A 113948-nucleotide genomic window follows, 5' to 3' on the forward strand; every position below is an offset into this window, starting at 1 on the left:
TGAATTCGTGCGCTACGAGGAAGGACGGGACACCGCGCAAAAGCTGGCGGAAGGCGAGATCGATCTCGGCGGAACGGGCTCGACGCCGCCCATCATTGCGGCGGTCGACGGACTGCGGGTGGTCTATGCTGCGGCCTCGGCACCCCGCCCGGCCAATGGGGCGATCCTCATCAAGAAAGGTGCTGGCGTCCAACGCGTCGCCGATCTGGCGAACAGGCCGGTCGCGCTCGTGGACGGGTCGTTTCTGACCTATTTCCTCGCTCGCAGCTTGGAAGATGCGGGCTTGAAGTTGGGCGACGTCGAGCGGCGCGACCTGCCGCCATCCGCCTCACGCGAGCAGCTTTTGACCGGCGACGTGGCGGCGTGGCTCGCCATGGCCCCGCACTTGGAACAGGCGCTCGGCGAGCCCGAGTTCCACGTGCTCGCCCATTGCGGCACGACCATTCCCAACCGCTCGCTGTTCTGGACGAGTGCGGAGCGTGGGCTTTCGCGTGATGCGCTTGCGACATTCCGAGGCGAACTCGCGGAACTCGGCGAAGCGATCACGGCCGATCCCGAGAAGGCGGCAGCCCTGCTTGTGCCCAAAGGCGACGAACGCCAGCGCCGCGCTTGGACGCGCATCGTCGCCGAGCGCAACTGGCGCATCGACCCGGCCGACGAGACCCTGCTTGCCGAGCAGCAGCGGGAAGCGGACACGCTGTTCCGCCACGGCGCGCTGGAGCGCAGCGTGCGCATCGCCAGCGAAGACAGAAAGGCCGCGCTCGCATGAACGTGCTCTGGTACATGTGCGCGCCCGACGGCGCCTATCCGTGGAAGCCGGAAGGCTCGCGCACGGTCGATTATGGTTATTACAGGCAGCTCGCCCAGGCCTACGACCATCTGGGCTACTCCGGTGCGCTGTTCGCGACCGGGGCGCATGATGTCTGGCCGCTCGCCGGGGCGCTGCTGCCCTACACCGAGCGCATGAAGTTCCTGCTCGCCTTCCATCCGGGCCTCGTCGCACCGACGCTGCTCGCCAAGATGGCTGCGACGTTCCAGGAATTCTCGAACGGGCGGCTGATGCTGAACGTCGTCTCGGGCGATGCCAAGATGCTCGGCGCCTATGGCATGACACTGCCGCATGACGAACGCTATGCCATGGCGGACGAGTATCTCGCACTCTTTCACCGGCTGATGGCGGGCGAAAGCGTTTCGCACAAGGGCAAATATTTCCAGACCGAGGGCGCCAAGCTCGCTTTGCCTGCGGGCTCCACCATCGCCCCCCCGCCGCTCTGGTTCGGCGGCTCGTCCGACAGCGCCATCGAGGTCGCGGCCAAGCATGTGGACACCTATCTGTCCTGGGGCGAAACGCCCGAGCAGATGGGCCTCAAGGTCGAGCAGGTGAAGCGCCGCGCGGCCGCGCATGGGCGCGAACTGAACTATGGCATCCGCCTTTACGTGATCGTGCGCCAGACCGACGAAAAGGCCTGGGAGGCCGCCGCCGACCTCTATGATCAGATGGACGATGCCGCGCTCGCCGCCAACCAGCGCTTCGTGTCGAACACGGATTCGGTCGGCCAGCAGCGGATGAGCGCGATGCATGGCGGCATCAAGCCCGCCAATCTGCGCGATCTGGAAATCTCACCCAATCTCTGGGCCGGCATCGGCTTGGTGCGCCCCGGCCCTGGCACGGCCATCGTCGGCTCTCCCGATACGGTGATCCGCACGCTCGAAGCCTACCGGGCGGTGGGCGTCGAGACCTTCATCCTGTCAGGCATGCCGCTTCTGGAAGAGGCCTATCGCTTCGGCGAACTGGTTCTGCCGCGCCTGCCCGTCGAACGTCAGCTGCCTGCCGCCAAGCAATATACATGGTCCACCCTGTTCGACCGCGACCTGAGCGGAAAAGCGGCGAATGGCTGACGCGCGGCTTCTCGAGCGCATGCCGGCGGCCGAGGCCAAGCCTGTCCGGCGCCTGCGTGAAACGCGGCTGGGCGGCAGCCTGCTGCGGCTCGTGTCGCCGCTGGCCATTCTCGTGCTCTGGCAGCTGGCGAGCGTATCGGGCCTGCTCTCGCCACAGATCCTCACCTCGCCAGTTGCCATCGCGGCCACGGCCGCGCGGCTCGTCGCGTCCGGCGAACTGCTGACGGGCCTCGGCGTGTCGTTTCTGCGCGTGGTGGCAGGCTTTATGATCGCGCTCGTGGTCGGCGTGGCGCTGGCGCTGTTCGCCGGCCTTTCGCGCCTTGGCGAAACACTGGTCGATCCGCCTGTGCAGATGCTCAAAGCCATGCCGTTCCTGGGCCTTCTGCCGCTGTTCATTCTCTGGTTCGGCATCGGTGAGACGCCCAAGATCGGCATGGTCGCTTTCGGTTCGGTGTTTCCGATCTATCTCACGCTCCATGGCGGCATTCGCGGTGTCGACCGCAAGCTGATCGAAGCGGGCCGGACGCTCGGCCTGGGCACGGCTGGTATCATCCGCCATGTCGTCATTCCCGGCGCGCTGCCCTCGCTTCTGGTCGGCGTGCGCTACGGGTTGAGCATCGCTTGGCTGAGCCTCGTGGTGGCCGAGCAGATCAACGCGTCGAGCGGCATCGGTTCGATCATCACCTATGCGCGCGATTTCCTGCAGACCGATGTGATCGTGGTCTGCCTGCTCGTTTACGCACTGATGGGCTTGCTCACCGATGGGCTCGTGCGCCTGCTCGAGGCCTATGCGCTGCGTTGGCGCCCGGCGGTGACGGCATGAGTGTGCTGGTCGATATTCAGGGCCTGTCGCGCGATTTCGGCGCGGCACCGGTTCTCGACCGGATCAGTCTGGCGATTCAGCCGGGCGAGTTCGTGGCGCTGCTCGGCCGGAGCGGCTCGGGCAAGTCTACGCTGCTGCGCGTTTTGGCAGGGCTCGACGAAGCCCCCGCCGCGCGGGTGGTGCTGCCCAAGCGACGCAGCATCGTGTTCCAGGAACCACGCCTGATGCCGTGGAAGAGCGTGGCCGACAATGTCGCGCTGGGCGTGTCCAACGCGCATGCGAGCGGAGCGGTATCGCGCGCGCTCGCCGATGTCGAACTGACGCATCGCAGGGATGCCTGGCCGCTCACGCTGTCGGGCGGCGAGGCGCAGCGCGCGGCCCTTGCCCGGGCCTTGGTGCGCGAGCCGGAGCTCTTGCTGCTCGACGAGCCTTTCGCGGCCCTCGACGCGCTGACGCGGCTGCGCATGCAGGGTCTCGTGCGGGAACTCTGGCGCAAGCATCGACCGGCCGTGCTGCTCGTCACCCACGATGTCGGCGAAGCGGTGGCCCTGGCCGACCGTATCCTCGTGCTCGATCGCGGCCGCTTCCGCCGTGAGGTCGCGGTCGAACTTCCGCATCCGCGTAGACATGGCGACCCGTGTGCCGCAGCGCTCGAGACCGAGCTTCTGCGTGAACTCGGCGTCGAACTCTCGGACCACCATTCCATTCCTGAGCCCGAACGGACCCACTGATGATCAACAAACGCCATCTTCTCGCCCTTGCCGCTGCGACCCTTTTCGGCCTCGGTAGCGTGGCGGCACAGGCCGCCGAAACCGTCCGCATCGGCTGGCTGCGCGGGCCCAACGACATCACGCTCGCCAAATCACGCGGCACGCTCGAAAAGGCGCTGGGTGAAAAGGGCATCACGGTGGAATGGGCAGGGCCATTCCCGGCCGCCGCTCCTGCCTTCGAAGCGCTGAACGCGGGCAGCATCGACATCACGGCGGGTAGCTCGACTTCCGCTATCGCAGCCCTTGCCGCGCGCATTCCCGTGGTCGTCTTCGGCTACCAGAAGATGGCGGCGGCGTCCGAAGGGATCGTGGTGAAGAAGGATTCCGGCATCGCTTCGGTCAAGGATCTGGCCGGCAAGAAGGTCGCGGTCAACCGGGGCGGCACGGGCGAATATCTCCTGATGCAGGCACTCGCCAAGAACGGCGTCGATCCGAAAAGCGTCGAGCGCGTCTATTTGAGCCCCAGCGACAGCGGCCCGAGCTTCCAGCAGAGCCACGTCGATGCCTGGGCGACCTGGGACCCGTTCCTGTCGATCGCGGAAAGCGCCTATGATGGCAAGGTTCTCGCGGATGGCGACGCCATCGGTTCCGACAATGCGGTGGTCCTGGTCGCCAGCCGCAAATTCACCGACGAGAAGCGCGACACGCTGCAGGCGGTGTTCGATGTCCTGAAAAGCGAAAACGCCTGGGCCCTCGAGCACAAGGCCGAAGCCGGTGCCATCTGGGCCAAGGAAATGAACGTGCCGGCGGAACTCGGCGAAAAGATCGGCGCAAACAATGCGGTGCCGACCACTGCCGTTTCGGATGCCGACACGGCCCAGATCGGCAAGATCGCCGACTGGTATGCGGAAAGCGGCATCATTCCGGCACGGCCGGATGTGGCAGCGGGCGTCGTCGGCCTCAAATAAGCGCGGCGAGGGGAGAGGCGAGCTCGGTCAGAACGGCAGGCTCGTCAGCCCTGGCGGGCCTTGCCGACGGAAATCACCAAGGTCATGGCGAGCGCCATCGTCGCGGCCAGCGAGCGGAAGCCGGCATGGTCGGCTTCGGGAACCTCGAACCATTCCGACGCAAACTCCGTCAGCGGCGAGAAGACGCTGTCTGTGATTGCGATGATGGGCGTCTTCGCGCGTGCGAGCAGCCGAACATCATCGACTGTGGCTGCCGCATAGGGCGAGAAGCTGACGGTGAGAGCGGCATCGCGTGGCGTCGCGAGCTCGAGCACATCCGCATCGAGCCCTGCGGCCGAATCGATCAATCGATAGGGGATCCGCAGCTTTCCCAACGCATAGGCGACGGAGCTTGCCACCGGATATGACCGTCTGCGTGCGATGATATAGATGGTTTCGGCATTCGCCAGGATATCGACGGCACGCGAAAGCCGCGCGCCATCCGCCCTCACCAGGAGATTTTCGAGCGACTGGACGGAAGCCGCGACATAGCCGTCGAGAATGTGGCGGGACCCATCGTCGTCCGGACCAGCCCGAAGCGCCACCAATCTTTCGTCATAGGAAACCGTGCGCTCGCGCAGGCGGGTGCGAAACACGGCCTGCAGGCTCGTGAAGCCATCGAAGCCGAGATGCTGGGCGAAGCGAACCAGCGTGGAGGGCGGCACGCCAGAGGATGCGGCGATCGAGGCGACAGTGCCGAAGGCGATCTCATCGGGGTTGTCGATGGCATAGGTCGCCACTTGGGCGATGCGCTTGGGCAGTTTGCGATGCTCTTCGAGAACCGCTTCGCGAAGCGACTCATATGTCTGCGGTTGGGCCGAAATCTCGTTCAACTGGTTCTCTCGTTTCGCGGTTTGACGAAAATCGCGGTTCAACTATACGAGAATGAACCATTTGTTTCGCAGTGTGAAGGTCGGCTCACGATTCGACCCTGCATGATGCGAGGGGGGGGAAACATGATCGGCGTCGGTTTGATCGGCACGGGCTATATGGGCAAGTGCCATGCGATAGCGTGGAATGGCGTGCGCACGGTTTTCGGCGACGTGCCCGAGATCAGACTGGTGCATCTGGGCGAAGCGGACCAAGCGCTTGCCGACAGGCGTGCGGGCGAGTTCGGTTTCGGCCGTGCATCGGGCGATTGGCGCCGCGTGATCGAGGACCCCGAGGTGACGGTGGTCTCGATCACCACGCCCAATCAGTTCCATGCCGAGATGGCAGTTGCCGCACTCGAAGCGGGCAAGCACGTGTGGTGCGAAAAGCCGATGGCGACGAGCTTGGCGAATGCCGCGCGCATGAAAGACGCCGCTCAGGCCTCGGGCAGAGTGGCGGCACTGGGCTACAACTACATTCAGAGCCCCGCGATCCGCCTGATCGGCCGGTTGCTCGAGGCGGGCAGGATCGGATCCGTCAATCATCTGCGCATCGAGATGGACGAGGATTTCATGGCCGATCCGTCCGCCCCGTTCGGGCTCAAGCACGGCAAGGCGTCGGGTTATGGGGCGCTGGACGATTTCGCCGTGCATCCGCTTTCGTTGGTCAGCCAGCTTTTCGGCCGTGTGGCCACCGTGCTCTGCGACATGAGCCGGCCCGTTGCCGAACGTCGTGACGCATCAGGTGCCTTGCGCGCGGTGGAAACCTTTGACGTTGCCTCCTGTCTCCTGAGGCTCGAAAACGGCGCGACCGGCACGCTGTGCGTCAACCGCGCCGCCTGGGGGCGCAAGGGACGCATCCAGATCCAGATCTTCGGCGCGCATGGCACGATCGTGTTCGATCAGGAGCGCTTCAACGAGGTGCAGCTCTATCTTGCCGGCGACGATCCGGCGGAGCAGGGTTTCCGCACGATCCTCGCCGGGCCGGCGCATGAACCCTATGGCGACTTCATTCCGGCGCCCGGCCATGGGCTGGGCTTCAACGATCTCAAGATCATCGAGGCGCATGAGCTGATCCGCCGTATCGGTGGCGAGACGGCAAGGCTCATCGACTTCGCGGAAGGGCTCGAGATCGAGCGGACGGTTCATGCCATGGCGCGCTCGCATGACGAACGGCGCTGGGTGGATGTGCGTTAGGCCGAGGGGTTGCTAGGCGAAGCGGTTCCGCCGTGAAATCCAACGGAAGCCGTTTCAGACGTTCTCGCTCGTCATGAGATCGAACGGCACGAAGCGTTGGCCCGGCCCGCTGCGCTTGTGCTTTGCCGTCGCCTCATCGACGGCTTGAACGAGTTCGGCGCCAATCGCCGACACCCGCTCGGCGATTGTCATGGTCAGCGAGCCGTCCATCAGCATCGGCCGTGCAATCGTGGGCGCGTCGTTGGAAACGAGCGCGAGGCGGCGCTCGGGCGGCAGGCTTGCCGTGATCCGCGCAGCCCCCGCCGTTCCCCCGCCTGCCAGAAAGACGCCGACCAGATCATCCGTTTCGGCAAGAAGGTCGCGCAGCAGCGTTTCAGTCTTCTCCATGGACTCGTCGTTCACCAGCGTTTCCAGCACAGCGAAGTCGGGCGCATGCTCGCGCAGAAAGGAGCGCAGGCCGATCTCGCGCAATTCGTGGCCATGGAAGCGGTGGCTGCCCACAAGGATCGCGATCTTGCCAGGCTCACGGGCACAATGACTGAGCGTCCATCCCGCCATCCGGCCCGCACGACGATTATCGACCCCGATATAGGCCGTGCGATGGGCCGGGGCGCAGTCGGAAAGCAGGGTGAAGACCGGTGTGCCATCGGCCTCGATCTGCGACACCGCGCTCGCGATCAGGGGATGGTCCGGGCTCACCATCGCCACCGCATCCGCCTTTTTAGCAAGGCGCTGAAGGCGTGAAGCGATCTCGTCGGGGTCGTGCGTCAGCCAGTAGTCGAAATTGACGGATGCGCGAAACAGCGGCGTGTTGACGAGAGCAATGCGCAATTCATCGGTGAAGAGCTGGTAGAAAGGGTCTTGCGGCGCCTGAAGCAGGATCCCGATCGACACCGCCTTCAAGCTGTTTCTTTGGCGCGACTGGATCAGGCCCGAGGCGTGGAAGCTGATGAGGTTGGCCGCCGTGCTGACGCGTTCCACCGTCTCGCTGCGCACCGGCGTCGAACCGCTCAGCACACGGTTGACGGTTGCCACGCTGACCCCTGCCGCTGCCGCAAGGTCGGCGATCGTCGGACGCTGCACCAATCCCGTTCTCCACACATTCCTAATTTGATGATACATTATGACACTAAATTTGTGTCATGTCTTGAGATTTGTCTCATTTCTCTGTAGGAAGCGGGCTTCGGAATGCAGTCTTTCTCCCTGGGAGGTTGGGATGTCTGCCGTTTCTTTTTCTTCGGATTTTGTGAAGCGCGACTACAGCCTCACTGGCCCTTCTGCGCGTTCGGCGGTTGAGACCGGCCTGGCATCGGCCGAGTGGTATCACACCGAAATCCCGCGCAAGGCGATGAAGGAACTGATGCAGCGTTCGGATGGCCCGGCCATTCGCGACACTGTGCTTTGGTTGTCGCTTCTGGTTGTGACCGCCGCCGCCGGGATTTTCTTCTGGGGCAGCTGGTGGGCCGTCCCCTTCTTTTTCGCCTATGGCGCGCTTTATGGCTCGGCGTCCGATGCGCGCTGGCACGAATGCGGCCACGGCACGGCCTTCAAGACGCGCTGGATGAACGATGCCGTTTATCAGATCGCGTCCTTCATGGTGATGCGCAACCCGGTGACGTGGCGCTGGAGCCATGCGCGCCATCACACGGATACGATCATCGTCGGCCGCGATGCCGAGATCGCCGTGATGCGTCCGCCGGACCTTTTTCGCCTCGCAGCCAACTTCTTCGGCATCTTCGATGTCTGGTATGGCATGAAGGCATTGATCGCCAACGCTTTCGGCGTGCTCTCGGCGGACGAGAAGGATTTCATCCCCGAGATGGAGCGCCGGAAGGCGATCAATGCGGCGCGCGTTCATGTGGCGATCTATGCCGCAGCCGTGCTGGCCGCCCTCGGCTTCGGCTCGTGGCTGCCTCTGGTTCTGATCGGCGGTCCGCGCCTTTACGGTTGCTGGCACATGGTGATGGTCGGCCTGCTTCAGCATGGCGGTTTGGCCGACAATGTAAACGACCATCGCCTCAACTCGCGCACCGTCTACATGAACCCGGTCAGCCGCTTTCTCTACATGAACATGAACTATCATGTGGAGCACCACATGTTCCCGATGGTGCCGTTCCATGCGCTGCCCAGGCTGCATGAAATGATCAAGCATGACCTGCCTGCGCCCAACACCTCGATCCTCGACGGTTACCGCGAGATGCTGCCGGCCTTTCTGCGCCAGCTCCGCAACGAGGATTACTTCCTCAAGCGCGAACTGCCCGCGACCGCCAAGCCCTACCGCGAGGAGTTCCACCGCGAGGATTCCGTTCCGATCGCCGCGGAATAAAAGTCGATAAGGCAGACGGGCACGGGAGGTGCCGGTGCGAGCCAGGGAGGAAAAGAATGGCCGGCTGGATCGAAGCCTGCGGGGCGGACGATGTGGACGAGGAGGATGTGATCCGCTTCGACCATGAAGGCCGCACCTTCGCCATCTATCGCTCGCCCGATGACGAGTATTTCGCGACCGACGGGCTTTGCACGCATGAGAAGATCCATCTGGCCGATGGGCTTGTGATGGACGACATCATCGAATGCCCCAAGCACAATGGCCGCTTCAACTACAAGACGGGCCAAGCCAAGGGCGCGCCGGTCTGCGTCAACCTCAAGACCTATCCGGTCAAGGTCGAGGGCGGGCAGGTTTTCGTGCAGATTGACTGAACCCTGAGCATGCCTTGGCTGGCCCATGAGAGGGTCTGGCCAGGAGATGGGTCGATCGTCCGGGAGGAGGGCGTTGATGGCATCCGACAAGAGCGCGTCCGGCCCGCAGGGCATGGTGATCGTGGGTGCGGGCGAATGCGGCATTCGTGCCGCCATGGCGCTGCGCGAGGAAGGTTATGGCGGGCCGGTCACGCTGATCGGCGCCGAACCCCATTTGCCCTATGAGCGCCCGCCGCTGTCCAAGGCGGTGCTCCTAGGTGACGACGCGCCATCGCCAAAGACCATCGCGAACGAGGCGCGGCTTTTCGAGGCGGCGGTGCTGCATCTCAGTTCGGTCACCGCAACGGGCATCGACCGTGAAGCCAAGAGCGTTTCGCTGAGCAACGGCAGAGGCCTTCACTACAGCAAGCTGCTCTTGGCCACGGGAGCCGACCCGCGCCCTTACGCGCTTGCCGAAGGCCTTTCCCACGTCTTCACCTTGCGCACCTTCGACGACGCGCTCGCCATCCGCTCGCGGCTCGGGCCGGGGTGTCGTCTGGCCATCATCGGTGGTGGCTTCATCGGGCTCGAACTGGCTGCCGCTGCCCGGACGCGGCGTGCCGATGTGACGGTGATCGAGGCCGCGCCGCGCATTCTGGGGCGCGCCGTGCCCACTGAGATCGCGCAAGTGATCCATGCCCGTCATGCGCGCGAAGGCGTGCGCATTCTGGTCGGCGCTGCCATCGCGGATATGAAGGAGCAGAACGGCGGCATCCTGATTAAGCTGCAGCCTGCTTTAAAGGACGAGGCGGGTCCATCCGCAGTGCAAGCCGATCTGGTCGTGGTTGGCATCGGCGCGCAGCCCAACACGGCGCTCGCTGAAGCGGCAGGGCTCACTGTGGAGAACGGGATCGCGGTCGACGCTCACCTGCGTACCTCAGATCCCGATATCTTTGCTGCCGGCGACTGCTGTTCCTTTCCGCTTGCCTATCAGGATGGCCGGCGCGTGCGCCTCGAGGCTTGGCGCAACGCGCAGGAGCAGGGAACGCTCGCGGCCCGCAACATGCTGGGCGGCAGGCAAGCCCACGTCGCCGTGCCATGGTTCTGGTCGGACCAGTATGATCTCGGCCTGCAGATGGCCGGGCTGGCGGACCGCGCGACGCAAGTGGTCCGCCGCGACCTCGGCTCCGAGAGTTTCCTGCTTTTCCATCTCGATGCCGAGGGCCGGTTGGTGGCCGCGAGCGGGATCGGGCCGGGCACGAGCATCGCCAGAGATATTCGCCTGGCCGAAATGATGATCGCACGCGGGGCGCGCCCCGATCCGCTGAAGCTGGCGAATGCCGAGAGCAAATTGAAGGCGCTGTTGGCGGCCTGAAACCGAAGGGGAGAGTTGATGGGGCAGAGGCCGACGGTTGCCGATATCCGCGCGATGAAGGGGCGGCATCAATACACGATGCTGCGTGTGGAAACGCTGGACGAGCTCGCGGCGGCCGAGAAGGCCGGCGTCGAAATGGTGTCGGTGCCGCCCACGATGATGGTCCTGCCGCATTTTCGCGAGATCGCGCCGAGCCTGTTCGCGGTTCCGGGCGAGAACTTCTATGAGATCGGCACGGCCGACGATTTCGTGCGCTGGGCTTTTCGCATGCTGAAAGCCGGTGCCGATGCGGTTTATTGCTCGGCCGGTTTTGCGACCGTCAGGCGGCTCGCCGACGACAATGTTCCGGTGATCGGCCATGTCGGGCTGATCCCTTCTCGTGCCACCTGGACGGGCGGCTTCAAGGCGGTCGGCAAGACGGCCGACAGCGCCATGCAGATCTTCGAGGCGGTCAAGGCCTATGAGAAGGCGGGCGCCTTCGGGGCGGAGATCGAGGTCGTGCCCGCCGAGGTCGCCAGCGCCATCAGCGAGCGCACCTCGCTCTTTCTGGTGAGCATGGGTGCGGGCACGGGCTGTGACTGCCAGTATCTCTTCGCCGACGACGTGCTGGGACAGAACCGTGGCCACGTGCCCCGTCATGCCAAGCGCTATCGTGATTTCGCCACCGAGTTCGACCGTCTGCAAAACGAACGCGTGGCCGCATTCGCTGAATTCGTGTCGGATGTCCGGAGCGGCGCCTATCCCGAACAGCGCCACCTCGTAGGCCTGGATCGGACCGAAATGGAACGTTTCCTCCAACGCGTCGGCGCGTCTGATGGCTGAACGAGGTGGCGCTCATTGGTCTTTCTGGAACAGGCCTCGACATTGGGCGCTCGTCGAAAGAAAAGATAAACCTATGATCGGAAACGGTTTTCGAAAGGCGCGGTGCGTTTGGAGCGGCTTAGATGATGCTCAGGAATAAGGATACCGTTTGGCAGCTTTCACTGCCGCGACAGCCTGCATGTGAGCAAACTGCTTGACGCAATGATACGGTTGATAGAGTAAATGTTTCATCAGGTCGGCGAATAGCGGATTGGTTCGAAGCCGGCCTGTCGAGCGGGAGTGGAGGCCTGCTCGCGGTCTTGGATGCGCCTGCAGCGGTGCAGGCATGTCGAGGTCGGAAGACGTCCTTGGTGGAACGGCTGGGTCGAGGACCCTTTGGAGGAGAACGACAATGAAGAAATTGCTTTTGGGAACCGCACTCGCCGTGCTCATGACGGGTGCTGCCCGCGCGGAAACGGTCGGCGTGTCGATGGCGCTGTTTGACGACAACTTCCTGACCGTGCTGCGCAACGGCATGCAGGACTATGCCAAGACGCTCGACGGCGTGACGCTGCAGATCGAAGACGCGCAGAACGACGTCGCTAAGCAACAGAGCCAGATCCAGAATTTCATCGCAGCCGGCGTGGACGCCATCATCGTCAACCCCGTGGATACCGACGCGACGGCCGCCATGTCGAAGATCGCAGCGGATGCCAAGATTCCGCTGGTCTATGTCAACCGCCAGCCGGTGAACGTGGAAGACCTGCCGGACAACCAGGCTTTCGTGGCGTCCGACGAGAAGGAATCCGGCACGCTGGAAACCAAGGAAGTCTGTCGTTTGCTGAAGGAAGCCGGCAAGACCGAGGCCAACATCGTGGTGATGATGGGCGAGCTTTCCAACCAGGCGGCGCGCCAGCGCACGCAGGACATCCATGACGTGATCGCCACGCCCGAGTGCTCCTTCATGAAGATTGCCGAGGAGCAGACCGCCAACTGGTCCCGCCAGCAGGGTGCCGATCTGGTGACCAACTGGTTGTCCGCCGGCCTGCAGTTCGATGCGGTCGTCGCCAACAACGACGAAATGGCCATCGGCGCCATTCAGGCCCTCAAGGCTGCTGGAACCGACATGAAGAGCGTGATCATCGGCGGTGTCGATGCCACGCAGGATGCGCTGGCTTCCATGGAAGCGGGCGATCTCGACGTCACCGTGTTCCAGAACGCGGCGGGCCAGGGCAAGGGTTCGCTCGATGCCGCGCTCAAGCTCGCCAAGGGCGAGAAGGTGGAGCGCAAGGTCTATATTCCCTTCGAGTTGGTGACGCCCGCCAACCTGAAGGATTATCAGAGCAAGAACTGACGACAGGGCCCGGCCGCGGCGAGAGCCACGCGCCGGGCTCTTTTCTTTCCGCAAGGAGTGACGTCATGCTCAGCCCCACGACCATGGCTGCCGTGCGCAAGAGCGGCGCGGTGCCTGCTGCCGATTACCTGCTGGAAGTCGAGAACGTCCGCAAGGAGTTTCCCGGCGTGCTGGCGCTCGACGACGTGCAGTTCAAGCTCCGGCGCGGCACCGTGCACGCGCTGATGGGCGAGAACGGCGCGGGCAAGTCCACGCTGATGAAAATCCTCGCGGGCATCTACACACCCGATGCGGGATCATTCCTGCTCAAGAAGCAGCCGATCCGGCTGAAATCACCGCTCGATGCGCTCGAAAACGGCATCGCCATGATCCATCAGGAACTGAACCTGATGCCTTTCATGACGGTGGCCGAGAATATCTGGATCAGGCGGGAGCCGATGAGCCGGCTGGGCCTCGTGGATCACGCCAGGATGCGCGCGATGACGGCGAAGCTCTTCGAGCGTCTGCGGATCGACATCGATCCCGATGCGGAAGTGCGCGACTTGTCCGTCGCCAGCCGCCAGATGGTCGAGATCGCCAAGGCCGTTTCCTATGAATCCGACGTGCTGATCATGGACGAGCCGACCTCCGCGCTGACCGAGCGCGAGGTGGAGCATCTCTTCACCATCATCCGCGCGCTGCGCGCGGAAGGGATCGGCATCGTCTACATCACCCACAAGATGAACGAGCTGTTCGAGATCGCCGACGAGTTCTCGGTCTTTCGCGACGGCAAGTTCATCGGCACGCATGCTTCCACCGATGTGACGCGCGACGACATCATCCGCATGATGGTGGGCCGCGAGATCACCCAGATGTTTCCCAAGGAAGAGGTGCCGATCGGCGAGGTTGTCCTGTCGATCGAGAAGCTCTCGCTCGACCGGGTTTTCGATGACGTGTCCTTCGAAGTCCGCGCGGGCGAGATCCTGGGGATCGCCGGCCTTGTCGGCTCAGGCCGCTCGAATGTCGCCGAGACCATCTTCGGCGTGACCCCCGCCTCGTCCGGCACGATCCGCATCCGGGGCAAGGAGGTACGCATCGACACCCCCAACACGGCGATCCGCCACGGCATGGCGTTTCTCACCGAGGATCGCAAGGATACCGGCTGCCTTCTTTCCCTCGACGTGCTCGAGAACATGCAGGTGGCCGTTCTCCAGGAACGCTTCACCAAAGCGGGCTTCGTCGCGGAAGGCGCGCTGCAGCGGGTTTGCGCGGAAATGAGCGAAAAGCTTCGCGTGAAGACGCCGAGCCTGAGCGAGAAGGTCGAGAACCTGTCGGGCGGCAACCAGCAGAAGGTGCTCATTGGGCGCTGGCTTCTGACCGACCCGAAGATCCTGATCCTGGACGAGCCGACGCGCGGCATCGATGTCGGTGCCAAGGCGGAGATCCATCGCCTCGTCACGCAGCTTGCGCGCCAGGGTGTGGCGATCATCATGATCTCGTCGGAAATGCCCGAGGTGCTCGGCATGAGCGACCGCATCATGGTCATGCATGGCGGGCGCGTCACCGGTTTCCTGGATCGCGAGGAGGCGAGCCAGGTGAAGGTCATGGAGCTTGCGGCGCGCTGAGAGGCGGCCTGCGGAGGACAAGACGATGACTGCAGCAACACCCCATTCCACGGATACCACACATCCGCTGGCGACCACCGCCCGGCCGCGGCGCAGGCGGCTGCCATCCGAGATCAACATCCTGCTCGTGCTCTTGGGCATCGCGCTGATCTATGAGGTGCTGGGCTGGCTCCTCGTCGGCCAGAGCTTCCTTGCCAACCCGCAGCGTCTGACTATCATGATCCTGCAGGTGTCGGTGATCGGCATCATCGCGGTGGGCGTCACGCAGGTGATCATCACCGGCGGCATCGACCTGTCATCGGGCTCGGTGGTGGGCATGACGGCGATGATCGCGGCGAGTTTCGCACAGTCATCCGCCTGGAGCCGCGCGCTCTACCCTGCGCTCACCGACCTGCCGGCCATCGTGCCGATCCTGATCGGGCTTTTGATCGGCCTTGCCGCGGGCGTGATCAACGGCGCGTTGATCGCCTACACCAAGATTCCGCCTTTCATCGCCACGCTCGGCATGATGGTGTCCGCGCGCGGCGTGTCCAAGTGGTACACCAAGGGGCAACCCGTTTCGGGTCTGACAGAACAGTTCAACTTCATCGGCTCGGGCATCTGGCCCGTGGTGGTGTTCCTGGTAGTGGCCGCGATCTTCCATGTGGCGCTGCGCTACACGCGCTACGGCAAGTTCACCTATGCGATCGGCGCCAACGTTCAGGCCGCGCGGGTGTCGGGCATCAATGTCGAACGCCATTTGGTGAAGGTCTATGCCATCGCCGGCCTTCTCTCTGGCCTTGCCGGCATCGTCACCGCCGCACGTGCCCAGACGGCGCAGGCCGGCATGGGCGTGACATACGAACTCGACGCCATCGCGGCCGCCGTGATTGGCGGCGTGAGCCTTGCTGGCGGTATCGGCCGCATCACCGGCACGGTGATCGGCACGATCATTCTCGGTATCATGACCTCCGGCTTCACGTTCCTCCGGGTCGATGCCTTCTATCAGGAGATCGTCAAGGGCATGATCATCGTGGCCGCCGTGGTGGTGGACGTTTACCGCCACAACAAGCGGCGCAAATAGAACCTCCCGAGGCTGGGCCGCGCCTTTTCCCCGAGGCGCGGTCCGGCCGCCTCCTTTTGGCGAAATCTCTCGCACACTCCGAATTTTCGCATTCCCAAGACTTGAAAGGTGCATTCATGACAGTTCGCTTTGGCCTGCTCGGCGCGGGCCGCATCGGCAAGGTTCACGCCAAGGCGGTGGGATCGAACCCCGATGCCGAATTGACGGCGGTGGCCGACGCATTCACGCAGGCCGCCGACGACATCGCGCGAGCCTATGGCGCGGAGGTGCGGACCATCGAGGAGATCGAGGCGGCCGACGACATCGACGCGGTGGTCATCTGCACGCCGACCGATACCCATGCCGACCTGATCGAGCGCTTCGCTCGCGCCGGCAAGGCGGTGTTCTGCGAAAAGCCGATCGATCTCGATGCGGCCCGCGTGGAGTCCTGCCTGAAGGTGGTGGAGGAAACCGATGCCACCTTGATGGTCGGCTTCAACCGTCGCTTCGATCCGCATTTCATGGCCGTCAAGCAGGCCATCGACGACGGCGCCGTAGGCACGGTCGAGATGGTCTCGATCACCTCGCGCGATCCGGGCCCGCCGCCGCTCGACTATATCGGCCGCTCGGGCGGCATCTTCCGCGACATGACCATCCACGACTTCGACATGGCGCGCTTTCTGCTCGGCGAAGAGCCCGTGCAGGTCTCGGCCCATGGCGCGGTGCTGGTGGACAAGGCCATCGGCGAGGCGGGCGACTACGACAGCGCGAGCGTGATCCTCGTGACCGGAACGGGCAAGCAATGCGTGATCTCGAACTCGCGCCGCGCCACCTACGGCTATGACCAGCGCATCGAGGTGCATGGCTCGGAAGGCATGGTCGCCGCCGAGAACCAGCGCCCGGTCTCGATCGAACTGGCCAACGCCAAGGGCTATACCCGCCCGCCGCTGCACGACTTCTTCATGACGCGCTACACGCAGGCCTATGCCAACGAGATCGCCGGCTTCATTCAGAGCCTGAAGACCAAGCAGCCGGCGAGCCCCAGCGGCAAGGACGGGCTAATGGCGCTCAAGCTCGCCGATGCCGCCGTGCAATCGGCGAAAGAGGGGCGGGCCGTAAAGGTCGAAAGCTGAGATCCCGGCCATGGACAGTAATACGCGCAACGGAAACACGCGCGCCATCATCACGGGTGGCGCGCAAGGCCTCGGGCTCGCGATAGCCCACCAGCTCGCCGAGGAGGGCGCTCAGGCGCTTGTCCTGATCGGCCGCTCGGAGGAAAAAGGCCGCGCGGCGGTCGCCGCGATCGAGGCGCTGGGCGCGGAAGCGCACTTCATCAGCGCGGAACTGTCCGACATCGACGCCTGCCAGCGTGCAGGTGCGCAAGCCCTGGAGCGGCTCGGCACGGTCAACGCGCTGGTGAACGCTGCGGCGACATCCGCGCGGGGCACCCTCGTCGACACCACGCCCGCACTGTTCGACCGCATTTTCGCGACCAATGTCCGCGCACCTTTCTTTCTGATGCAAGCGGTGGTCGCGCATCTCCTCAACAGCGGGAGCACGGGATCGATCGTCAACGTCCTTTCCATGGCCGCGCATGGGGGCGCATCCTATCTCTCGCCTTATGCGGCATCGAAAGGCGCCTTGGCGACGCTGACGCGCAATGCGGCCCATGCCTATCGCGGCAGCCGCATCCGTGTGAATGCCGTGTTGCCGGGATGGATGGACACCCCTGGCGAGACGGTCGTCCAGCAGACCTTCCACGATGCAGGCGAGAACTGGCTGGCCGAGGCCGAGGCTGGTCAGCCGATGGGCCAGCTCGTGAAGCCGGACCAGCTCGCAATGCTCGTGGCCTATATGATCTCACCCCAATCCGGCGTGATGACCGGCGCGCTCGTGGACTACGACCAGACCGTGGTGGGCGCGGCCGACTGATGGCACATGCCGTGCGAGCACATCTCGAAAATGCCCGCGAACAGCAAACATACGGCGCCTAGCGCTTTCGGAGATCGCAGGATCATGGACCTGAAATTCGCCCTCAACCATATGACCGCGCCAAGGCTGAACAGCCGTGCCTTCATCGATCTGGCGGCATCGCTCGGCTGCGTCGGCGTCGAGCTCCGCAACGATCTGGCGGACAAGAAACTGACCGACGCGGCTTTCTTCGATGGCGAGACACCGGCCGCCATCGGCGGATATGCGCGCGAAAAAGGGCTGCGGCTGCTCGGGCTTTCGGAGGTCTATGGGTTCAATGCGTGGTCGGAAGAGGTCGAACGAAAGGTGCAGCGCCTGATCGACCAGGCCAAGGAGGCCGGTGCGGAGTCGATCAGCCTGATCCCGCGCAACGATGCACCGGACTATGGTGCGGGCGAGCGCGACCGGGCGCTGGAGGAGGCGCTTGGCAAGATCCTGCCGATGCTCGATAAAGCGCAACTGATCGGCCTGATCGAGCCGCTCGGTTTCACCACCTCCTCCCTGCGCCACAAGGCGGATGCGCTGGCTGCGATCGAGGCGGTGGGTGGACGGGATCACTTCAAGCTCGTCCATGACACGTTCCATCACCATCTTGCCGGCGAAACCGATTTCTTTCCCGAGCAGACAGGCATCGTCCATATTTCGGGCGTGGTCGATCCGGCCTTAAGCGCCGACGAGATGCAGGACGGCCATCGCATTCTGGTGGATAGGCAGGACAGGCTCGGCAATATCGAGCAGATCGCTGCGCTCCGGGCCCAAGGTTATGAAGGGGCCTTTTCCTTCGAACCGTTCTCGCCAGAGGTCCATGGCAGCGAGAACCTCCCGGCGGAACTGGAGAACAGTTTCACCTTCATCCGCGAGGGCGTTGCGCAGCGGTTGCAGGCTTAGACGAAGACGGCCTGAATTCCCGCCAATCGAGGCCACGTGTCCCCTTCCGTGCCGCTCTCAAGCTGTGTCTGAAGGGCAGCAGCACGGTTGATGGATGGAGCCTGGTATCTCACGCGATCGCCGGAGGTTTCCGATTATCGGTTCTGTCTTGCCTGACGTGGCGTCTGCCCCGTCTTGTCCTGAAAGACCTTCGCGAAGCGCTGGGGGTTGGGAAAGCCGCAGCGGGCGCTGATTTCCAGAACCGAAAGGCTGGTTTGCTGCAGGAGCCGCTTGGCGAGTTCGACGCGCATGGCCTGGAGTGCCGCTTTCGGCCCGAGATGGATGTCCGCTTGGAACGCGCGTTCCAACTGCCGGCGGGACACGGAAAGCCGCTCGGCGATCAGCGCCACGTCCACGTCGTCTTCGATCAGGCTTTGCATCAAAAGCAGGGCCCGGCGGACGAGGTGGTTGGAGGCGCTGGCCAAAAGCTCGCCCTTCGGCTGCAGGTCGGCCAAGCCCCGGACGCGATCGAGAAGCAGGATCTTGGCCGCTTTCTCGACCGGCTCGTCGCCGGCCAGCTCGCGCACATAGTGGCTGGCCAGATCGGCGGCACCCGCACCGCCCGCGCATGTCGCGCGGTCGCGATCGATGGAAAACAGCGACACGGCTTCCGCCGCGACGCCCGGAAACTCGTCCTGGAACTGCTGCAGATGGAACTGGCTGACGCAGACCCTGTAGCCGTCGAGAAGCCCAAGCCTGGCAAGGTGGAAGGAGGCGGTGCAGAGTGCGGTGAGTGGGATGGCTTTACGCGCCGCCTCGAGCACGAAGCGCTCCTTGTCCGAGCCCAAGGTCTTGGCAGGCGTCAGCAGTCCGCCGACCAGGACGATGTGGTCATAATCGGCCGGGTCGCCCAGCTTCGCGGTCGGCATCATCTCGAAACCCGCGCTCGAGCGGACTGGCAGGCCGCGGTCGCCCACGATCTGCCAATCGAACATCACCCGCCGGCTGCGGTCGCCCTCGTCGCCGGCAAGCCGCAGCGTGTCTACGAACATGGCAAGCGGCGACAGCGTGAAGTCGCGCGCCAGAACGAAGCCGAACCTCTTGGTCAAGTTGCCGATTTCCTGGAATCAGGGTGCTGCATGAGGATGACGTTTCGCAGCGATTCTGCAAGCTGTCGCCGCGGTGAAGGCAGGCGACTTTCCTCACCTCTCGAACAGGCTCGATGCTTCGGCTTCTGCCTTTGTTGCCGTTCTCAGATAGGGCTGCGTGAACACTCAAACATTGCCGAACACCGGAAGCGGCGCAGTGAGCCTCGGCAGATCGCCGAGCCGGCTTGCCGCCTCTGGATACCGTCAACTGAACAGCCTGTCTTCCCCTTGTCGCGCGGCGGCAATCTCGGCCGGTGTGGGTTGGCGCAAGACTTCGATGCCGCGGCTCTCGCTCGACCAGCTGATCAGGCCCTGATCGTTGAACTGACCCAGCCAGTAATCCATGCACCAGCGGCCATGGCGTCCGTGAAACAGTTCGGCATTGCGCAGGATGTGTTCGAAATGCTGCAGGGGCGGCACGGAGATCGCGTGGTGCTGGTGGTAGCAGCGTGCGCCGCCGGTCCAGAAGAAGCGCAGGCCTGAAGCGGCGATGCGTGCGGCGAAGTCGGTTTCCTCGCCGCCATAACCCACGAATGCCTCGTCCATGCCGCCGATCGTGAGATAAAGCTGGCGGAGCAGCGCAAAGGATAGTCCCCAGAGCTCCCCCGCATTCGGCTCCTCGCGCACGCCATGGCTAGGAGTAACAGGCTTTGCAGGATGGGTTTGGCCGAGCCTGTCTAGGCTTGCGAAATCGAGGGTGTCGCCGACGGCACCAGCCGGCAGGTAGAACACCTCGCCCAGAAACAGGCCATCCCGTTCGCTCGCTGCCGCGCGATAGGCTTCGACGGTGCGGGGGCTTGCGATGCAGTCCACGTCGAGAAAGATCAGAAGGTCTCCGCTCGCCGCGTCCGCCGCGCGGTTGCGTGCTTTCGCCAGCGGCATCGGCTCGCCTGTCACCATCACATGACGGACCGGACAGCCGGGATCGGGCAGGCCCTCGAAAGGCGCATCCTGCATCCAGGCGATCACCAACTCGTCCGGCGCCGTTGTCTGCGCCGCGATGCTTTTGAGAAGATTGCCGAGATGCGCTTCGCGTCCGCGAACGAGGGTCAGGACGCTTGTGCGCATGCGGCCATTCTCGACTGGTTGCGGAAATGGAGCACGCCTTCGATGATGCCGCGCGCATATTTCTGGCGCGCCACATAGGAATGGCCCAAGCCCTCCACGCTGGCGAGATCGTCGGAGAAGTTCGCGACGATGATGGCCTGCGGGATGGTTCGCAGCATTTCGATATCGTTGCCGGAATCGCCCGCCACGAACACGGCATCCTGCGTGAGGCCGTAGTGCTTGCGGACGAAATCCACCGCCGTGCCCTTGGAAGCGCGGATCGGCAGGATGTCGAGGTAGCGCGCATGGCTGTGGATCACCGAGCAGCGCAGCCCGGCCGCTTCCAACCGCGCCTGCACACGCTTGACGATGCCGGGGCTGCCATCCGTGAAGTAGCTCAGCTTGTGCGCCCGCTGTTCGAGGGGTGCCTGCGGATGAATGCCCGCAAGCCCTCCGAGCGCTGCATGGGCCGCCGCGCGGTCCCAGCCCCTGGACACGATGGTGCGCCATTTCGGATCGAGGCTGTAGGTCGTGCCGTTCGGATCGAGATGATAGATTTCCGAGCCCACCGAGGTGATCATCACCTGCGGGCGCGGCGCATCCTGCTGTTCGAGGATCGCCATGGCGCTGTGGAAGGAGCGGCCCGTGGCGATGCCGAAGGCGAGACGGTCCTCGCCCGAACGCCACTCGCCGAAGGAGCGCATGGAATCGGCGCAGCCGACCAGCGTGTTGTCGATGTCGCAGATCAGGAGCTGCTCGGGATTGCTCAGACCTGGCTTGGGGTTAAGCAGCGAGCGAACCAATCCGTGATAGCGGCTGGCATGGCGGTCCCAGTCATAGGCGCGAACGGCGACGGCACCTTGCGCCGAATAGCTGTCCCAAAGTTCGGCATCGCCCAGCACGCTCAGGCAAGCTTTCGCGATGGCATCCGGCGAGCGCGGATCGACCAGCACGCCGTTCCGGCACATTTCCACGATATCGTTGGGCCCGCCGGAGTCCGTCGCAACCAGCGGCAGTCCGACCGCCGAGGCTTCGAGCAGCGTCAGCCCGAAAGGCTCGTTGAGCGCCGGATTGACGAACACGCCGCGCCGCTCGCGGGCATAGGCGTAAAGGGCAGGCACATCGTCGGGGCGGTGGGTCTTGGGGTAGGCGACGGAGCCGTAAAGATCGTAGCGGTCGATGAGATGCAGCAGGTCGCGCACGGTTTCCGCCATGTCGCCGTCGAGGTCGGCATAGTCGTCGCGCGTGCCGGCGATCAGCACGAGATTGGCCTTGCGGCGAAGGGCCTTGTTTTCGCCGAAGGCTTTCACCAGCGCGCCGAGGTTCTTCTTGCGAACGGGGCGCGCGAGCGCGAGGATCTGCGGCTTGGAAGGGTCCGCCAGAAAGCGGTCGATGGAGGCGCGCACCGCCTTGGTCGAAGAGGCGCCCGAGAAGCGTGCGAGGTCGCTGCCCGGCGGCAGGATGCGGATGCGGCCCGGCGCGTAATGATCGTAGAACGCGTATTGCACTTCAGCCTCGTCGCGCGAGGACGCGATGATGGCGCTGGCTCTCGCAGCCGCTGTTTCTTCCGCCGCGATCCGTTCGGGCAACCCGCGCCGACCTTCCGCGTCGAGACTGATCGCACGCTCCTTCACGCGGCCGAGCGAGTGGCCGGTGAAGACAAAGGGAATGCCGAGTTGCTCTTCGACAAGCGAGGCGATGATCGCCGCATCCGCATAATGCGCATGGAGCATGTCGGGGCGCACATTCTGCCGCTCGATAAAGGCAATCAATTCGCCGGCAAATGATCTCGTCTCGGTGTGGAGGTCTTCCTTGATGAGATAATGCGGGAGCGTGGTCGCGAGCCTGACGATCTCGATCTTGTCGTCGACCTGCTCGTGGGCTTTGGAATAGCAGGTGCCGTAGTCGCTTTCGAAGCGCCGCGTGGCGATCACGATGCGGCTGACGTCCCGATCTTTAGCCGACGCATCGACGAGGTCCAGGAGATAGCGGATATGGCCGCCGGTATCGGCCGTCAGGCCATATTCGACATCATGGCCGCGCAGGCACCCTTGAAGTGCGACATGCAAGATGAACATTACCAACCTCCCCTGAGTGCTCCACAAAACCTCGAGGCTGAGAACCAGCGAGGGATTTTGGCAGGCACTCCAACTCAGAACAATTCGGGACGGAGAACCGGGCCATAATGTCTGACAGCCCAGAAATGATCCGCGTCGCCCAGGTCGCGCCCACCATCTTTCCTGTCCCTCCTGCCGACCATGGCGGCACCGAGCGGGTCATTCACGATCTGTCGGTTGCGCTCAAGCGACAGGGAGTCAACGTAACGCTGCTTGCGCCTTCGGACAGTGCAGCGGATGTGGAATCTGTCGGCGACCTGCCGAGTCTCTCCTTTCTGGAGGCCAAATATGGCACGGTTCCCCCCTCGATTCCGGCCGTGCTGGAGGCTGCAAGGCTTGAAGATCTGCGGATTCGGCTGGACCGGTTCGATATCGTGCACTGTCACGGAGAATTTTTTCACGCGACCCTTCTGGGCGAGCGCCGCAAGCACAGCCTGACGACGATCCACTGGCGCGTGGACGAGCTCGACCGCGAACTTTTCTTCGCGCGTTTCCCCGACCTGCCGGTGGCCGCAATCTCGGCTTCTCAGGAGGGCGGCATTCCGCAATCCAACCGGGCCGGCATCGTCCATCACGGCATCGAGCGCGACCGCTATAGGTTTTCAGGCGAGACCGGCGGTTATCTCGCATTCGTCGGCCGCATGACCGACCAGAAGCGGCCCGACAAGGCGATCCGCGTGGCAAAGGCGGCGAACAGGCCGATCCGGCTGGCAGGCACGGTCGATGTCGGCAATCCGCGCTATTTCGACAGTGAAGTGCGGCCCCATCTGTCGGACACGGCGGTTTACGTCGGACCCCTGGGCGACCGCGACAAGGCCAGCCTCCTGTCGGGCGCCGACGCCCTGCTTTTCCCGATCGACTGGCCTGAGCCCTTCGGCCTCGTGATGATCGAGGCCATGGCCTGCGGCACACCGGTGATCGCGTGGCGCAAGGGCAGCGTGCCCGAAGTGGTCGAGGAGGGGCTGACGGGGTTCATCGTGGACACCGAAGAGGAAGCGGTCGCCGCCATCGGGCGCCTTCACACGCTCGACCGTGCGCGCATCCGCGCCCGCTTCGAGGAGCGCTTCACCTCGGATCGGATGGCGCAGGACTACATCGCGCTTTACCGCAAATTGCTGGGCCGCTGATGCGCACCGCCTTGCTGACATGGGACTACCCGCCGGCCCCCAGCGGCCTTTCGACCGCCGCGCGCGAGATCGCGGAAAGTCTGGTTGAGGCCGGGGCGGACGCCACCGTCTTCACGCTCGACCGCACGGGTCGGGAAACCCGCAACGGTGTGACGATCATCGGCTGCGCCATTCCCGATGGATCGAGCCTAGCCAGGCTGCGGCTTTATGGCGGCATCGGCCATTGGGCAGCGCCCATCGCCTTTCGCCGCGCGGTTCTCCTCGAGCACGGGAGAAATTCCTTCGATGTGCTGGAGGCCACCAACTGGTATGCCCCGGCAAGTCTGTTGGCAGGCCGCGCGCCGTTTCCCACCGTGACCCGCAATTCGACGCCCGCCGCCTTCTCGCGCGATCCGGCAAAGACCGCGCGCGACCGGTTCGATGCCTGGGCGGCCGACCGTCTCGAGCGGCAACAGGCAAGGCGCAGTGCCGCGCTGATCTCCAACACGGAAGATCACGGGCGGCGCATCACCGAGGAATATGGGTTGAAGGATGGCGCGAAGCCCCATGCGGTGATCGGCTTGAGCCTGTCGCCCGAAATGCTGGCGCGAGCCTCTGGCGCCACCTATCCGGCACAAGACACCGCACCCGTGCGCCTGCTTTTCGTGGGCCGTGCGGAGCACCGCAAGGGCTTCGACACGATCATGGAAGCCGTGGCGATCCTCGCGGCGGAGCATGCGCAGGGGGGCGTGCCCAATTTCGCGATCGATCTGGCCGGCGTTCCGGCGCAGGATTTGCCGCAGGGCCTGTCCGATGCCGCGCGTCAGCATCTCAACCCGCTCGGCCGCATCAGTGACGAGGCCTTGGCGCATGCCTATGCGGCAGCGCATGCGATCCTTGCGCCTTCGCGCTATGAAAGCTTCGGCCTCGTTTACCAGGAAGGCATCGCCTATGGGCGACCGATGATCGCCTCGAACGAGGATGCCAGCGCACGTGAATTCGTGGGCAAGACGGGTGCCGGGCGCATGGCCGCAAGCAACACCGGTGCAGCACTTGCGGAGGCCATTCGTCCGATCCTGCAGGATGCGGGCATGCGGGAAGCTTTGCGTGCCAAAGCTCTCGAAGCGGCCGGGCGCTTCAACCGCGCAACGCTTGGGCAGGAAACCCTGGCGCTCTACGAGGAGGCCCTGAAAGCGGCTCAGTCGCGGTAGGGCTCGAGCAGCGCCTGTTCCTCCTCCAACCGGCCTTGTCCCGGCGACAGGGCCTCGTAGCGCTTGGAGCGCGCCAGAACATGGGCGCGTTCGAGATGGTGGAGGATGGCCCCGTTGAGCGCAAGCAGGCTTTGCTGCCACGGGCGTTCGGGCCGCTCGTGGACGACACCACCGAAGCGGATGTCGCGCCGGTTCAGCCGGTATTGCGTGTCCGGATAAACGGCCGAAAGCACGCCATCGACAAGGTTGCGCCGAGGCAGGCCGACCGAGACCACGCCCTGCCGCTCGGCCAGTGCCACGAGCTGTGAAAGGCTTCGGCCGGTCTCCGCCGACAGCGTTTCGTCGGCATCGAGCTGGAGCATCCAAGAGGCACTGCTCAGATCCTGAAGCGTGTTGCGCTGACCGGCGAAATCGCCTGCCAACGGACGGGCTGCAATGCGAACCGTCATGGCACCGAAATCCAGCCTGTCGTCGGGCAGGGTGGGCGGCGCATCGCTATCCACCAGCACGATCAGTTCGCGAGCCCAGATCTGATGCACAAAGCTTTGCCGAAGAACTTGTGGCACTTCGCCTGCGCGGCAGATCACGCCGAGCGAGACAGCGGCCGGTTCCTTGCCCGCGAGGTCGGATATCCGTGCCCTTGCGGCAATCGAGGCGTGAGGTCCACTCAGCGCATTCCGTTGCAGTGCGTCCAAGGGCTCGACCACCTTGCCGAATAGCGTCGCCGCGCTGCGCAGGCTGTAAATGTCGAGCCCGTATCCGGCCTCGTCGTCGGAGGTGAATTCCCGCTTTTCCAGCCGTTCCTGCAGAGCCTGCCGGTAGGCGTCGCCTTGCGCAGGGTCGTCCACCAGCGTGCCGCATGAAGCGCAGGCGAGGCGAAAGCTGCGCTTGCGGCCGGATGAAAAACTCAGGTGTCGGTCCGTTTCTTGCCACATCAGGGCAGAACAGACAAAACAGCGCGTACTCACGCCTTTACCACCGAAACCAGAGGGTGAACCACCAGTCGTCCCTCTGCTTCGCGTGCCTCGAACCAGCGCCGTTCCTCCGCCCATGAATGCCCATCCCAGCCTTCGAAACCGAAGCCGTGAATGTCGATAGTGGTGTCCATCGGTAGTTGGCTGAGCAGAGAGAGCGTTACGAGATATCCGGTGCTCGGAACGGGATCGGGCCGCGCGTCGGTCGCCAGAAGCCGCTTGGCCTCACGGTGAAGCGCATCGGGCAGCACTGTCACTGCCACACCGAGCGGCGCGAGTTTTGCTCGCGCTTCATGCGTCCAATCCCGTCCGTCCCTGCCCTGGCTTTCCACCGGTTCGGTCTTGGGCGCGAAGGGGAAGATGATCGCCTGCGCCTGCCGCACCACTGGACGCTCGATGAAGCCTGGATCCCCCAGCCATTCTTCCATCTGGCCGCCATGGTTGACCAGGGCCAGATGCGTGACCCGCTTGCCTGACCATGCGCCGAAGCCGGGCGCATTGTTGAATCGCACGACCCAGTCGGCTCGGTCGATTTGCTCGACAGGATGTTGCAAGCCCGGCGCATTGCCGATGATCGCAACGGAAAGCGGATGTTCGAGTCTCAACTTGCTCAAGCCAAATCTTGCTGAAAACTTAATTTATAAAGCCGCGATTAACATATGATGTTTTCTGCTTCTTGAGTCCCGGGAGCGTGCTTTCGTTCCCTCGGAATCGAGGAAAATATTTTGCATTCCTGCGGCTAGACTCTTTCGTGCCCCGCTTCATCTTCGCCTGATACCATGCGTTCTTGCAGGAAGGCACGCGCTTGAAGAAGCCGATTTCGTTTTTCGTCCATCATCAGGGCCGCGGCCATGCCAACCGCACCATGGCGCTGATTGCCGAATTCGCGAAGGATCGGCCTGTGTCCGTTTTGACGGCCGGCCCTCAGCTCTTCGAGGGTTTCAACCGCGACATCGAGATCGTACCGCTTCCCAACATGATCGGCGCGGGCGTACCCACCGAACGCCTTTACGCTGAACCGACCCCCCAAGTCATGCATTGCGTGCCGCTGGGCCTGAGCGAAATGCGCCGCACGATGCGTCTGATCCTCGATCACCTCGACGATCGGCAAAGCGGCATGTTCGTGGTCGATGTGTCGGCCGAGATCGGCCTTCTGTCGCGCGTTGCGAGCGTGCCATCGATCCAGATCCGCATGCATGGCGATCGGGCCGATATCGGCCATGTCGGTGCCTATGAAGCGGCTGTCGGCATGCTCGCGCCCTTCGACGAGCGCATGGAGCAGGACGACTATCCCGCTTACCTGCGTGCCAAGACCTTCTATACCGGCGGCCTCTGCACCACGCGGTCCGACGTGCCGCCCAAGGACGAGGCGCGCCGCCGGCTGGGTCTCGACCCGCTGCGCGAGGTGGTGGTCGTCGTCACCGGCGGCGGTGGCGCCGGCACGCCCTATGCACCCCTGACGGTGGCGGCGCGCGCGGCGCCCGAAGCGCTTTGGCTCGCCATCGGTCCGACGCACCGCGAGGGCCACGAAACGGATTTCGCCAATCTGCGTGAGCTGGGCTGGGTCGATAATGTCACCGACTATCTCGCCGCCGCCGATATCGTGGTGGCGTCGGCCGGCGACAACACGGTGCACGAGATCGCGCGCATCGGCCAGAAGCTCGTGATCATGCCCGAATGGCGCTATTTCGGGGAACAGGTTCGCAAGGCGCAGGCACTGGTGCGTCTGGGTGCCGCCGTCAGCGCGCCGAACTGGCCGAGCGATCTCGCATCCTGGCAGCAGGTTCTAACCCAGGCCCGCGCACTCGACACCAAGGCCATCCGCGCGATCTATGCGCCGGAAGCTGCCGCGCGCGGGGCCGAATGGCTCGAAACGCTGACGGATGAACTCTGGGCGGGTGCGAGCAACATACAGCTTCTGAAAGCTGTGGGCTGAGCTGTGGGCTGACCGGCACGCCAGTGCTCACGCTCGTCTGCGTTCTGAAGAGCGGCGGCCGCTACGATGCTGCCTGGGTCTCACGCCTTGCCTATGGCGCGCGTCGTTTCGTGCCTGAGCTCGCACGCGTCGTCTGTTTGTCCGACTGCGATCTTCAGGTGGATGGTGTGGAGCGCATCCCGCTCTGCCACGATTGGCCCGCCTGGTGGGCGAAGATGGAAGCCTTTCGGGCCGGCCTCTTTTCCGGCACCGTCGTGCTGTGTGATCTCGACACTGTGTTCACCGGCGATGCGTCCGCTCTCGCCGAGCCGGGCCTCGCCGCCATGGAGGATTATTTCCTTCATGGCAGGCTTTCCAGCGCGCTGATGCGCTGGAGCGGTGATGAGCTCGCCTTTCTCTACGAGACCTTTGCCGCCGATCCTGAGCGCTGGATGGCTCCAGGCTCATGCGGCACTGTTCCCAACTCGGTCCATGGCGATCAGGTCGTGATCGACCATTTGCTGCGCCGGGCCGGTCGCATGCCGCGTTTCCTTCAGGAGGTTTCGCCCGGCCTGCTCGATTTCTACGATTCCGGAAAGCAGGATCAGGGCCCGATCGTGATCTTCATCGGCGACTCCAAGCCCGACAAGGCCGCCGAACCTATCCGCTCGCTTTGGCTGGGCGCGGCTTTGTCCAGCAGTCCTCTGCCTTTGTCTCATTGAAGGGCTGGCTGGACGGGTGAAACAGGTGCGCGCGACTTTGGCTGCTCGCGGGCATGTTCAGACACAAATCGTGAAGCGACATGGCCGTTGCCGCTGAACCAAGCCTCACGACACTGGTTGCCTTCTCATCGAGACCACAAGGACGATGAACCATGGCGACCACTATCAGCGACAAGCAGGGCCGGACCCATCTTGCTCCCGAAAGCGAGAACCTGCGCAACAGCGGAACCAGAAAGCTGGTGGCGCGGCCCGGTGAGCCCCTGCACACGACGAGCTGGTTCGACGGCACGTCCTCGGATGAGCGCGACAGCGTCAATCACCTGATGGAGCCCGTGATCAAGAACGAGACCCACCAGTATGATGGCGTGAACCCTTCCGGCAGCTTCGCGACCGAGAGCAACCCCAAGCCCGAAGTGGTGGAAGGCGATCCGACCGAGGCCACGCCGCAGCAATCCAGACGGCCACTCTAGCGGGAAACGAACACCATGAGCATTCTCGGCATGATCAAGCGGCTGGTCGGTAACCGGGAGGCTGAAACCTCCACTGCCTCACCCAGACCCGACAGCGGCGCGAGCAAGGTGCCAGCCAGCGGCGATCCGAGCAAGCCTGCCTATGAAGGCAGGGCAAAAAGGGAACTGAACCCACCGATCCGGGAAGCTCCGAAGCCGGGCCTCGGTGGCGGAGGCGCACCCTGACGGGCCGGCATCGGCAACACGTTGAAGATGTCTCACGCCTCGGATCGCGGAACGACGCGCGCATAGCAAGTTCAGGCTCGATTATGAAGGGAGGCGAAAGCGTCGATCCCGTTGCTGCGAGATGAGTGAGGTGCTGGCTCATTTCCGACGACACTGCAAGGTCGTGCGAGCCGGAGATAATGGAGACGGAAATCGCGCGGCTCATTGGAGCGGCTAGAGTCCGGCTATCGGTCCTGCGACGGAGAACGGTGGCTTCATCAAGGCGCGGGTGATGATCTTGCTTCGCGCATACTCGATTTCCTCCAGAAGCGGCATATAGACGGTGCGCGCGCCTTGGGCATCGCATGACGAGAAGAGGCCGACGGGGCAAATGCGGTGATCCACCCAGCCTTCGGTGTCGAGAACCGGATAAAGACAGATGCCTTCGACGGGCACGCCCGCGGAACGGGCCGCGATCACTTCGCCCACCACGTAATGCAGCCAGGCGGGACGGGCCGAGCCTTCCGCGCCGGTTTCGGTGATCAGGATCGGCCGCCCGTAACGCGCGAAGACTTCGGCCAGGATCGCCGCCAGCGGCCGGTAGGCGTGATGACCCATCGGGATCGTGCTGCCGCCGAGATACCACTGGTTGTGCGGATAAAAATTGACGCCGACCACATCCAGGCAATCCGGCCGCCCGCCCAGTTCGGGTGCCTGGGTGCCGGCGATCATGTCCAGGGCCTCGAATTGCGAAACGCGGTAGGCCTCGGCCGACTTGCGGACCTTTCGCGAGCCTGCGCCCCCATCCACATGGATCGCGGGCTCCGCATGAAGGATCCGCGCACGGGGCGTCTCCTGCCGGACGGCATCGATTGCCGCCAGCGAGGCGCGCACCAGCTGGCGCTTGAGTTCCTGCCCGCGGCCACGCGCGTTGGGGTTCATCGCAGCCTGGTTTCCGCCCGCCCATGACCAGAAGGAGATCTCGTTCACGGGACAGAAAATCGGCGGCTCGCCGGTTTCCTGCTCGACGAGACGCGCGGCTTGCCCTGCGAAGCGCGCGAAGCGCTGCACGAATTCGGGACGCCAGATGTCGATATCGTCGGGCCAGCCATAATGGCAAAGATCCCAGGCGACCCGCACCCCGCTCTGATGCGCGGCACGCAGAAGCGGCAGAAAGCTCGACCAATCATAGACGCCCGGCCGCTGTTCGATCAGATACCAGCGCAATCCGTCACGCGCGCCCTTGAGCCCCAAGCCGGACAAGGCAGCGTAGTCCTGCGCGGCATGTTGCTCGTGGCCCGACGAGCGCGTGAGATCGAGGCGCTTGTTGTCGTGCCGACGCTGCGTCGAACACTCGAACCCGCCCAGAAAGAAACTGTCGAACACAGGATCAAGCCTCGGCGCGCGTCAGCACCATCGTGACCGGTGCTTTCACCGATGGCGACAGGGACGCGTCGATCTTCGCGAACGTGCTCAGCGCCTGGGCCACCACCTGATCCCTGTTGTCGTAGCGGTAGGTCGCCAGACGACCGACGAACCAGATAGCCGAAAGCCTGGAAGGCAACATCGGCACGATGACCGGCACGCCTTCCTTCGACACCTTCGCCGACGGATGGAAAACCCCGTTCTCCATGAAGGCCGGCTCGTCCCGGAAGATCACCTCATGGCTGCGCCGGGCGCGGGCGAGCGGGTGTTGCGGGCGTCGATAAACGAAGTTCCAGCGGAGACGGGAGGAAACGAGAATTGTCGATCGATGATGCGCGATGCAGTCAGCCGGTGCTGTGGAGGCATTCACCTTTACGGCTCCTGCATGAGGACAAAAGTCGCCCATGCCAAGCTGCATTGAATGTATCCAGATGCGAAACAGCAATTGTTAGAGAATAAATAAATACCGAATACTGATAAATGTTGTGTCGGAATTCTCTGTTTCAGAAATGAAATCGTCCGGTCGATGATCGGAGGAGGAATTGATGCAACGAAGAGGATTGCTGCTCGGCGGTCTTGCCGCCACCACCTTTGCTGCAACGAGCCGCGCCAGTGCTTCGATTGTCGGCGTGCCGCCCACTGACGCGCATCTCACCATCCTCAAGGGAATTCGCCAGACGCTTGCGTAACGCAAGTCGCCGAGAGGTTGCGCTCGTCGGTTGGGGTACTCTCGCTCTGCCGACTGCCGGCATTCGGCCGGCCATGATTGCAAGTCCCATCACTGTCGAACCCCGAGAAATGGATTGGTGAGCATGACGCCCCTGACACATCTGCTCGATTTCATCGATCGGCCCGATCCAGACCGGATCGCACAGGCACGCCGCATGGCGGTACGGATGACGGCCGGCATGCCGGACATCGAGGCATCGGCGGTGATCCATCGTGATCTGGTTCAATGTCTCGATGCCGTGGTCGAAGCCTATGGCGACGAAAAGAAGCTTCTCGCGCTCTACGGGGCGCAGGAGCGCGCTTGGACCAGCGTCGTGCAGGCGGAACTGCTTGCGCAGTCGGGCAATCGCTAGGCGACTCACCTCCGCACAAGCCAAAACGCTGGAGAGCTTGGATCTGGTCAGAAGGGTTGACGGGTCGGGCTTGATTTCTGCGCCGCCTCGTCACTCGTTATGCGGCGTCGCATGTCCTCCCTTGCGGAGAAACTCGCGATCGATGGCCGCAAGAAGCGCTTCGCCCTTTTCTCCCGCCTGAAGCCGGATCAACGCATCGATCTTCGCTTCCATGCGATCGTCGTTTTCCTTGGAAGACGGTGAGCCGACATAAAGAAAATAGGCAAGACCCACCACCTGCCAGAGCAGTTGGAGGAACTCGGACTGCCAGTTCTCGAATGTATCCCGCCCCATGATGACGAGATAATCCGACACTTGCGGCGTTTGCGCGTGTTCAGCTGCCTCGTTCACATAAGCATACCAGCCGAAAAGCCAGTGCAGACCGAGACTGACGGCGAAGAACAAGATGGTCAGCCATGCATAGGCATAGCGGTGCCAGACATTGTAACTCGGCATGGTCGGCGGCTTTCGTGCTATGAGTTCCTGTCGCCAGGCGGCGAACCACCGAAAGCTCCCGCCTACTCGCTCAAAAACGTCTTACAGGCGCTCGCTCCGGCACTGTCATTGACATTTGTTGCGTTCGAAGCGCGGCTTCGGCCATGGCTCCGGAAGAAAAAGCCAGCTCGGCATAGTGACGCCGGGTAGCCAAACGGTTGGGGGTGACCTCGAAAAGAAGAAACGAGGTCTCACGCCGAGCCTGGCTTGCTTACTCGTTTTCCTTTTTTTTCAACCAAAGGCCCGCATAGGTCAGCGTGGCGGAATAAACCGGCCTTCCCGCCTCGTCCTTCACCAGAACGGTAAACGCCTGCCGGTCGCCGTCATTGGGAATCTCATCCTTGGCGATCGCCGGCAGCGCCTTCATCGCTTCAGCTCGCACCTGTTCGGGCGTACCGCATTCGAGGCCTCGATCGTCCTCGACGTGCACGCCGTTTTCGAATGTGTCGAAGAAATACATTGCCATGCATCGTCGCTAGCGCCGATCGGGAAGCGATGCATTTAACTTTGCGAGGACGCGACGTTTCTGTCCGCTTCGCTGTAAAGCGACAAGACGGCCATTCCCATCTTGGGGGTTTCCTTGGGTGATGACCGCGCCAGATAAGACTCGCCGCTGCCCGACCCGACGTCTTCGAGGCAAGGCGGATGCGGCTGACCTGTTTCCGGGAACCATCAAACTAACCTTTGCGAGGGCCGGCAGCCCAGGCGCACGCTATGGTTGACTGTTGAAGGGTTGAAAGGCCGAAGCCCATGTCTCGAACCGATCCCATTTCGGAAACCCGCCCTCGCGAACCTCATTTGCGAGAAAGGTCTACCTGGTTCCTTTTCACCGTCGCGGCGATCATCGGCATCATCGGGCTGGGCCTGATCGGCGCCGGCTTCTATCTCGTTTCGCTGGGCGGCTCCTGGTATTATGCGATCACCGGCATCGGCATGGTGGCGACCGCATTCCTTCTTTTCCGCCGCTCCCCGTTCGCGCTCATTCTCTATGCAGCGATCATTCTCGGCACGCTGATCTGGGCGGTGGTCGAGATCGGCTTTGACTGGTGGAAGCTCGTGCCACGGGGCGACATCGTCTTCATTCTCGGCATCCTGCTGCTTCTGCCTTGGGTCACCACCCGCCTCGGACGCGACCGGACGGAGCGTCCACTGCTCTTCTGGCGTGGGGCAGCGCTCCCACTCGCGCTTTCGCTGGTGATTGCGGCCGTGGTCGGGGTGTTTTCGATCACCCGCGATCACGATCAGCACGGTAGCCTCCCCGAAGAGGCGCGAGCGCAAGTTCCGCAGGCTTATGCCGGCGTGCCGGACAAGGACTGGACGGCTTATGGCCGCTCGGGGCGTGGCGACAAGTGGTCGCCGTTGAAGCAGATCAATGCCGGCAACGTCTCGCAGCTGGACGTCGCATGGCAGATCCAGACCGGCGACGTGAAACGCGAGGGCGATCCCAACGAGACGACCTATGAAGTCACCCCGCTGAAAGTAGGCGACACCCTCTATCTCTGCACACCGCACAACATCGTACTCGCGCTCGACGCCGAAACGGGCAAGGAGCGCTGGCGCTTCGACCCCAAGATCACCGTCTCGCCCCGTCTGCAGCACCTGACCTGCCGGGGCGTTTCCTATCACGACGCGAATGCGCAAGGGGCTGTGCGGGCAGCGAACAACGAGTGCCCGCAGCGCATCTTCATGGCCACCAACGACACGCGCCTTTTCGCGCTCGACGCGCACACCGGCCAGCCTTGCCCCGGTTTCGGCGAGAACGGCCAGGTCAATATGTGGCGTGGCATGCCGGCGCAGCAGGAGGGTTGGTACCAGTTCACCTCGGCCCCGCTCGTCACGCGGGGACTCGTGGTGCTGGCAGGCGCCGTCTATGACAATGCGGCGGTGAGCATGCCGTCGGGCGTGATCCGCGCCTTCGATGCGGCAACCGGTCAGCTGGTCTGGAACTTCGACCCCGGCAATCCTGAAAACACCGCGCCGATCGGCCCCGACCAGCATTATTCCTGGTCCTCGCCCAACAGCTGGAGCACGTCCAGCGTCGATGAGGAGCTTGGCCTCATCTATGTGCCGATGGGCATGGGGGCCATCGACCAGTGGGGTGCGAACCGCCCTGAAACCACCGAGCGCTTCGCGACGTCCATTCTGGCTCTCGAAGTGGCGACAGGCCGCGTACGCTGGGTCTACCAGACCGTGCACCACGATCTGTGGGACATGGACGTGCCATCGCAGCCGGTACTGGTAGACCTTTCCATGCCGAGCGGCCCGGTGCCGGCGCTCGTGCAATCCACCAAGACGGGCAACATCTTCGTGCTCGACCGCCGCACCGGCGCGCCAATCCATCCCGTGACGGAAAAGCCCGTGCCGGGCGGCGCGGTGGAAGGGGACTGGACGGCTCCGACCCAGCCCTTCTCGTCGGTCAGCCTGATGCCCGAGCCGCCGATCATGGAGGCCGACATGTGGGGCGCCACCATGTTCGACCAGCTCGCCTGCCGCATCAAGTTCAAGAGCCTGCGTTATGAAGGACCGTTCACGCCCCCGTCCACGCAAGGCACCATCGTTTATCCCGGCAATTTCGGCGTGACCGACTGGGGCGGGCTGGCGGTGGACCCCGTGCGTCAGGTCGCCTTCGTCAATCCGGACTACATGGCCTTTGTCGATCAGTTGGTGCCGCAGGAGGTCAAGCCGCAGGGAAATGGTGCCCAGGCCACAGCGCAGCCCGAAGGCAAGGGGCCGGCGGGTGGCTCCGACGTGCAGGGATCGGACGAGCATGGGCTCAATCCCAATGCCGGCGCGCCCTATGCGGTGGCGCTCAACCCGTTCCTGTCGCCCGTCGGCCTGCCGTGTCAGTCGCCGCCCTGGGGCTATGTGGCGGGCGTCGATCTGGTTTCGGGCAAGGTCGTCTACAAGCGCAAGAACGGCACCACGCGCGACGAGACGCCGGTGATCCCGCTTCCCTTCAAGATGGGCGTGCCATCGCTGGGCGGACCTATGGTGACGGCCGGCAATCTCGGCTTCCTCACCGCGACCCTCGACTACTACATTCGCGGCTACAACCTTTCGACGGGCGAGCAGCTTTGGGAGGCCCGCCTGCCGGCCGGCGCGCAGGCGACACCGATGACCTACTGGTCGGACGCGTCGAACCGGCAATTCGTGGTGGCGGTCGCCGGCGGCCATGGCTCGCTCGGCACCGATCTCGGCGACCACGTGATCGCTTATGCCCTGCCGAAGGGAAGTGCTGCGGCGGGCACGCAGCCGTAAGGCGCGCCAAAAAGAAGCCCGTCCGATCGCAATGATCGGACGGGCCAGGTGCGCGACGCAACAAGGGAGGAGACTGCGTCGCGGAACCAATGATCGCGGGATTACTCCGACACGCTCGGTGGCGTCGGCATTTTCGGCGTGCCATAGGTGCGCGGATCGACCGGGCCGAGTTCGCCCTCCTCGTCGCTGAGCGGCTGCGGGTTGGCGAGGTACTCGAACTCGCCCATGCCGTCCGGCGTCGGCCCCTGCGCCCAGCGGCCCTGTCGGCTTTCCTCGCCTTCCGAACAGTTCCAGAACTGGTAGGCGACACGTCTGTCCTCGCGCTCGAGCGGGAAGTTCGCGGGCACGGGCGTGCCGTCCAGCCCGTCGGCTTCCACTTCCTCGATAGCCGCCAGCCACTGGTTCTGGTGCATGGTGTCTCGCGCCAGCATGAAGCCCAGCATGTCGCGCACGCCGCTGTCGCTCGTCAGGTTGTAGAGCCGCGCAACCTGCAGCCGGCCCTGGCTTTCGGCCGCGACGTTGAAGCGGAAGTCGGCCAGGAGATTGCCGCTGGCGATGGTGTATTTCGAGTTCCACGGCACACCCATGCTATCGATGGGCATCGCGCCGGAGCCCGAAACGATCGCGTGCTGCGGGTTCATGCCTGCCAGCAGCACGTCCTCGATGCGCGAGCCGCCCATCACAGAGCCCACGATCGAGTCCTTGGCGGCATCCTCCTGCGCTTCGACAGGCGAGGTTTCGAGCAAGCGCGCGATCATGGTGGCGAGCATCTCGACATGGGCGATCTCCTCGGTGCCGATGTCGAGGATCATGTCGCGGTATTTCTGCGGGGCACGGCAGTTCCAGCCCTGGAAGAGGTAGGTCATCATGACGCTGATCTCACCCCATTGCCCGCCCAGCGCCTCCTGCAACTGCCGGGCGAAAATCGGGTCGGGCCGTTCAGGGCGGGCGTTGTACTGATATTTGGCGGTGCGAAAGAACATAGGGTTGATCCTTTTCGTGATGGGATTCGAAGCCACGCATGAAAGGGCAGCCCGACGCATTCCGCGCTGGGAGGCCAAGGCCGTTCAGGCTTGCGGAGCGCGCTTCATTCGGGATCGTCGGAGCCATCATGGGAGTAGGCGATCAGCAGTTCGAGCGCGGCGATCGTCTCTCTCGTCCGTGCGACAAGCGAGCTGTAGCTTTGCAGCGGCGGTTCACCGAGATCGTAGTGGCGCGCCGCTCGCTCGCCCATCTGGAGACGATCAAGGTCGGCTCTCAGCCTTGCGATCTCGTATCGGTGTCTTGAATGGTGAACTGTTCTGCTCGTTTCCATGGAACAGACTTCCGGTTGGGTGGAAATGCCCCTTCTCGGGCATGAGAGCTGGAGAAGGGGCAAAGGTGCTTTAAAGGGAGGACGGCCGGCCTGCTCAGGACTGTCCGCCTTTTCGGCCGGCCTCCGAGGCGCGTTCAGGGTCATTGGCGAAGTTGCCGCCCGACTGCTGGCCACCCTTGCGTCCGGCTTCCGCAGCGCGTTCAGGATCGTTGGCGAAATTTCCACCCGACTGCTGTCCGCCTTTGTGACCAGCCTCGGATGCGCGTTGCGGATCGTTAGCGAAGTTGCCGCCTGAAGCCTGGCCGCCCTTGGACGCGATCTCGCGCTGTTTGTCCTCGTCCATGGAGGCGAAGCCACGATTGGACGTTCCTTGATTGTTGGCCATGGTGAGCCCTTTCTCGGTTACCGCGACCTTGCTGTCGCGCGAGGAAAAAGAGGGCTTGTTACGGTTGTTCCCAACAATTAATCAAACAAAGGACGGGAATGAAAAATTCTATAATTCACTTCATGGACTTAGACTGTAGAAATTTTTCTTATTCAAATATTTGACAAATGTTGTTGCGGCGCAGCGGGGATCGGTGTGCGGCTTGGGCGCCAGCGACAATCCGAGGACAGCATCATGCAACTGCCGGCCGGCTCCGAGATCATCATCGCTTTCATCATCTTGGTTGTCGTGATCGTAGGAAGCCTCGGCTATCTGGCTTCTTGATCGGCCGGCCGGATGGGGCGCGATCCGGCCCGAGTTCTGCGCGTAAAAGGCAGTGCTCGAACATCACCGAGTAAGCGATCGCCTGTCGGCAGACATCCAGCGTGAAGTTGGCGCCGAATGTCGGGCCGCCGAACGGGCAGCAGTCTTCGTCGTCGCTCTCGTCACGTCGGCTCTATGCCGGATGCACCATCAATTCGCGAATGCGCGCCGTGAGCGCATCGACTGCGAACGGCTTGGTGAGCACCTGCATGCCCGGCTGAAGATCGCCGTCGCCGATCGCCGCGCTCTCGGCATAGCCGGTGATGAACAGTGTCTTCAGGCTTGGCCGCATCTCCCGCCCGGCATCCGCCATCTGGCGGCCGTTCATGCCGCCTGGCAGGCCGACATCCGTGCCGAGAAGGTCGACCCTTGCGTCCGATCCCAGCACCTTGAGACCGGCCGCACCATTGCCGGCCTCGATCACGAGATAGCCGAGGTCTTTGAGAACATCCGTCACGAGCATGCGCACGGTCGGCTCGTCATCGACGACGAGCACCGTCTCTCCGGCCTGCCGGCTGACGAAGAATTTTCGCTCGCCACATCCTCTTCCAGGGCGACATCGCCTTCGAAGCGGGGAAGATAAAGCGTCACCGTCGTGCCGAGCCCGACCTGCGAGTGGATGCGCACCTGACCGCCCGACTGCTGGGCAAACCCGTAGATCATCGAAAGGCCGAGGCCGGTTCCCTGTCCGATCGGCTTGGTCGTGTAGAAGGGTTCGAAGACGCGCGATCACCTCGGGCGGCATGCCGGTGCCGGTGTCGGAAATGCTCAGCGAAAGGTAGTGGCCTTGAGGCATGTCATAGGCTTGCGCGGCCTGGAGATCGAGCGAACGGTTCGTTGCCTTGATCGTGATGCGTCCACCTTCCGGCATCGCATCGCGCGCGTTGATGCAAAGGTTGAGAAGCGCGTTTTCGAGCTGGCTCGGATCGACGCGTGCCGACCATAGATCGGCAGCCGCCGCCGTTTCCACCGCGATGCCGGGGCCGACGGTGCGCTGAATGAGATCCACCATTCCTTCCACCAGCGTTTCGACCTTTGTCGGCCGCGGGTCGAGTGTCTGGCGTCGCGAAAAGGCAAGCAGCCGGTGGGTGAGGGAGGCGGCCCGCTTCGCAGCATCTTGTGCGGCGGCGATATATTTGTCGATATCGGTCAGGCGGCCCTGCGCTATCCGCAAACCCATCAGTTCCAGCGACCCCGAAATGCCCGCCAGCAGGTTGTTGAAGTCGTGGGCGAGGCCACCCGTGAGCTGGCCCACCGCCTCCATCTTCTGCGAATGCCGCCTCGATCGTGTCCAGAATGGTTTGAAAGCGTTCTTGCGCTTCCCGCAGGGCGCTGCCCGCGAGGTGTTCCTCCGTACGGTTCCGTAGGATCTTGACGAAGCCGATATGCGTGTCGCCGCCGTCGAAGAGCGGCATCAACTCGCCCGAGGCCCAGAAGCGCTGGCCCCCTTTGCGAAGATGCCACCGCTCGTCCGACGCGCGCCCTTCGGCAACCGCTTGCCGCATTTCCTGTTCGATGCGGCCGTCGGCCCGGTCTTCGGGCGTGAGAAAGCGCTCCCTTCCTTGGCCAAGCATTTCCGCAGCCGTCCATTCCAGCACGTGCTCCGCGCCGGAATTCCAGTCGGTGACGTTCCCGCGCGATCGGTGACGATGATGGCGAATTCGCCCACGCTTTCGAAGATCGCCCGCTGGCGGGCTTCGCTGCTGGCGAGGGCCGCCTGGCTGCGCCGGAGTTGAGCAACCAGATCCTGCGAGGATGTCAGGTCGGCTACCGCGCCGGCCGTCTGTCTTTCGTAAGCGCGACCTGCTTCCCTGGCATCGGCATAGGCCTTGTCGGTCCGCTGATTGGCCTCGCGCGTTTCGACGCGGCTGGCTGCCAGATCGGAGCGATGCTGATTGCCGATGCGGCGCGCGTCGATCCCGGCTTCCTCCAGCGCTGCGCGCAGACGCGCGTTCTCCGCCAGCAATTCGTCTCTGGTCATGGTGTTCTGGACCACCGCGTTCTCGCGCTGTTCATTCTCGGCGGGCAGGCGTCTAAGCTGCTGCCATCGCCGAACACAATGAAATTCAGATGATTAGGCGCATCATGAGCGCTTGCCGCCCGACCGGCAGCGAGACCGAGGATAGACAAACGTGGAAGCCGGCGCTGGCTTCCGACGCTCCGCTTCAGCAACCGATGGGCTTGGTGCGTTTGCGCTGGGAGTGTCGTGCTCGCTCTTGCCCGGACCGCACCTCAGCTCGTGACGTCTGCCACCATGCGTTCCATCTCGGCGATCACCTTGTCACGTCGATAGGGCTTGGGGAAGAACACGGCGCGGTCGGGAAGCTTGAGGCTTCGGCCCCACATTTTCCCCGATGTGATGATGATCTCGATCGGGGGCCAGCGGTCACGGATGGTCGCGGCAAGCCTCATGCCGTCGATCCCATGGGGCATGTCGATGTCGGTGAACACCACACGGATATCGAGGCGCGTCTCCAAGACTTGGATGGCTTCTGCCGCGCTGTACGCCTCGACAGCCTCGAAGCCTGCATCTTCGACCATGTCGACGGCCATCATGCGCTGGATGGGTTCGTCTTCCACAACAAGAACCGCCTTGCGGGCCGGGGGAGCGCTCTGAGCCATGACGCGCTCAAGCCGACTGCATCTGTGACAGCGGGGCTGTCATGTGAGCTTCGAATCCGGCCGGATCGAAACGGAGATCGACATCACCCCCGCCGATCAGTCCGGACCGGATCATGCGCGAGCCGAAACCCCGTCCGTTCGGCTGGCGCACCTCGGGCCCGCCACGCTCGACCCAGTGGAAGTTCAGAGTGCTGTCGGCAACTGACCAATAGGCCGTGACGCGACCATCATCGTTACTCAAGGCGCCGTACTTCATGGCATTCGTCGCCAGTTCATGAACAAGCAGAGCCAGTGAAAGCGCAGCCCGCGAACCGAGTTCCACGATCGGGCCATCAATTGTTACCCGGCTCTCCTGACCAAGCGCGCTGATGGCATTTCTGACCACGGTCGCCATGGACGCCGCAGACCAGTTGCGTTGAAGCAGGATGTCATGGGCGGAACTCAGCGCATGCAGCCGCCTTTCGAATGCCTCGACCGGTTCGCGCTCGGCGATTCCGCGAAGGGTCTGGTTCGCGACCGCCTGAACCAGAGCCAGGCTGTTCTTCAGGCGATGGCTGATCTCGCTGTTGAGGACGTGCTGTTGCGCCTGCATCTGGAGTTTCGAGATCGCAGCTTGCGTGCGGTCGCCGACTGCCTCGATAAAGGCCAGTTCCTCTCGCGTGAACTCCCGCACGGCACGGTCATGGACGAGAACCAAGCCCACGATCCGGCCGCGCTCGGTGATCGGAAGATTGACGAGACTGCGGATGTCGAGCTGCCTGAGTGCGGCGGCACCCGGCATGGTGCGGGGGTCGTTCTCGATGTCGGGAATGATGACGTTGCGGCCGGCCTTCAGGTCGTCGATGTAGGAGCCGAAGTCTCGAAACGAGTGGAAGCCCGCGACGCTGGCCACGCCCGGCGCGCACAGATCGGGCAGAACGCGAACCGTCTCGACTTCAGCGTCGACGAGGCCAAAGCCGGCCCTGGTGCTGTGAAGGGCCCGTGCCATCGCTTCGGAAGCCGCCACGCCCGCCGCCTCGATGGTCTCGGCATCGCGCAGGCGGTCGCCGAGCTCGATCAGCGCGTCGCGCTTTCTTTGCGCCTCGATGCGGGCGGTGACTTCGAGAAACAGGACTGTGAACGTGTTCGGGCCGATAGGCTGCGCGATGCCGTCATACCAGCGGCCCAGCGAGCCGACCTGCCGGGTGAAACGGACCGGCTGCCCCGTTGTCACCACATCGCCGAATTCCGACACCCACTCGTCCTCGATGCCGGGAAAGGTTTCGCGTATGGTGCGGCCAACGACATCCTCGGCCGCCACGCCGGTCAGATCGCTCCATGCGCGGTTCACGCGCTTGTAGCGCCAGTCGATTGCCTTTCCCGTTTCGTCGCGGATCACTTCGCCCTGGATGAAGCCTTCGCTCATCTTGTCGAACAGATGCTGCCACTCGGTGGCGGTCACCCGTGTCGCGATCTCGTCGGCCACGACATGCGCGATCTTCTGCAGGCGCGCCAGGTCGCGGTCGGACCAGTTGCGTGGCCGCCCGTCGATTGCGGCCAGCGCGCCGACCACCTCGCCGCTGGGGAGCGCCAAGGGCACGCCGAGATAGGCCTGCACATTGAGGTCGGCCACGGCAAGATTGCTGCGGACCAACTCGTTTTGGCGAGAGTCCGTCACCACCAGCGGACAACGCTGTGCGACCACGTGCTGGCAGAAGGAATGGGTAAGAGGGGTTTCGCCCTGCGTCGCCCAGGGCTCGGGGAGCCCGAGATGCGCGGCAAAGACCTGGCGGTCGGTATCGATCAACGAGACGAGCGCCACCGGCACATCGAGAACGTCGCGCACCAGCTCGATCTGATGCTCGAACTCGGTCTTCCCTTCTCCATGCATGATGCCGGCCGCGCGCAACGCCTCGATCCGCGCCGTTTCCAGCTCATTGGTCATGATCATGCAGCGCCCTCGGCCACCGGTGCTTCTTTGAGTCCCTTAATGGCTCCAACGCCGCTTAGCATGGACGCATGAGAAGGAGCGAGAGGGAGCGGGTCGGCCACAAATGTTAATTGCAGGACCGGGGCAAGGCCTCGGGCGCTCGTGACCAATGGACCGGCTGCACAACCCCGCTTCCGGTGATCCGCATCGCGATCTTGCAGCAAGCCGGGAGCCATCAGGGAGTTCTAAGCAAGAACGAAATCTGCAAACCAGTCGTCAAACTGACTGTTTTGTTCCGATCAGGCAGATGAAAATCGCTCTAGAATCAGTTGGCTGGGGAACCTGGATTCGAACCAGGACTAACGGAGTCAGAGTCCGTGGGTCTACCGTTAACCTATTCCCCAACGAGGCATGAAGCTCGACGTGCTTGGTGCCTAAGGCGGAGCCGCCAAACCTTGTAGGCTGTGGCGCTTCCGGGCGGCTACCTAGCATATTCGCGGCCAAGTGCAAGCGTCAACGTGAAGGGCATGAGCAGGTTCCGGCGTCGGGTTCGGGCGAGAGCGCTCGCCGTGCCTCTTGGTGCAAGGCGGCTCGCCTGCTAAGGTGTCGCCAACTGATGATGTTGCAGCGCCTGCAGCGTCCTTCTTGCTCGAAAAGTCGAGCACAAGGCTCGCGCGGCGCCGGAAGGAAAACGACGTGGGAGACCGCGAGCCCGGCCGCTTCAGGCCGGCAGCCGAGGGTCTGGAGTCCGACCCGCCTCTGAGCCGAGGCGGGTTTAGGCCGGGCCGGAAACACAGACGCGCCAAGCCCAAGCAAGCCGCACAGCGGCTTGCGCAAGCCCATGAGCCTGCGCCCGATGGAGCGCCGGGTTCCACGCCCACGCGCAAGCGCCGCAAAAGGCGGCGGGGGCGCAAAGCCTTCGTGCGCGTGCCGGGACTTGAGACCATCATCGCCATCAGTGCCGAAGAGGCCTTGGCGAAAGGTGCGGCGCCGCTTTTCGTCGTGCCGCCGGCCGTGACGGGTGCAGCACCTCTCGCCGCCGTTCTTGCCGCTGAGCCGACGCTACCGCCCCATCCGGACGTATCCGGCTTTGCGCGACGTCGGCACGACCTGCCGGTTTTCGCGGCGCTTGATCTCGGCACCAACAATTGCCGCTTGCTGGTGGCGGTGCCTGCCCGGCCCGGTCAGTTCCGGGTAGTGGATGCGTTCTCGCGCATCGTTCGGCTGGGCGAAGGTCTGGGCGCAACCGGTGCGCTCGGCGAGCGGGCCATGGACCGCGCGGTGGAAGCGCTTATCGTGTGCGGCGAGAAACTGCGCGCGCGGCCAATCTTGCGCACGCGGCTGATCGCGACCGAGGCCTGCCGGGCGGCGTCGAACGGCGAAGCATTCCTCGATCGCGTCGAGCGCGAGGCGGGCATCCGGCTCGAGATCATCTCGCGCGAGACCGAGGCGCGGCTGGCGGTTTCGGGCTGCGGCTCGCTGGTGGAGCAGGATGCCAAGGGCGTGGTCCTGTTCGACATCGGCGGCGGTTCGACCGAAATTGCGCTGGTCGATCTGTCGCGTTCGCGCGCCCCGCGTCTGGCCGATTCGATCAGCGCCTGGACTTCGTTGCCGATCGGCGTCGTGACGCTTGCCGAAAAATTCGGCGGCCGCGACGTGACGCCTGAAAGCTTCAAGGCGATGACCGCCCATGTGGCCGCCATGATCGAGCGATTCGAAGGGCGCGACCGCTTGGCCAAGCTCGCGGGCGATGATCGGCTGACGCTCCTGGGGACATCGGGCACCGTCACCACGCTGGCCGGCATCCATCTCGACCTGCCGCGCTATGACCGCCGTCGCGTGGATGGGCTCTGGATGGAGTCGGACGAAGTGGATCGCATGACGGCAAAACTGCTCGGCTGGGATTTCGACAGGCGCGTGGCCAACCCCTGCATCGGGCCCGACCGTGCCGATCTGGTGCTGGCGGGTTGTGCCATCCTCGAAGCCATCCGCGCGGAATGGCCGACCAAGCGGCTGCGGGTCGCCGACCGGGGGTTGCGTGAGGGCATGTTGAGCGAACTGATGTCGGAAGCGGGCGTGTGGCGGAACCACCATCGTCGCCCGCGGGCGCACGCCTGATGGCCAAGCCTCCTGCGAAGCGCCCCGGGGCCAACAAGTCTAGCGCCAGCAAGACAATGCCCGGCCAGACGCGTGTCCTGCGCACCAAGGTCACCAAGAAGAGCGGCTTGAAGGAATCCTCGCGCCGCTGGCTCGAGCGGCACCTGAACGACCCTTACGTGCAGCGCTCAAAAGCCGAAGGCTTCCGCTCGCGCGCAGCCTTCAAGCTGATCGAGATCGATGATCGCTACAAGCTCCTGAAGCCCGGCCAGCGGGTGATCGATCTGGGCTGCGCGCCCGGCGGCTGGTGCCAGGTCGCGGTGGCGCGCACGAAATCGCCGGAGGACGCCCCGCGCGTCGTCGGCATCGACTATCTCGGCATGGATGCGGTGCCGGGCGCGCAGGTGCTCATGATGGATTTCCTCGACGACGACGCGCCGGCGAAGCTGCTGGAAGCACTCGGCGGCGAGGCGCCTGACCTGGTGCTGTCGGACATGGCGGCTCCCACCACGGGCCACCGCCAGACGGATCATATCCGCACCATGCATCTGTGCGAGGTCGCAGCGGATTTCGCGATGGAAGTCCTGCGGCCCGGTGGGCATTTTCTGGCGAAGACGTTTCAGGGCGGCACGGAAAACGAGCTTCTGGCACAGCTCAAGCGGGCCTTCACGTCCGTGCATCATGTGAAGCCGCCGGCCTCGCGCGACGAGTCGGCCGAGCTTTACCTTCTGGCGCGCTCCTTCAAGGGCAAGCCGGTTTAAACCGCCGCCTGCACCCGCGCATTGCCATCTGCGATGCGACCCTTGTGCCCGGACACGTTCTGCCCGGCATCGGGCGGCATGAAGAAGAACGGCAGGGCTGCGGTCGCGGTGATGGCTGACACCAGAAGAAACGCCACGAAGAACGAATGAAGGTTGATGGGCTCCCCCGTCAACAGCGTCATGCCCTCGAGAATGCCGCCTGCGACCGCCACGCCGAGCGCGATCGAGACCTGCTGGAACGAGGCCGAAAGCGCTGTTGCCTGGCTCGCGTCGCGCTCGCCGATATCGGCGAAGACGAGGGCATTGGCCGAAGTGAAGAAGAGCGAGCGGAAGAAGCCCGAAAAGAACAGCACGCCCATCATCAGGTAGATTGGGGTTTCGGGCGAGAAGAAGCCGCAGGCTGCGACGAAGGCTGCACCGATCACTGAGGCCAAGACCAGCACCGTTCGGAAGCCGAACGTGCGAAGCGCGCGGCGCGCCACGAACTTCATGGTGATGGCACCCATCGCCGACACGAAGGTGATCGAGCCCGATTGGAAGGGTGTGAGTCCGAAGCCGAGCTGAAGCAGCAGCGGCAAAAGGAAGGGCGTCGCGCCATTGCCGATGCGGAAAAGCACGCCGCCATTGATTGCGGCGCGGAAGGTCTGGTTGCGGAAAAGCGACAGGTCGAGAAGCGGGTTCGCACGGCCCCTCGCATGGCGGATATAGGCCCAAGCCGACACGACACCGACGGCAAGCGTGAGGAGGCCGATCGCGGGTGGCAGGGCAGGCAGGCTCACCACCGACAGGCCGAAAACGATGCCGGACGCCGCAAGCGCCGAAAGCACGAAGCCGGTCCAGTCCACGCTGCCATTGCTGACCGGCGGCGTGTCGGGCAGGAAACGACCCGACAGCGCGATGCCCAGGATTCCGATCGGCACGTTGATCAGGAAGATCCAGTGCCATGACACGAAGGTGGTGATGAAGCCGCCGACCGGAGGCCCGAGCATCGGGCCGATCAGGCCGGGAATGGTGAGCCAGGCCATGGCGGACACCAGTTCGCGCTTGTCGGTGGAGCGTACGAGCAGAAGGCGCGCGACAGGCGTCATCATCGCCCCGCCCGCGCCCTGGATCACGCGTGCCACCACGATGAAGCCGAGCGAATTGGCGAGGGCACAGAGTATGGAGCCCACCACGAACACGCCGATGGCGATGCGAAACACTTTCTTGGCGCCGAAACGGTCGGCCATCCAGCCGCTGATCGGGATGAACACCGCGAGGGCGACCAGATAGGCGGTCAGCGCGAGTTTGAGTGCGATCGGGCTCGTGCCGAGATCCTTCGCGATGGCGGGCAGCGCCGTCGCGATCACGGTTGAGTCCATGTTTTCCATGAAAAGGGCGACCGCGAGAATGAGCGGTGTGGTACGGTTCAAAAGCTTGGGCCTGAAAGCAAACAGATCGGAAGGCGGCTTAACAGCGATCGCCGTCTTTGGGTGGTTATAGGTCGCCCGAGCCTTTATGCCAGAGCGTCACGTTGATGTGAGAGGGTTGCCCTCTCGCGCCCGCGTGACACTTTATGCGCCTGAACAGTTTCAAACGAGGAGACGCTGATGACCCCGCCCGTTGACCGCCGTACCGCCATGAAGATGGGAGCCGGTGCGGTTGCCGTGGCAGGACTCTCGTCCGTTTCCGCCCAAGCCCAAACGACCCAAGCTCAAACGACCCAGATCCCGGCAGCCTCAGGCGAGAACAGCGTGACCCAACCGATCCTTCCCGGCTCGCCGGGCTTTCACCAGTTCAAGTTCGGTGAGTGGGAAATCACCGCCGTGCTCGATGGTCTGCGTCCGGGCGAAGGGCCGCACCCGACCTTCGGTGCGAACCAGCCGGCGGAAGTCGTCGAAGCCCTGATGGAAAAGAACTTTTTGCCGCCCAGGCAGATGGTCAACGGTTTCACGCCGGTTCTCATCCGCACCGGCAGCGAGATGATCCTGTTCGACACCGGCATGGGGCCCGGCGGGCGCGAAAACAATCTGGGCCTATTGCGCGCGCGTATGGGGCAGGCGGGCTTTTCGCCGGAATCCGTGACGCTCGTGGTCATCACCCATATGCATGGCGACCATATCGGCGGATTGATGGAGGGTGAGGCGCCGGCCTTCCCGAACGCCTCCTACGTGTTCGGCCAGAAGGAATGGGATTTCTGGACCGCCGACGAGCGGCTCGAAGGCCCGACGCAGGGCAATGCGCAGGCGGTGCGCAAGAACGTCATGCCCTTGCGCGAGCGCGCGGTGTTCGTGAGCGAGGGCAACGGGGTCGCACCCGGCATCACGGCCATCGAAGCCTTCGGCCACACGCCCGGCCACCTGATCTTCCGCCTCGAATCCGGCGGCAAGACCTTGATGCTCACCGCCGACACCGCCAACCACTATGTCGCTTCGCTGCAGAAGCCCGACTGGGAAGTGCGCTTCGACATGGACAAGGCGCAGGCGGCGGCCACGCGAAAAAAGGTGTTCGGGCAGATTGCCGACGAGCGCCTGCCATTCATCGGCTACCACATGCCGTTCCCCGCGCTCGGCTATGTCGAGCGCTTCGAAGACGGCTTCCGCTTCATGCCCGAAACCTATCAGATGGAACTTTAGGACTGATCGGTTTCTAGTCGCGGTCGGGTGCACCGAGCGGAAAGAGCGCGCGGTAGGGCCGTGCCTCATCCACCACGCGGGCGACGGAAGGGTGTGCAAGGAGTCGCGCGCGGTAACTCTTGAGCGCTGTGAAGCGCGCGGGAATCGGGTGCGTCCAGTCGGCGTAGAAGAGGTCGGGCGCGCCCGCGCAGTCGGCAAAGCCGAAGTGATCGCCTGCTGCCCATTCGCGGTTCCGCATTCGTCTGTCGAGCCAGGCATAGGCGGTGTCCAGCGTCGCGCGGGCGTCCAAGACGGTCTTGGCACTGCGGTCTTTTTCGTCGCGCAACGCGTCGAAGACGATAGCCCCCTGCGGTGTCGCGACATAGTTGTCGAAGAAGCGGCCCATGAAGCGTGCGTCGAGCGCTTCATCCGGATCCGACGGCAGAAGCGGTCGCGCTCCCGGATAGTGGAGATCGCAATATTCGATGATGATCGCTGCCTCGATCACGACGCGGTCCCCGTCCACCAGAACGGGAAAGCGCTTCATCGGCCAAAGTCTTTCCAACTCTTGCCACGAGACCGGGTCGTCGTGGTCGACCAGACGGAACGAGAAAGGCGTCTCGTTCGCGTAAAGTGCTATCAGCACTTTCCAGACATAGGACGCGAACGGATGTCCGTAGAGCACGAGTCCCATCGGCTGGTCTCCTGGCGTTCTCGGATCGGGCCTAATAGCTCAGCTTCGGATACCAGTCCGGTGCGCGGCCTTCCGGCGTGGAGTCGAGGATGGTCCAGAGTGGCATGAGGTCCGGCGCGCCGCGCGGGTCCTGGCCGGGATCGGCCGTTGCTCCGCCCATCTCGCCCGCCCAGAAGTGGTGGATCGTGCCGTCGCGGCGCGAAAAGACGTTGAAGGCGGGCTCGTCCTGGCCGTCCTGCAAGCCGTGATAGTCGCGGCTGTAATTGCCGTTCAGGTCGGAGAAGAGCGGCAGATGGTGCCAGCCGCGTTCCTTCTTGAACTGGAGCAGCTTGGGGAGCGGCGAGCGGGCGACGATGGCGAGCGCCACGCGCTGCGTGATGTCGGGCACTTCGCCGTCCCAGGCCGAAAGCAGCGAGGTACACATCGGGCAGGGACGCTCGCGCTCGGGGCCGAACATATAGGAATAGACCACGAGCGTGTCGTGCCGCCCGAAAAGGTCGGCGAAGCTCGCAGGGCCACTCTCGCCCTCGAAGCGGTAGTCGCCTTTCACCTCGCCGCCAGGCGGTAATTGCCGGCGCTGCTCGGCGACGCGCTCGATGTGGCGGCGCAGTTCGATCTCCTCGGCCAGAAGCGCATCGCGCGCGGCGCGATATTCGGGGCTTTCATTGGGAAAGCGCACGCCATTGATGCGCGCGAGCTCGGTTGCGGGTTTGAGTTCTGCGGTTGCAGGCCCATTCCGTGCTGCCATGGGGACATCCTCCTTGTCCGATGGGTGGCGGATTTCAGTCAGGCGGCCGGCGTCGAGCCGATGCCCCATTTGACGCCGAACGGATCGCGCACCATGCCGTAGCGGTCGCCCCAGAACTGGAGTTCGACAGGCATTTCGGCTGTGCAGCCGGCCTCTACCGCGCGGCCGAACCAGCGATCGGCATCGTCCACGTGCAAATGAAGGTTGAAACCGTCATGGGTGGTCGCCGGGTAGCCATGCTCGGGCATCGGGTCCATCAGCATCACGGAGCTGCCATTGATGTCGACGCGCGCATTCATGACGCGCCCGTCATCCATCCGGGCGACCGTTCCGACCGGCACTGCGCCGAACGCTTTGCTGTAGAAGGCGATGGCCTTGTCCGCGCCGTCCAGCATCAGATAGGGCACCACCCCGCCTTTCAGCGGCTGCGCGGTTGCGGCCTTGTCGATGGTTTCGCTGCTGTCTGCCAAGCTTTCCTCCCGCCTCGGCCGAACACAATGCGCTGTGCACAAAGAGTGGTGCGATAACACATGTGATTGCGAATTAAGTTGATATCAACGTAAATAGCCCATGTCAAACCGCCCGGTGCCATTCGCGGCCACGCTTCACGTTCGCGACACCTGTCTCTGCCTGCACACGCAGCGTGCGGCGCGTGCGCTCGCGCGCCGCTTCGATGAGGTCCTGCGCTCGGCCGGCCTGACCAGCGGCCAGTTCTCGCTTCTGATGTCGCTCAACCGCCCTGAGCCGCCTTCCATCGGCTCGGTCGCACAGCTGCTCGCCATGGACCGCACCACGCTGACGGCCAACCTCAAGCCGCTGGAGCGCGAGGGCCTGCTCACCGTCGAGCCCGACCCGAAGGATCGCCGCGCGCGGCGGCTGGTGCTTACCGACAAAGGTCTCGCGCGCCTCGCCGCGGCCCTGCCGATCTGGATTGAAGCCCATGGAGCCATCGATGCGGCACTCGGGGATGAGAGGGCGCAAAGCCTGCGCAACGGGCTGAACGCGCTGCTCTGATCCGTCTCACATCGCCGTAAAGCCGTTATCCACGAAGAGATGCGTGCCATTGACGAAGCTGGCCTCGTCGCTGGCGAGAAAGAGGGCGGCACGCGCCACTTCTTCCGGCTCGCCGATCCGGCCCTGCTGGGCGGTGATCGCGGCATCCGACACGTCCACGCCGAGCCGGCCGAGATCGGACACTTCGCGCATGCCGTGCGGGGTGCGGATGAAGCCGGGGCAGACGGCATTGCAGCGGATATTGCGGTCGCGGAACTCGACGGCGATGGCCCGCGCGAACATGTGGCAGGCGCCCTTGGTCGTGTCGTAAAGCACTTCCATGGGCGTCGCGGCCACCGCCGAGATCGACGAGGTGCAGACGATCGAGCCGCCGCCGGCCGCGATCATGCCGGGCAGGACCGCTTTGGTCATCAGAAACATCGAGCGCACATTGACGCCATGGAGCCAATCCCACTCCTCGACGGATGTTTCGAGGAACGGCTTGATGACGATGGTGCCCGCATGGTTGAACAGCACGGTCGTCGGTCCGAACTGTTCGGCGGCGGCTTGAACCGCTGCATTCACCTGAGCTTCGTCGGAGACATCCGCGCTCCAGAACGCCGCTTTGCCGCCCGCCGCACGGATGGCTTCCACCGTTTCCTGTCCCGCTTCCCTGTTGCGGTCCACGATGGCGACCTTGGCTCCCTCGGCCGCGAAAAGCCGAGATGCGGCAGCGCCCATGCCCGTCGCCCCGCCTGAAATGATCGCGACCTTGTTTTCGAGCCGTCCCGCCATGCGCCTGTTTCCCTGTTCGCCGAAAGCCGCCGCATCCTGCGCTTCGGCTGGTGCGGTGGGAAGAGGCTGGCGCCCGCCTGTGCATTGGCACAATCACGAGGCTCGCCCACCTTTCCAACCCGTCACGCCCGTGTTAGGAGCCGCTGCCAATCTTCCAAGGGGATGAGACGTTTCCCGGCGCCCGCGACTTTTCCGCAAGCGCCGGCGTCTCCCTATTCCGAAAGGCTGGCATATGGCACGACTGATCGAAACCGCGACCGGCGCCTTGGCGCTCACCTTCGACGATGTGCTGCTCCAGCCGGGCCATTCGGAAGTGATGCCCGGCACCGTCGATATCCGCACGCGCATCGCGGGCGACATCGACCTCAACCTGCCGATCCTGTCGGCTGCCATGGACACCGTCACCGAAGCGCGGCTGGCGATTGCCATGGCGCAGGCGGGGGGCTTGGGCGTCATCCACCGCAACTTGTCCCCGGTCGAACAGGCCGAGCAGGTGCGGCAGGTGAAGAAGTTCGAATCCGGCATGGTGGTGAACCCGGTGGTGATCGGCCCCGATGCCACGCTGCAGGACGCGCTCGACCTGATGAAGCGCTTCAATATCTCGGGCATTCCGGTGGTCTCGAATGGCGGTGCCGGCGGTCAGGTCACGGGCCGGCTCGTCGGCATCCTCACCAATCGCGACGTGCGTTTCGCATCGAATCCTTCGCAGAAGGTGAGCGAATTGATGACGCATGAGAACCTCGTCACCGTGACGGAAAACGTGGCCCAAGACGAGGCCAAGCGGCTCCTGCACACCCACCGCATCGAAAAGCTTCTGGTGGTGGATGCCAGCGGCAACTGCGTCGGCCTGATCACCGTCAAGGACATCGAGAAGGCCCAGCTCAACCCGCATGCCACCAAGGACGCGCAGGGGCGCCTCCGGGCTGCTGCCGCCACCTCGGTCGGCGAAGACGGCTTCGAGCGTGCTGAGCGTCTGATCGATGCGGGTGTGGACCTGCTCGTGATCGACACGGCACACGGCCACTCGCAGCGCGTGCTGGATGCGGTGGCGCGTGCCAAGAAGCTTTCCAACTCGGTGCGCATCATGGCCGGCAATGTGGCCACCGCCGACGGCACGCAGGCGCTGATCGATGCGGGCGCGGATGCGGTCAAGGTCGGCATCGGACCAGGCTCGATCTGCACCACGCGCATCGTGGCAGGCGTCGGCGTGCCGCAATTGTCCGCCATCATGGATGCGGTGGGCGTGGCGCAGAAGGCCGGCGTCACCGTCATTGCCGATGGCGGCATCAAATATTCGGGCGATCTCGCCAAGGCTCTCGCGGCCGGCGCGGGCGCAGCCATGGTCGGCTCGCTGCTCGCCGGCACGGATGAAAGCCCCGGCGAAGTCTATCTCCACGGCGGCCGCTCATTCAAAGCCTATCGCGGCATGGGCTCGGTGGGCGCCATGGCGCGGGGCTCGGCCGACCGCTACTTCCAGGCCGAAGTACGCGACACGCTGAAGCTCGTCCCCGAAGGCATCGAAGGCCAGGTGCCCTATAAGGGCCCCGTGGGCGCGGTGCTCCACCAGTTGGCCGGCGGCCTGCGCGCTGCCATGGGCTATGTCGGTGCGCCCTCGCTCGAGGATTTCCGCTCACGCGCCACCTTCGTGCGCATCTCGAATGCGGGTCTGCGTGAAAGCCACACGCATGACGTGACGATCACGCGCGAAAGCCCGAACTATCCGAGCGTCGGATAAATCCTTGTCTTGTCTGCGGGCGCCTCAGCGGCGTCCGCAGCGCTGCATCTGGGCTTGGTAGTTCGCCGCCATCTTGGCCGTGTCGCGGGCATAGCGCTGGATGCCGGCATTGCGCTTCCACTCGCCATTGGCATAGCCCTTCCAGCCGAAATAATAGGCGAGGTAGAGACTGTAGGCGTCGTTGCGGGCGATGCCGAGCGCGTCCGCCGATTTCTTGTGATACCAGCCGACGAAATCGACCGCATCGGCGAACTTGGTGCGGCGCGCCATGAAGCGTCCGGTCTCGCGCTGGTACTGCGCCCATGTGCCGTCGAGCGCCTGCGAGTAACCATGCGCGCTCGACACGCGGCCCCAGGGGATGAAGCCCAGGATATATTTGCGCGGCGGGCGAGCATTGCCTTTGAAGCCCGACTCCTTGCGGATCGTCGCCATCAGGATATGCACCGGCACGCCATGCTTGGCCTCGGCGCGCTTGGCGTCGCGATGCCAGTCGTTGAGAAAGCCGTCATTCTGGTCGAACACGGCGCACACATCGTTGATGCGGCTCGGCGCTGTGGCGCAGGCGCTCAGGAGAAGCAAAGGCACAAGCAGGACGAGATACGAGACACTGCGCATGAGGTGGCTTTTAGCTAAATGCGATGAAAAGAGTCTTGCGGTCTCGCTTAACCTTTGTGGCGCAAAACAGGCAGGCCGATACTCTCCGGCCTGAGGAGCGCACCCATGAATCCCGCTGCCATTTTCTGGCCGATGATCGCCCATGTGGCGCTGGTCTATGTGCTTTATGTGCTGATGTTTTTGCGCAGGAAATCGGCCGTGCAGGGCGGCAGCGCGCGCATTTCGGATTTTCGCGAGAACCGCAACGAACCGGCGGAAAGCCTCTTCGTGCGCAACTCGCTGCATAACCAGTTCGAACTGCCGCCGCTTTTCCACATCGCATGCCTGGCGCTTTATGCGACCTCGGGCGTCAACCTGTTCACTGTCATCTTCGCCTGGATCTTCGTCGCCTCACGCTACGTCCATGCTGCGATCCACGTGACGTCGAACCGCATCCGCTACCGTCAGCCGGCCTTCACGGTGGGCTTCGTCGCCAATGCGCTGCTCTGGATATGGCTCGCGCTGCATTTGTTGCGCGTTGTGTGAGGAGACGGGCAAGAAATTTCCCGAGCACCGACCGATAGGGGCTTGCGCCCGACAAAGGCCTCAATTTAGAACGATTCCAAACTGGATGGGGCGAGTCATGGTTCTCGCCTGGAAGTTTCCAGTCACGTTCAAAGGAGACACCGGATGGCCGAGGAACGCAAGCCAAAAACGCTCACCACGACGGCCGGCGCGCCGTTGTCTTCCAACCAGAACGCGAAGACCGTCGGCCCGCGCGGGCCGGTGCTGCTCGAAGACTATCAGCTGATCGAAAAGCTTGCGCACCAGAACCGCGAGCGCGTGCCCGAACGCGTCGTCCACGCCAAGGGCTGGGGTGCATACGGCACGCTGACGGTGACCGAGGACATCACCCGCTATTCCCGCGCCAAGGTCTTTTCCGAGGTCGGCAAGAAGACCGAGATGCTGGCGCGTTTCTCCACCGTCGCCGGCGAGCAGGGCGCGGCGGACGCCGAGCGCGACGTGCGCGGCTTCTCGCTGAAGTTCTACACCGAGGAAGGCAACTGGGACGTCGTCGGCAACAACACGCCGGTCTTCTTCGTCGCCGATCCTTACAAGTTCCCGGACTTCATCCACACGCAGAAGCGCCATCCGCGCACCAATCTGCGTTCGGCCACCGCCATGTGGGATTTCTGGTCGCTCTGCCCCGAGTCGCTGCACCAGGTGACGATTCTGATGTCGGATCGCGGCATCCCCGTGGACCCGAGCCGCATGAACGGCTACGGCTCGCACACCTTCTCGCTGTGGAACGCGAATGGTGAGCGCTTCTGGGTGAAGTTCCACTTCAAGACCCAGCAGGGCCACAAGACCTTCACCAATGAAGAGGCCGAGAAGGTCATCGCGAAGTCGCGCGAGAGCTATCAGGAAGCACTCTACTCGATGATCGAGGAAGGCCGCTTCCCCAAATGGGACTTCTTCATCCAGGTCATGCCCGAGCTCGAAGCGGAAGAGTGGGAAAAGAAGACCGGCTGGAGCGCGTTCGATCTCACCAAGGTCTGGCCGCATGGCGATTACCCGCTGATCAAGGTCGGCGAGTTCGAGCTCAACAAGAACCCGGACAACTACTTCGCCGAGATCGAGCAGTCCGCCTTCAATCCGTCCAACGTGGTGCCGGGCATCGGCTTTTCGCCGGACAAGATGCTGCAGGGCCGCCTGTTCTCGTACCCCGACGCGCACCGCTACCGCATCGGCACGCATTACGAGTCGCTGCCGGTCAACAAGCCGCGTTCGCCGGTGAACCACTACAACCGCGACGGCACGATGCCCTTCGGGCTCCTCACCAATCCGGATGCTTATTACGAGCCGAACTCGTTCGGCGGCCCGGTCGAGGATCCGAGCGTGGAAGAGCCGCCGCACCGCTATGCGGGCCAAGTGGGCCGCTACGACCATCGTGGCCAGGCCGACCACTACTCGCAGCCGCGCGCGCTGTTCAATCTCTTCGACGAAGGCCAGAAGAGCCGCCTGTTCGACACGCTCGCCGGCGCCATGCAGGGCGTGCCGCAATTCATCGTGGACCGTCAGCTGGCCCATTTCGACAAGGTCGATCCGGCCTATGGCGCGGGCGTGCGTGAGGCTTTGGCGAAGCAGACTCGCGACGATGCCCAAGCGAGCCTGACCACGAGCCATTCGGTGGCGGCTGAGTAAGTCTCTTCGCCTGATTGAAAATGCGGAGGCCGGGAGCGATCCCGGCCTTTTGCTTTGAACTGTGGTTGAACGCCGCCCGTAGCTAGCCTAATATCTAGCTGAATGGAGTGGGTCATGGGAAATCACTGGACCTTGCAGGACGCCAAAAATAAGTTTTCCGCCGTCGTTGATGCAGCCCAACAGGGTATCCCTCAGCATGTCACCAAGCGTGGCGTAGAGGCTGTCGTGGTTTTATCCGCGGAGGAATATGAGCGGCTGTCGCAACTGGATCCAGGGCCTGATAAGACCTTCATCGAGCACCTTTTGAGCGCACCCAAGCTGCCTGAAGGGTTGGACGATCTGTTCGATGACCGCGACCAGTATCCCTCGACGCCGCGCGAGATCGAATTCGATTGATGTTTCTTTTTGATACCGTAGTCGTTTCCGAGAGCTTCAAGACGCAACCCAACACCCAAGTCCTCGCCTGGCTTCGAAGCGTACCTTCTGCCCATGTTTTCATCAGCGTCGTCACCGCTGGCGAGTTGCAACGTGGCATTCAAAAGCTGGAAGCCTTGGAAAAGCGGCGGCCTGAGCGCTTCATTAAATGGGCGGCGGAGACGATCGGCCATTATGGCGATCGCGTGTTGCCCATCACCGTGCCTATCGCCCGCCGCTGGGGTGACCTCTCCTTTCGCTTGGGCAACACCAATCCCGACCTCCTCATCGCCGCAACAGCCTTGGAGCATGACCTGACCGTGGTCACCCGCAACTCCCGCCATTTCGAGCCGACCGGCGTGAAACTGCTCAATCCCTATTTGTCGGAAGGCCCCTACGCGCCTGCAAGGCTGGGCCGTTGAGGATCGGCGGACGCATCCAGGCGGCGATCGAGGTTCTGGAAGACATCGACAAGCGCCACCGCCCGGTGGCCGACGCGCTCAAGGATTGGGGCGTGTCGCACCGTTTCGCGGGCTCGGGCGACCGGGCTGCCATCGGCAATATCGTCTACGACGCCCTGCGCCATCGCCGCTCGGCCGCCTTTCTCATGGGCGAGGAAACCGCGCGCGCCCGTGCCTTCGGCGCCATGCTGCTCGAAAGCGGTTGGACGCTCGACCGGCTGGCGGAAGCGCTCGAAGGCGACCGTTTCGCACCACCCCCGCCGACCGAGGCCGAGCGTGCCGCTGTCGCCGACAACCGGCTCGAAGACGCCGCGCCGGAAGTCCGTGCCGACCTGCCGGACTGGTGCGTTGCCCCCTTCACGACAAGCTTTGGCGATGACTGGGTCGCGGAAGCGCAAGCCATGGCCCTGCGCCCACCGCTCGACCTGCGCGTGAATGTCGTTCGGGCCACCCGCGAGCGCATGCTGCGCACGCTGGAAGAGTTCAGCGCCGCTTCGGCCAATCTCGCGCCCCACGGCATCCGCATTCCGCCGATCGCGGGCGAGGGGCGCCATCCGAACGTCCAGGCCGAGCCCGCTTTCCAGCAGGGCTTCTTCGAGGTGCAGGACGAGGGCTCGCAGATCGCGGCCGAACTGGCCGGTGCCAGGCCAGGCGAGACCGTGCTCGACTTCTGCGCGGGCGCGGGCGGCAAGACGCTGGCGCTCTCGGTTGCCACGCAGAACAGTGGCCGCATCGTCGCGCATGATGCCGAGAAGCCGCGGCTCGCACCCATCTTCGACCGCCTGCGCCGCGCCGAAGCCACCAATGTCGAGGTCGTCGCCCGCCTGCGCGAGCTGGACGACCTGAAGGGTGCCTGCGACCTCGTTCTGGTCGATGCGCCCTGCACCGGCTCGGGCACGTGGCGGCGGCGGCCCGATGCCAAATGGCGGCTGTCCCAGCGCCAGCTCGATGTACGGCTTGGCGAGCAGCGCGCGATCCTCGATCAGGCCGCGAGCTTCGTGCGGGTGAATGGACGGCTGGCCTATATCACCTGTTCGGTCTTCGAGGCGGAGAACGGCGCACAAGTCGCTGCCTTTCTGGAGCGCAATCCGGGTTTCGCACCCGTCGATCATCGGGCTTTGTGGGAGGAGCATTTCCCCGGCCGGTCGGACAAAGCGCGGTTCCACGAGACCGCCGGCCTCATGCTCTCGCCTCTCAAGAGCGGAACGGACGGCTTCTTCTTCGCGCTTCTCGAACGGCGCGGTTGATTTCGGCGGCGCTCGCGCCATCTCGCGGGCGTCATCATCCCGTTCGGAGTTTCGCCAGTGTCCCACCGCATGGCGCTCGTGCTTTTCACTGTCGCCACGCTGGGCATCGGCCTTCTGATCGGCAGCGTGTCGGCGCCCGACCAATGGTATCAGGCGCTCGCCAAGCCTGCTTTCAACCCGCCGCCCTGGGTCTTCCCGCCGGTCTGGACAGCGCTTTACCTGATGGTCGGTGTAGCCGGCTGGCGCGCATGGCGTCTGCCTGAACGGACACTTCTGCGCATCTGGTTCGTGCAGATGGCTCTGAACTTCGCGTGGACGCCGAGCTTCTTCCTGCTCCACAACATTGCGCTGGCGCTCGGCGTGATCGTTCTGCTCCTCATCGCCGTTCTCGCCTTCATCGCACAGGCTTTCTCGCGGGATCGCATCGCTGCATGGCTTTTCGTGCCCTATGCGGTCTGGGTCGCCTTTGCGACGCTGCTGACATTCACCATCTGGCGCCTGAACTGAGCCGTACCGATTGCCTCCTCCACGCCTTTTCCCTAGAGCGTTTCACAGCCAGATGACCCATCCGGCGTCCGTGAAAGCGCGGCTAAAACATTAAGCTGGAGGCCCATCCCGCTTTCATCGGGAGGGATCAGCCTCTAAGCCGGAAAAGAGCTTGTGGAGCGGCAACCGCATGACGGATCGGATCGAGTCGGGACCGGAAATCGAGGCACGTGTGCGCGCCTCATTCGCGCGCACGGAAGCGATGACCACCGTGGGCGCCGAACTGACTCTCGTCGCGCCCGGAACGATCGAGATCGAGCTGCCTTTTTCCCGCGCGCTCACGCAACAGCATGGCTTTCTTCATGCCGGCATCATTTCGGCGCTGCTGGATGCCGCCTGTGGTTCCGCTGCCTTTTCCATGATGCCCCATGATGCGGGGGTGCTGACCATCGAGTTCAAGGTGAACCTGCTTGCGCCCGGCCGTGGCGAACGCTTCCTGTTCCGTGGCTCCGTCACCAAGCCCGGCCGCACCATCGTGGTGGCCGATGGCCAAGCCTATGCCCTCGACGCCGAAGGCGGCACCAAGCTCATCGCCACCATGACCGGCACGCATATGGTGGTGCGCGGCCGCGAGGGCATCGAAGGATGAGCGAGCCGGTTCTGATCGAGGGCGTGAGCGTGCTCTTCGTGATGGCAGCCGAGGCCGAATACGGCCCGCATCTCCGGAAGCTCTTTGCGCCGCTGATCTGCGGTGTCGGCCCCGTGGAGGCCGCCGTTTCGCTTGCTGCCAAGCTCTCCGGATTGGAAGCGCATGGCCGTCTCCCCGATTTGGTTCTTTCGCTCGGCTCCGCCGGCAGCCGCACCTTGGAGCAGACCGGCATCTACCAGGTCTCCCACGTGCTCTATCGCGACATGGATGCCAGCGCGCTTGGTTTCCCCAAGGGCCAGACGCCATTCCTCGACCTGCCGCCGGTGGTCGAGCTGCCTTGTCCGTTCCCCGACCTGCCCGCCGCCACGCTCGCCACAGGCGCCAGCGTCGTCTCGGGTGCCGCCTATGACGGCATACCGGCCGACATGGTGGACATGGAGACCTATGGCCTGCTTCGCGCCGCGCAAGAGTTCGACGTGCCGCTCATCGGCCTGCGTGGCATCTCTGATGGAGCAAAGGAACTGCGCCACGTCGATGACTGGCGCGCGTTCCTCCATGTGCTCGACGAGAAGCTGGCCGGGATCATCGAGGGGATGGATGGTCTGGTTGGCGCGTTTCGCAAGAGTTGAAAGCGTTCGCCAATCCAGCTTCAATCGGCAACATGGCTTCCCACCCCCATTGCCGAAATCCCGCTGCCACGCTATCGGCTCCCGATGACCGATCGTTCAGCTTCTCCCCAGGCGCAGGTGGCAACAGCGGGCACCGGCGATAGCGGCGTTCATGCCGATCCCGCGCTTCATGACACCATCCTCATCATCGATTTCGGCTCCCAAGTGACGCAGCTGATCGCGCGGCGCGTGCGCGAGGCCGGCGTTTATTGCGAGATTCACCCCTTCCAGAGCGCGGAAGAGGCTTTCGCCCGGCTTCAGCCCAAAGGCGTGATCTTCTCGGGCGGCCCCGCTTCCGTCACGGCTGAGGGCAGCCCGCGCGCGCCGCAGGCCGTGTTCGATTCCGGCATTCCGATCCTTGGCATCTGCTATGGCCAGCAGACGCTCGCCCACCAGCTCGGCGGGTCGGTCGAGGGCGGGCATGCGGCCGAGTTCGGGCGCGCCGATGTCGAGATCAAGCAGAAGAGCCCGCTCTTCGACGGCATCTGGGAAGTCGGCAACCGCTATCCCGTCTGGATGAGCCACGGCGACCGCGTGACCAAGCTGCCCGAGGGCTTCGAGGTGATCGCCACATCCGAGAACGCGCCTTTCGCCATCGCAGCGCATGAAGGGCGTCGCTACTACACCACTATGTTCCACCCGGAAGTCGTGCACACGCCCGACGGCGCGAAGCTCCTGTCGAACTTCGTCCACAAGATCGTCGGCCTGAAATCCGACTGGACCATGTCCGCCTATCGCGCCGAGATGATCCGCAAGATCCGCGAGCAGGTCGGCTCCGAGCGCGTGATCTGCGGTCTTTCTGGCGGCGTGGATTCTTCCGTCGCCGCCGTGCTGATCCATGAGGCCATCGGCGACCAGCTGACCTGCATCTATGTCGATCACGGCCTGATGCGCATGGGCGAGAGCGAGCAGGTGGTCGGCATGTTCCGCGACCACTACAACATCCCGCTCGTCCATGTGGACGCATCCGACCTGTTTCTGGGCCAACTCGAAGGCGTGTCCGACCCGGAAGCCAAGCGCAAGACGATCGGCCGCCTGTTCATCGAAGTGTTCGAAGCGGAAGCCGCCAAGATCGCCGCCGACGGCAAGGGCGCCCCGGCGTTCCTCGCGCAGGGCACGCTCTATCCGGACGTGATCGAGAGCGTGTCGTTCTCCGGCGGGCCTTCCGTCACCATCAAGAGCCATCACAATGTGGGCGGTCTGCCCGAGCGCATGAACATGAAGCTGGTGGAGCCGCTTCGTGAGCTGTTCAAGGACGAGGTCCGCGCGCTCGGCCGCGAGCTTGGCCTGCCCGACAGCTTCATCGGTCGTCACCCGTTCCCCGGCCCCGGCCTCGCCATCCGCTGCCCCGGCGGCGTGACCCGCGAAAAGCTCGACATCCTGCGTAAAGCCGACGCCATCTATCTCGACGAAATCCGCAAGGCCGGCCTCTACGACACGATCTGGCAGGCCTTCGCCGTTCTGCTGCCCGTGCAGACGGTGGGTGTCATGGGCGACTACCGCACCTACGATTTCGTCTGCGCCCTGCGCGCCGTCACGTCCGTCGATGGCATGACGGCGGATTTCTACCCCTACGACATGAACTTCCTCGGCCGCGCCGCCACCCGCATCATCAACGAAGTCCGCGGCATCAACCGCGTCGTCTACGACGTCACATCGAAGCCGCCCGGCACGATCGAGTGGGAGTGATCTGAAATCTGTTCCGAGCCCGGTCGTCAAAAGCCGGGCCTTGGGCGAGATGATGCCTGTGGCGTGGAGTCAAAGGCTCGGTCAGGCCTTTGCTTCCTCGCGGCAGAGGCGTTCGACGTCTCTCGTATAGGCGTTGAGGTCGAATTTCCGAAGCGAGTTCTCGCTCTGGTAGCGCACGGTGCCGAAGATCGGGCGACGGGCCCAGGGACGGTCGTGCAGACCGTAGACCCAGCCGACATTGGTAAAGGAATTGGGGTCGCGGCCATCGAGAAAAAAGCGGTTGTTGAGGCGTAGCGTACGCTCGAAACCGTCCTTTGGTGAGTTCGACCATTCGAGGACCTTCTTGCCCCAATACATGCGAAGATGATTGTGCATGAAGCCCGTTTCGCGCATTTCCTTCATGGCCGTGTTCCAGCCCGCATCATGCGTTTCGCCGTTGGCGAGTTGTTCATCGGTGTAAAGGTGCGGACGCTCATCCTTAGCTTTCTCGGCCAGCGTGTCGCGTGCCCATTGGGGGATCGCGTGATCGTATGAATCGTAATGGGCCGTGAAGAAGACATGGTTCATGGCAAGCTCGCGACGCACCACGACTTCTTCCACGAAGGCTTGCTTGTCATCGTCGCTCGCTTTGGCCGCGCGTGCCGCGAGCACGATCTCGACGGGCGAGATCTGCCCGAAATGCAGATAGGGGCTCATATGGGAGGCAGCCCCCGCTTCCGGTTTGCCGCGCGTGTCGCCGTAATGGGCGAACGGACCCGACAGAAAAGCCTTCAACCGCCGCCGCGCTTCCGTTTCCCCGCCCTTGAAGCGCTTGACCGGCGGCACCGAGCGGTCGAGCGTCATGGAGGCGAGCACGGCGTCGGGGTCGGAGATGTCGATGGTGCTTGAAAGGCCGAGCTTGTCCGCCGAGTGTTTCACGTGAACCACGCGAAGCGGGTTGAGAAAACCGTCCAGCTGCTTGTTGATCTTGGGGCGCAGCGTACGTGCGGCGAATTCATGGCGCGAGGAGGCGATTTCGAGCGGCACGACCACGTCGCCCTCGACCTGCACGATGCGCGTCTTCACCCTCTTGCCGATCTCCTCGTACCAGCCTTTCTGGATCGCGAGATAGCCACGGTCGAGAACGAGCAGGGCAGCCTGTTTCGCAAGATCGATGGCGATCTCGGCCGGCGAGCATTTGCGCATGACGAAGCCGATGCCGCGCGTCTTCAATCCATTCGCGGCATCGCTCAGTCCCTGCAAGAGAAAGGCGTAGTGCCGCGCATTGGCCTCGGGAAAACCGTTCGAGCCGTCGAGCAGGCCGAAACAGGCAACGACCGGCAGGCCGAGCCGGTTGGCTTCCCTGACCGCGAGTTCGAGTGCCGGGTTAAAGTGCGCCCGGTTGGCCTGCTGCAGGAGGTAGAGGACATAGCGGCCCTTCTCGTCGGGCGGCGCATCGTTGAGCACACGGATGCGCCCCGGCTCGACTGTCATGCATGATCCTTGGACGAATGAGAGGTGCTGGTGTCGCGTCGAAGGCGGGCGGCTTCCGCGCGGCAGCGGTCGGAACAATAAAGGACCTCGTTCCAGTTCCGCGCCCACGCCTTGCGCCATGCCATAGGCCGGCCGCAATGGCGGCAGGGCTTGCTCGGCAGGTCGGATTTTGCGCGCATCTTCGGCATTGCATGCGAACTATGGTGATCCTTCGCACGGACAAGATGGCCTCCTGTTCAGGGCCCGCCGACCGATCACGCTCTTGTCGATAGAGGCGTGTGGACATCCCCTGCGCGGGCGATATGTTAGCCAGCCGTGGCCGACAGCTCGGTCGTTTCCATTCCTCCGAGTTCGCCCGATTGCCCGATGTTCCTCCACATTTGACCGATTATCTTCGGTCCTCGCGCGTCGCCTTGGCGCTGGCCTCGCCGGAGCACGACAATGAGCTCCTGCTCGTCAATGACCGCTTCTGCGCACTGACGGGCTTTGTCAGCGACGAGGTGATCGGGCGCAATTGCCGCTTCCTCCAGCGCGATGCCGACAACCCGGAAGCACGGGCGCGTATCCATCGCTTTCTGGAGGAAGAGCGCGATCCGAGCGTGCGCACCGAGATCGTCAACTTCCGCAAGGACGGCACGCCCTTCGTGAACCTGCTTTTCATGTCCAAGCTGAAGACCCGCAACGGCGCGCCCAGGATGCTTTTCGCTTCGCAGTTCGATATCAGTCGCTCGCGGCCCGAAATGCTGGCCGACTATGACGAGAAGCTGGCGCAGACCCTGAGGAACATGGCGCCGATCCTCTCGGAAAGCGGCATCATCATGGAAGGCTCGCTGATGACCATTGCCAACAGCGCGTCGACCATCGCGCAGGCCAAGCTTCTCTTGTCCACGCTCGACGACACGGCCCCGCTTGCGTGACGGCGCTGCACAGGGAACGGAAACCGTGAACCGGGCTGCCGTGCAGACCGGTCCGGTCGTCGTCGGCATCGGCGCCTCCGCCGGGGGGCTCGAAGCGCTGCGCGAGATGCTGGCTTCGGCCTCCACGCCCACCAATATGTGCTTCGTGATCGTCCAGCATCTCGATCCGAACCATGAAAGCATGCTGGCGCAGTTGCTCGACCGCCATACCGAACTCGACGTTCTGCAAAGCGTGGGCGGCGAGAAGATCGAGCCCGACAAGGTCTTCATCATTCCGCCCGGCCGCGGTCTCGTGATCCGGGATGGACTGCTGGAACTGACGGATTTCGCTCAGCCACGCGGCTTGCGCCGCCCGATCGACGACTTCTTCGTCTCGCTTGCACTCGACCAGCAGCAGAACGCGGCCTGTGTCATCCTTTCGGGAACGGGCGCGGATGGCACGACGGGCCTGCGCGCGGTCAAGGAAGGCGGCGGCATCTGCGTCGTGCAGGAGCCCAACACCGCGCGCTATGACGGCATGCCGCTTTCGGCGGTCGGCACGGGGCTGGTCGATTTCGTCAAGCCGCCCGTCGCGATCATGGACTGTTTGCGCGCCTTCTTCAGCCGGCGGGGCCAGGACGCCCACGAGGAGGCAGAGGTCGTCGCCGACCATGTGGACGAGATGTGCCGCGTCCTGCGTAACGCAATCGGTCATGACTTTTCGGGCTACAAGCGCTCCACGCTGGTCCGGCGCGTCGAGCGGCGCATGCATGTGCTCGGCATCGACACCGGGCGCTCCTATCTCAACCGCATCAGAACCGACGCAAGTGAGTGCGAGGCGCTCTTTCGCGATCTTTTGATCAACGTCACTCGCTTCTTCCGCGATCCCGATTTCTTCGAGGTCCTGCGCATCCGCGCCATCGAGCCGATCGTGCGCAACCGCAAGGATGACGAAGACATCCGTGTCTGGGTGCCGGGCTGTTCGAGCGGCGAGGAAGCCTACACCATCGCCATGCTGTTCGCGGAAGCCTGCCGCGAGGCCGAGCGCCCGTTCCACGTGCAGGTCTTTGCGACCGATATCGACGAGCAGATGCTGCAGGTGGCGCGCGACGGCAGCTACCCCGTCTCCATGCTGGGCGACATTCCCGAACCTTTGCGCGAGCGCTACACGGTTCCCCATGCCGACCGCTTTTCCGTCAGCGGCCAGATCCGCGACGCAGTCCGCTTTTCGAGCCACAGTGTGGTCAAGGACCCGCCTTTCTCGCAGCTCGACCTCATCTCATGCCGCAACCTCCTGATCTATTTCGACGACCGGCTGCAGCAGTCGGTGATGCCGATCTTCCACTATTCGCTGAAGCCCGGCGGTTTCCTGTTCCTGGGGCCGTCTGAAACCATCGGACGCTTCGACAACTTCTTCCACCTGATCGACCAGCCCGCGCGCCTGTTCGAGCGCGCGCCCGGCGCCCCGCGCTATCCGATCGACCTGCCCGGCGGGCGCCGGGCCTCGCCGCCGCGCCGCGACAAGAACGAGGATGCCGGATTCAAGAACGCGCTGGCCGATGACACGGTCGCCGTGCGCAAGCTCGTGGACCGCTATCTGCCGCCGAGCATGGTGCTCGATGCCGATGGTGGGATAGTTGCGGCCTATGGGCGGCTGGGCCTTTATTTCGATTTTCCCGTCACCCGCGCGGGCGGCGTGAGCGCGATGAACCTCGCGCGGCCGGGGCTTCGCGATGTGATCGGCCCGCTCCTGCGCAAAGCGCGCGATGCCAGGAAGCGGGCGGTCGCACGCGATGTGGAGGTTGTCAGCGAGTTCGGCCGTCAGGCCGTGGACGTCTTCTGCGATCCGCTCGCGGACGGCACGGCACTCCTCGTCGTCTCGGGTGCGGCCGCCTTCCGGCGCATGGAAGAGGACGACAGCGTCGAACTCGAGGCTTCCGGCGACGGCGTGGAGGAGCTGGAAGAAGAACTTCGCCTGACCCGCCACCGTTTGCGCTCCGCCGTGGAAGAGCTCGAAACGGCGAACGAGGAGCTGCGCAGCTCCAATGAAGAAATGATGTCGATGAACGAGGAGCTTCAATCGACCAATGAGGAGCTGTCCACCGTCAATGACGAGCTGAAAGGCAAGGTGGACCAGCTGGGTGCGGCCAATTCGGATCTGCGCAACTTCTTCGAATCCACCAGTCTCGCGGTGATCGTGCTCGACGAGAAGCTCGCCGTGCGCTCCTACACGGAAGCGGCGCGCGCGGTGTTTCCGTTCCAGCCCGGCGACCGGGGGCGGCCGCTGGCGGATGTGGCGAGCCGGCTCGACGACCGCACCTATCTCGACGATGCGCGCGCGGTTCTGGCCGGCGAAACCGTGCCGCCGCGCCGCATCGGCGAGGGCAGGGAAGGGCGGACCTACTCGCTGCGCACGCGCCCTTACCGCTTGGCGGGCGGCGAGATCGACGGCGTGACCTTGATCTTGTCGGACATCACCGACGAGCTTTCCATGGAACGTGCACTGGCCAGCGAGCGCGAACGCCTGAACCTCGCTGTCAAGGCAGGTCGCATCGGCGTGTGGGAGTACTTCCCCGATAGTGGTCGTGCCGTTCTGGACGAAACCGAGCAGGAACTGCTGGCTGCCGGGCCCGACACGCCTTTCGACGAGGTCATGGAACGTATCCTGCCCGAGGACCGGCAAACCGTGATCGACCGCATCACGCAGGCCGTCGAAAACGGTTCGGATTTCGAGGCAAGCTTCCGCATTCGCATGCGCGACGGCGATATCCGATGGCTTAAAGGTTTGGGCCGCATGGTGCCCGGCAGCGAGCCGCGACGCATGGTCGGCGTATCGCTCGATGTCAGCGCGGAATATTCGCTCGCCGAAACGCGCGAGCTGATGATCCGCGAGATGAACCACCGGGTGAAGAACCTGTTCGCCATCATCAGCGGCATGATCGGCGCCGGCGCACGGCAGCATTCGGATGTGGGCGACTTCGCGCGCGGCATGCGCGAGCGCATCGCAGCCCTGGGCCGTGCCCATTCGCTGGCCTCGCCTGCCGGCCACCAGGAAGCCATCGAACTGGGCGATGTGATCAGGGCGGCGATCGAGCCCTATCGCGACCACGCCCGGATCGCCATTACTGGCCCTTCGGTCCATGTCGCGCGCGAAGCGCTGTCGCCGCTCGCCATGATCTTCCACGAATGGGCGACCAACGCGACCAAATATGGTGCGCTCGCGAGCCCGCCCGGCAGCCTCGATGTGTCATGGCAGCCACAGGGCGCGGGCATCGTCATCACATGGCGGGAATCCTTTGCCGGGCGCGGGAACCAACCGGGGCCTGCGGGGTTCGGAACCCGGCTCGTCGAGACGTCGACCCGGCAATTGCGCGCGTCGCTCGACCGCTCATTGGGAAGCACGCATCTCGAAATGAAGCTGACGCTGTCCGAGGGGTTCGATGGCAATGGCTAAAAGCGTGCTGATCGTCGAAGACGAGTTGTTCGTCGCGATGGACATCCAGGACATGCTGGAAGCGGCCGGCTTCGAGACGATCGGGCCTTGCGACACCGTGACCGAAGCGCTCGCGACCATCGAGGTCGCTTTGCCAGATTGCGCCGTTCTCGATGTGAAGCTGCGCGACGGCGAAGTGTTCGCCGTGGCCGACCGCCTCGATGCGCTCGGCGTTCCGATCATCTTTCATTCCGGCCATGCGGATGGCCGCGCCCTGACCGAACGCTATGAAGGCGCGCGCTTCTTTTCGAAGCCCTGCGCCCCGTCCGTTCTCGAACGCGCCGTGATACAGGCGGCAACGACCTTCCATCCCGTCGAACAGCCTTTGGTTCAGGTGTCGGAAACCTGAGCTTTCGCTCAAGGGTGCCAGCTCGCTAGCAAGGTGCGGCGCATTGCCGACTGGCAGGATGGCGGCTCGGCTGTGAGACTGTGATCCGCGTCGTGTGCCGCCTGGGCGGCGCATCGGCTATGCGTTTGTCTTGAAAGCCTTGGTTCGCCCGATATCCCCCACGTTCTTTGCGATCATGAACGGGCGGTGTAGTTGGTCAGCTTCGGTGCGTGGGAGGCTTGGGAGGGCCGATGTCGCAAGCGATTGCATTCCTGCCGCCACGGGCCGCGGTGCTTTCGCGCCGTGCGGCGATCATCGCCGATTTGAGCGATCTCCTGCCCGCCGAATGCCTGGTGCATGACCCGCGCGAACTGGTCCCGTTCGAAACGGATGCCTTCGTCTCCTATCGCCGTTTGCCGCTCGCCGTCGCGCTTCCCAACAACACGGCCGAGGTTTCGGCGGTGCTTCGATATTGCCACCGCCACGGCATACCGGTGGTGCCGCGCGGGGCGGGGACATCGCTGTCGGGTGGCGCCATTCCCCAGGAAGACGCGGTGGTGATCGGCCTCTCACGCATGGCGCGCGTTCTTGAGATCGACACGGCCAACCGCACGGCGACCGTGCAGGCAGGCGTCACCAATCTCGCCATCTCGGAGCGGGCGGGCGCGGAAGGCTTCTTCTATGCGCCCGATCCCTCTTCGCAGCTCGCCTGCACCATCGGCGGCAATATCGGCATGAATTCGGGCGGCGCGCACTGCCTCAAATATGGGGTCACCACCAACAACCTGCTGGGCGTCAAGCTGGTGCTTGTGGATGGCACCGTGGTGGAACTCGGCGGCAAGCATCTCGATGCCGGCGGCTACGATCTGCTCGGCCTCGTCTGCGGCTCGGAAGGGCAGCTGGGCATCGTCTCCGAAGCCACCGTGCGGCTGATCGCCAAGCCCGAAGGCGCGCAACCGGTGCTGTTCGGGTTCGACACATCGGAAGAAGCGGGGGCCTGCGTGGCCGATATCATCGCATCGGGCATCATCCCGGTCGCCATCGAGTTCATGGACAAGCCCGCCATCGAAATCTGCGAAGCCTTTGCCAAGGCCGGCTATCCGCTCGATGTCGGCGCGTTGCTGATCGTCGAGGTCGAGGGCTCGGAACCCGAGATGGAGGCGATGCTCAAAAGCATTGTGGCGATTGCACGAAAGCACGGCGTGAAGACCGTGCGCGAATGTCAGTCGGCCACCGAGGCAGCGCTGATCTGGAAAGGCCGCAAATCGGCTTTCGGGGCCACGGGGCGCATCGCCGATTATATCTGCATGGATGGCACGGTGCCGCTTGGGCAACTGTCTTACGTGCTGAAGCGGACAGGCGAGATCGTGGCGGGCTTCGGCCTGCGGGTGGCCAATGTCTTCCATGCGGGCGATGGCAACATGCATCCGCTGATCCTGTTCAACGCCAACGACCCTGACGAGGCGCGCAAGGCCGAGGAGGCGGGCAACGAAATCCTGAAGCTCTGCGTCGATGCGGGCGGCTGCCTGACGGGCGAGCATGGGGTCGGCATCGAAAAGCGCGACCTGATGCGTCATCAATATACGGATGCCGAACTGCGCCAGCAGATGCGGGTGCGCGAAGCGTTCGACGCGGACTGGCTGCTCAACCCGTCCAAGGTCTTTCCGCTGGAAGGCCAGCCCATGCGGGACACAACCGCGGCATGATCCTGCTGCCTGAAACGGAAGCGGAAGCCGCGGCGATGATCCGCGATGCGGCAGCCAAGAACACGCGGCTGGCGCTGGGTGGCAATGGCACGCGCGCAGGCTTCGGCAACGCCTTCCTTGCAGACGCTATACTGCGAAGCACGCAGCTTTCCGGCATCGTCGACTACGATCCCGCCGAGATGGTGATGAGCGCGCAGGCCGGCACGCCACTGGCCGCCATCGAGGCCGCCCTTGCGCAGAACCGCCAGATGCTGGCCTTCGAGCCGATGGACCATCGTCCGGTGATGGGCACGCAGGGCGAGCCGACGATCGGCGGCGTGTTCGCGGCCAACGTTGCGGGCCCTCGCCGCTTCGTGAGCGGGGCCGCGCGCGACAGCCTGTTGGGCCTGCGCTTCGTCAATGGCGAGGGCGAGGTGCTGCGTGCGGGTGGGCGCGTGATGAAGAACGTGACCGGGCTCGATCTCGTGAAGCTGCTCGCCGGCTCGCACGGCACGCTGGGCTTCATCACCGAGGTGACGTTCCGCGTCTTGCCTGTTCCGCAAACGGCGGCAACAGTGGTTCTGTCCGATCTCGAAGACGCCGAAGCGGCGCAGGCCATGGCGGCTGCCATGGCGCTTTCCGTCGAGGTCTCGGGCTCGGCCCATCTGCCACCGAGCGTGAAGACCCGCTTTCTGGCGGGCGGGCTGCCGGGATATGCCGCGACCGCGCTGCGGATCGAAGGCCCGGCGGAGGCGGTATCCCTGCGCGCCGAAAGGCTTGTGGCAGCCCTCGAAGATTATGGTCCGGTCACGCGGCTCGGGGCTCAGGAAACGGCCACGCTCTGGCGCGAAATCCGCGACGTTCACCCTTACGCCGACAGCACGACGCGTCCGCTCTGGCGCGTCTCGGTTGCACCTTCCGCCGGCCACCAACTGGTCGCGGCCCTACGCCTCGAAGCCGGCATCGATACCTTTTATGACTGGCAGGGCGGTCTCGTCTGGATGCGCATGGAGGCGGAGCCCGAGGGCGAGCTCCTGCGCCGCGCCATCCGCGCGACAGGCGGCGGGCATGCGACGCTGCTGCGTGCCTCGGCACAGGCACGCGCCACGACGTCCGCCTTCGAGCCCGAAGCCCCGGCGCTCGCGGCCCTTTCTGCGCGGGTGAAAGCCATGCTCGACCCGGCGAACATCTTCAGCCCCGGCAAGATGGGAGGGTTTTGAGGCGATGCAGACGTCCTTCAGCCTCGCGCAGCTGGCCGATCCGCATGTGGCGGAATCGGAAAAGATCCTGCGCGCCTGCGTCCATTGCGGCTTCTGCACCGCGACCTGCCCCACTTACGTGACGCTCGGCAACGAGCTCGATAGCCCGCGCGGGCGCATCTACCTCATCAAGGACATGCTGGAAGCGGGGCGTGCGGCGGACGAAAAGACGGTCAAACATATCGACCGCTGCCTGTCCTGCCTGTCCTGCATGACGACCTGCCCCTCTGGCGTGAACTACATGCATCTGGTCGATCACGCGCGGGCGCATATCGAGGCGACCTATCGGCGGCCCTTCATCGACCGTACGATCCGCGCTCTGCTGGCCAAGGTTCTGCCCTATCCGGCGCGCTTCCGCGCGGCACTCGCCTTCGCGAAGCTCGGCAAGCCGTTTGCGCCACTCTTCGAACGCGTGGATGCGCTCAGGCCGCTCGCCGCGATGCTGAAGCTGGCACCCCGTACCTTGCCGGCACAAACCGATCCGGCGCGAACCGGTTCTCATCGCCCGAACGGCCAGCGGCGCGGGCGCGTCGCGATCCTCGGCGGCTGCGCGCAGCCGGTGCTCGATCCGGCCATCAACGCGGCCACCCTGCGGCTACTCAACCGGCTCGGGGTCGAAGTCGTGTTTACCGAGCGCGAGACCTGCTGCGGGGCGCTCGTCCACCATATGGGCCGCGAAAGCGAGGCGCTTCGCTTCGCGCGGGCCAATGTCGATGTCTGGACCGCCGAGATCGAGCAAGGTGGGCTCGACGCCATCATCGTGACGACATCAGGCTGCGGCACCACGATCAAGGACTACGGCCATATGCTGCGCCTCGATCCCGCTTATGCCGAAAAGGCCGCGCGCGTGTCGGCCCTGGCAAAGGACATCACCGAATATCTTGCGACCCTCGACTTGGCCCGCCTCGAACCGCAAGGGCTCAGCGTCGCCTACCATTCGGCCTGCTCGATGCAGCATGGGCAGAAGATCACGATGGCGCCCAAGGCGCTGCTGAAAGCTGCGGGCTTTGTCGTGCGCGATCCGGCGGAAGGCCATCTCTGCTGCGGCTCGGCGGGCACATACAATATTCTCCAGCCGGAGATATCGGCGGAACTGAAGGCGCGTAAGGTTCGCAACATCGAGCGAACGAAGGCCGACCTGATCGCGACCGGCAATATCGGCTGCATCACCCAGATCGCGAGTGGCACCGCTACGCCGATCCTGCATACGGTGGAACTTCTCGACTGGGCCTATGGCGGCCCAAAGCCGGAAAAGCTCGCATTGCTGCAAGCTCGAGCGTGAAGTGGCCGAGGGCGAGCGGGTCTTGCCGTGCGCCGCGCCGCCCTTTTCCTTGAACTTAAGCCGCCTGCTTGGCCTTCAGTTCCAGCCGCCGCTTGTGCAGAACGGGTTCGGTGTAACCGTTGGGTTGGGCGCGGCCCTGAAGCACGAGATCGCAGGCTGCCTGGAAGGCGATCGAGTTGTCGAAGTCGGGTGCCATGGGCCGGTAGTTGGCGTCGCCCTCGTTCTGCCGGTCGACAATGGCCGCCATGCGCTTGAGCGTCTCGATCACCTGGGTTTGGGTGCAGACCCCATGCTCCAGCCAATTCGCGATGGCCTGGGATGAGATGCGCAGCGTGGCGCGGTCCTCCATCAGGCCGACATCGTTGATATCAGGCACCTTGGAGCAACCCACGCCCCCGTCGATCCAGCGCACCACATAGCCGAGAATGCCTTGCGCATTGTTGTCGAGCTCGCTCTGGACTTCTTCCGCGCTCCAGTTGGGGCGCACAGCGACAGGCACGGACAGGACATCGGCGAGCTTGGCCTTCTCGCGGGTCTTCAGCCTGTCCTGCACCGCCCCGACATCGGTTCGGTGATAGTGCACCGCATGAAGCGTGGCGGCGGTCGGCGAGGGCACCCAGGCGGTCGAGGCACCGGCTTCCAGCTGCGCGCCCTTTTGTTCGAGCATCGCCTTCATCAGGTCGGGCATGGCCCACATGCCCTTGCCGATCTGCGCGCGGCCTTTCAGGCCACAGGCGAGCCCTGCATCCACGTTCCATGCCTCATAGGCCTTGATCCAGGGTGCGGCCTTCATGTCGCCCTTGCGGATCATCGGCCCCGCTTCCATGGCCGAATGGATCTCGTCGCCGGTGCGGTCGAGGAAACCGGTGTTGATGAAGAACACGCGGGAGCGGGCCTGGCGGATGCATTCCCTGAGATTGACGGTGGTGCGCCGCTCCTCGTCCATGATGCCGATCTTGAGCGTGTCGGGCGTTAGCCCCAAGAGCTCTTCCACACGCGCAAACAGCTTGACCGCGAACGCCACCTCGTCGGGCCCGTGCATCTTGGGCTTCACGACATAGACCGAGCCGGTTTCGGAATTGCGCGGACCCGATGTCTTCTTCAGATCATGCAGCGCGATCAAGGCGGTGATGGCCGCATCCATGATGCCTTCGGGCACGTCCGAGCCGTCGGAAAGCCGGATCGCAGGATTGGTCATCAGATGCCCGACATTCCTGACCAGCATCACCGCGCGCCCCTTGGCGGTGAGTGCGGAGCCGTCGGGTGCCGTGTAGTGGCGGTCTTCCGCTAGGCGGCGCGTGAATGTCGTGCCGCCCTTGGATACGTCTTCGGTGAGGTTACCTTTCATCAGGCCGAGCCAGTTGCGATAAACGGCGACCTTGTCCTGCGCATCGACGGCCGCCACGGAGTCCTCGCAATCCATGATGGTGGTAAGTGCGGCTTCGAGCACCACGTCGGCCAAGCCCGCGCGGTCCTCGCTGCCGATCGGGGATGCCTTGTCGATCACGAGCTCGATGCCGAGCCCGTGTTGGCGCAAAAGCAGATGCGTGGGCGCGGAGGCGTCGCCCCGATAGCCAACAAACAGTGCCGGATCAGCCAGCGTCGCTTCGCCGTTTGTGGTCGCGACCACCAACCCGCCATCGCGCACGCTGAGCCCCGTGGCGTCCGACCAGCTGCCCGAGTCGAGCGGCACGCTCTCATCGATAAACTGGCGCGCCCAGGCGACGACCTTGGCACCTCGCTTGGGGTTGTAGCCCCGGCCCCGCTCCGCGCCGTCCTCTTCCGGTATCGCATCCGTGCCGTAGAGTGCATCATAGAGCGAGCCCCAGCGGGCGTTCGCCGCGTTGAGCGCATAGCGCGCATTCATCACCGGCACGACCAGCTGCGGGCCGGCGAGGCTGGCGATCTCAGGATCGACGTTTTCGGTCGAAACACTGAAAGGCTCGCCCTCCGGCACGAGGTAGCCGATGGCGCGCAGGAAACTCTCATAGGCGGCAAGATCGACGGCCGCGCCGTTTTCGCGATGCCAGTGGTCGAGTTGATCCTGCAACGCGTCGCGACGCGCCAGAAGCGCGCGGTTCTCGGGCGCCAGATCGTTCACGAGAGCCGCAAAGCCCGACCAGAACGCTTCTGCCTCGATGCCCGTGCCGGGCAATGCCTCGGTTTCCAGAAAATCGACCAGCACAGGGTCGACCGTCAAACCGTTCTTCTCGATTCCAGACAATGGCTGGCCCTTCTCATGCATCGCTTGGCGGAGAAAATGCCTGCTGGATGCGATGGCGGCAATGGCAGCCGATGAAAAAGAGGCTGGTCAGGCGGCGGCGCCGCTCAAGCCCGGGGGCAGGCCGATTTCGAGTTTTGCGCCGAGCAGGCTGCGGATCAGCACCCGGTTGCGGCCCGCGCGCTTGGCCTCGTAAAGGCAGGCATCCGCTTCCGAATAAAGCTTCTCGAAATTCGAACGGTCGGCGAATGTCAGGCCACCGACGCTGACCGAAAGCGGCCAGTGCCCGTTCTTGGGCGAAAACTGAAGCCCGGCGATGGCCTGACGGATGCGCTCGGCGACGCTTTCGCACTGGCTCGGATGGGCGCCAGGCAGAAACACGCCGAACTCCTCGCCGCCGAGCCGGCCCACGATGTCGCCTTCGCGCAGACAATCCCTGATCGAATGCGCGATCAGCTTCAGCGCCTTGTCGCCGCTGTCATGGCCGAGCTGGTCGTTGACGGCCTTGAAGTGGTCGGCGTCGATCACGAGCATCGCGCCGGAACGCAAGTCGGCCTGCTTGGCGGCCTTCTCGAGATAGGCTTCCACCAGCATGGTGAAGGCGCCGCGGTTGAGAACCGTGGTGAGGCTGTCGGTGCAGGCGAGCTTCTGCAACTCCTCCTGCACGATGGCGAGCCGGCGCATCTGGAACATCAGCGCGAACAGCATCGTGCCTGCCAGCACCAGCGGCAGGAAGATATCGGTCAGGATCGCCCATTGAAGGGCTTCGGGCGACAGATGCGGGAAATTGAAGCTGTCCACGTAAAGGGCTGCGTCGATACAGAACAATGTGCCGACGATCGTTACCGCGAACACGCGCGGCCAGCCGGTGGGCGCAAGGAGCTTCATCATCGGTTCCAAAGAAAAGCAGGGCGTCTCCCGCGCCGTAGGGGTTGGAGACGAAAAACAATACACGGTCAGTGGTTGATACGAGCTTGCTGCGCTTCGAGTTTCCTCGGCGCTTCAAACGAGATCGAAAGAGTGGGGAAGGGGCTGGAACAGAGAGCGGGCTTGGGGTTTAGAAGGAACATGGTCTCGTTCTTCTCGCCCTACGCCCACGATTTCGTCCGCGTGGCAGCCGCCGTGCCGCGCGTGAACGTGGCCGACCCTGCATTCAATGGAGCGGAAACGCTCAAACTGATCGAGCGGGCGCATGCGGAACGCGTCGCGCTGATGGTGTTTCCCGAGCTTGGCCTGTCGTCCTACGCCATCGACGACCTTCTTCAGCAGGATGCGCTGCTCGATGCGGTGGAGGAAGAGCTCCGGCGCCTGGTGGAAGCGAGCCGTGACCTGTTTCCGGCCTTCGCCGTCGGCCTGCCCTTGCGCGTGCGCGGCCAGCTCTTCAACTGCGCAGCCCTCGTCCATCGCGGCCGCATTCTGGGCCTCGTGCCCAAATCCTATCTGCCGAATTACCGTGAATTCTACGAGAAGCGGCATTTCGCGCCGGGTGCTCATACGCGTGGTGAAACCGTGCGGCTGTGCGGCATGGACGTGCCTTTCGGTGTCGATCTTCTCTTCTGCTCGGTGGGCACCTGCGCCTTCACGGTCCATATCGAGATCTGTGAGGATGTCTGGGCGCCTTTGCCGCCTTCCACTTTCGCGGCCATGGCAGGCGCGGAAGTTCTGCTCAACCTGTCGGCTTCCAATATCACCATCGGCAAGTCCGAATCGCGGCACCTGTTGTGCGGTGCGCAGTCGATGACGGCTGTCGCGGCCTATGTCTATGCGGCGGCGGGTCCTGGCGAATCCACCACCGATCTCGCCTGGGACGGGCAGGCGATGATCTACGAAAATGGCGGCCTGCTGGGCGAAAGCGACCGTTTCGCGCCCGAATCGACCTTGACGGTCAGCGATGTGGATCTCGGCCGTCTTCGCCAGGAGCGGATGCGAACCGGCTCCTTCGGCGATTGCGCGCGTGCCAACCGGGCCAGTGCGCCGGTCTGGCGCACGGTCGAGTTCACGCTGGACGCACCAAAAGAGGCACTGCCGCTTTGCCGCGACGTCGAGCGCTTCCCTTACGTGCCCTCGAACCCGGCCAAGCTCGCCGAGAACTGCTACGAGGCCTTCAACATTCAGGTACAGGGCTTGGCCAAGCGCTTGGAGGCCACGCGCACGGAGAAGGTCGTGATCGGCGTTTCCGGTGGGCTCGATTCCACGCATGCCTTGATGGTCATCGCGCGCGCCTTCGACCGGCTCAAGCTGCCGCGCGAGAACATCCTTGCCTTCACCATGCCCGGCTTTGCCACTGGCGACACCTCCAAATCCTATGCCTGGGGGCTGATGAAGGCGGTGGGTGCGACGGCCGAGGAGATCGACATCCGCCCCGCTGCGAAGCAGTTGCTTGCCGATATGAAGCACCCCTTCGCGAGGGGCGAGCCGGTGCATGACGTGACGTTCGAGAATGTGCAGGCGGGCCTGCGCACCGATTACCTCTTCCGCCTTGCCAACCATCACAAGGGTCTGGTCGTCGGCACGGGCGACCTCTCGGAGATCGGCCTGGGCTGGTCCACCTATGGCGTGGGCGATCACATGTCCCACTACAACGTCAACGCGTCCGTGCCCAAGACGCTGATCCAGCATCTGATCCGGTTCGTGGCGGATTCGGGCGATGTTTCACACGAGACGGCACAGCTTCTGCGCGAGGTTCTGGGCGCGACCATCTCGCCCGAACTCGTGCCGGCGCGCGAGGGTGAGCCGATCCAGTCCACGGAAGCCGCGATCGGTCCCTATCCGTTGCAGGACTTCAACCTTTATTACACGTCGCGCTTCGGGTTCCGTCCGTCCAAGACGGCTTACCTCTCATGGAACGCGTGGAGCGAAACGGGGACGGCCAACCAGCGGAGCCTGGGGAACCTCCAGGCCGAGCATGGCGCCTACAGTCTGGCGGAAGTCCGCAAATGGCTGGAGCTCTTCCTGTTCCGCTTCTTCACGATCTCGCAGTTCAAGCGCTCGGCCATGCCCAATGGCCCAAAGATTTCGTCGGGCGGCTCCCTCTCGCCCCGCGGCGACTGGCGTGCGCCTTCCGATTCCGCTGCCGGTCCCTGGCTCGAAGAACTCAAGAAAGTGCCCGAGCAGGAATAAGCGGAACACTTCCTCCAAGCCGTCTTTAGATCGAGCCGGCTAAGGAGGAAGTGGTGGCGAAAGCAGAGATCAAGGAACCGGCAGCAGGCAAGACGGCACTGATCCTCATCGACATGGTCAATCATCTCGATTTCGAGGGCGCGTCCGACATGGAAGCCGCTGCCAAGAAGGCGGCCGAACGCATCCTTTTGCTGCGCGACGAGGCCGACCGGCTCGGCGTGCCCACTGTCTATGTGAACGACAATTTTGGCCAGTGGCACTCCGAACGCTCGAAGCTCGTGGCGCATGCCACAGGCGAGGGGCGGCCCGGCCGTGAAATGGTCAGGCGCATCGCGCCGCGCGACAACGATTTCTTCGTCATCAAGCCGCAATTCTCGGGCTTCTACGCCACGAACCTGCCCGTGCTGCTGCCCAAGCTCGGCGCCAGCCGCCTCGTCTTGACCGGCATCGCCGCCGACATCTGCGTCCTCTTCACCGCGGCCGACGCCCATATGCGCGAATACGAGCTATGGGTACCCCGCGACGCCGTCGCCGGTGAAAGCGAGCGCCGCACGAAATGGGCGCTCGAAATCATGCTGAACAGCATGAATGCCGAAACGCGGGGGACGGACGAGTTCTCATTGAAAGAGTGGGTTGGGATGGCCTGACAGCAAAGCGTTGCCGAGCCCACCGTGGACTTGCGCGCCGGACGCTTGCATGGTCGTAGGCATGTTCCCCTCCGCTGGAAACTTCTTATGTCCCATTTTACCAAGGTCCTCATCACCGGTGCCGCTGGCGCGCTCGGCAAGGAACTGCGGCACTCGGCTTTGAGGCTCGGCGGCTCTGTGCGGCTGACGGATCGGATCGCGTCCGAAGATCTGGCCGATCACGAGGAGGACATGCCGGTCGATCTGGCCGATTTCGATGGGGTGATGCAGGTGGTCGAAGGCTGCGATGCGATCGTGCATCTGGGCGGCCAGTCGCGCGAGGGCACATGGGAAGCTGTGCTCGATTCCAACATCAAGGGCACCTACAACATCTATGAAGCGGCACGGCAGCACGGGGTTGAGCGGATCGTCTATGCGAGTTCGGTCCATGCCACCGGCTATTACGAGCGCAACGAGACGATCGATGCCAAGGCGCCGCAGCGTCCGGACAGTCTCTATGGCGTCTCAAAATGCTTCGGCGAGGACCTGTCGCGCTATTGCTTTGACCAGTTCGGCATCGAAAGCGTTTGCCTGCGCATCGGCTCGTGCTTTCCGGAGCCCGTCGATCGGCGGATGCTGATCACATGGCTATCCTACGGTGATTTTCGCCAGATCGTGGAACTGAGCCTGTCCGCCCCGCGCGTCGGCCATATGATCAGCTTTGCCACATCGGACAACCGCGAGCGCTTCTGGAACAACGAGGCGGCGAGCGTGCTGGGGTATCGGCCGCAGGATTCGGCAGATGACTATCGCGAGAAGGTGTTCGCGGCGACGGACCAGGGGCATCCGAACGATCCCGCCGTGCGGTTCCAGGGCGGGAGCTTTTGTGCCGTCGGGCATTTCGAGGACGAGTAGGAAGGCGGGGCCTGCCGGTAACGCTGCTGAAGTCGGCCACGTCCCCCTCACCCTTTTGCCCCTCCCCACAAGGGGAAGGGAGGACGTGAGCGTCGTGTTCGACCTCGAAACTTGGTACCCGGCTTAAACGCTGCTCGGCTCATCCGACAGAGCCGACCACCACGCTGCCTATTTCGACTTGCCGCCCTTCTTGCCCAATTCGCTCTGCGCGGCAGAGGACTTGCGCGCGTTGGATTTGCCTTCCTTGGCGGCCTTGGCATTGGCTTTCTGCGCGGTTTCGCTGCCCTTGCCCTTTTTCTCGGTCATTGCTTGCTCCTCGTGACGGGTCGCTGAGAAGCTGGAACCCCGCCAACGGTTCCATGCGCGGTCAGAACGCGTAGCGGACGCCGCAATAGGGCATCGTTTCCTTCATCCATGAGAGCAATTGGTTGAGCCAACGGCCTTTCCAGCCGTGACGATAGCGCAGGTTCACCATGCCGCTTTCGCTCCGCTTCTGTTCCTGGATGTCGGGCCGCCACAAGAACTCTTCGGCGCGCGGGTGCCAGTCCATGTTGACAACATGCAGGTCCTCATTGTGGGTGAGCATGATCACCTCGCATTTGAGCTGTGCCTTGGCCTTGGGCGAAAGCTGGTCGTCGATCGCCTGGAACAGCTCGCGCCATTCCTGTTCCCACGCCTCGTGGACGATCACCGGCGAGAAATTGAGATGCACCTCGTAGCCGGCTTCCACGAAGGGGTTGATGGCGGCGATCCGCTCGGCAATCGGCGTGGTGCGCACATCGACCAGCTTCGCCATGCGCTGGGGCATCAGCGAGAAGCGTACGCGCGTCTTGTTCTGCGGGTCGTAATCGAGGAGATCCATGTTGACATGCTTGGTCGCGAACGAGCCCTTGCCGTGAGGGATGGTACGGAAGGCGGCCACGAGATCGCGCACATTGTCCGACACCAAGGCATCGACCGAAAGATCGCCGTTCTCGCCGAGATCATAAACCCAGTGGGTCGGATCGACGCTGTTGGGCTCCAGCTTGGGGCCGAGCTTCTCCGTGTGGCGGGCGATGGCGCGGGTGATGCCGTCGATATTGACGAAAACGCTGACGGGGTTCGCATAGCCTTTGCGGCGCGGCACGTAGCAATAGGAACACGCCATCGCGCAGCCGTTCGACGAGGACGGCGCGATGAAATCGGCACTTCGTCCGTTGGGCCGCATGGCAAGGCTCTTCTTGACGCCCAGCACCAGAACCTCGCGCTTGATGCGCAGCCAGTCCTCGGCCCGGGTGGCATCCTCGAAGAGGGTCGGGATCTTCCAGTGGCTTTCGACCTCGATCCGGGCCGCGTCCGGAAAGCGCGCGAGCACGTCGCGCCCGCGCGGAAACTCGCGCACGGCGGGCTCGAGATAGATGGTTTTCGGGTCGAGAAGGTGCTCGCGCTCCATGCCTCGAATATAGGGCGCGGGCGGCTGCTTTTCCCTAGTCAGCCACACCAAACAACGTTGCGGCATCGCGCTTCAGGGCGGCGCGCGAGTCCTTGCGGAAATACATCATATGCCCGCCCTCGTAAGTGGTCAGCCGGATCGGCGCCGCGCCTTCAAGGCTCGGCAATTGGTCGATGAGAAAGCGCGAGGACGTGTAAGGCGTCACGAGGTCGGCAAAGCCATGGGCGATCAGCACACCGAGATCGGGGTTGAGCGAGCGCGCTTTCTGGATATCGGCGAGCACGCCGGCGAAGCCTTGGCGGGTGCTGCTCGTGCCATAGTCCCATTTGCCGCTGATCTCGCCATTGAGCAGACGGTAGGAAACCGGCGTGCGCCAGTTCAGATCCTTCTGCACATAATCGACGAAGAGCGAGGTCAGCACCGGAACGCTGCGGTCGAGCACCGGGTCCGGCGTCTCGCTGCGCAAACTGTCGGGCGCGATATCGGGCGTGGTGATCGTGCCGTCATAGAGGCTCAGCACCTTGCCGGTTTGCCGCTGGAACTCGCGGGCGAAAACGGATGCCGGGATGCGCGCATAGTTGCGCCGCACGAGGTCGAGGGGGAGGCCGGTGATTTCGGCGACCCGCTCGGAGGCCTTGTCGCGTCCGGCTTCGAGACCCGAAGCGAGTGCCGTGACGTAATCGCCTCTCGCATAGCGCTCGACCTCGTCGAGCCGACGCTTGAGTTCGTCACCATGCACGCCTTCGCCTTCGAGCTTGGTGGCGGCCATGGCCGGCAGTTCGAACGCATATTGCCAGAGCAGGAAATCATCGCCGCGCAAAAGCGCGAATTCGAGCGCGGGCGAGATCAGGACGATGCCCGATGGCGAAAGGCCGACATCCTCCTGAAGCGTACGCGCCAAAAGGGCTGCCCGGAACCCGCCATAGCTTTCGCCCGCGAGATAGAAGGGCGAGCCGGTGCGGCTCGATTGCGAAAGAAAGAGCCGGATGAAGGCGCCCATCGACGAGGCATCCTGATCGACGCCCCAGAAGTTCTTGGTGTCGTTGCCCGGTGCCTCGCGGCTGTAGCCGGTCCCGACAGGATCGACGAAGACGAGATCGGTCATGTCGAGCCAGGTATCGGGATTGTCTTCGAGGCTTTGCGGCGGCGACAGGAACGAGCCGTCTGGCGCAGTTCTGACCACGCGCGGCCCGAGCGCCCCGATATGGAGATAGGCCGAGGCCGCGCCGGGGCCCCCATTGAAGACGAAGGTGATCGGACGTTTGGCGTCGCCCTTGGGCTTGCGGGAATAGGCCGTATAGAAGATTTCCGCCGTCACCGCGCCATCGCCGCCGAGCAGGGAAAGCGTGCCGGTTTCGGCCTTGTAGTCGAGCGTGCCCGCCGGTGTGGTGATCGAGTGCTCGGTGGTGGAGGGCTGCGGCAGAAGCGAGAGCACGCCGCCGGTGGGCGCAGGGCGCTCGGCGGCGAGCACCGGGTTCGCGGAAACGAGGAGAGCAAGGCCAAAGGCCCCGATGAAGTGGCGTGCGGGCATCGAAAAATCCGCTCTCAATCGGTCGCGGTGGAAGGGGAGGAGGGCTTGTCGCGACCCTGACGGAACGGCTCGGTATCTGCCTTCAGCTTGTCGAGCCCGTTCGGCACCACGCTCGTCGCGCGAACCATGCCGCCGCAGCCGGACAAGAGGAGTGCCGTGCCCAAGAGAAGAACGGCACGCCGCATCAGCGCGCCACCGAAATGTCGATTTGCACTTTCTCGTTGCGCTTCAAGTCGAAGGCGGCTTCATCGAAGCGGGGCGCGCGGAAGCGGGGACGGGCATTGTTGCTGACGCCCCAGGCCTCCTTCGGAATGCCGAGGAGATTGGTATCCTGCTGGCCGTTGGCGTTCTCGTCATGCGAAACGGCGACCGCGTAGCGGCCGGCGGGAAGGTTCTTGAAGAAGCAGGAAACGGGCGAGGCGTCGGCGGCGATCGTCTGCGTTTCGACGGCTCCTTGGTTGCCGGGGAAGCCCGCAGGATTGTCGAACAGCGCGCAGCCTACGGTTCCCGCCCCCGAGGGCAGGTCCTCGACGGCCACCGTGATCGAGCCTGCGAAGGCAGGAAATGCAGAGAGACCCGCAAAAAGGCTCAGGCCCAAGCCGAGCAAATTTCGTTTCGCGAGAGCTGCCGTCATTCGAGACCTCCGGGTGACCAAGGTCGAAGCTAGCGCGCCGACCGAACCGTGCGAGGGGTCTCGTTGATCACGTCACCGTGGCAGTCTTGCGACCGCGCCTGAGCAAAAGCAATTTCAGCAGAAATGCGCAGCGGCTTCGCGTAGGACATCGCGCAAGAGAAAAAACCCACGTGCCGCGCGGGAGCGCGCGTCTCACTGCTCCATGAAGGCGCGGTTCATGCTGTCGCGGATGGGGCGGGTCAGATAGTCGAGGAAAGTGCGCTCGGCGGTCTGGATCATCACCTCCACGGGCATGCCGGGCGTGGGCGAGAAGTTGCGCACGCGGTGCAGCTCTTCAGGCGAAAGCTTGATGCGGGCGAGATAGACTTCCTGCATCCGGTCGGGCGTGGCGTCCGTCAGCGCATCGGCAGAAACGTAATAGACCTCGCCATTCAGCACCGGCGTGGTGCGCTGGTTGAGCGCGGATAGTCGCACGGTGGCGTGCTGGCCGAGCTTGACGACATCGATATCCTTGCGCTGCACCAAGGTCTCGATGATGAGCGGTGCGTCCGAGGGCAGGATCTCGGCGATCTTCTTGCCGCTTTCGATGACGCCGCCGGCGGTGTGATAGTACATACGCACCACGACGCCATCGACCGGTGCGTTGATGGTCGAGCGCTTCACCACATTCTTCGCTTCGCGCGCCTGCTCGCGCACCGCGTCGAGCTCGGACTCGGCGGTCTGGAGTTCGGCCAGCGCCTGCTGGCGCAGTTCGGTCGTGGTCTGTTCGGCCTGCTGGGTGTATTTGTCGGACTGCGCCTTGGTTTCCGACATCTCCGAATCCAGGCGACCGATCTGGCCGTCCGCATCGGCCATGGCGCGCTGGATGGCTTTCACTTCCGTGGCGCGGATCAGGCCTTGCGAAAGCAGCGTCAGCTTGCCGGCATATTCCTCCTTGAGAAGCCCGAGTTGGGTCTGCATCGAGGAACGCTGGCGGCCGAAGCCTTCGGTGCGGAAGTCGAGGGCGGCGACATTCTGCTGAAGCAGGCCAATCTCTGTCTGGAGCCGCGTCTTGGCGGATTCGAAGCTGGCCTTGGTGCTTTCCACGATGGCTTGCACCTCCGGATCGCCCTCGTTCTCTGTGACGATCTCCGGGAAAGCGACATGGGGCCGCCCCTGCGCCTGCGCCTGGAGCCGCGCGACATTGGCTTCGAGGCGGGCCTGGCGAAGGAATAGCTGGCGCTGCTTCACTTGGGCCGCCGTGCCGTCGAGCTTGATGATGGGCTCGCCCGCCTTCACGCGGTCGCCTTCGTTGACGAGCAGGTCCTCGATGATGCCGCCCTCAAGGTGCTGCACGACCTTGTTCTCGCCGGTCGCCACGAAGCTGCCGGGCGAAATCACGGCGGCCTTCAGCGGCGCGATCGAGGCCCAGGTGCCGAACCCGCCCAAACAGACCACGCCGAGGATCAGGCCCAGCACGAGATGCGGCCGGATCGAGCGTGGCACATCGGAATACCAGTCGATGTCGTGAACGGCGTCAGCGGAAGACATGGCGGATCAGCCCGAATGCTGGGTGGGAATGGCCTGGCCCGTCTTCTGGGCGATGGCGTTGAGCACGTCCTGTCGCGTGCCGAACATGGCGATGGTGCCGTTCTGCATGAACAGGATCTTGTCTACGACGCGCAGGAGCGAGGGCCGCTGGGTGATGGTGATCACCGTGGTCTTGTTCTGCTTGGCATGCGCCAGCGCCTTCAGAAGGGCCGTGTCGCCCGCGCCATCCAGATTGGAGTTCGGCTCGTCGAGCACGATCAGGCGGGGATTTCCGAAGAATGTTCGGGCGAGCGCGATGCGCTGCTTCTGTCCGCCCGAGAGCGGCGAGCCGTCAGCCGCAATCACCGTCTCGTAGCCTTGCGGGAAGGTGGAGATCAGCTCGTGCACGTCGGCCAGGACGGCGGCGCGAAACACCTCCTCGTCTTTCGCATCGTCGCGCATGCGGGCGATGTTGGCCTTGATCGTGCCGGGAAAGAGCTGCACGTCCTGGGGCAGATAGCCGATATTTTCGCCGAACTGGCGCGGATCCCAGTTGCGCAGGTCCATCAGGTCGAGGCGCACGGCACCCGAGGTCGGCAGGATCGAGCCCACCAGCATCTTGCCGAGCGTTGTCTTGCCGGCACCCGAATCCCCGATCACCGCGAGCGAGTCGCCGGGTGCTAGGGAAAACGAAATCCCGTTGAGCACCACTTTCTTGGTGCCTTGGGGAACAAAAAGAAGCCGCTCAACATCGAGCCTCCCTTGGGGGCGAGGGAGCTTGAGGCGCTCGAGGTTGAGCGGCGAGGCCTGCAGCAGCTGAGAGATGCGGCTGTAGGCCGAACGGGCATGGATGAAGGCATTCCAGCCTTCGATGGCGCCCTCGACGGGGGCAAGCGCACGGCCGGCGATGATGGAGGCGGCGATCACCATGCCGCCCGTCAGCTGGCCTTCGAGGGAGAGCGTGGCGCCCCAGCCGAGCATGGCGATCTGCACGAGCAGGCGCACGGCCTTGGAGATCGAGGACGAGATCACGTTGCGATCCTGCGCGATCACCTGGGCTTTCAGCGAACCCGCCGTGTCCTTGCCCCAGATGCGCACGGCTTCGGGGATCATGGCGAGCGCGTTGATGATCTGCGCGTTGCGCGACATGGCATCGAGATGCAGGTTCGCCCGGCTCTGATGCGCATTGGCCTCGGCAAAGGGCTTGTGTGTCCATTTCTGGTTGAACCAGGCGATGATGAGCAGAAGGATGGCACCGACCAGGACGATCGCGCCCAGATGCGGATGCACCAGGAAGACCACGATCAGGAAGAGCGGCGCCAAAGGCGCATCGAGAAACGAGAGCAGCGTGCCCGAGACGAGAAAGCCACGCAGCTGCTGGAGGTCGCCCAGCGTCTGGTACTCTTTGCCATTGGAGTGCAGCGACGCGCGGGCCGCCGCGCCGAGAATGGGCGCGCCGAGCTGGACCGCGATCTCCACGGCCGTGCGCATCAGGATGAAGCGGCGCACGGCATCGAGGGCCGCGTTGAGCAGCACCGCGCCCACGATCACGAGCGTCAGCATGGCAAGCGTGTCGAGCGAACGGCTGGTGAGCACGCGGTCGGAAATCTGGAAGAGATAGACGGGAATGGCCAGCACCAGTGCGTTGGTGGCGAGCGTGAAGCCCATCACCACCATGAGGTTGCGCTTCACCGCGCGGATGCCGCTCTGAAGATTGTCGGCGAGGTTCACCGGCCCGAGCCGGCGGTGGAACACGCTGTCCACCTTGTTCTCGTTGGCGGGCGCCACCATGCGCACGGGGCGGTTGGCCTCGGCCTTGATGGGGCCGGTGTCGGCGTCGATGGTCTTCACTGCACCGGGTGCGAAGGCGGGTCCGGCGGCTCTGGTCTCCTCCGCGACATCCGGCTTGCCGGCCGATGCCGTGCCTGGCGTTTCGGTCGACGTTTCGGGAACCGGATCCGCTTCCTCCTCGGCCACTCTGGCCGGCTCGGAGGCTTGGGCCGGAACGGCAGCGATCTCGATGACCTTCGCCTCGGCAGGCTGCGCTTCCAAGGGTTGAGCCGGCAGAGGACGTGGGTTCTCCAGCGTTTCGACGACCACGTCGCCGCTGAGCCTGGGTCTTGCGGCAATCGAGGCGCTGCGGAGTGCCTGGATCGCGGATTGAACGTCGCGGATGGCTGAATTGGTTGCTGCCATGACTGCGCGTTCTTTCGCTGAATGGGTCATGAGAGCACGCTCTGCATGATGTCGTTGTGGCCTGCATGCGCCCCGGCATTGGCGCCGGCCGCGCCCGAATGGCCGGTCGTGTCCGCGCCATGATCGGGACCGAGCAGCCCGTCGCCCAGAAATACCACCGCCTCGTTGACGAGGTGGTCCGCGTTCTGCGCGCCGAGCACCGGATTGGTTGCGATGATGTCGGTTTGAATGAGGATTTCGTCCGTGTATTTCTCGCCGCCCACATAGGTCTTGCCGGTGGAATCGACATCGAAGATGCCGGCGATGTTGACGAGCGCGTTGGAGCCGGTGGAAACCGACCAGTCGGCTCCGGCACCCGCCAGCCCCTTGTTCATGGCAAGCGCGACCTGATCGGAATCGCCCAGCACGTTGGTTTGCGAGACATAGTGCAGATCGTAGAGATTGCCGGAAATGTAGAGCACGCGCAGGCCGACGAGCCCGGCAAAGGCCGAATCCTGAAGCACGTCGGCCGAAAGCGTCTTCTTGCCGGATGCGAAGTCGTCGAGGGTCGACCTGTATCCGTCCGACAGCGCGCCGAAGCGGTCGGCACCGCCGATAGTGGTGATCGCGGCCTGGTTCCACAGGAGGTTGTCGTGGGTAGAAAGTTGCCCCGCGCCGCTCGTGGAGAAGCTCTTCACCGCGCCGACGATGTCGTCATCGAGCAGCACGTTGATCTGCTTGATGACGGACGCCTCGATCAGGCTGCCGCCGACCAGGATCAGGTCGAAATACTTGCCGAGATTCGTGAAGTCGAGCGTGTTGAAGAGTTTGTTGTCGCCGGTCGAAAGCGTGGTCGTGACGCCCGACGACGAAACGATCATGCGGTCCTGATCGGTGATGAGGTTGAGCTGCTTGGTCCAGTTCATCACGGTAAGATCGCCGGAGATCTCGGTGACCGCCCAGAATTTCGGGAACGCGGTCGTGTCTGTCACCGGCTTGGCCGGACTGGACGCATCGATGCGGTTGAAGCTCGCGAGGTTGAAGGTGGCGCTCGCCTGAGGCGCGCTGTTCCAGCTGGAAAGCGTTTCACCCACCGCATCCGTGTCGGAATAAACGTTCACTTGAGCGATCAGGTTGAGCTCGAAATGATCGCCTTTCACGGCCGTCACCGTGCCGAACAGGCTCTTGTTCGTGTCGAAGGCCTCGTTGACCAGCATGTTGCCGCCGGCGGAAATCTCGACGGAAGCCTGCGGAAGAGGCGCGCCGCCCGATGCCGCCTCGCCATGCGCCGACTGCAAGGGTCCGTTGATGCCGCCGCTCACACCGGATGCAGCAGGGTCGCTGTGGTCCGGCGCATCGCGCAGGGCCAGCGGCATATGGTCCTTGAGGGTCGGAAGCGTTCCGGCCTCCACACCATTGAGATGGAAGCCTTGCGCGGCTTCGCCGGTTGCCACGAAAACCGTGGTCGTGGTGTTGCCGTCGGTGAAGCTCGTGGAGCTGCTGGTCTGGCCGTCATCCATGTGGCCCGCGGCGAAGAGGCGGGCCGTGTCGGCCATGCTTTCGATGAAGTCACCGATCGAGGCGCCCCCCGCAGGCATGCCGTGCTCGTCGAATGACAGGAATGGGTCGGCGGCCAGTGCCGCCTTGGCAAGAGAAGCGAGCTGCGCGCCGCTGTCGATCATGTTGCGCAGGCCCAGGCCATGGCCACCGACGCTCGCATAATCGTTGTCGGCGAGGAAATTTTCCTGAACGAGCTGGAGAACCGTCGAGCCTGGCGGCGTGATCTCCGGCACTTCACCATGGCGCACCAGATGCAGCTCCGCGTCGAGAAACGGATGCGGGCGTGCACCGTGCGGGTGATAACCCCGCAGGCCAATGTCGTGAACGGGAATCGCGACAGGCGAGACACCGGACCCCACCCCCTCCTTGAGGACATCGAACCGTCCCGGCACGTAATGCAGGCCGGGTTCAGGGTCGTCGAGATCGTATGGACTGCGGAAGTGAAGCTGGTCGACCCCGTCTTTGGGATCATGTTCGGCCTTGGCCTTGGCCAGACGGAACTCCTGGTAATCCTTTCGGTGGCGTGCGCTTTCGTCGGCAAGGTGGAAGAGCCCGACGAAGTGGGCGATCTGCTCGGAAAACTTGTCCAGGATCATGGGGCGCTCCTCCGTGTCACTCCCGGGCCACTTGATGGGGCCCGTTGGGGAGGTGAAGCCGCGCGAGGGGTGCCCCGCGCGGCTTCCTGTCAGTGCTGCGGCCAGGCCGAGCTTAGGCGTCGTCGCCGATCGCGGTGTGGTTGTAGTCGCCGCCCACCACGGTCAGGTCGACCGTGTTGCCCATCAGGTTGGCGCCCATCACGATGCTCTGGTTGAAGGCCGAGGTCTCGACCAGCGCGGAGGCCGCGGCCGAGGACGTGCCGGCGATGCTCATGTCGCCGGTGTTGCCCGCGCCCCAGCTGCCGGCATCGCCACCCAGGCCGCCATCGCCGTGGGTGATGGAAGCGAGGCCACCGAAGCCGCCATTGCCGCCGGAGGCGTCGCCACCGAAGGCGTCACCGGCAGTCGGCAGGACGATCGTGTCGCCGCCGAAGGCCGAGCCGCCGAAGCCGCCCGCGCCGCCGAAGCCCGAGCCGGAGCCGGTCCCGGTGCCGCCGGCACCCACATCCGCCGTCGCGTCGCTCGCGCCGCCGGCACCACCGGTGCCCCCGAAGCCGGCATCGCCGACTGCGCCGCCGATGCCCGTGCCGCCTGCGGACGAGGTTGCCGCACCGACATTGCCGCTATCCGCAGCGCCGCTGGCACCGACCCCGCCGGTGCCGAAGCCGTTGGAGGCCGCGTCACCCGAAGTGCTGGTGTTGTCGCCAGCGCCACCGGCGCCGCCGCCGGCCGTGCTGCCAGCACCACCCGAACCGCTGCCGGTGCCCGTGCCGCCGGTGCCGCCGAGACCGCCCGTGCCGTCGCCGCTTTCGCCGACACCGCCACCCACACCGCCGAAGCCGCCGGCTCCGCCAGCACCGCCGCCGGTGAAGAGCCCGCCGGAGCCACCTTCACCGCCAGCGCCACCGGCGCCACCCGCTCCACCCGTGCCGCCGTCGCCACCGGTGCCTTCGCCGCCGGCACCGCCGGCGCCGCCTGCACCGAGACCAAGGCCGACGCCCAGACCGAGTGAGCCCGCATCGCCGCCTTCGCCGCCCGTGGCCGAGCCGTTGCTGGTGCTGTTCGCCGAGCTGCTGCCGCTGCCTGCGCCGCCGGTGGCGTCGCCGCTATCCGCGTTGCCGCTCGTGCCGCCCAGCGCACCGGAAAGGCCGAGGCCGAAGCCCGCGCCCCCCTGGCCATTGTTGTCGCCGCCATCGGCATTGCCGCCGGTGCCGCCCGTGCTGCCGGCAAAGCCCAGTCCGAGGCCGAAGCCCGTGCCGGTGCCGGTGCCCGTGCCGTCGCCGCCTTCGGCGCCATTGCCGGCAGTGTTCTGGCTGCCAAGCCCGAAGCCGAGTGCTGCGCCCCCGGTCGCACCGCCCGCCGTCGCCGCACCTGCGCCACCGAGGCCGCCATTGGCTTCACCGCCCCAGCCGCCTGCACCGCCCGCGCCGCCCGCGCTGATGCCGGGGCCAGCCGTCGCCGTGCCGCCATAAGCGCTGCCGTTCTGGTTGAACTCGGCATTGTTGGAAACGGTCGCGCCGGTCAGGATGTCGTTGTCGGCGAGATGCGCGGTCTGGGCGATGTTGAAGGCATTGTTGCCATCGCCATTCAGCGAACCGTTCAGGAAGTCGCTGAAGGAAACGTCGTCCCCAGGATTGTACGAGATCTCGCCATCATGGTTGACGAGCAGCGTATCGACACGCGCCCCGCCCGACAGGTCGATGTCGTTGCCGTCATTGTCGGTCGGCAGATAGCCGCTCATGTCGAAACCGACATCCACGCCCACATCGACATTGGTGGTCGATGTGTTTTCGTTGGTGTTGGTGCTCGTATTGGTGTTGTCGCTGGAATTGGCGTTGAAGTTGCCGTTTCCGTTGAGGCTGAGATTACCGTTCAGGTTGCCGTTGAGATTGCCGTTTCCGTTCAGGTTCTCATTGGTGCTCGACTGGTACTGATCCTGGCCCTGACCTTGGCCCTGCCCCTGATCCTGCGTGGAATCCTGGGTCTGCCCCTGCGTCGAAGACTGGGTCTGATCCTGATCCGAAGACTGGTCCTGCGTCTGATCCTGGTCCTGATCGTGACCAAGCCCGAACAGGCTGAAGCCGTTGCGTGAAGACATCGTCGTTTCCTCGAAAATGCCCCGAGGCCGCACCATTCATCTTTTAAGGTGCGTTTCGCCCATGGGCCGTTGCGTGTTTCGGAGGCGGCGCATGGCGGCAATGGATGACTGCCTGCACCATGTCCCTACGCTGCACTGAAAGGAGGACTGCCCCCGCTCCCTGTTGTCCTTCCCGCTCAAGGACTTGCCTGAAAGAGACGAGCCCTCACCGGCGCGACGCGGAACTAGAGACCGGAAACGCGAGCAAGACAAACACGGCTCGCAGGGAAGGAACGCTCCGACCGTGTTTGATTCAGTGCAGACGAGATAGTCCGGAATTGGAGCTAGCCCGGAGGGCGTATCAACGACTTCGGCTAAGGGTAAGAGTAGGTCTGTGCGGCATTTGCAGGGTGCCACCGAGGCGGAGACATGCTTTATGGTCCTGCCCGTATCTCGCATGTGCGAACAGATTTCATTTCAGAAAATTCAGGACAAGAAGCGTTCTGGCGCAAGTCCAAGAGAATGGCGGAATTTTCTTCGGCAATGCAAAGGTTCTCCCAGTTGATCTAAATCATCGGATTTGTTGGGCGGGACGAGCGGTGCGTTTTCTTCTGTGCTGGCGAAACTAATCGACCAAAGAGGTAGAAGGCGTCGATAGTGGATCGGCCTGAAAAATATTAATCATCTTGCATCGGGAACGATGCTGTTCGCTCGATCACGCATGGATGCAGTGAGGCATGGCATGGATGCCAGCGAAGAGATGATCATGGAAGAAAGGCGCCGTGCCCTGCGCACCTATTGGGGGTTGCCCGCGCGCAAGACCCTGTTGTTCATTCACCCCTTCGACACCGTGGCGGATTGCTTCATCCACGCTCTCGAACAGGAATATCCTTGGCTGTCGGTGGAAACGGTGATCGGCTGGCGCGGCGTTCCGGCGGCGTTCAAGGACCCCGTGGCGCTGGTTCTCGTGGACAGCCGGCTTGCGGCCGACGTGGAGATGGGATTGGCACCGCTGCGCGAAAGCCAGCCCAACCTTCCCTACGCGATCGTCTGCGACGATATTCGCGACATCGCCTTTTCGGTCGGCGACTTCATGCCTTCGGAATTGATGCGGGGCCTCTTGCCGATGAACATGAAGCTCGACCTCTGGCTGTCCGTGGTCGGGCTGATGCTGCATGGCGGCGACTACTACCCGCCGGCTCTGCTCAAGGCGATCATCGGTCGCCCCGACAGTCCGGCGCCGCTGCTGCCCATCACGGTTCCGAACGGAACCGAAGGCGAGAAGACGAAGGCGCGGCAATGGAACAATCTGACCGAGCGCGAGCAGCAGGTGCTCGCCTCGGTCGCCCGCGGCACGCCGAACAAGCTCGTGGCCACTGAGCTCGGCCTGTCCGAGCACACGGTCAAGATTCACATTCACAACATCATACGCAAGCTCAAGGTCCACAACCGCACGGAAGCGGCCGCCCTCTACCTTCAGGCAGTGTCGCAAGAAAGGCGTCGGCACGATGGCGAGAGCTGAACTGCCGATGGCCGGCGCATCGCCCAAGGGCGGACAGACCATCGCCGATCCGAGCGTGCCCGATCCGGCCATGCAGCACATCCTGCTGCTGGTCGGGCAGCTGAACTACACCTGGACCAACACGGAAAGCCTGCTCATCTACCTGATCGCAGGGCTCGCCGGCGTGGACAAGGAAACGGCGATCGTCATCTTCCTGACGCTGAACACCACGCGCGCGCGGCTCGACCTCGTCGAGCGCCTCGCAAAGCTGGCCAAGACGAAGCCCGCATGCCGGAAGGACGTGCTTGACGTCACTGCCAATCTGTCGCGGCAACAAAAGCTGCGCAACAAATACAATCATTGCGTCTACTCGTTCGACGAAACCGGCAAACTCTCGCATACCCAGCTGATGCGCATCGTCGATACCACGCGCGATGTCCGCTACGGCAAGGTGGAGGCCGTGGACGATAGCGAGATGGCCCGCATCCGGGCCTCGATCGGCGAGATCGCGGAAACCAACCGCGCCATCTGGGAGATCGTGCGCCGCTACGGCTTTCCGCACTGACTGGCGCGTATCAGGCGGATCAGCCCTTGGGCGAGCATCACGCCGACAAGGCCGCCTGCGATCTTGACGCCCAGGTCACTCCACTGCCCATGCCGTTCGGGCACCAGCGTTTGCAGCCCTTCAAGGATACCCGCGCCGGCTGCGACCACCAGAACAGCAAGCCAGGGGCGCCGAGGGTAAGCCAGCGCGAATGCGATGCCGAGCAGAAGGAAAGCCAGGCTGCGCTCGATGCCGACGGGTCCCACATGGGGGCGCAGGCCGATCGGGCCGATGGTGACCGCGGCAACCAGCGCCAGCAGGCACCATGCCGCGAGCTGCAGCCCGAAGCCCAGACGGGCACGCGTCGAAGAGTTGAACAATGGCATGAGGAGCGGGCGTTTCCGGCAGAATCCTGCCGTCAGCTACTCCGCATCTAGCCTCGTGGGCAACTGGCAATGGTCGCGAAAGCGCGCCGCGGCTTCTGTGCGGTTGTTGGTGCCCATCTTGTTGATGATGTTGTGCACGTGGATCTTCACGGTATGCTCGGAGAGGTCGAAGGCAGCCGCGATGGTCTTGTTCTGTGCGCCTTGCGAAACCATTTCCAGCACCTGCATCTCGCGCCGTGTGAGATCGAAGAGCTTGGTGTCAGGCCCGGTCGCGGGCGGGCGCCGGAAGGGCGCAGGGCCGTGCCGCATTGAAGCCGATTGGGCCAGAAGTGCGGGCTGAAGCAGGCTCAAGGGAAAATACTCGCCGCCTCGCAGCATCAGCCGCACCACGGATAGCCAGATGTCGAGGCGCAGGTTCATCGGCAGCACACCCCGCACGACCTCGAGGTCGAGCAGTTGCTGAAGCGAGGCGGAGCGGCGGTCGCCATGCTCGATGAGCACGGTGATCGAGTTGGGATGCCATTCCGGCAGGAGAGCCGCGAACTCACGTTCCTTCTGGAAGATCGGCATGTCGAGCATGATCAGCGAGACCGGCTGGTCGAAAGCGCGCCACGCGGCATTGACGTCCTCGACCGCCTCGATGCGAAGCCATGGAAATTCGCGTTCGAGTGCGTGAACCAGGCTCTCGGGCAGCGTCCCGATGGGACCGATCACGAGAAGCGTTCGCCGCGCGCCACTGACATCGACGCGCCGATGCACGGAAAGCGCCGGCTCGGGGCCAGCACCAACGGAAACGATGCCGCTCGCTTCCTGTATTTCTCCGGTGACATTGCTCATCGGTCCGCCGCAGCTTTGTTGTCGACCGACCATAGCCTCGCACCCAGGCGCTTGAACGACGGATAAAGGTGGAAGTCCGGGGCGGCGGTCATGGACGATATGGCGCATGGTCCGTGCGGGCGATCCTCCGAAAGGGGAGGACAGGGCTCCACCCACCATCCGCCCAGCGACGCGGATGGCCCGAAGGGCGTGCTCGGAAGGCCGGATGCGGCTCGAACCGTCTCGGACCCACCATTGGAACGAGGTCTGAGACCCCGCCTCCCCACAATGAATGACGCACCCGCGCCCACCGCCTGACTGTGAACGGCGACCCTCAAACGGCACAGTGCCGGTTGCAATGCCGGAATAATGGGCGTCGCGGCGCAGGCCGCTCGAACGCATGGAGACCGGCGCTTTGAGTATCGGGACGCGGACATCATGATTTCGAACGCCTTGCGATCGTTCCGGGCAGGTTGGAAAAGAAGCCGGCTGGGTTTCCTGTCGGGTTTCGGCTCTTTCCTGCTGCTTGCCGCCCCAATGGGCGTGGCGTCCGCCGAAACGGCGCAGCTGGCACCGCAGACGCGGCTTCGCGTTTCCGTTGTGCAGTGGATGCCATTGAAAGGCGAGTACCAGACCTGGAATGCTCTGGGCGGTGAATTCGTCGTGTCCGACAAGAACACCATCACCTTGCCGGTCGTGGGTGATGTCGCGGTGGGCGACAAGACCCTGACGGCGCTCGCGGACGAGCTCGCAACACTCATCCAGACCAGGACGGGGCTTGCGGAAAAGCCGAACACCACCGTCGAGGTCGTGCGTTACCCGCCTGTTTATGTGGTCGGCAAGGTCAACAAGCCCGGCGAGTATGAGTTTCGTCCCGGCCTCACGGTTCTGCAGGCCCTGGCCCTCGGCGGTGGCGAGATAACCGCTCCGCCGGCCGGGCTCAATGATCAGACGGAACTGGTGGGCGGTCTGCGCGCCACCGAAAACGAAATCCTGCGCAGCCGCGCCCGCATCGTGCGGCTCGAAGCCGAAATGGCCGACGCTCGGAGCTTCAGCCCTCCCGAGGGCTGGGCGGCCCAGGCGGACAAGGTGCTGGCCCAGCAGATCGTCGCCCAGGAAAAGATCATTTTCGACGCGCGGCGCAATGAGGTGGAACGGCAGGGCAAGCGGCTCGCCGATCTGCGCGACCTGCTCAATGCCGAAATCGGCGTTCTGAGGAAGAAAATCGGCGCGTCGGACGATACGATTGCCTCGGCCGAGCGCGAATTGAAGAATGTGACGACCCTGGTGCAGAAGGGGGTGGCGACCGCATCGCGCCAGTCGGAACTGGAACGCCTCGTGGCCGATCGTCGTGCCGACCGGCTCGACCAGATCACCGCCGTGATGCGCGCGCAGCAGAGCCTTACCGAAACCAATCGCAGTCTCGACGGGCTGGCCGACAAGCGCCGGACCGATGTGGCGAGCGAGCTTCAAAGCGAACAGGCGAAGCTCGAGCAGGCCATTCTCCGACGCGACACGGCCCAGAAGCTCATCCTCGAAGCCATCGCCTCGGGCCGCGTCTCGGCCTCCGTGCAGAACGCGACCTTGCGCTACGAACTCGTGCGGCGCGAGAACGGAGAAGCGAAAACGCGGGACGTTTCGGAAACCGAAAGCCTTGAGCCGGGCGATGTGCTGAAGGTGGGAGTCGAACTCTCGACCGGTGCGGAAGCGGTTTCGGCCGCCTCCCCCTCAAGCGCGGCTCTTGCCATGGAAGCGTCCCAATGATCGGGCGGACTGCATTCCTGCCGACCCATTCGAGACGTGTCGCGTGATGGAACCGGGCGCATGAGGATCCTCGTGACGGGCAAGAGCGGCCAGCTCGTTTCGAGCCTCAGGGAAGCGGCCGGCGCGCGCCCGGATCTGGAACTCATCACGGCGGGGCGTCCCGAACTCGATCTCGCGAGACCGTCCTCCGTTCGCGCCAAGATATTGGCGCTCAAGCCCGATCTGGTGGTCAACGCCGCCGCCTACACGGCGGTGGACCGCGCGGAGGACGAGCCGGCGCGTGCTCACGCGATCAACACGAATGGCGCGCGTGCCGTCGCCGAAGCTGCCGGATCCATCGGCGTGCCGATTATCCAGATTTCCACCGACTATGTCTTTTCAGGCGACAAGCAGGATGAATATCAGGAGCGCGATCCGACCGGCCCCAACACCATCTATGGGCTGACCAAGCGGGACGGCGAGGAGGCGGTGACGGCGAGCAACTCACGCCACCTCATCTTGCGAACGGCATGGGTCTATTCGCCCTTCGGGCAGAACTTCGTGCGCACCATGCTGCGGCTCGCGCAAACGCGCGACACGATCCGCGTGGTCGCGGACCAATGGGGCAATCCGACTTCCGCGCTCGATCTGGCGGATGCGATCCTCGCGCTCGCGCTGCGCCTGGGAGAAGGGCCTTTCGGCATCTTTCATCTGGCCGGCTTGGGAACGACGAACTGGGCAGGTTTTGCGCGCCAGATCTTCGCCGAGAGCCGCCAGAACGGTGGTCCCTTTGCCGCCGTGGAAGACATCGGCACGGCAGACTTCCCTGCCAAGGCACCGCGCCCGACCAATTCACGCCTCTCTTCGCGCCATATCGCGGCGGAATTCGGCATCGAGGCGAGGCCCTGGCAGGAAAGTGTCGCCCGGGTCGTTTCGCGCATCCTGCGCGAGGGCGGCTCGTCGGGAATCGCCGCATGAGCGTGAGCACCGGGGCCCTGGAGGCGGCGCCAACGCCTGAGCGGTCGCGATCGCATCTCCATATCCTGAAATCCACGGCGGTGATCGGCGGCTCCTCGCTCATCAACATCCTCCTGTCGATCGTCCGGACCAAAGCGATGGCCGTGCTGCTGGGGCCGAGCGGCGTCGGCCTGATGGGCCTTTTTGGTGCGATCCTCGATCTCGCCCATACGGCGACGGAGTTCGGCGTGCAGCAGAGCGGCGTGCGCCAGATCGCCGAAGCGGTCGGCTCGGGAAACGAAACGCGTATCGCCCGCACCGCTCTCGTGCTGCGCCGCGTCTCGCTGGTGCTCGGGGTTACAGGCGCGCTCGTGCTGTTGGCCCTGTCAGCGCCGATCGCCTCATTCTCCTTCGACACGCCCGGCCATGCGGCCGGCGTGGCGCTCTTGTCGCTGGCATTGTTCTGCCGTGTGGTTTCGGCCGGTCAGGCGGCCCTCATCCAGGGTTTGCGGCGGATCGGCGATCTGGCACGCATCAGCGTGCTGGGGGGACTTGCGAGCACCGTCGTCGGCGTGCCGCTGGTTTATGTTCTCGGCGAAAACGGTGTGGCACTCTCGATCCTCGCCATGAGCATCGTCTCGCTTCTCGCCTCATGGTGGTTCGCACGAAAGGTTTCGATTTCGCCTGTCCGCATGAGGTGGTCCGAGACCAGCGCGGAAACGGTCGCCCTCTTCAGGCTCGGCATCGTCTTCATGGCGAGTGGGTTGCTGACGACAGGTGCGGCCTATGCCATTCGCCTCATCGTGCTTCAGAACGGTGGCATCGAGGCGGCGGGCCTATTCCAGTCGGCGTGGGCGCTCGGCGGACTTTATGCCGGCTTCATCCTGCAGGCCATGGGTACGGATTTCTATCCACGCCTGACGGCGGCGGCCCACGACAACGAGGAATGCAACCGGCTGGTCAATGAGCAGGCCCATGTTTCGATGCTGCTGGCCGGTCCGGGACTTCTCGGCACCCTGACATTGGCGCCGCTTATCATGCTGCTGTTCTATTCTCCGTCCTTCGTCGCCGCTGCCGATCTCCTGCGCTGGATCTGTCTCGGCATGATGCTTCGCATCGTTGCATGGCCCATGGGCTACATCGTGCTAGCCAAGGGCGCCGGGCGCATCTTTTTCTGGACAGAAGTTGCGGCGACGCTGGTGCAGGTCGGGCTTGCCTGGCTGCTTGTTCCCTGGCTTGGCCCGGTCGGTGCCGGCATCGCCTTTTTCGGCCTTTATGTCTGGCACGGCATTCTGATCTACCTTTTGGTGCGCCGGCTGACGGGCTACCGCATGAGCGGCGAGAATATCAGGCTCGGGCTCATCTTCCTGCCGGCAGCGAGCCTGATCTTCTCAGCCTTCCATCTGCTTTCCCTGCCGATGGCGACCGTGCTGGGGCTTCTGGTGACGTTCGCCGCCACGCTCCATGCATTGCGACAATTGCTGCGACAGTTGCCCGATACGGCTCTCCCGGTGCCACTGCGAAACCTGGTCGCGAAGCTGATCTGAATCCGGCAAAGGAAAAAGCGAAAGCCCCGGCAATCTCGTGACTGCCGGGGCTTTCGCTTCAGTGGGGGCGTCGGTCAGGCGGCCTGTGTCGTCAACTCCCGGACCTGTTTGATGGCGCGGTCGAAACTGTCGGCAACGATTGCGATCTGGTTCTCGGTCATGCCGGGAAAGAGCGGCAGGATCACCGCGCGGTTCTGGGCAATTTCCGAGTAGCCGAGCGCCGAACCTGCACGAAACGCCGTGCTGCCCTTGTAGGCCGGTTCGAGATGGCTGTTCATGATGCCGCGTCGCGTCGAAATCCCTTCATCGAGCATCGCCTGCATCACGCTTTGCTGGTCGATGCCGTTCTCGAGCATCACGGCATAGCTTTGCCAGTTGGAGCGAGCCCAGCGCGGCTCGCGGGGCGTCGAGACCCCGGAAAGGGATGCGAGGTGCTTCGTGTAGAGTGCTGCGAGCTTCCGGCGCTCCGCCACGATCTCCGGAAGGCGCTTCAACTGCTCCCGGCCGATCGCGGCCTGCAGGTCGGTCATCCGGTAATTGAAGCCGAGTTCCGGGTAGCTTTCGAAGATCACCTGCCGCGAACCGTGTCGGACCGCGTCCGACACTGACATCGAATGCTGCCGCCACAGGCGGAACTTGGCATCGAGCTTGGGATCGTCGGTGGTGATCATGCCGCCGTCGCCGGTGGTGATCACTTTCCGCGGATGGAACGAGAAGCAGGCCACGTCGCCATGCGGACGGCCGATCTTTCCCCAATTGCCGTCCCACAGGATTTCGCTGCCGATGGCGCAGGCCGCGTCCTCGATGAGTGGGATGGCCCGGCAGCGCGCGAGCGTGACGAGCCGCGCGAGGTCGGCCGGCATGCCGAGCTGGTGCACGCAGAGGATGGCCTTGGTGCGCGGTGTGATGGCCTTCTCGACCAGATCCGGGTCCATGTTGAAGGAGCCTGCCTCGACATCCACGAAGACCGGCACCGCGCCGCAGTAGCGGACGGCATTGGCGGTGGCGATGAACGAGTGGCTGACGGTGACCACCTCATCGCCGGGTCCGACCCCGACGGCCATCAGTGCGAGGTGAAGTGCCGTGGTACAGTTCGACACGGCGCAGGCATGCGCAGCACCCGTGTAGGCCGCGAACTCTTCTTCGAACGCCTTGATCTCGGGGCCTTGCGTGACCCAGCCGGACAGGACCACGCGGCGCACGGCCTCCACCTCGCGCTCGTCGAGCACGGGGCGGGCGATAGGCATCTGGGCGGAGCTCATTCGGCGGCAACGGCCATTGCGGCGCGCTCCTCCTGCCACCATTCCACGAGATCGACCAAGCCCTGCTCGAGTGAAATCTCGGCCTCGAAGCCCAGCATGTCGCGCGCCTTGGAAATGTCGGCCAGCCGGCGCGTCACCGCGTTCACCTTGCGTGCGGGCCCGTGTTCGGGTCTGGCATCCGACCCCATGGCACGAGCCAGCGTTTCAGCGAGTTCAGTCAGGCTCGTTTCGCGCCCGCTCGCCACGTTGAAGACTTCATCCGTCACATCCGATTTCGCGGCCAGGATGTTGACGCGGGCGATGTCGCGCGCGTCCACGAAATCCATGGTCTGCAACCCATCGCCGAAGATGAGTGGCGCTTTGCCGTCCGCGATGCGCTCCATCCAGCGGATGAGCACTTCCGTGTAGGCTCCGTGCGCGTCCATGCGCGGGCCGAAGACGTTGAAGTAGCGCAGTGCGATGTAGTCGAGACCCGACATCTCGGCGAAGGAGCGCAACAATCCCTCGTTGAAGGCCTTGGCCGCGCCATAGATCGTGCGGTTGTTGTAGGGGTGGTGATCCTCGCGCGTCGGAAAGCTTTCGGCGAGGCCCAGCACGGAAGCGGAGGATGCCGCCACGAGCTTGCCGACCTTGGCGTGGACCGCCGCCTCGATCACGTTGAAGGTGCCATCGGCCAGCACTTCCATGGCGAGGCGGGGTTCTTCAGCGCATTGCGTGATGCGGATCGCGGCCTGATGGAAGACGATGTCGATGCCTTCGAAGCTGCGGGCGAGCAGGTCGCGGTCGCGGATGTCGCCCTCGATGACCGTCACCAGGCCGCTCGGCAGGGCTTCGCGCAGGTTTTCGCGCCGGCCGCGCACGAAATTGTCGAGCACGACGATCTCGCGCACGCCTTCTTTCACCGCGAGATCGGCGATGTGCGAGCCGATCAGACCGGCGCCGCCTGTGATCAGGATGCGTTTGTTTTTCATGTCCCGTTTTCCCTGTCGAATGCGGCCCCGGCCGTGACATCCGCCTGTTCGCGCCAGCGCAAAAAGCGCGCGGGCACGCCTGCGACGATGGCGAAAGGCGGCACGTCTTCTGTAACCACGGCACCGGCACCCACGATCGCACCCTTGCCGACGGTGACGCCCGGCAGGATCGTGGCATTTGTGCCGATATCGGCCCAGTCCTCGATGCGGACCGGCTTGATCGCGAGATCGGTGCGGATCACCGGTACGTCGACCGGATCGCCGGTGTGCGCCGAGCCCAAGATCTTCGCCCCTGGACCCCAGCCGACGAAGGCACCGATCACGAGGTCGCGCGCGTCGAGAAAGGCTTGCGGGCCGATCCAGCTATTGTCGCCGATCACGCAAGTGCCGTCGAAGCGGCCCTGGATGTTGGCCTGCGCACCGATAAAGACGTTCTGCCCGATCTCGAAGGTTTCGGGATGACGGAACACGGCGCCGCCGCCAACCTGAAGCCCGGCACCGCAGCGCTTGGACAGCGCGCGAAGGATCGTCGCGCGCATGGTCGCGTCGAGAAAACCGGCTCCGGTCGAGAAGCGGTCGTAGAGTTCGATCAGACCTTCGCGGCTGTAGCTTTCGCGCAGGCTGGCGGCGAGGGTGGGTTCATAAGCCGGCTCAGGTGGGGCGGCGCGGCCATGAACCGCCTGAACGATGCGTGCCGTGCCTGCTCGGGGATCACGCGACATAGGCGAACTCCTTCACGGCCTGCGCCACCTCTTCGACTTGAGACAGCGTGAGCTCGGGATAAAGCGGCAAGGACAGCACTTCGCGCGCGGCTTGTTCGGAATGGGGGAAGTCGCCCTCGCTGTAGCCCAGATCGGCATGCGCTTCCTGCAGGTGCACGGGGATCGGGTAATGCAGGCCGGTCTGGATGCCTTGGGCGTTCAGGTCACGGGCCAGCGCGTCGCGCTCGGCTGAGCGCAGGGCGAAGACGTGCCAGACATGGCGGCGTCCCTCGGCTTCCGCCGGGAGCGTGATGTGCGGCGCCTCAGCCAACAGCGCGCGATAGTTCCTGGCATGGGCGCGGCGCTTCTCGGTCCACTCCTCCAGATAGCGCAGCTTGACCTTCAGGACCGCGCCCTGGATGCCTTCCATGCGATAGTTGAAGCCCTTCAGCACATGGTGATAGCGCTTGGACTGGCCCCAATCGCGCAGCATGCGGATCGTCTTCGCCTGCGCGTCGTCATTGGTGACGACCATGCCGCCTTCGCCACAGGCGCCGAGATTCTTGCCCGGATAGAAAGAGAAACAGCCGGACAGACCGAGGCTGCCCGCGCGCGAGCCGAAATACTCCGCGCCGTGGGCTTGGGCTGCGTCCTCGACGACGACGAGCCCGTGTTTTTCGGCAATGACGTTGATGGCGTCCATGTCGGCCATCTGGCCATAGAGATGGACGGGCAGGATGGCCTTGGTGCGCGGCGTGATCGCCGCCTCGATCAGCTTCGGGTCCATGGTGAGCGTCGCGGGATCGATGTCGATCAGCACGGGCGTGGCGCCCGTGTATGTGATTGCCGAAACGCTCGCGACGAAGGTGAAGGGCACCGTGATCACCTCGTCACCGGGACCGACACCTGCCGCGAGGAGAGCGAGGTGCAGGGCACTGGTGCCGGTGTTGACGGCAATTGCGTGTGCGGTCCCACAATAGTTGGCGAAGTCCCGCTCGAACGCGGCCACTTCGTCGCCCAAGACATATTGAGCAGAAGCCAGCACGCCGAGCACCGCCGCGTCGATCTCGGGCTTGATGCTCTGATACTGCGCCTTCAAATCGAGAAACGGGATCATGCGACGCGCCTTACGGGTTCGAGCTCGACGGGCCGGCCGCGCAGGGCCAGCGATTGGGTGGCGGCTTCGAGGATGCGCACGACGCGCAGGCCCGCGCGGCCGTCGGCCTGCGGGTTTGTGCCGGTTTCGATGCAGCCGATGAATTCCTTGAGCTCGGTGCCGAGCGCTTCGGTGACGTCGAGGCGAGGCGCCCACATATCCCCCGTGCGGTAGCCCACCAGCGCCTGATAGATCTTCTCGCCGTTCTTCTGCGGGTTGCCGTTGAGCGTGATGCCCTTGTCGTAGACCTTGATCTTCTCGCTGGGCTCGAGGTCATCGTAGACGATCATGCTCTGCGAGCCGCCGATCAGCGTGCGGCGCACCTTCACGGGCGCCAGCCAGTTCACGTGGATATGGGCGATCAGGCTGTTTTCGAAGAAGAGGTTGAGATAGGCGATGTTCTCGGGCTCGCCCGGCACATGGCTGACGCCGGTGGCCGACACCGCCACGGGCTGGAAGGGCAGCACATGATCCATGATCGAAAGGTCGTGGACGGCGAGATCCCAGATCACGCTGACATCGTGCTGGAAAAGCCCGAGATTCACCCGCACCGAGTCGTAGTAATACATGTCGCCGAGCCTGGTCTCGACCAGTTCGCGCATCTTCTTGACCGCGCCCGTATGAATGAAGGTGTGGTCCACCGCGAGCGTCAGCTTGCGCCGTGCAGCCTCGTCGACCAGCCGCTGGGCTTCCTCGGCCGATGAGGCGATGGGCTTTTCCACGAACACGTGCTTGCCGGCCATCAAGGCACTCATGGCGAGCCGGAAATGCGCGTGAACGGGGGTCGCGATGGCGATCGCCTGGATCTCGGGATCGCGCAGGATCTCGTCGAAATCATCGGTAAGCTTCACGCCGGGATAGCGTGTGGCAAGCGGTGCGAGGCGCTCTTTCCGCAGGTCGCAGACCGCGACCAGCTTCGCGCCGGGCGTATCGGCGAAGTTCCGGACGAGGTTCGGTCCCCAGTAGCCATAGCCGACGACGGCGACGCCGATCGTTGCCCCACTCATTGCGCCACTCATTGCAATGTCTCCTGATGGGAAGATGTCTGAGGCGCGTCACTGGCGCGCCCGATCACCGCGGCCGGCACGCCGGCGACGACTGCGAAGGGGGCCACATCGCGGGTAACCACGGCACCGGCACCCACGATGGCGCCTTCGCCGATCGTGACGCCGGCGAGGATCGTGGCGTTGGAGCCGAGCGAGGCACGAGCGCCGACAAGGGTTGGGACCACCGTCCAGTCGCTGTCGGTCTGAAGCGTGCCTTCGGCCGTCACCGCGCGGGGAAAGAGGTCATTGGTGAACATCACCCCATGACCGACGAACACGCCGTCTTCCAGCGTCACGCCCTCGCAGATGAAGGAATGGGACGAGATCTTGCAGTTGCGCCCAATCACGGCGTTCTTCTGGATCTCGACGAAGGTCCCGATCCGCGTGCCCGAACCCACCCGGCAGCCGTAGAGATTGACCAGATCGGGATGGTGGACGACCACGCCCTCGTCCAGAACTGCGCTTTGCGCGATCATGCCGTGCCTATCCCCCGAACTCGATGGCAGCGCGGAACCGGGAAACCGGTCGGCGCATCCAGAACCCCTGTCCAGAACCCGATGGCCAAACGTCTTGAATTGAAGCTTGGACCTCACGCGGCTGCATCCGGAAACGCGCCGCTTTCGGGTTCAAGAGAAAAGGAAAACGCCTTGTCGAGTAAACGAAAGAAAACTCGGTATTCGAGCATCCTAAAGCGGTAGGAGCGGCAAGCTATTTAGACTGCGCTCAATCAAGAGGACTGCTCCGACCGTCCACCACTGTTTGAGTCGACGTCGCTCTGCCATCACATCATGATCGAGGGCACTCTCCTCTGGATATGGGCGGCCGGGCTGCCGCCTTCTTAGACCTCAAGGGACCAGCGCCGGTGCGGATACTTGTCTACCCTCACGATCTCGGGATCGGCGGCAGCCAGATCAACGCCATTGATCTCGCCGCGAGCGTGGCCGCCCGTGGCCACGAAGTAATGGTTTACGGTGTTCCTGGTCCGCTGAATTCTCATATCGAGAAGCGCGGTCTTCGTTTCATTCCAGCGCACCCGCTGAAATATCGGCCGGCACCGACGCGCATCATGGAACTCGCGCGGATCGCAGGACGCGAGAAGCTCGACCTCATCCACGCCTATGAATGGCCGCCTTGTCTCGACGCCTATTATGGCGCCAGCCTCCTGATGGGCGTGCCGCTTCTCTGCACCGTGCTCAGCATGTCCGTGATGCCGGCCGTGCCGGCTTCCGTGCCCCTGATCATGGGGACGGAAGAACTGGGTCGCAAGGCCCGAAAGCGGCAGACGGCACCGGTCTGGGTTCTGGAGCCGCCGATCGACGTGGTTGAAGACCATCCTGGCATCGACGGCAGCGCCTTTCGGCAGGCGCATGGCGTCGACGACGTAGACTTGCTGGTGGTTTCGGTGTCGCGTCTGGCACTCGATTTGAAGCTCGACGCATTGGTGCGCGCGGTGGACGCTGCCGACATGCTGGCCGGCCGTTTCCCCCTCAAACTTGTGCTGGTAGGCGATGGGCCTGCGCGCGAGGCCATCGAGATGCGCGTGCGCGCCGTGAACGGGCGGCATGGCCGCGAGGTGATCGTGTTTCATGGTGCCGCGCTCGATCCGCGCACAGCCTATGCGGCCGCGGATCTCGTGGTAGGCATGGGCAGCTCCGCCCTTCGCGCGATGGCCATCGGCAAGCCGGTCATCGTGCAGGGCGAGACGGCGTTTTCAGAAGTATTCGAACCCGCGACACTCGAGACTTTTCTTTTCCAGGGCTTCTACGGCAATGCGGACAGCGAACCGGGCACGGCAAGACTTGCCCGCCAGATGGAGCGCTTGTTGTCTTGCGCGTCCTTGCGCGAAACACTCGGGAGTTTCGGCCGCAAAACCGTCGAGGAGCGCTTCAGCCTCGAAAGAGCTGCGGAAATCCAGCTCGGCATCTATCACCGTGTTTCCGTCGAGCGCCCCTCGCGCAACATCTCCGATGCTGCGAGCAGTGCATTGCATGCATTGCAGATCCAGCTCGACTACTACAGGCCCGGCAGGAAACGCGGCCAGAAGGCACAGACGGAGTCTCTTCTGAGAGCAGCTTGTGCGGGATTGTGGCCGCCTCCCAGACCCGTCTGACCAAGCTAGTCTGATCGAGCCGGGCAATCGGTAGGCTCACAGAACCCTTGCATCGTTGCCTTCTGGAGGCATGCCACGGCTATGCCTCCGGCATCCCCGTTCTCTGAGCGGGTCGAGGGCCTCGTGCCCGCTTCCATTCCACGGAGGCTGATCCGCCCGAAAGCGCGTTCGAGTTTGCGACGTATGATGAGCTTCAAAAGTGATGGATATGCCACGAGCGCTGCCGCGACGAAGCGGAAACCCAGCCGAGGTTTTCCTGTCGCCGCAAGAAAGCGTCCAAGATAGAATTCGTTGTAGCTGAAATGCTGCGGAAAGCGCGGTTTCAGGTCCTTGTTCTTCTTCATGAGCCGAACTGCGCCGATATGTTGGCGTCGATTGCTGCTGGAAACACTGTCGGCGGATGCAAAGGCCAGCACGACCGGTTCGAGATGCTCAAAGATCTTGGTCCGCCTTGCCAGCCGAACGGCGAAATCCCAATCCTCGTTGGCCTTGGCTCTGGGATCGAACCACTCGTCGCAGGGATAGCAGTCCCGTCGAAACAAGGCGTTCTGAACACTGAGCCGGTTTTCCCACAGGAGGTGTTCGAGTTGATCGCATTCCAGGCTGATGGCGTTTTCAGGCGCCGGCTCGACCGACACCTGTGGTAAGACACGTCTTTGACGATTGCCGCTTCGGTAAAGAAGCTTCGATCCGGTCACCGCTCCCACGCTTGGCGGCAAAGTCGCGAGAAGCTTCATCTGCCTGTCCAGCTTGCCGGGCAGCCAGATGTCGTCGCTATCCTGGAAAGCTATGAACCGGCCTTTTGCATGAGCGAGACCGGTATTGCGGGCTGCGGCCGCACCGCCATTCGCCGCCCGCCTGACGAGGCGGACACGTTCGTCGTTCCATTGTCTGACAACTGCCTCAATGTTCTCCGTAGAGGCATCATCGACGACGATGAGTTCCAGATCGGCATAGGATTGATCCAGAACACTCTTTGCCGCCCGGCACAGACTGTCGCTTCGGTTGTAGGTGGGCAGTATGACCGAGACCAAGCTCATTTCGTGCCTGAATTGGATTGACCGTTGGGTTGGACTGGTCGAGTGCGTCGCTTTCGCCCGCTAGATCGTTTTTGAGCTCGCCGTCGACGGCATTGCCGCCGTGAGGAAACCTTAGACCCCGAGATTGCCCGTCAAGGCGTCCGATCGCAATCCGAGCGAGCCTAAGCCAAAGGTCGGATCGGACCGGGCTCGAGCCCAAGGGCCCGAGCCCGATGACTTCTGCGCTCATGCTATCGGATGAGGATGGGGACGGAGAAGCCTTCTGTTTCCTGAAAGAAAGACATCCGTCTCTACCGGCGGTGGACACCTGGATGGGGCGGTCATGCGAAAAGTCTAATCGCGCGCTCGTTGCCTTTGTTCTAGGTCAGACGGAACGCGCGAAGCCGGGAAAAGGGGGACAGCGATGGAAGCCGCGAGTCATGCTTTCGGATCATCGGCCATGCTTCGCCGTCTTGGACGATCCGTCCGACAATGGAAATCCGGCTTTCACAAGCTATGCTGGGGCCTGCGAACGGTTGGTCCACGCGAAACGCTGGTGGGTGCGGGCAGGCTCGCCGGTTTGGGGTGGAAAAAGCCGGCCCGAGCCGAAGTCAGGCTTCGCTCGGGCTTCTCGCTCGAATTCGATTATCCCAGTCAGTTTCCCACCATGCCCGTGACGTTCGGCGATCTGGTCGATCCCGAATTCGCGTTTCTACGAAAGGTCTTCCGTTCCGACTGGGTGGTGATCGATGTTGGGGCATCCATAGGCCCGTTCAGCCTGTTCTGCCTTTGCCTTCCGGTCGGCCATGTCCATGCTTTCGAACCCAGCGCGGCGAATGTCAGAATGCTCGCGCGCAATGCCGCGCGAAACGGCGTCGCCGACAGGATCACCATCCACAAGTTGGCGCTCGGCGATGCGCCCGCGGAGGCGGTTTTCGAGACCACCCAGGAGACGTGGAACAGCCGGCTTGCCTTGTCGCAGGATGTCAGTGGCGAGCGCGTTTCAGTGCGCAGGGTCGACGACGAGATCGACCGGCTCGGTCTCGCCCGCGTTTCCGTTTTGAAGATCAACGTTGCCGGCTACGAACCGACCGTGCTGATGGGAGCGGAGGCTCTGCTCAAGGCGGGGCGCGCCGATATCCTGATCATGTTGCTGGGGCTGCCTTCGTTGCCCCATTACGCGCGCATCGCCCGTTTCGGCTATCGCTTCTTCTTCTATCAGCCGCGTCGCGGCACCCTGCACGAGATCGTGGCCTTCGATGAGGCCTCGGTGCTGAACCATCGGCCTTGGCCGGCGCGCCACATCATCGCGATCCGAGAGGGTGCGATGGAAGACATCCTGGCGCGCGGCGTCGCGATCCAGCCCCGCTGAAGTTGGATCGCCTGTTTTCAGAAGAAATCTACCCTCGAACTGGCTTCGCACGACCGCACGACTGTTTTGTCGAACTCATGGCGCGTGCCGTACCCGATGTTTTCGAGAGCTTTCGACGGGGCGCAGGGGTCAGCGATGGTGCATCGAGGATCCATGCGCCGCTGCCCAAGAGGAACAGAAACAGCACGTAGGTTCCGTTCCAGAAGTGCACTGTCCATCCCACGATGAAGAAGCCAGCCATCGAAATCAGATAGGCGGTGCGGTAAGCGGTCTCACGCTCGCCCAATCCCTTCTTGCGGCCGACCGTGAAAACGGTCCACAGAAAGGAGAACATGAAAAAGGTGGCTGCGGGCAGTCCATACATGATCGCATGGACAAGCCAGAACATGTCGACGCTGGGAACCATCCAAGCCGGCCGTTCATACTCGTTCATTCCGATGCCGAAAAGCGGATGATTCAGGGCTGTCTGCGATCCATACTGCCAGATCAGAAGCCGGTAATAGGCCGACATCGGATCAAACAAAGGCGCATGGGTAATGTAGAAGGCCGGCACTGACTGGGATGAGACGAGCGAGATCGTGCCATACATGGCGGTCAGCAAGCCCCAGAGAATTTTCCATCTGCCTTCGACCGAACGAAGAACCCCGTTCCAGGTCAGAAGCAGCCCCTGCACAACCAATGCGCTGATCGGACCGGAGGAAAGGCTCAGAAGGGCGGTGAAAAGGACAAGCCCTGACTTCAGCCACCGTTTCGGAAGCGAGACTCCGTATCCGAGTACCAGATGTGTCAGCGCAAATGCGCCGCCGCACGAGACACCGAACAGGATCGGATGCTCGAATGGTCCCTGGACACGGAAAAGGCCCCAGCGCAGATCCATCCAGTTGACCTCGATGGTCGGCAAGATCGTGCCGAACAAGATCAGCAGGAGTTTGCGGCCGGCAAGGAGCTCGATGAGTGCAAAGGGCAGCAAAGCTACGACAAGCGTGAACAGCAGCCCGACCATGCGCTTGAAATCATCCGCATCGCGGATCAGGCAGCGCGCGATCAAATAAGGGACCATCGTTTCGATCATCAGAATGGCACCCGACTGAACGGCCGTGCCGATGCCATGAACGACGGCTAGGCTGAGCGTCGACCACAGGCAATAGCCGAAAAGAGCGAGATCGGCCGCTTTGATGCGTCCTGCTGCGCCGTTCAGCCACATGGCGAGAATGGGCAGGAGAGCGGCGAGCAGAACGAAGCGATAAGGGGACATCCGCACAGGGCCGACATAGATGACCCAGGGAATGATGAGGCTGACCAGAAATGCCACGATCAAGGGCTTCAGGCCTGCTTTGACCTGAGCGTCGCGGGTGCCGGCTTCTTTTCCCAAACGAGATCGGAACGCGGAGCGTGGAGCGCCTGCTGCACGCCTGAGTTCCATAGCATGAGCTGCTTGCGCATCCGCTGAAACAATGCTCATCACGCATTCCCTAACGCGCCACATGATAAGTCCCGCGCCGGACGAGACTGTGCGAGGAGCGCCTTGAACTGGCGGACGGCGCCGTGTCTTGTCCGGACCGGGAACCATGTCGACTTGGTGGTCGCCGGCAGGGTTTGGGTCCACAGCAGACAGTGTCGCTAATCTAGCGAAGCGGGGTTTGGGCAACGATTAGACCGTTGGGCGTAGTTCCCCTATGTTTATTGAGAGCAACATCGCCCAGCCTGCCACTTCGAACGCGTCTCGACGAGTCGACATGTGCGGTTCATTCCCGGAATGCGCGGGCCATCTGGTCCATGAGGGGCTTGAGGATATAGGACCAGGCACTGCGCTCGCCCGTCTGGATCTGCACTTCCGCAGGCATGCCGGGCAAGAGCTTGCGCTGGCCGTGAAGGCATGCGTTTTCGTCGGCAAGATCGATCCGGGCGGAGTAAAAGGCCACCTGGGTTTTCGGATCGCGCACCAGATCGGCGGAGACGCGTTCGATCCTGCCTTCGCAGACCGGTGTCGTGGTCGTGTCGAAAGCCGAGAATCGAACCAGAACCTTCTGATCCTGGCGGACATCGTCGATGCTTGCAGGCTGCACGGAGGCATCGATCACCAGACCGTCCTCATTGGGAACGATCAGCATTGCCGTTTCGCCCGCGTCGATCACGCCACCCACCGTATGGACGGCGAGTTCCTGAACGGTGCCATCCTGTGGAGCACGGATATCGATCTTTGCGAGCGCGTCCTGTGCAACCAGTTTCTTTTCTACCAGCTCGGCTTCCTGGCCCTCGGTGTCGCGAAGATCCTTGTTGGCCTCCGAACGCATCTGCTGGTCGATCTGGATGACTTGCAGCTTCACCTCGCTGATCTGGTTCTCGGTTTCTGCGATGGCCGAAGTTAGGCGGCCAGCTTCGCCGCGCTGCTTGGACGCTTCGAGCTGGAGATTGCTGACGCGCTCCATCGAGACGAGTTTCTTGGAGAAAAGCGTCTGAACATTGGCCAGGTCGCCGTCGAGGGTTGTCAGTGCCTCGTCGGTGGCGCGCTTTTGCGCGTTCAGGCCTTCGATCTGGCGACCGAGCTGTTCGACGCGCGCGGTGAGCTGTGCCTTCTGTGCCTCAAGCGCCTTTTGGCGGCTGCCGAACAGCGCCTGCTCGCCGGCCAGCAGATTCCCGATCTCGGGCTCCGCACTGCGGGACAAGAGGTCAGAAGGAAATTCGATCGTGTCGCGCCCGATCCGCTCCGCTTCGAGCCTTGCACGCCGCGCAAGCGTACGGTCGTACTGCTTGTTGACGATCTGCAGGTTAGAGCGCGTCATGGTATCGTCGAGGCGCAGCAGGATCTGTCCGGCTTTCACCTGTTCGCCGTCATGAACGAGGATTTCGCCCACCGTGCCGCCTGTGGGATGCTGCACCTTCTTGACGGCACTTTCCACCACCACCGTGCCGGGCGCGATGACGGCGCCGGCGAGTCTGGTGGTGAAGCCCCAGACGCCGATACACAGAAGAAGCAGCACGCTCGTCGTCAGCCCGAGGATCATGGCGGCGCGAATGCCATCGCGGTCGCCCTTTTCGGCCCACAGGCGCGCACGGGTGAGAGAGCCGGTCAAGAATGCGAGGAGGGCGGCTCCAAAGGCGGAAAAGCGTCCCGCTTTCCTCGGCGCGCGGCCGTCGCGCGGCGCCATGGTCGGAACATCGGCGCGCAATGCCGGCATGGTGATCATGGCCGCTTGTCTCCGCTGCGAACCAGGCCGAACGGTCGCGGCTCGGTCGGGGCCGGACGACGCAGCCGCGCCAGCACCTCGTCGCGCGAGCCGAAGGCCTGAAGCGCGCCTCCCGCCATGATCAGAAGCTGGTCCACGTTGGCGAGGGCCGCCGGCCGGTGCGCAACCACGATCACGATGCCGCCGCGCTCGCGCACGCTGTCGATCGCGAAAGACAGTGCCGCGTCCCCATCGGCATCGAGGTTGGAGTTGGGCTCGTCGAGCACCACGAGAAACGGATTGCCGTAGAGCGCGCGCGCCAGGCCCACCAGCTGGCGCTGCCCGGCCGAGAGCGCCTTGCCCGCATCGCCGACACGCGTCTGGAAACCCTGAGGCAGGCGCAGGATCATCTTGTGCACGCCTGCCGCCTGGCTGGCCGCGAGAATGGCGGCGGGATCGGGATCCTCGTCGAAGCGCGCGATGTTTTCGGCGATCGTTCCGTCGAACAGCTCGATATCCTGTGGCAGATAGCCGACATGGCGGCCGAGCGCTGCGGCATCCCACTGGTCGAGCGACGCCCCATCGAGCCTGACCGTGCCGCGCATGGGCAACCAGGCGCCGACCAGCGCACGGACGAGCGTCGACTTGCCCGAGCCGCTCGGCCCGATGATTCCCAGGCGCGTGCCGGCCTCGACCCTGAATCCGACATTGGCGATAAGTGGTTGAGCTTCTCCGGGAGGGCCGACGGCGAGGCTCTCAACCGTGAGGCATTCCTCCGGCCGCGGCAGCACCATGGTCTGATGGGTTGCGGTGAAACGGTTGAGGAGACGGTTGAGCTTTGTCCAGCTCTGCCTGGCAGCGACGATTCCCTTCCAGTTGGCGATGGCGATATCCACCGGTGCCAGTGCGCGCCCGAGCATGATGGAGGATGCGATGATGACGCCCGACGACGCTTCGCCGTTGATCACCAGATAGGCGCCCAGGCCCAGCATCAGCGACTGCAGCATCATGCGCAGCGAGCGTGAAAGCGACCCCATGGATCCTACCACGTCCGAAAGCTTCTGCTGGTTCCGGAGATGATCGGCGCTCATCGTTTCCCACCGGCGGGTCAGCCGATCGCCAAGTCCCAGGGCATGGATCACTTCGGCGTTGCGCCGGCCAGCCTCTGCGATCCCGCGCCGCCTGTTGCCCGATTCGATCGCCCGCTTGGCGGAAGCGCGCCCCAGTCGCTCGGCCAGAACCGTCAGCGTAACGATGAGAATGGCACCTCCGGTCGCGAGCAGGCCGAGATCGGGATGAAGCAGATAAATCAAGGCGATGTAGAAAGGTATCCAGGGCAGGTCGAAAAAGGCGGTCGGCCCCGTGCTCGACAGGAAGCCCTTGATGGTATCGAGATCGCGAATGGGCTGCACGGATGCCCCTTCGGGACCCGCACGCAGGGGCAGGGCGAGCGATATCGCGAAAATGCGTTTGTGCAAGAGACGGTCCAGGCGATTGGCGATGCGCACCATGAGGCGGAGTCGCACGAAATCGAGCAGGCCATAGGCCGTGAAAAGCAGGAGCATGACGAGCGTCAGGCCGACCAGCGTGGGCACGCTATGGGAGGGAATGACGCGGTCGTAGACCTGAAGCATGTAAAGCGAGCCCGTCAGGGCAAGCAGGTTGAGCATCGCTGAAAACAGGCCGACGCCGAAGAAGCCGGTTTTGCAGCGCTTCAAGGCATCGCGCAACTCGGCGCTGGCTGCTTCCTTCATGGGGGTTCCGATCAATTGCTGGCGGACGCTCTTCAGGGCCGGCTCAGGACACGGCAGGCGAAACACTTCCGAAAACGGAATGTGCTCGGTGGAACAGGCCACGCCTGAATGATTGCGCGGCCTGTTCTTTGGAGTTGAGTCGATCGACCGGCGGCGTCATCAGAGCCGCCGGCTTCTTCAGGAAGGCGGAGGGCGCCTCAGACGATGATGTCGGCCGCAGTCAGTGCCAGATGCGTTCCATCAAGGGCCACGTTGAACTCGAAGCCGTCCACCTGCCCGTGAACATGCGTCGTGTCGCTGTCTTCCGTGACCCAGATATGGCCGTCACCCTTGCCCTCGCCATAACCGTCGAACAGGAAGGCTTGAGCGCCGCCGCGTGCGACACCAGGGTCGATCATGCTGAAGTCGAGCTTGTCGCCCTTGGCGAAGTCGGCCACGCGGTCGCCATCGACGCTGAACTTCGAGCTGAAAACGAAGGTGTCGTTGCCGGTGCCGCCGTAAAGCGTGTCCTTGCCGCCCCAACCATTCAGCACATCGTTGCCGCTGCCTCCGAAGAGGCTGTTGTTGGCATCGTTCCCGGTGATGGAATTGTCCAGGGAATTGCCTCGGCCATTGATGGCATCGCTTCCGGTGAGGTGCAGGTTTTCGATGGAGCTCCGCCCAAGCGAGTAGGACACGGAGCTTTCAACCGTGTCATTGCCCTGGCCAGACAGTTCCACCACCTTGTCGCCGGCATGATTGACGATAAATGTATCGTCTCCCGTTCCGCCCTTCAGCACGTCGGCGCCGCTCGTTCCATGATGGGTTGTGTCGTCTGCTGCCGGTGGTGCCGGCGTCGGTTTGGTGGGGGCAGGTGTCGGATCCGGGGCTGCCGGGCTGGTTGGGTGAGCATCGGCGACGGGCGTGGGCCATGACTTGCCGATTTCGACATTCCCCGACATCGCGGGGCTGTTGCCGTTCACCGAATAGTATCCCCACGATCCCGAGCCGAGCTGGTTGTCGGTGATCTGGACGTTCGTGATCTTGTTGCTGCTGCTGAACTGTCCGTCGGAATAGATCGTGTAGCCGCCACCAGCCAGATAGTTGTCGGACACCACGACATTGTCGACCGGACCGAAATAATTGTCGATCATGATGGCGGAAGTCTGGCCGTAATCGTTGATGACAGTGTTGTGCCGGATCGTGATGTCGTGGCCGCCATTGATTTCGATGCCGTCGAAATGGGCTTCGGGGCCGCCAGACATGTCGTGAATGTAATTGCCCTCGATCAGGCTCGGTCCGCCCGTCACGATCCCGTTTTCGTTCTTCGAGATGTCGTTGTATCGGAAAGTGCCGCCGCCCATGATGCCATTGGTACCGCCGACGATATCGCAATATTCGACCGTGGCGCCTGAGTGACCGTCCACGACCTGAACCGAATTGTAGCTGTCGCCGACGATCTTGCAGTCTCGAATCGTGACATTATCGGCCTCGATGCGGAGCGTGCCGTGGATCTCCAAACCACTGATCACTGCACCCGGTGTCGTGACCACGAGATCGTCGACCGTCTTGAGTGTCGTGCCGGGACGGACCCCGGTGGTCGACGCTTCAGGAAAGCCTGCCAACGTGGCGGTTGAACTGAGAGGCATCAGGAATTCTCCAAATTTTCGCAGCGCGCACGCCGCGACGATCCCGGTCAGAGAACCAGGAGCCAGAAAGCCCAGCGAAGGAAAGCTGGAAACGAAGCCCGATGAAATCGGGGCGTTCGAGAAAACCCCCCCTCGAATCGCGCCTTAGACCAGACTTAAGCAGCGTGGCCACGCTATGGCTTAAAGGTGGCGAATTTTATGCAAATTTACGGCTAAAAGATGAATATAGCTCTTTAGGACTATAACATTGTTACTTATAAAGGATAGGTAGGGCGTAAAAACGGCTTACAACTATAAGTAAAGTGAGGGTATGCTGATTTTTGCATATCTTTATGAAACGTAATGCGATCAGAGTGACTTAGCATTCAAAAGGGAGGTTGCACGACGCTGCGTCATCCGAAGCGACGACCGACACGATTAGCGTCGACGGACGGTTGGTCTGATGCGTGTCGAAATGTGCGACCGTCTGCCACGCATGAACGCGTTCAAGCGGCGATTTATCATCCGGTCGCACATGGAAACACCGAAAGGAGTGCTGCAAGGGGCCTCCATTTGAGGCAATTCGGCGGCACAAAGCCTGGTGTAGAGAACTGGCATCCGTTCCTGCGGGCAGTTTTCAGGCGT

103 protein-coding genes, 1 tRNA gene and 4 pseudogenes (2 of these 108 cut by a window edge) are annotated in these 113948 nt (G+C 63.7%); 56 read left to right on the top strand and 52 right to left on the bottom strand.

All coding sequences use genetic code 11. The features are described 5' to 3' along the window. The 5 genes in view from NGM99_RS04365 to NGM99_RS04385 are tightly spaced (each overlapping or abutting the next) and all read left to right on the top strand, a layout consistent with a single transcriptional unit that may run on beyond the window. Positions 1-769: the 3' portion of an ABC transporter substrate-binding protein gene (locus NGM99_RS04365; protein ID WP_252816916.1), read on the top strand. It extends 80 nt beyond the left edge of the window; only the last 769 of its 849 coding nucleotides appear in the window; its start codon lies beyond the left edge, outside the window; its stop codon occupies positions 767-769. Continuing rightward, positions 766-1899, top strand: coding sequence for an LLM class flavin-dependent oxidoreductase (locus NGM99_RS04370; RefSeq protein WP_252816357.1), 1134 nt, complete (start codon positions 766-768; stop codon positions 1897-1899). The genes NGM99_RS04365 and NGM99_RS04370 overlap by 4 nt, the downstream gene beginning before the upstream one ends. Beyond that, on the top strand, positions 1892-2722 hold the full coding sequence (locus NGM99_RS04375; protein WP_252816361.1) for an ABC transporter permease: 831 nt from the start codon (positions 1892-1894) through the stop codon (positions 2720-2722). The genes NGM99_RS04370 and NGM99_RS04375 overlap by 8 nt, the downstream gene beginning before the upstream one ends. Further along, entirely contained in the window at positions 2719-3453 is a 735-nt protein-coding gene (locus tag NGM99_RS04380; RefSeq protein WP_252816364.1) for an ABC transporter ATP-binding protein, read from the top strand. The genes NGM99_RS04375 and NGM99_RS04380 overlap by 4 nt, the downstream gene beginning before the upstream one ends. Next, positions 3453-4400 (top strand): aliphatic sulfonate ABC transporter substrate-binding protein, encoded by a 948-nt coding sequence (locus NGM99_RS04385; RefSeq protein WP_252816365.1) that lies wholly within the window; start codon positions 3453-3455, stop codon positions 4398-4400. The genes NGM99_RS04380 and NGM99_RS04385 overlap by 1 nt, the downstream gene beginning before the upstream one ends. Positions 4401-4444: 44 nt before the next feature. On the opposite strand, the gene NGM99_RS04390 is transcribed toward NGM99_RS04385, so the two are convergent. Next, positions 4445-5272 (bottom strand): MurR/RpiR family transcriptional regulator, encoded by an 828-nt coding sequence (locus tag NGM99_RS04390; RefSeq protein ID WP_289852336.1) that lies wholly within the window; start codon positions 5270-5272, stop codon positions 4445-4447. Positions 5273-5395: 123 nt separating this feature from the next. Here NGM99_RS04390 and NGM99_RS04395 point away from each other — a divergent pair, with 123 nt between their 5' ends. After that, on the top strand, positions 5396-6505 hold the full coding sequence (locus NGM99_RS04395; RefSeq protein ID WP_252816366.1) for a Gfo/Idh/MocA family protein: 1110 nt from the start codon (positions 5396-5398) through the stop codon (positions 6503-6505). 54 nt (positions 6506-6559) lie between these two features. On the opposite strand, the gene NGM99_RS04400 is transcribed toward NGM99_RS04395, so the two are convergent. Continuing rightward, positions 6560-7588, bottom strand: a complete 1029-nt coding sequence (locus tag NGM99_RS04400; RefSeq protein ID WP_252816920.1) for a LacI family DNA-binding transcriptional regulator — start codon at positions 7586-7588, stop codon at positions 6560-6562. A gap of 133 nt (positions 7589-7721) precedes the next feature. On the opposite strand from NGM99_RS04400, the gene NGM99_RS04405 reads away from it, so the two are divergent. From NGM99_RS04405 to NGM99_RS04450, 10 genes are all read left to right on the top strand, one after another. After that, positions 7722-8831 (top strand): fatty acid desaturase family protein, encoded by a 1110-nt coding sequence (locus NGM99_RS04405; protein WP_252816367.1) that lies wholly within the window; start codon positions 7722-7724, stop codon positions 8829-8831. A 56-nt stretch (positions 8832-8887) separates the two neighbouring features. Continuing rightward, positions 8888-9202 (top strand): MocE family 2Fe-2S type ferredoxin, encoded by a 315-nt coding sequence (locus tag NGM99_RS04410; protein WP_252816370.1) that lies wholly within the window; start codon positions 8888-8890, stop codon positions 9200-9202. 76 nt (positions 9203-9278) lie between these two features. Continuing rightward, positions 9279-10556: an NAD(P)/FAD-dependent oxidoreductase gene (locus tag NGM99_RS04415; protein ID WP_252816372.1), complete on the top strand. Its 1278-nt coding sequence runs from the start codon at positions 9279-9281 to the stop codon at positions 10554-10556. 15 nt (positions 10557-10571) lie between these two features. Continuing rightward, positions 10572-11378 (top strand): 3-methyl-2-oxobutanoate hydroxymethyltransferase, encoded by an 807-nt coding sequence (locus NGM99_RS04420; protein ID WP_252816374.1) that lies wholly within the window; start codon positions 10572-10574, stop codon positions 11376-11378. A gap of 391 nt (positions 11379-11769) precedes the next feature. Continuing rightward, on the top strand, positions 11770-12711 hold the full coding sequence (locus NGM99_RS04425; RefSeq protein WP_252816376.1) for a sugar ABC transporter substrate-binding protein: 942 nt from the start codon (positions 11770-11772) through the stop codon (positions 12709-12711). Between the two features lie 65 nt (positions 12712-12776). Next, the gene (locus tag NGM99_RS04430) at positions 12777-14315 is read left to right on the top strand and encodes a sugar ABC transporter ATP-binding protein (protein ID WP_252816378.1); all 1539 of its coding nucleotides are present in this window, start codon (positions 12777-12779) and stop codon (positions 14313-14315) included. 25 nt (positions 14316-14340) lie between these two features. Then, a complete protein-coding gene (locus NGM99_RS04435) occupies positions 14341-15378 on the top strand; it encodes an ABC transporter permease (RefSeq protein WP_252816380.1) in 1038 nt (345 codons plus the stop codon). Between the two features lie 116 nt (positions 15379-15494). Then, a complete protein-coding gene (gene iolG / locus NGM99_RS04440) occupies positions 15495-16490 on the top strand; it encodes an inositol 2-dehydrogenase (RefSeq protein WP_252816382.1) in 996 nt (331 codons plus the stop codon). Between the two features lie 10 nt (positions 16491-16500). Then, positions 16501-17289, top strand: coding sequence for an SDR family oxidoreductase (locus NGM99_RS04445; protein ID WP_252816384.1), 789 nt, complete (start codon positions 16501-16503; stop codon positions 17287-17289). Positions 17290-17373: 84 nt separating this feature from the next. Then, complete coding sequence (locus tag NGM99_RS04450) at positions 17374-18216, top strand: TIM barrel protein (protein WP_252816388.1); 843 nt, start codon at positions 17374-17376, stop codon at positions 18214-18216. Positions 18217-18350: 134 nt separating this feature from the next. Here the strand turns inward: NGM99_RS04450 and NGM99_RS04455 are convergent, their stop codons facing one another. From NGM99_RS04455 to NGM99_RS04465, 3 genes are all read right to left on the bottom strand, one after another. Beyond that, positions 18351-19304 carry a GlxA family transcriptional regulator gene (locus NGM99_RS04455; RefSeq protein ID WP_252816390.1) on the bottom strand — a complete coding sequence of 318 codons (954 nt, stop codon included), beginning with the start codon at positions 19302-19304 and terminating at the stop codon, positions 18351-18353. Between the two features lie 243 nt (positions 19305-19547). Beyond that, positions 19548-20411 (bottom strand): glycosyltransferase family 2 protein, encoded by an 864-nt coding sequence (locus NGM99_RS04460; protein ID WP_252816391.1) that lies wholly within the window; start codon positions 20409-20411, stop codon positions 19548-19550. After that, on the bottom strand, positions 20393-22468 hold the full coding sequence (locus NGM99_RS04465) for an HAD-IIB family hydrolase (RefSeq protein ID WP_252816393.1): 2076 nt from the start codon (positions 22466-22468) through the stop codon (positions 20393-20395). Before NGM99_RS04465 ends, NGM99_RS04460 begins: the two co-directional genes overlap by 19 nt. Before the next feature lie 125 nt (positions 22469-22593). Between NGM99_RS04465 and NGM99_RS04470 the strand changes: the two genes are divergently transcribed. Together NGM99_RS04470 and NGM99_RS04475 are read left to right on the top strand one after the other, a co-directional pair. Continuing rightward, positions 22594-23634, top strand: coding sequence for a glycosyltransferase family 4 protein (locus NGM99_RS04470; protein ID WP_353937379.1), 1041 nt, complete (start codon positions 22594-22596; stop codon positions 23632-23634). Further along, positions 23634-24824, top strand: a complete 1191-nt coding sequence (locus NGM99_RS04475) for a glycosyltransferase family 4 protein (RefSeq protein ID WP_252816397.1) — start codon at positions 23634-23636, stop codon at positions 24822-24824. Before NGM99_RS04470 ends, NGM99_RS04475 begins: the two co-directional genes overlap by 1 nt. Here NGM99_RS04475 and NGM99_RS04480 read toward each other — a convergent pair. Both NGM99_RS04480 and NGM99_RS04485 read right to left on the bottom strand, forming a co-directional pair. After that, positions 24812-25759 (bottom strand): glycosyltransferase family protein, encoded by a 948-nt coding sequence (locus NGM99_RS04480; protein ID WP_252816399.1) that lies wholly within the window; start codon positions 25757-25759, stop codon positions 24812-24814. The two genes, NGM99_RS04475 and NGM99_RS04480, sit on opposite strands and share 13 nt — an antisense overlap. Positions 25760-25788: 29 nt before the next feature. Then, the gene (locus NGM99_RS04485) at positions 25789-26412 is read right to left on the bottom strand and encodes a glycosyltransferase family 29 protein (protein WP_252816401.1); all 624 of its coding nucleotides are present in this window, start codon (positions 26410-26412) and stop codon (positions 25789-25791) included. Positions 26413-26603: 191 nt separating this feature from the next. Here NGM99_RS04485 and NGM99_RS04490 point away from each other — a divergent pair, with 191 nt between their 5' ends. The 4 genes from NGM99_RS04490 to NGM99_RS04505 all read left to right on the top strand — a co-directional run bounded on the left by NGM99_RS04490 (position 26604) and on the right by NGM99_RS04505 (position 29130). Further along, positions 26604-27734: a glycosyltransferase gene (locus tag NGM99_RS04490; RefSeq protein WP_252816403.1), complete on the top strand. Its 1131-nt coding sequence runs from the start codon at positions 26604-26606 to the stop codon at positions 27732-27734. A gap of 23 nt (positions 27735-27757) precedes the next feature. Further along, positions 27758-28435: a hypothetical protein gene (locus NGM99_RS04495; protein WP_252816405.1), complete on the top strand. Its 678-nt coding sequence runs from the start codon at positions 27758-27760 to the stop codon at positions 28433-28435. Positions 28436-28587: 152 nt separating this feature from the next. Next, complete coding sequence (locus NGM99_RS04500; RefSeq protein ID WP_252816407.1) at positions 28588-28905, top strand: hypothetical protein; 318 nt, start codon at positions 28588-28590, stop codon at positions 28903-28905. A 15-nt stretch (positions 28906-28920) separates the two neighbouring features. Then, positions 28921-29130 carry a hypothetical protein gene (locus NGM99_RS04505; protein ID WP_252816410.1) on the top strand — a complete coding sequence of 70 codons (210 nt, stop codon included), beginning with the start codon at positions 28921-28923 and terminating at the stop codon, positions 29128-29130. A 213-nt stretch (positions 29131-29343) separates the two neighbouring features. Here the strand turns inward: NGM99_RS04505 and NGM99_RS04510 are convergent, their stop codons facing one another. Both NGM99_RS04510 and NGM99_RS04515 read right to left on the bottom strand, forming a co-directional pair. After that, positions 29344-30495: a glycoside hydrolase family 113 protein gene (locus NGM99_RS04510; RefSeq protein ID WP_252816412.1), complete on the bottom strand. Its 1152-nt coding sequence runs from the start codon at positions 30493-30495 to the stop codon at positions 29344-29346. A 4-nt stretch (positions 30496-30499) separates the two neighbouring features. Continuing rightward, positions 30500-30652 (bottom strand): annotated as a pseudogene (locus NGM99_RS04515) (UDP-galactopyranose mutase); the annotation flags it as partial. A 427-nt stretch (positions 30653-31079) separates the two neighbouring features. Between NGM99_RS04515 and NGM99_RS04520 the strand changes: the two are divergent. After that, positions 31080-31223: a hypothetical protein gene (locus NGM99_RS04520; protein WP_252816414.1), complete on the top strand. Its 144-nt coding sequence runs from the start codon at positions 31080-31082 to the stop codon at positions 31221-31223. A 123-nt stretch (positions 31224-31346) separates the two neighbouring features. Next, positions 31347-31616, top strand: coding sequence for a hypothetical protein (locus NGM99_RS04525; protein ID WP_252816416.1), 270 nt, complete (start codon positions 31347-31349; stop codon positions 31614-31616). A 90-nt stretch (positions 31617-31706) separates the two neighbouring features. On the opposite strand, the gene NGM99_RS04530 is transcribed toward NGM99_RS04525, so the two are convergent. Together NGM99_RS04530 and NGM99_RS04535 are read right to left on the bottom strand one after the other, a co-directional pair. After that, positions 31707-32111 carry a DUF6766 family protein gene (locus tag NGM99_RS04530; RefSeq protein WP_252816419.1) on the bottom strand — a complete coding sequence of 135 codons (405 nt, stop codon included), beginning with the start codon at positions 32109-32111 and terminating at the stop codon, positions 31707-31709. Between the two features lie 250 nt (positions 32112-32361). Next, complete coding sequence (locus tag NGM99_RS04535; protein WP_252816422.1) at positions 32362-32616, bottom strand: DUF6894 family protein; 255 nt, start codon at positions 32614-32616, stop codon at positions 32362-32364. A gap of 332 nt (positions 32617-32948) precedes the next feature. On the opposite strand from NGM99_RS04535, the gene NGM99_RS04540 reads away from it, so the two are divergent. Next, the gene (locus tag NGM99_RS04540) at positions 32949-35408 is read left to right on the top strand and encodes a membrane-bound PQQ-dependent dehydrogenase, glucose/quinate/shikimate family (protein WP_252816423.1); all 2460 of its coding nucleotides are present in this window, start codon (positions 32949-32951) and stop codon (positions 35406-35408) included. Positions 35409-35509: 101 nt separating this feature from the next. On the opposite strand, the gene NGM99_RS04545 is transcribed toward NGM99_RS04540, so the two are convergent. The 4 genes and pseudogenes from NGM99_RS04545 to NGM99_RS21880 all read right to left on the bottom strand — a co-directional run. Next, positions 35510-36391 carry a manganese catalase gene (locus NGM99_RS04545; protein WP_252816426.1) on the bottom strand — a complete coding sequence of 294 codons (882 nt, stop codon included), beginning with the start codon at positions 36389-36391 and terminating at the stop codon, positions 35510-35512. Between the two features lie 104 nt (positions 36392-36495). Beyond that, the gene (locus NGM99_RS04550; RefSeq protein ID WP_252816427.1) at positions 36496-36642 is read right to left on the bottom strand and encodes a hypothetical protein; all 147 of its coding nucleotides are present in this window, start codon (positions 36640-36642) and stop codon (positions 36496-36498) included. A gap of 175 nt (positions 36643-36817) precedes the next feature. Further along, the gene (locus NGM99_RS21690) at positions 36818-37108 is read right to left on the bottom strand and encodes a con-10 family general stress protein (RefSeq protein WP_353937372.1); all 291 of its coding nucleotides are present in this window, start codon (positions 37106-37108) and stop codon (positions 36818-36820) included. Between the two features lie 496 nt (positions 37109-37604). Beyond that, positions 37605-39060 (bottom strand): annotated as a pseudogene (locus NGM99_RS21880) (ATP-binding protein); the annotation flags it as partial. A gap of 143 nt (positions 39061-39203) precedes the next feature. On the opposite strand from NGM99_RS21880, the gene NGM99_RS04575 reads away from it, so the two are divergent. Continuing rightward, entirely contained in the window at positions 39204-39545 is a 342-nt protein-coding gene (locus NGM99_RS04575) for a hypothetical protein (RefSeq protein ID WP_252816429.1), read from the top strand. A gap of 158 nt (positions 39546-39703) precedes the next feature. On the opposite strand, the gene NGM99_RS04580 is transcribed toward NGM99_RS04575, so the two are convergent. The 3 genes from NGM99_RS04580 to NGM99_RS04590 form a co-directional block, all read right to left on the bottom strand. Continuing rightward, positions 39704-40093, bottom strand: coding sequence for a response regulator (locus NGM99_RS04580; protein WP_252816431.1), 390 nt, complete (start codon positions 40091-40093; stop codon positions 39704-39706). A gap of 7 nt (positions 40094-40100) precedes the next feature. Next, complete coding sequence (locus tag NGM99_RS04585) at positions 40101-42023, bottom strand: GAF domain-containing protein (protein ID WP_252816434.1); 1923 nt, start codon at positions 42021-42023, stop codon at positions 40101-40103. A gap of 309 nt (positions 42024-42332) precedes the next feature. Beyond that, positions 42333-42406, bottom strand: a tRNA-Gln gene (locus NGM99_RS04590). A gap of 292 nt (positions 42407-42698) precedes the next feature. On the opposite strand from NGM99_RS04590, the gene NGM99_RS04595 reads away from it, so the two are divergent. Both NGM99_RS04595 and NGM99_RS04600 read left to right on the top strand, forming a co-directional pair. Continuing rightward, complete coding sequence (locus NGM99_RS04595) at positions 42699-44120, top strand: Ppx/GppA phosphatase family protein (RefSeq protein WP_353937373.1); 1422 nt, start codon at positions 42699-42701, stop codon at positions 44118-44120. After that, positions 44120-44860 (top strand): RlmE family RNA methyltransferase, encoded by a 741-nt coding sequence (locus NGM99_RS04600; RefSeq protein ID WP_252816438.1) that lies wholly within the window; start codon positions 44120-44122, stop codon positions 44858-44860. The genes NGM99_RS04595 and NGM99_RS04600 overlap by 1 nt, the downstream gene beginning before the upstream one ends. On the opposite strand, the gene NGM99_RS04605 is transcribed toward NGM99_RS04600, so the two are convergent. After that, positions 44857-46272 (bottom strand): MFS transporter, encoded by a 1416-nt coding sequence (locus NGM99_RS04605; RefSeq protein WP_252816440.1) that lies wholly within the window; start codon positions 46270-46272, stop codon positions 44857-44859. The two genes, NGM99_RS04600 and NGM99_RS04605, sit on opposite strands and share 4 nt — an antisense overlap. 177 nt (positions 46273-46449) lie before the next feature. Here NGM99_RS04605 and NGM99_RS04610 point away from each other — a divergent pair, with 177 nt between their 5' ends. Further along, complete coding sequence (locus NGM99_RS04610; protein WP_252816442.1) at positions 46450-47475, top strand: MBL fold metallo-hydrolase; 1026 nt, start codon at positions 46450-46452, stop codon at positions 47473-47475. A gap of 13 nt (positions 47476-47488) precedes the next feature. On the opposite strand, the gene NGM99_RS04615 is transcribed toward NGM99_RS04610, so the two are convergent. The 3 genes from NGM99_RS04615 to NGM99_RS04625 are packed head-to-tail and all read right to left on the bottom strand — an operon-like array spanning position 47489 to position 49366. After that, a complete protein-coding gene (locus NGM99_RS04615; RefSeq protein WP_252816444.1) occupies positions 47489-48148 on the bottom strand; it encodes a glutathione S-transferase family protein in 660 nt (219 codons plus the stop codon). Between the two features lie 31 nt (positions 48149-48179). Then, a complete protein-coding gene (locus NGM99_RS04620) occupies positions 48180-48896 on the bottom strand; it encodes a DUF899 family protein (protein WP_252816446.1) in 717 nt (238 codons plus the stop codon). A 38-nt stretch (positions 48897-48934) separates the two neighbouring features. Then, entirely contained in the window at positions 48935-49366 is a 432-nt protein-coding gene (locus NGM99_RS04625) for a VOC family protein (RefSeq protein ID WP_252816448.1), read from the bottom strand. 100 nt (positions 49367-49466) lie between these two features. Here NGM99_RS04625 and NGM99_RS04630 point away from each other — a divergent pair, with 100 nt between their 5' ends. Then, positions 49467-49910 carry a MarR family winged helix-turn-helix transcriptional regulator gene (locus tag NGM99_RS04630; protein ID WP_252816449.1) on the top strand — a complete coding sequence of 148 codons (444 nt, stop codon included), beginning with the start codon at positions 49467-49469 and terminating at the stop codon, positions 49908-49910. 6 nt (positions 49911-49916) lie between these two features. Here the strand turns inward: NGM99_RS04630 and NGM99_RS04635 are convergent, their stop codons facing one another. Next, a complete protein-coding gene (locus NGM99_RS04635) occupies positions 49917-50684 on the bottom strand; it encodes an SDR family NAD(P)-dependent oxidoreductase (protein ID WP_252816452.1) in 768 nt (255 codons plus the stop codon). 232 nt (positions 50685-50916) lie between these two features. Here NGM99_RS04635 and guaB point away from each other — a divergent pair, with 232 nt between their 5' ends. After that, the gene (gene guaB, locus NGM99_RS04640; RefSeq protein WP_252816454.1) at positions 50917-52419 is read left to right on the top strand and encodes an IMP dehydrogenase; all 1503 of its coding nucleotides are present in this window, start codon (positions 50917-50919) and stop codon (positions 52417-52419) included. A 24-nt stretch (positions 52420-52443) separates the two neighbouring features. Here the strand turns inward: guaB and NGM99_RS04645 are convergent, their stop codons facing one another. Continuing rightward, complete coding sequence (locus tag NGM99_RS04645; protein ID WP_252816456.1) at positions 52444-53034, bottom strand: transglycosylase SLT domain-containing protein; 591 nt, start codon at positions 53032-53034, stop codon at positions 52444-52446. Positions 53035-53139: 105 nt separating this feature from the next. On the opposite strand from NGM99_RS04645, the gene NGM99_RS04650 reads away from it, so the two are divergent. From NGM99_RS04650 to guaA, 9 genes are all read left to right on the top strand, one after another. Continuing rightward, positions 53140-53559: an MAPEG family protein gene (locus tag NGM99_RS04650; RefSeq protein WP_252816458.1), complete on the top strand. Its 420-nt coding sequence runs from the start codon at positions 53140-53142 to the stop codon at positions 53557-53559. Positions 53560-53703: 144 nt separating this feature from the next. Further along, the gene (locus NGM99_RS04655) at positions 53704-55218 is read left to right on the top strand and encodes a catalase (protein ID WP_252816460.1); all 1515 of its coding nucleotides are present in this window, start codon (positions 53704-53706) and stop codon (positions 55216-55218) included. A 114-nt stretch (positions 55219-55332) separates the two neighbouring features. Next, positions 55333-55614 (top strand): type II toxin-antitoxin system Phd/YefM family antitoxin, encoded by a 282-nt coding sequence (locus tag NGM99_RS04660; protein ID WP_252816462.1) that lies wholly within the window; start codon positions 55333-55335, stop codon positions 55612-55614. Continuing rightward, positions 55614-56054, top strand: coding sequence for a type II toxin-antitoxin system VapC family toxin (locus tag NGM99_RS04665; protein ID WP_252816465.1), 441 nt, complete (start codon positions 55614-55616; stop codon positions 56052-56054). Before NGM99_RS04660 ends, NGM99_RS04665 begins: the two co-directional genes overlap by 1 nt. Continuing rightward, entirely contained in the window at positions 56051-57340 is a 1290-nt protein-coding gene (locus tag NGM99_RS04670; protein ID WP_252816467.1) for an RsmB/NOP family class I SAM-dependent RNA methyltransferase, read from the top strand. Before NGM99_RS04665 ends, NGM99_RS04670 begins: the two co-directional genes overlap by 4 nt. Before the next feature lie 57 nt (positions 57341-57397). Next, entirely contained in the window at positions 57398-57847 is a 450-nt protein-coding gene (locus NGM99_RS04675) for a TspO/MBR family protein (protein ID WP_435371388.1), read from the top strand. Between the two features lie 169 nt (positions 57848-58016). Beyond that, positions 58017-58475, top strand: coding sequence for a PaaI family thioesterase (locus NGM99_RS04680; protein ID WP_252816469.1), 459 nt, complete (start codon positions 58017-58019; stop codon positions 58473-58475). Further along, positions 58472-59104 carry a 5'-methylthioadenosine/S-adenosylhomocysteine nucleosidase gene (locus NGM99_RS04685; RefSeq protein ID WP_252816470.1) on the top strand — a complete coding sequence of 211 codons (633 nt, stop codon included), beginning with the start codon at positions 58472-58474 and terminating at the stop codon, positions 59102-59104. Before NGM99_RS04680 ends, NGM99_RS04685 begins: the two co-directional genes overlap by 4 nt. Before the next feature lie 84 nt (positions 59105-59188). Then, positions 59189-60832: a glutamine-hydrolyzing GMP synthase gene (guaA, locus tag NGM99_RS04690; protein WP_252816472.1), complete on the top strand. Its 1644-nt coding sequence runs from the start codon at positions 59189-59191 to the stop codon at positions 60830-60832. Between the two features lie 81 nt (positions 60833-60913). Here the strand turns inward: guaA and NGM99_RS04695 are convergent, their stop codons facing one another. Next, positions 60914-62305 (bottom strand): deoxyribodipyrimidine photo-lyase, encoded by a 1392-nt coding sequence (locus NGM99_RS04695; protein ID WP_252816475.1) that lies wholly within the window; start codon positions 62303-62305, stop codon positions 60914-60916. Beyond that, positions 62302-62493, bottom strand: coding sequence for a DUF2256 domain-containing protein (locus NGM99_RS04700; protein WP_252816477.1), 192 nt, complete (start codon positions 62491-62493; stop codon positions 62302-62304). Before NGM99_RS04700 ends, NGM99_RS04695 begins: the two co-directional genes overlap by 4 nt. 192 nt (positions 62494-62685) lie before the next feature. Here NGM99_RS04700 and NGM99_RS04705 point away from each other — a divergent pair, with 192 nt between their 5' ends. The 6 genes from NGM99_RS04705 (at position 62686) to glcF (ending at position 71248) form a co-directional block, all read left to right on the top strand. After that, positions 62686-63222, top strand: a complete 537-nt coding sequence (locus NGM99_RS04705) for a PAS domain-containing protein (protein WP_252816479.1) — start codon at positions 62686-62688, stop codon at positions 63220-63222. Positions 63223-63247: 25 nt separating this feature from the next. After that, on the top strand, positions 63248-66655 hold the full coding sequence (locus NGM99_RS04710) for a CheR family methyltransferase (RefSeq protein ID WP_252816481.1): 3408 nt from the start codon (positions 63248-63250) through the stop codon (positions 66653-66655). Next, on the top strand, positions 66648-67043 hold the full coding sequence (locus NGM99_RS04715) for a response regulator (protein ID WP_252816483.1): 396 nt from the start codon (positions 66648-66650) through the stop codon (positions 67041-67043). The genes NGM99_RS04710 and NGM99_RS04715 overlap by 8 nt, the downstream gene beginning before the upstream one ends. A 230-nt stretch (positions 67044-67273) precedes the next feature. Beyond that, the gene (locus tag NGM99_RS04720) at positions 67274-68728 is read left to right on the top strand and encodes an FAD-binding oxidoreductase (RefSeq protein ID WP_252816485.1); all 1455 of its coding nucleotides are present in this window, start codon (positions 67274-67276) and stop codon (positions 68726-68728) included. Beyond that, positions 68725-69927, top strand: coding sequence for an FAD-binding protein (locus NGM99_RS04725; protein WP_252816487.1), 1203 nt, complete (start codon positions 68725-68727; stop codon positions 69925-69927). The genes NGM99_RS04720 and NGM99_RS04725 overlap by 4 nt, the downstream gene beginning before the upstream one ends. A gap of 4 nt (positions 69928-69931) precedes the next feature. Beyond that, entirely contained in the window at positions 69932-71248 is a 1317-nt protein-coding gene (gene glcF, locus NGM99_RS04730) for a glycolate oxidase subunit GlcF (RefSeq protein ID WP_252816489.1), read from the top strand. 55 nt (positions 71249-71303) lie between these two features. Here glcF and NGM99_RS04735 read toward each other — a convergent pair whose 3' ends face one another. Beyond that, positions 71304-73472, bottom strand: coding sequence for a malate synthase G (locus NGM99_RS04735; RefSeq protein WP_252816491.1), 2169 nt, complete (start codon positions 73470-73472; stop codon positions 71304-71306). A gap of 87 nt (positions 73473-73559) precedes the next feature. Further along, positions 73560-74357 (bottom strand): GGDEF domain-containing protein, encoded by a 798-nt coding sequence (locus tag NGM99_RS04740; RefSeq protein ID WP_252816493.1) that lies wholly within the window; start codon positions 74355-74357, stop codon positions 73560-73562. 180 nt (positions 74358-74537) lie between these two features. Here NGM99_RS04740 and NGM99_RS04745 point away from each other — a divergent pair, with 180 nt between their 5' ends. The 3 genes from NGM99_RS04745 (at position 74538) to NGM99_RS04755 (ending at position 78130) form a co-directional block, all read left to right on the top strand. Beyond that, on the top strand, positions 74538-76589 hold the full coding sequence (locus NGM99_RS04745; protein WP_252816495.1) for an NAD(+) synthase: 2052 nt from the start codon (positions 74538-74540) through the stop codon (positions 76587-76589). Positions 76590-76642: 53 nt separating this feature from the next. Next, positions 76643-77236, top strand: a complete 594-nt coding sequence (locus NGM99_RS04750; RefSeq protein WP_252816497.1) for a cysteine hydrolase family protein — start codon at positions 76643-76645, stop codon at positions 77234-77236. An 87-nt stretch (positions 77237-77323) separates the two neighbouring features. Beyond that, the gene (locus tag NGM99_RS04755) at positions 77324-78130 is read left to right on the top strand and encodes an NAD-dependent epimerase/dehydratase family protein (RefSeq protein WP_252816499.1); all 807 of its coding nucleotides are present in this window, start codon (positions 77324-77326) and stop codon (positions 78128-78130) included. A gap of 168 nt (positions 78131-78298) precedes the next feature. On the opposite strand, the gene NGM99_RS04760 is transcribed toward NGM99_RS04755, so the two are convergent. The 9 genes from NGM99_RS04760 to NGM99_RS04800 form a co-directional block, all read right to left on the bottom strand. Next, the gene (locus NGM99_RS04760; protein WP_252816501.1) at positions 78299-78436 is read right to left on the bottom strand and encodes a hypothetical protein; all 138 of its coding nucleotides are present in this window, start codon (positions 78434-78436) and stop codon (positions 78299-78301) included. A 61-nt stretch (positions 78437-78497) separates the two neighbouring features. Continuing rightward, on the bottom strand, positions 78498-79562 hold the full coding sequence (locus NGM99_RS04765; RefSeq protein WP_252816926.1) for a spore photoproduct lyase family protein: 1065 nt from the start codon (positions 79560-79562) through the stop codon (positions 78498-78500). A gap of 34 nt (positions 79563-79596) precedes the next feature. Then, entirely contained in the window at positions 79597-81093 is a 1497-nt protein-coding gene (locus tag NGM99_RS04770) for a S10 family peptidase (protein ID WP_252816503.1), read from the bottom strand. A gap of 14 nt (positions 81094-81107) precedes the next feature. After that, positions 81108-81278 (bottom strand): hypothetical protein, encoded by a 171-nt coding sequence (locus NGM99_RS04775; protein ID WP_252816505.1) that lies wholly within the window; start codon positions 81276-81278, stop codon positions 81108-81110. Next, positions 81278-81727: a DUF2141 domain-containing protein gene (locus tag NGM99_RS04780; protein WP_252816507.1), complete on the bottom strand. Its 450-nt coding sequence runs from the start codon at positions 81725-81727 to the stop codon at positions 81278-81280. The genes NGM99_RS04775 and NGM99_RS04780 overlap by 1 nt, the downstream gene beginning before the upstream one ends. A 192-nt stretch (positions 81728-81919) precedes the next feature. Then, the gene (locus NGM99_RS04785) at positions 81920-83257 is read right to left on the bottom strand and encodes an HlyD family type I secretion periplasmic adaptor subunit (protein ID WP_252816509.1); all 1338 of its coding nucleotides are present in this window, start codon (positions 83255-83257) and stop codon (positions 81920-81922) included. 6 nt (positions 83258-83263) lie between these two features. Further along, on the bottom strand, positions 83264-85432 hold the full coding sequence (locus NGM99_RS04790) for a type I secretion system permease/ATPase (protein ID WP_252816511.1): 2169 nt from the start codon (positions 85430-85432) through the stop codon (positions 83264-83266). A 26-nt stretch (positions 85433-85458) separates the two neighbouring features. Continuing rightward, the gene (locus tag NGM99_RS04795) at positions 85459-87567 is read right to left on the bottom strand and encodes a type I secretion protein (protein WP_252816513.1); all 2109 of its coding nucleotides are present in this window, start codon (positions 87565-87567) and stop codon (positions 85459-85461) included. A 112-nt stretch (positions 87568-87679) separates the two neighbouring features. Further along, a complete protein-coding gene (locus NGM99_RS04800) occupies positions 87680-89665 on the bottom strand; it encodes a hypothetical protein (RefSeq protein WP_252816515.1) in 1986 nt (661 codons plus the stop codon). A gap of 721 nt (positions 89666-90386) precedes the next feature. Here NGM99_RS04800 and NGM99_RS04805 point away from each other — a divergent pair. Then, entirely contained in the window at positions 90387-91166 is a 780-nt protein-coding gene (locus tag NGM99_RS04805; RefSeq protein WP_252816517.1) for a response regulator transcription factor, read from the top strand. Between the two features lie 70 nt (positions 91167-91236). Continuing rightward, entirely contained in the window at positions 91237-91710 is a 474-nt protein-coding gene (locus NGM99_RS04810) for a hypothetical protein (RefSeq protein ID WP_252816928.1), read from the top strand. Here NGM99_RS04810 and NGM99_RS04815 read toward each other — a convergent pair. Both NGM99_RS04815 and NGM99_RS04820 read right to left on the bottom strand, forming a co-directional pair. Further along, entirely contained in the window at positions 91692-92075 is a 384-nt protein-coding gene (locus NGM99_RS04815; protein WP_435371389.1) for a VanZ family protein, read from the bottom strand. The genes NGM99_RS04810 and NGM99_RS04815 overlap by 19 nt on opposite strands. A gap of 36 nt (positions 92076-92111) precedes the next feature. Then, positions 92112-92912, bottom strand: a complete 801-nt coding sequence (locus NGM99_RS04820; protein ID WP_252816519.1) for a helix-turn-helix transcriptional regulator — start codon at positions 92910-92912, stop codon at positions 92112-92114. Positions 92913-93329: 417 nt separating this feature from the next. Here NGM99_RS04820 and NGM99_RS04825 point away from each other — a divergent pair, with 417 nt between their 5' ends. Genes NGM99_RS04825 through NGM99_RS04835 form a run of 3 tightly spaced genes read left to right on the top strand, consistent with a single transcriptional unit; the run spans position 93330 to position 97138 of the window. After that, positions 93330-94655 carry a polysaccharide biosynthesis/export family protein gene (locus NGM99_RS04825; RefSeq protein ID WP_252816521.1) on the top strand — a complete coding sequence of 442 codons (1326 nt, stop codon included), beginning with the start codon at positions 93330-93332 and terminating at the stop codon, positions 94653-94655. Positions 94656-94715: 60 nt separating this feature from the next. Then, positions 94716-95612, top strand: a complete 897-nt coding sequence (gene rfbD, locus NGM99_RS04830; RefSeq protein ID WP_252816523.1) for a dTDP-4-dehydrorhamnose reductase — start codon at positions 94716-94718, stop codon at positions 95610-95612. Next, a complete protein-coding gene (locus tag NGM99_RS04835; protein ID WP_252816525.1) occupies positions 95609-97138 on the top strand; it encodes an O-antigen translocase in 1530 nt (509 codons plus the stop codon). The genes rfbD and NGM99_RS04835 overlap by 4 nt, the downstream gene beginning before the upstream one ends. A gap of 74 nt (positions 97139-97212) precedes the next feature. Here the strand turns inward: NGM99_RS04835 and NGM99_RS04840 are convergent, their stop codons facing one another. The 7 genes and pseudogenes from NGM99_RS04840 to NGM99_RS21890 form a co-directional block, all read right to left on the bottom strand. Next, entirely contained in the window at positions 97213-98385 is a 1173-nt protein-coding gene (locus NGM99_RS04840; RefSeq protein ID WP_252816527.1) for a DegT/DnrJ/EryC1/StrS family aminotransferase, read from the bottom strand. A gap of 11 nt (positions 98386-98396) precedes the next feature. Continuing rightward, positions 98397-99371, bottom strand: coding sequence for an SDR family NAD(P)-dependent oxidoreductase (locus NGM99_RS04845; RefSeq protein WP_252816529.1), 975 nt, complete (start codon positions 99369-99371; stop codon positions 98397-98399). Then, on the bottom strand, positions 99368-100093 hold the full coding sequence (locus NGM99_RS04850; RefSeq protein WP_252816531.1) for an acyltransferase: 726 nt from the start codon (positions 100091-100093) through the stop codon (positions 99368-99370). Before NGM99_RS04850 ends, NGM99_RS04845 begins: the two co-directional genes overlap by 4 nt. Beyond that, entirely contained in the window at positions 100083-101189 is a 1107-nt protein-coding gene (locus NGM99_RS04855; RefSeq protein WP_252816534.1) for a DegT/DnrJ/EryC1/StrS family aminotransferase, read from the bottom strand. The genes NGM99_RS04850 and NGM99_RS04855 overlap by 11 nt, the downstream gene beginning before the upstream one ends. Then, positions 101186-102235 (bottom strand): Gfo/Idh/MocA family protein, encoded by a 1050-nt coding sequence (locus NGM99_RS04860; protein ID WP_252816536.1) that lies wholly within the window; start codon positions 102233-102235, stop codon positions 101186-101188. Before NGM99_RS04860 ends, NGM99_RS04855 begins: the two co-directional genes overlap by 4 nt. A gap of 65 nt (positions 102236-102300) precedes the next feature. Continuing rightward, positions 102301-102531, bottom strand: a pseudogene (locus tag NGM99_RS21885) (DapH/DapD/GlmU-related protein); the annotation flags it as partial. Between the two features lie 3 nt (positions 102532-102534). After that, positions 102535-102750: pseudogene (locus NGM99_RS21890) on the bottom strand (LbetaH domain-containing protein); the annotation flags it as partial. A gap of 386 nt (positions 102751-103136) precedes the next feature. On the opposite strand from NGM99_RS21890, the gene NGM99_RS04870 reads away from it, so the two are divergent. After that, positions 103137-104384 carry a glycosyltransferase family 4 protein gene (locus NGM99_RS04870; RefSeq protein WP_252816541.1) on the top strand — a complete coding sequence of 416 codons (1248 nt, stop codon included), beginning with the start codon at positions 103137-103139 and terminating at the stop codon, positions 104382-104384. A 5-nt stretch (positions 104385-104389) separates the two neighbouring features. Here NGM99_RS04870 and NGM99_RS04875 read toward each other — a convergent pair whose 3' ends face one another. Then, complete coding sequence (locus NGM99_RS04875; RefSeq protein WP_252816542.1) at positions 104390-105424, bottom strand: glycosyltransferase family 2 protein; 1035 nt, start codon at positions 105422-105424, stop codon at positions 104390-104392. Between the two features lie 439 nt (positions 105425-105863). On the opposite strand from NGM99_RS04875, the gene NGM99_RS04880 reads away from it, so the two are divergent. After that, entirely contained in the window at positions 105864-106775 is a 912-nt protein-coding gene (locus tag NGM99_RS04880; protein WP_252816544.1) for an FkbM family methyltransferase, read from the top strand. 28 nt (positions 106776-106803) lie between these two features. Here NGM99_RS04880 and NGM99_RS04885 read toward each other — a convergent pair whose 3' ends face one another. From NGM99_RS04885 to NGM99_RS04905, 5 genes are all read right to left on the bottom strand, one after another. Continuing rightward, positions 106804-108237, bottom strand: a complete 1434-nt coding sequence (locus tag NGM99_RS04885) for an O-antigen ligase family protein (protein WP_252816546.1) — start codon at positions 108235-108237, stop codon at positions 106804-106806. A 283-nt stretch (positions 108238-108520) separates the two neighbouring features. Then, entirely contained in the window at positions 108521-109963 is a 1443-nt protein-coding gene (locus tag NGM99_RS04890) for an HlyD family type I secretion periplasmic adaptor subunit (protein ID WP_252816548.1), read from the bottom strand. Further along, complete coding sequence (locus NGM99_RS04895) at positions 109960-111696, bottom strand: type I secretion system permease/ATPase (protein WP_252816550.1); 1737 nt, start codon at positions 111694-111696, stop codon at positions 109960-109962. Before NGM99_RS04895 ends, NGM99_RS04890 begins: the two co-directional genes overlap by 4 nt. Positions 111697-111893: 197 nt before the next feature. Continuing rightward, positions 111894-113324: a calcium-binding protein gene (locus NGM99_RS04900; protein ID WP_252816552.1), complete on the bottom strand. Its 1431-nt coding sequence runs from the start codon at positions 113322-113324 to the stop codon at positions 111894-111896. Positions 113325-113940: 616 nt separating this feature from the next. Next, positions 113941-113948, bottom strand: partial view of a glycosyltransferase gene (locus tag NGM99_RS04905; protein WP_252816554.1) — the end only. 937 nt of this gene lie beyond the right edge of the window; 8 of the gene's 945 nt are visible here — the last part of the coding sequence; its start codon lies beyond the right edge, outside the window; the stop codon is at positions 113941-113943.

It is taken from the genome of Mesorhizobium liriopis (assembly GCF_024053505.1).
Lineage (GTDB): Bacteria > Pseudomonadota > Alphaproteobacteria > Rhizobiales > Rhizobiaceae > Mesorhizobium_B > Mesorhizobium_B liriopis.

Excerpts from the sequence above, each read along its gene's own strand:
- NGM99_RS04715 (WP_252816483.1), top strand. The coding sequence starts at position 66,648 with ATGGCTAAAAGCGTGCTGATCGTCGAAGACGAGTTGTTCGTCGCGATG.
- NGM99_RS04620 (WP_252816446.1), bottom strand. The coding sequence starts at position 48,896 with ATGGCAGCACGGAATGGGCCTGCAACCGCAGAACTCAAACCCGCAACC.
- NGM99_RS04855 (WP_252816534.1), bottom strand. The coding sequence starts at position 101,189 with ATGATCCCGTTTCTCGATTTGAAGGCGCAGTATCAGAGCATCAAGCCC.
- NGM99_RS04805 (WP_252816517.1), top strand. The coding sequence starts at position 90,387 with ATGGATGCCAGCGAAGAGATGATCATGGAAGAAAGGCGCCGTGCCCTG.
- NGM99_RS04430 (WP_252816378.1), top strand. The coding sequence starts at position 12,777 with ATGCTCAGCCCCACGACCATGGCTGCCGTGCGCAAGAGCGGCGCGGTG.
- NGM99_RS04435 (WP_252816380.1), top strand. The coding sequence starts at position 14,341 with ATGACTGCAGCAACACCCCATTCCACGGATACCACACATCCGCTGGCG.
- NGM99_RS04655 (WP_252816460.1), top strand. The coding sequence starts at position 53,704 with ATGGCCGAGGAACGCAAGCCAAAAACGCTCACCACGACGGCCGGCGCG.
- NGM99_RS04465 (WP_252816393.1), bottom strand. The coding sequence starts at position 22,468 with ATGTTCATCTTGCATGTCGCACTTCAAGGGTGCCTGCGCGGCCATGAT.
- NGM99_RS04450 (WP_252816388.1), top strand. The coding sequence starts at position 17,374 with ATGGACCTGAAATTCGCCCTCAACCATATGACCGCGCCAAGGCTGAAC.
- NGM99_RS04755 (WP_252816499.1), top strand. The coding sequence starts at position 77,324 with ATGTCCCATTTTACCAAGGTCCTCATCACCGGTGCCGCTGGCGCGCTC.
- NGM99_RS04790 (WP_252816511.1), bottom strand. The coding sequence starts at position 85,432 with ATGGCAGCAACCAATTCAGCCATCCGCGACGTTCAATCCGCGATCCAG.
- NGM99_RS04740 (WP_252816493.1), bottom strand. The coding sequence starts at position 74,357 with ATGAAGCTCCTTGCGCCCACCGGCTGGCCGCGCGTGTTCGCGGTAACG.
- NGM99_RS04875 (WP_252816542.1), bottom strand. The coding sequence starts at position 105,424 with ATGAGCTTGGTCTCGGTCATACTGCCCACCTACAACCGAAGCGACAGT.
- NGM99_RS04810 (WP_252816928.1), top strand. The coding sequence starts at position 91,237 with ATGCAGCACATCCTGCTGCTGGTCGGGCAGCTGAACTACACCTGGACC.
- NGM99_RS04520 (WP_252816414.1), top strand. The coding sequence starts at position 31,080 with ATGCAACGAAGAGGATTGCTGCTCGGCGGTCTTGCCGCCACCACCTTT.
- NGM99_RS04600 (WP_252816438.1), top strand. The coding sequence starts at position 44,120 with ATGGCCAAGCCTCCTGCGAAGCGCCCCGGGGCCAACAAGTCTAGCGCC.
- NGM99_RS04885 (WP_252816546.1), bottom strand. The coding sequence starts at position 108,237 with ATGAGCATTGTTTCAGCGGATGCGCAAGCAGCTCATGCTATGGAACTC.
- NGM99_RS04895 (WP_252816550.1), bottom strand. The coding sequence starts at position 111,696 with ATGAAGGAAGCAGCCAGCGCCGAGTTGCGCGATGCCTTGAAGCGCTGC.
- NGM99_RS04650 (WP_252816458.1), top strand. The coding sequence starts at position 53,140 with ATGAATCCCGCTGCCATTTTCTGGCCGATGATCGCCCATGTGGCGCTG.
- NGM99_RS04580 (WP_252816431.1), bottom strand. The coding sequence starts at position 40,093 with ATGGCTCAGAGCGCTCCCCCGGCCCGCAAGGCGGTTCTTGTTGTGGAA.
- NGM99_RS04500 (WP_252816407.1), top strand. The coding sequence starts at position 28,588 with ATGGCGACCACTATCAGCGACAAGCAGGGCCGGACCCATCTTGCTCCC.
- NGM99_RS04585 (WP_252816434.1), bottom strand. The coding sequence starts at position 42,023 with ATGATCATGACCAATGAGCTGGAAACGGCGCGGATCGAGGCGTTGCGC.
- NGM99_RS04780 (WP_252816507.1), bottom strand. The coding sequence starts at position 81,727 with ATGACGGCAGCTCTCGCGAAACGAAATTTGCTCGGCTTGGGCCTGAGC.
- NGM99_RS04770 (WP_252816503.1), bottom strand. The coding sequence starts at position 81,093 with ATGCCCGCACGCCACTTCATCGGGGCCTTTGGCCTTGCTCTCCTCGTT.
- NGM99_RS21690 (WP_353937372.1), bottom strand. The coding sequence starts at position 37,108 with ATGGCCAACAATCAAGGAACGTCCAATCGTGGCTTCGCCTCCATGGAC.
- NGM99_RS04385 (WP_252816365.1), top strand. The coding sequence starts at position 3,453 with ATGATCAACAAACGCCATCTTCTCGCCCTTGCCGCTGCGACCCTTTTC.
- NGM99_RS04745 (WP_252816495.1), top strand. The coding sequence starts at position 74,538 with ATGGTCTCGTTCTTCTCGCCCTACGCCCACGATTTCGTCCGCGTGGCA.
- NGM99_RS04630 (WP_252816449.1), top strand. The coding sequence starts at position 49,467 with ATGTCAAACCGCCCGGTGCCATTCGCGGCCACGCTTCACGTTCGCGAC.
- iolG (WP_252816382.1), top strand. The coding sequence starts at position 15,495 with ATGACAGTTCGCTTTGGCCTGCTCGGCGCGGGCCGCATCGGCAAGGTT.
- NGM99_RS04835 (WP_252816525.1), top strand. The coding sequence starts at position 95,609 with ATGAGCGTGAGCACCGGGGCCCTGGAGGCGGCGCCAACGCCTGAGCGG.
- NGM99_RS04445 (WP_252816384.1), top strand. The coding sequence starts at position 16,501 with ATGGACAGTAATACGCGCAACGGAAACACGCGCGCCATCATCACGGGT.
- NGM99_RS04410 (WP_252816370.1), top strand. The coding sequence starts at position 8,888 with ATGGCCGGCTGGATCGAAGCCTGCGGGGCGGACGATGTGGACGAGGAG.
- NGM99_RS04775 (WP_252816505.1), bottom strand. The coding sequence starts at position 81,278 with ATGCGGCGTGCCGTTCTTCTCTTGGGCACGGCACTCCTCTTGTCCGGC.
- NGM99_RS04860 (WP_252816536.1), bottom strand. The coding sequence starts at position 102,235 with ATGAGTGGGGCAACGATCGGCGTCGCCGTCGTCGGCTATGGCTACTGG.
- NGM99_RS04815 (WP_435371389.1), bottom strand. The coding sequence starts at position 92,075 with ATGCCATTGTTCAACTCTTCGACGCGTGCCCGTCTGGGCTTCGGGCTG.
- NGM99_RS04610 (WP_252816442.1), top strand. The coding sequence starts at position 46,450 with ATGACCCCGCCCGTTGACCGCCGTACCGCCATGAAGATGGGAGCCGGT.
- NGM99_RS04635 (WP_252816452.1), bottom strand. The coding sequence starts at position 50,684 with ATGGCGGGACGGCTCGAAAACAAGGTCGCGATCATTTCAGGCGGGGCG.
- NGM99_RS04685 (WP_252816470.1), top strand. The coding sequence starts at position 58,472 with ATGAGCGAGCCGGTTCTGATCGAGGGCGTGAGCGTGCTCTTCGTGATG.
- NGM99_RS04720 (WP_252816485.1), top strand. The coding sequence starts at position 67,274 with ATGTCGCAAGCGATTGCATTCCTGCCGCCACGGGCCGCGGTGCTTTCG.
- NGM99_RS04680 (WP_252816469.1), top strand. The coding sequence starts at position 58,017 with ATGACGGATCGGATCGAGTCGGGACCGGAAATCGAGGCACGTGTGCGC.
- NGM99_RS04535 (WP_252816422.1), bottom strand. The coding sequence starts at position 32,616 with ATGGCAATGTATTTCTTCGACACATTCGAAAACGGCGTGCACGTCGAG.
- NGM99_RS04615 (WP_252816444.1), bottom strand. The coding sequence starts at position 48,148 with ATGGGACTCGTGCTCTACGGACATCCGTTCGCGTCCTATGTCTGGAAA.
- NGM99_RS04795 (WP_252816513.1), bottom strand. The coding sequence starts at position 87,567 with ATGATCCTGGACAAGTTTTCCGAGCAGATCGCCCACTTCGTCGGGCTC.
- NGM99_RS04800 (WP_252816515.1), bottom strand. The coding sequence starts at position 89,665 with ATGTCTTCACGCAACGGCTTCAGCCTGTTCGGGCTTGGTCACGATCAG.
- NGM99_RS04530 (WP_252816419.1), bottom strand. The coding sequence starts at position 32,111 with ATGCCGAGTTACAATGTCTGGCACCGCTATGCCTATGCATGGCTGACC.
- NGM99_RS04890 (WP_252816548.1), bottom strand. The coding sequence starts at position 109,963 with ATGATCACCATGCCGGCATTGCGCGCCGATGTTCCGACCATGGCGCCG.
- NGM99_RS04785 (WP_252816509.1), bottom strand. The coding sequence starts at position 83,257 with ATGTCTTCCGCTGACGCCGTTCACGACATCGACTGGTATTCCGATGTG.
- NGM99_RS04760 (WP_252816501.1), bottom strand. The coding sequence starts at position 78,436 with ATGACCGAGAAAAAGGGCAAGGGCAGCGAAACCGCGCAGAAAGCCAAT.
- NGM99_RS04525 (WP_252816416.1), top strand. The coding sequence starts at position 31,347 with ATGACGCCCCTGACACATCTGCTCGATTTCATCGATCGGCCCGATCCA.
- rfbD (WP_252816523.1), top strand. The coding sequence starts at position 94,716 with ATGAGGATCCTCGTGACGGGCAAGAGCGGCCAGCTCGTTTCGAGCCTC.
- glcF (WP_252816489.1), top strand. The coding sequence starts at position 69,932 with ATGCAGACGTCCTTCAGCCTCGCGCAGCTGGCCGATCCGCATGTGGCG.
- NGM99_RS04850 (WP_252816531.1), bottom strand. The coding sequence starts at position 100,093 with ATGTCGCGTGATCCCCGAGCAGGCACGGCACGCATCGTTCAGGCGGTT.
- NGM99_RS04505 (WP_252816410.1), top strand. The coding sequence starts at position 28,921 with ATGAGCATTCTCGGCATGATCAAGCGGCTGGTCGGTAACCGGGAGGCT.
- NGM99_RS04695 (WP_252816475.1), bottom strand. The coding sequence starts at position 62,305 with ATGACAGTCGAGCCGGGGCGCATCCGTGTGCTCAACGATGCGCCGCCC.
- NGM99_RS04840 (WP_252816527.1), bottom strand. The coding sequence starts at position 98,385 with ATGCCTATCGCCCGCCCCGTGCTCGACGAGCGCGAGGTGGAGGCCGTG.
- NGM99_RS04550 (WP_252816427.1), bottom strand. The coding sequence starts at position 36,642 with ATGGGCGAGCGAGCGGCGCGCCACTACGATCTCGGTGAACCGCCGCTG.
- NGM99_RS04900 (WP_252816552.1), bottom strand. The coding sequence starts at position 113,324 with ATGCCTCTCAGTTCAACCGCCACGTTGGCAGGCTTTCCTGAAGCGTCG.
- NGM99_RS04665 (WP_252816465.1), top strand. The coding sequence starts at position 55,614 with ATGTTTCTTTTTGATACCGTAGTCGTTTCCGAGAGCTTCAAGACGCAA.
- NGM99_RS04425 (WP_252816376.1), top strand. The coding sequence starts at position 11,770 with ATGAAGAAATTGCTTTTGGGAACCGCACTCGCCGTGCTCATGACGGGT.
- NGM99_RS04405 (WP_252816367.1), top strand. The coding sequence starts at position 7,722 with ATGTCTGCCGTTTCTTTTTCTTCGGATTTTGTGAAGCGCGACTACAGC.
- NGM99_RS04370 (WP_252816357.1), top strand. The coding sequence starts at position 766 with ATGAACGTGCTCTGGTACATGTGCGCGCCCGACGGCGCCTATCCGTGG.
- NGM99_RS04845 (WP_252816529.1), bottom strand. The coding sequence starts at position 99,371 with ATGAAAAACAAACGCATCCTGATCACAGGCGGCGCCGGTCTGATCGGC.
- NGM99_RS04660 (WP_252816462.1), top strand. The coding sequence starts at position 55,333 with ATGGGAAATCACTGGACCTTGCAGGACGCCAAAAATAAGTTTTCCGCC.
- NGM99_RS04475 (WP_252816397.1), top strand. The coding sequence starts at position 23,634 with ATGCGCACCGCCTTGCTGACATGGGACTACCCGCCGGCCCCCAGCGGC.
- NGM99_RS04825 (WP_252816521.1), top strand. The coding sequence starts at position 93,330 with ATGATTTCGAACGCCTTGCGATCGTTCCGGGCAGGTTGGAAAAGAAGC.
- NGM99_RS04725 (WP_252816487.1), top strand. The coding sequence starts at position 68,725 with ATGATCCTGCTGCCTGAAACGGAAGCGGAAGCCGCGGCGATGATCCGC.
- guaB (WP_252816454.1), top strand. The coding sequence starts at position 50,917 with ATGGCACGACTGATCGAAACCGCGACCGGCGCCTTGGCGCTCACCTTC.
- NGM99_RS04470 (WP_353937379.1), top strand. The coding sequence starts at position 22,594 with ATGATCCGCGTCGCCCAGGTCGCGCCCACCATCTTTCCTGTCCCTCCT.
- NGM99_RS04460 (WP_252816391.1), bottom strand. The coding sequence starts at position 20,411 with ATGCGCACAAGCGTCCTGACCCTCGTTCGCGGACGCGAAGCGCATCTC.
- NGM99_RS04645 (WP_252816456.1), bottom strand. The coding sequence starts at position 53,034 with ATGCGCAGTGTCTCGTATCTCGTCCTGCTTGTGCCTTTGCTTCTCCTG.
- NGM99_RS04545 (WP_252816426.1), bottom strand. The coding sequence starts at position 36,391 with ATGTTCTTTCGCACCGCCAAATATCAGTACAACGCCCGCCCTGAACGG.
- NGM99_RS04820 (WP_252816519.1), bottom strand. The coding sequence starts at position 92,912 with ATGAGCAATGTCACCGGAGAAATACAGGAAGCGAGCGGCATCGTTTCC.
- NGM99_RS04415 (WP_252816372.1), top strand. The coding sequence starts at position 9,279 with ATGGCATCCGACAAGAGCGCGTCCGGCCCGCAGGGCATGGTGATCGTG.
- NGM99_RS04765 (WP_252816926.1), bottom strand. The coding sequence starts at position 79,562 with ATGGAGCGCGAGCACCTTCTCGACCCGAAAACCATCTATCTCGAGCCC.
- guaA (WP_252816472.1), top strand. The coding sequence starts at position 59,189 with ATGACCGATCGTTCAGCTTCTCCCCAGGCGCAGGTGGCAACAGCGGGC.
- NGM99_RS04395 (WP_252816366.1), top strand. The coding sequence starts at position 5,396 with ATGATCGGCGTCGGTTTGATCGGCACGGGCTATATGGGCAAGTGCCAT.
- NGM99_RS04380 (WP_252816364.1), top strand. The coding sequence starts at position 2,719 with ATGAGTGTGCTGGTCGATATTCAGGGCCTGTCGCGCGATTTCGGCGCG.
- NGM99_RS04880 (WP_252816544.1), top strand. The coding sequence starts at position 105,864 with ATGCTTCGCCGTCTTGGACGATCCGTCCGACAATGGAAATCCGGCTTT.
- NGM99_RS04480 (WP_252816399.1), bottom strand. The coding sequence starts at position 25,759 with ATGTGGCAAGAAACGGACCGACACCTGAGTTTTTCATCCGGCCGCAAG.
- NGM99_RS04700 (WP_252816477.1), bottom strand. The coding sequence starts at position 62,493 with ATGCCGAAGATGCGCGCAAAATCCGACCTGCCGAGCAAGCCCTGCCGC.
- NGM99_RS04375 (WP_252816361.1), top strand. The coding sequence starts at position 1,892 with ATGGCTGACGCGCGGCTTCTCGAGCGCATGCCGGCGGCCGAGGCCAAG.